Source organism: Streptomyces caelestis (assembly GCF_001279005.1).
Classification (GTDB): domain Bacteria; phylum Actinomycetota; class Actinomycetes; order Streptomycetales; family Streptomycetaceae; genus Streptomyces; species Streptomyces heliomycini.
This window is the reverse complement of sequence record NZ_LGCN01000251.1, coordinates 113,125-227,087: the sequence shown is the minus strand read 5'-3', so window position 1 is coordinate 227,087 and position 113,963 is coordinate 113,125. Positions and strand designations below refer to the sequence as shown.

Below are 113,963 nucleotides of genomic sequence, written 5' to 3'. Positions count from 1 at the left end.
GGCGGGCAGTTCGTCGGAGGTGACGCCGTAGGTGCCGGCCCCGTCCAGCGGGTTGCCGGGCGTGTCGCCGAGCGGGCCGGTGAAGCCGCCCAGGCTTCCGGAGCCGGTGAACGCCGTGGCCCCGGAGGTGGAGGTGCGGGAGTAGGCGCCCAGGTAGTACTGGCCGAAGTCGTCGGACAGGGCGCCGCCGCCGAGGTCGACGCTGCCGCCGGCCTGTTCGCCCGCCTCGACCAGCCGGCCGCCCTCGTTGAGGAAGGCCCGCAGCTGGAGCTGGGTGGCGATGCCCGGGGCGCCGGCGCCGGTGTGGTGGACGACCGTGTCGAAGTGGCTCAGCACGCCGAGCGCGTCCGGGGCCCCCCGCTCGGCGACGTCCCAGACCGCCGCGCGGCGGCCGTCGGCCTTCAGCGCGTCGACGTACTTCTGCGTCTGCGCGGCCTTCGCGCCCTCCTCGGAGACGACCAGGACGTCCGCGCGGGGGCGTTCGGCCACGGTGTAGGTGAAGTGCTCGCTGGAGACCCTCCCGCCGCGGCGGGCCTCGCCGGTGAACCAGACCTCGACCTTGTCGCCGGGCTCGCCGTGCCTCACCTTCGCCCGGTACTCGTCGAAGTGGAGGTTGTCCTCACCGCCGTAGCGCTCGCCGCCCTTCCAGGGCCTGAGGTCCACGTCGTGCGTACGGCCGCCGTTGACGCGGTACTTCAGCTCCTTGTCGCGCACGGCCTTGCGGACGACGACGGAGACCTCCTGGTCGGCGCCGCGCGCGTACGACGTGCCGAAGGCCGACGGGGTGAAGTCCGCGGCCTCCAGGCCGACGGACGAGGACGGCCGGTCGGGGTGGGAGGCGGTCTCGGCGACGGAGAGCGCGAACGGGACGTTCTTCGCGAACTCCTGCTGGATCAGCTTCTCGTCGTCGGGGAAGTTGAAGCCCGAGCGGCAGTCGCTCGCGTTCCACTCGTCGTCGGGGTCGGCCTCGGAGACGGTCTGGCAGGTCGACATCTCCGGGGTGAACATCGCCATGCCGTTGACGTTGGCCGCGTGGCCGTCGGCCTCGCCGTTGGTGGTGTACAGCTCGGAGGAGAGCTGCGGGTGGTAGCCGGGGATCGCCGAGTTGCCGGGCGTGCCGGCGAGGGCCTCGTAGAGGACGTCGTCGGGGGTCGGCGTGGCCACCTGCCAGCCGACTCCGTAGAGGAGGAGTTCGGCCGCGGAGTGGTAGTTGATGCCGTAGGTGAAGCCGATGCGCTTCTGGAAGGCGTCGATGGCCCTGGTCTCGGGCTCGGAGCCCGGGGCGGCGCCGCGGTAGGTCTGGCTGGTGGGGTTGGGCGACGAGCCCTCGTCGTCGTAGCCCCACTTGTAGGGGAAGTTGCGGTTGAGGTCGACGCCGTCGCCGGTGCCGATGGCGCCGTCGCCGTTGACGTCCCGCAGGTTCTTGCGCCAGAGGCGGTTGGCGTCGTCGGCGAAGGTGTGGTCGTAGCCGTCGGGGTTGGCGGAGAGGACGAACCACAGTTCCGTGGTGTCGACGATCTTCTTGATCCGCTTGTCCGTCCGGTACGCGTCCAGGTAGTGGTGCATCAGCCGCCGGGTCATCTCCGGCGTGATCCACTCGCGCGCGTGCTGGTTGGACATGTAGAGGACGGCCGGTTTGGCGCCGTCCTTCGTCTTCCCGGCCTTCTTGGTGAGCTTCAGGGCAAGGATGTCCTGGCCCCTGACCGTCCTGCCGATGGAGACGACCTTGGTGAGGTCGGGGTTCTCCCGCGCGGTGCGCAGGATCTCCTCCCGCAGACCGCCCGCTCCGCTGTACGGGCGGAACACGCCTTCGGCGGCGTCCTGGACGCGGGTCTCCGCCCGGGCGGAGAGCGCGTGCTCGGTGAGCTCGACGCCCTGTTCTTCCAGCTTCTCGGCCTGTCCGTCGGTGAGGTAGACCTCCACGGTGGCCGTGCCCCGGTCGGGCACCCGCTCACCGAGTTCGTGGCCGTCCTGCCCCGCCGCGAGGAGCAGGGACACCTGCGCCTTGGTGACGTCGGCGCGGAAGACCTTGACCTCGTCGGTGTCCGAGGCCGCGGGGCCCGCGGGTCGTGCCTGGGCGATGGGCGCGAAGCCCGCTCCGCCGAGCAGGAGCGTGCCGACAGCGAGGATCGATCTCGCTCTGTGTCTCATGTGCCCCCCTGGGAGTGGTCCGCCACGGCGGCGAACAGATGCCAGGCTCATGACACAACATGATCGAGTCAAGGGCGCCGTCGCGACACGGAAAACCGGCGCCGGTCACCCGAGTGGGCGTCGACGCCGGCTTCCTGACGGCCTGTCAGACCATCAGCTTGTCGTCCAGCTCCTCGCCGATGTTGGCCTCCGTGCCCGGGATGCCCAGGTCGGCGGCGCGCTTGTCGGCCATCGCCAGCAGCCGGCGGATCCGGCCGGCCACGGCGTCCTTGGTGAGCGGCGGGTCGGCGAGCGCCCCCAGCTCCTCCAGGGAGGCCTGCTTGTGCTCCATCCGCAGCCGGCCGGCCGCGGCGAGGTGCTCGGGGACGTCGTCGGCGAGGATCTCCAGGGCGCGCTGGACGCGGGCGCCGGCGGCGACGGCCGCGCGGGCGGAGCGGCGGAGGTTGGCGTCGTCGAAGTTGGCCAGCCGGTTCGCCGTGGCGCGCACCTCGCGGCGCATCCGGCGCTCCTCCCAGGCCAGCACCGACTCGTGCGCGCCGAGCCGGGTGAGCAGCGCGCCGATCGCGTCGCCGTCGCGGACCACGACCCGGTCCACGCCGCGCACCTCGCGCGCCTTGGCGGCGATCGACAGCCGACGGGCGGCGCCGACCAGGGCGAGCGCGGCCTCGGGGCCGGGGCAGGTCACCTCCAGGGAGGAGGAGCGGCCGGGCTCGGTGAGGGAGCCGTGGGCCAGGAAGGCGCCGCGCCAGGCCGCCTCGGCGTCACAGGTGGCCCCGGAGACCACCTGCGGCGGCAGGCCCCGGATCGGACGGCCGCGGCCGTCCACCAGACCCGTCTGGCGGGCCAGCTGGTCGCCGCCCGCGACCACCCGGACGACGTAGCGCGAGCCGCGCCGCAGCCCGCCCGGCGCCATCACGATCAGTTCGGAGCTGTGGCCGAAGATCTCCAGGATGTCCCGCTTGAGGCGGCGGGCCGCCATCGCGGTGTCCAGCTCCGCCTCGATCACGATGCGCCCGCTCACCAGGTGGAGGCCGCCGGCGAACCGCAGAATGGCGGAGACCTCCGCCTTCCTGCAGCAGGTCCGGGTGACGGGGAGCCGGGAGATCTCGTCCTTCACCGCTGCCGTCATCGCCATGGGCCGATCCTTCCATGCATCCGAAAAATACGGTCGTACGCGGCGGCCAACAGCTCCGGGTCGTGCCGGGGGCTTCCGTCGGGCCTGGCCACCGGGGCCAGCTCGACCGTGGCGCCGAACCGCTCGGCGGCGGCGGTCAGCGCATCACGGTCGGGCACGGCGGCCTCGTCGGCCAGCACCACGTCCAGGGCGAGTTTAGGGGCGTGTCGTCCCAAAACCTCCATATGACGCTGCGGGGAGAAGCCCTCGGTTTCTCCTGGCTGCGGGGCGAGGTTAAGGGAGAGTACCCGGCGCGCCTTGGTCTCGATGAGGGCGTCCAGCAGTTCCGGCACGAGCAGGTGCGGGATGACCGAGGAGAACCAGGAGCCGGGGCCGAGCACCACCCAGTCGGCGTCGAGGACCGCCGCGACCGCCTCGGGGACGGCGGGCGGGTCGTTCGGCACGAGGTGCACGGACTGCACCTCGCCCGGGGTGAGGGCGACGGTGGCCTGGCCGCGGACGGTGCCGGTCTCGCCGGGCCGCTCGGGGTCGTGCCCCTTGACCAGGGCCTGGAGCTCCAGCGGCACGGCGGACATGGGCAGCACGCGCCCGTGCGCGCCGAGCAGCCGGCCCACCAGGTCCAGCGCCTGGACGTGGTCGCCGAGCTGTTCCCACAGGGCGACGATCAGCAGATTGCCGACCGCGTGCTCGTGCAGATCGCCCTGGGACTGGAAGCGGTGCTGGATGACGCGGGCCCAGGTCTGGCCCCAGTCGTCGTCGCCGCACAGCGCGGCCAGGGCCTTGCGCAGGTCACCGGGCGGCAGCACGCCCAGCTCGTCGCGCAGGCGCCCGCTGGAGCCGCCGTCGTCCGCCACGGTGACGACGGCGGTGAGGTCGCCGGTGATCCGGCGCAGCGCGGCGAGCGAGGCGGACAGGCCCATGCCGCCGCCGAGGGCGACGACCTTGGGCTGGGCGCCCCGGCGGCGCGGCCTCGCGCCACGGGTCTCGGCCGGCCGGCTCACGCGCCCCTCGGGGACCGCTCTGCGCAGCCGGCTCAGCCGCGGAGTACGTGGTGTCATTCCCGTCCCATGTCCCGGTGGACCACCACCGTCTCCACACCCTCGGCGGCGAGCCGGGCGGCGAGCTTCTCCGACATGGCGACCGACCGGTGCTTGCCCCCGGTGCAGCCGACGGCGATGGTCACGTAACGCTTGCCCTCACGACGGTAGCCCGCGGCGACCAGCCGCAGCATCTCCGCGTACTGGTCGAGGAACTCCTTGGCGCCGGGCTGGCTGAGGACGTACGACGCCACCTCCTCGTTGAGGCCGGTGTACGGGCGCAGCTCGGGGACCCAGTGCGGGTTGGGCAGGAACCGCATGTCCACGACCAGGTCGGCGTCGACCGGGAGGCCGTACTTGAAGCCGAAGGACATGACGGTGGCCCGCAGCTCGGGCTCCTCCTCGCCGGCGAACTGGGCGTCCATCTTGGCGCGCAGCTCGTGCACGTTGAGGCTGGAGGTGTCGATCACCAGGTCGGCGTCGCCGCGCAGCTCGCGCAGCAGCTCCCGTTCGGCGGCGATGCCGTCGACGATCCGGCCGTCGCCCTGCAGGGGGTGCGGGCGGCGCACCGACTCGAAGCGGCGCACCAGGGCGTCGTCGGAGGACTCCAGGAAGACGGTCCGCCGGGTGACGCCCCGCGCGTCGAGGTCGGCGAGGGACTCGCGGAGGTTGTCGAAGAAGCGCCGGCCGCGGACGTCGACGACGACCGCGATCCGCGCCACGTTGCCCTGGGAACGCGCGCCGAGCTCCACCATGGTGGGGATCAGCGCGGGCGGCAGGTTGTCCACGACGAACCAGCCGAGGTCCTCCAGACACTTCGCGGCCGTCGAACGGCCGGCCCCGGACATGCCGGAGATGATCACCAGCTCGGGGATGGCCGCCTCCGGCACCCCGGCCTTTTCCTTGCCCGTACTCACCTGTGCTCCGTCGTCCTGGCGGGCGGCGGTCCGGCCGGCCCCGCTCCCGCCCGTCTCCTGCTGGGTCCGGTCCCGCTCCGGCGCGGGTCCCGTCTCGTGCTCGGTCATCGATCCTGCCCCCGTCGTTCGTCCGGGGCGCCCGTGGAGACGGGCTCCCCGGGAGAACCCGTCGTCTGCCCGGGTTCTTCCGTGTCATCCATGATCTCGCCCGTCGCCGTGTTGACGGCGGGGGCGGCGGGTGCCGCCCGGTCGAGGGCCGCGACGATCGTCTCGGCCGTCTTGCGGCCTATGCCCGGAACCTCGCAGATCTGGTCGATTGTCGCCGATCGCAGCCTCTTCACCGAACCGAAGTGCTTGATCAGCGCCTGCTTGCGGGTCTCGCCGAGGCCGGGCACCTCGTCCAGCGGGCCGGCCCGGAAGCGCTTGGCGCGCTTGGCGCGCTGGTAGGTGATCGCGAACCGGTGGGCCTCGTCGCGGACCCGCTGGAGCAGGTAGAGGCCCTCGCTGGTGCGCGGCAGCACCACCGGGTCGGTCTCGCCCGGCAGCCAGACCTCCTCTAGCCGCTTGGCGAGGCCGCACACCGCGATGTCGTCGATGCCCAGCTCGTCCAGCGCCCGCTGGGCCGCCGCGACCTGGGGCGCGCCGCCGTCGACGACGACCAGCTGCGGCGGGTAGGCGAAGCGCCTGGGGCGGCCCTCGTCCTCCGTGAGGGTGGTCACGGGCGGCTCGGCGAGGCCCGCGGAGGAGTCCTCCGCGCCGGGCTCCCCGCCGTCGGCCCACTCCCCCGTCCGCTCCTTCTCCGCGAGGTAGCGCCGGAAGCGGCGGGTGATCACCTCGTGCATGGAGCGGACGTCGTCCTGTCCCGCGAAGCCCTTGATCTGGAAGCGGCGGTACTCGCTCCTGCGGGCCAGACCGTCCTCGAAGACGACCATGGAGGCCACCACGTCGTCGCCCTGGAGGTGCGAGATGTCGTAGCACTCGATCCTCAGCGGGGCACTGTCCAGCTCCAGGGCGTCGGTGATCTCCTCCAGCGCGCGCGAGCGCGTGGTCAGGTCGGAGGCGCGCTTGGTCTTGTGCAGCACGAGCGCCTGCTGGGCGTTGCGCTCCACGGTCTCCATCAGGGCCCTCTTGTCCCCGCGCTGCGGGATCCGCAGGGAGACGCCGGAGCCGCGCCGCCCGGTCAGCCACTGCTGGACCGGCTCCACCGGGTCGGGCAGGGCGGGGACCAGGACCTCCCGGGGGACCGCGTCGCCGGTCTCCTCGCCGTAGAGCTGCTGCAGCGCGTGCTCGACGAGGGCGCCGGTGGTGATCTCCTCGACCTTGTCGGTGACCCAGCCGCGCTGGCCGCGCACGCGTCCGCCGCGCACGTGGAAGATCTGGACGGCCGCCTCCAGTTCGTCCTCGGCGACCGCGATCAGGTCGGCGTCGGTGGCGTCGGCGAGCACGACCGCGCTCTTCTCCATGGCCTTCTTCAGGGCCGCGATGTCGTCGCGCAGCCGGGCGGCCCGCTCGTACTCCATCTCCTCGGCCGCCTGTGCCATCCGCCGCTCCAGGCGACGCAGGTAGGCGCCCGTGCGGCCGGTCATGAAGTCGGAGAACTCCTCGGCCAGTCCGCGGTGGTCCTCGGCGGAGATGCGGTCCACGCACGGCGCCGAGCACTTGTCGATGTAGCCGAGCAGACAGGGGCGGCCGGTGCGGGCGGCGTTCTTGAAGACCCCGGCCGAGCAGGTGCGCACCGGGAAGACCCGCAGCAGCAGGTCCACGGTGTCCCGGATCGCCCACGCGTGCGTGTACGGGCCGAAGTACCGGACGCCCTTCTTCTTGTGACCGCGCATCACCTGCACGCGCGGGAACTCCTCGTTCATCGTCACCGCGAGGTACGGGTAGCTCTTGTCGTCGCGGTACTTGACGTTGAACCGGGGGTCGTACTCCTTGATCCAGGAGTACTCCAGCTGGAGCGCCTCGACCTCCGTGGACACCACCGTCCACTCCACGGACGCGGCCGTGGTGACCATGGAGCGGGTGCGCGGGTGCAGCCCGGCCAGGTCCTGGAAGTAGTTCGCCAGGCGCTGGCGCAGGCTCTTCGCCTTTCCGACGTAGATCACCCTGCGGTGTTCGTCGCGGAAACGGTAGACCCCCGGCGAGTCGGGGATCTCACCCGGTTTGGGGCGGTAGCTGGAGGGGTCGGCCATGTCTCACACCCTACTGGCGGGGACCGACACCGCGACGGGCCTGTGGACGCGGGGGCCGGGAGGGGCCCGGATGGGTTACGGGGTGCGGGAAACGGGAAGGTGGGGGGTCCGTCCCTCGGGTGATCGGCGGACGGTCACGAGTCGGAGGGCTGGTCGGATGCGACAGACGCGGATCGAGAAACCACGACGGCCGGCCCGGACCCGCCGGTACGCGGACGAGACGTCCGGTCCCGCCGGCTCCCTCGACCCGCGCGATCCCGACATCGTGCGCGCGAAGCGCCTGCGGTCGCGGTGGGAGGGCCGGGACGGGGGCGGCGCGTCGTAGGGCCGGCGCCCCTCTTTCGGCCCTCCCGGCCGGGCGGCGCCGGGCGGACCGTGCGGACGGTCACCGGGTCGTGGGCACGGACCACTGGACGGTGCCCGCGGACTCCGAGCGGGAGCAGTGGGGGTGCGCCCCCGGCGGACGGTCGGAGCACCGGCTTTCGGAACGGGCCGGGGCCGGGCCGTCACCGTCATGGCGGGACACGGCTTCACCGCGGAGCACCGCCCCCTGGGGGCTTGGCACTCGACCGGCCGCGCTCGGTGGCGGGTCGCGTTCCGCGGGCCGGCCCGCGGCGGAGCCGGCCGGCGGTGAAGCGCTCCTTCGCCGAAGGCGCCGGCCCGACCTGCGTGCTGGTCGACGGGCTGCTCGGGCCGCAGGTCACCCCTGGGGGAATCCGCCTGACCGGCCGCGTGCCCTCGGAGCTCGCCCGGGAGGTGGAGGCGTACGCGGTCGAGCACGACACGGGACTCCGGTACAGCCCGGGGGGCGACCTGTTCGTCGACGGCTTCGGGATCGAGCCGGGCGCGCGGCGCGCCGGCGACGCCGTGGTGACCCGGGCCCCGTCCTTCCGCACGGGAGACATCGCGGGCGCTTCCCGGGACCTCGTCCCCGCGGAGGTCCGACGCCACTGGCAGGGCGGCTTCACCACGAGCGGCGGCCCGGGCCGCTTCCGCGGGGCCCGCCGTGGGGCGTCAGGTGTTGTCGGGACTTGGTCAACACGCTTCAATGCGGGGGAACTCCGGGCCCTGGACGACGGCGTACGGATGTGAAGACTCCGCCGCGCCGGCGGGGGGCGGCTCCGGGGTGCCCGCGCGACGGCCCGACCAGCCGTCGCGGACTTCACAGAAAGGCCCCTGCATGCCGCACGCCACACCGCACGCGGACCTCGTCACCGCGGAACTGGACTCGGTCCTGCGCGGCGGCCCCTTCCACGTCGCCCTGCGGGCGGCGATCGCCGCGCGGGGACTGCCGTTGCAGCGGGTGCAGCACCATCTGTCGCGCCACGGCGTGAAGGTCGGCGTCACCAGTTTGAGTTACTGGCAGCAGGGGGCACGCCGCCCGCAGCGTCCGGAGTCGCTGCGCGCCGTGCGGGCGCTGGAGGAGATCCTGCGACTGCCGGAGGAGTCGCTGATCCGACTGCTCGCCGAGCCGGACGAGCACGCGCCGGCCCGGCACTCCGCCGGGCGGTCCCACCGCTCCCTCGTCGAGGCCTCGGGCGTACGGGAACGGCTGCTGGCCCAACTCGGCGTCCCGCGCGACGGCGGACTGCGCACCCTGGGGCACCACGAGCGGATACGGATCGGGGCGGGCCGCGAACTGGCGGAGCGCGAGTCGCACCACATCGTGCGCGCGTACCGGGACGGCGTCGACCGCTACGTGGCCGTCCACCACGGCGACCCCGGGGCCACGCCGGAACGGATGACCGTGCACGCCCTGGAGAACTGCCGTACCGGACGCGTCCGTTGGCACCACGACACCGGGGTGCTCGCGGCCGAGCTGCTCTTCGACACCCGGTTGCGGACCGGTGACACCTTCCTCTTCCGCTACGCCGTCGAGGACGGCACGGCGGGCGTCTCGCGCGAGTACGTGCGCGGGGCGGAGTCCCCCGGCGGCCAGTACGCGCTCCAGGTGTGCTTCGACTCCGGGGTGCTCCCGGTGCGCTGCCACCGGTTCACCCAGCATTCGGCGGCGGCGCCGCGCGGCGGCCACCAGGAGCTGGCGCTCAGCGAACGGCACCGCTCGGTGCACCTGGTGGAACCGCGCGTGCGGTCGGGTCATGTGGGGATCGCCTGGGACTGGGACTGACCGCGGTCCGGCCGGTCAGCCCGGTCAGGTCTGCGGCTTGGCGACCAGCGTGCCGTTCCTCACCTCGACGGCCATCGCCTTCAGGGGGGCCACCGCCGGCTCGCGCAGCACCTTTCCGGTGGTGGCGTCGAACTCGCTGCCGTGGCAGGGGCAGATCAGCCTGGTGCCCTCGAGCTTGTTGACGGGGCATCCCGCGTGGGTGCAGACGGTGTCGTACGCCTTGAGGGTGCCGTCCGCGCTCCGGCTGACCACGACGTTGTGGTCCCGGTACAGCTTCGCGCCGTTCTCGGCGACCTCGCTCTCGGGGCCCAGCTCGGTGGGGCCGGTAAGCCGCGCGGGGCCCTCCTCGGTCCTTCCGCACGCGGTGAGGCCCAGTGCGGCGACGGGGGTGAGGGCCGCGCCCCGCAGGACGGTACGGCGGCTCGCGGCGGGGCGGGCGGACATGCGGGCTCCACGGGTGGGACGGCGGTGCGGGTCTGGACACCGGGGACGATACCGGGGCTGACCACCCCGATCGCGGGCGGGTGGTGACCTCACAGCCGCCCCGCCCCCGCGGGCGGTCGTGCCTCCCCCAGCGCCCTGAGGGTCCGGGAGGTGCCCCCGGGGGCGACGGGGGTCCCCGCTCATGGGGGTCCCACCGCTCGAGCGAAGTCGGGAGGGCGGGCGCGCCGGCACCCCGTCGGCGCCGGGCTGCGCGACCTCCCCCGGCCCGCACCGACGCGCGGGCGCAAACGCTTGCGCAAACGATTGCGCAAGCGTTTACGCCCACCCCCCGCATGGGATACGGTCCCACCCCAGTACGTGATGCGCACCGGCGTCGAAGGAGACCCCCCATGGCGACCATGGCGGACGTGGCACGCAGCGCGGGCGTCTCCGTGGCGACCGTCTCCCACGTCCTGAACGACACCCGCCCGGTGCTCCCCCACACCCGCCGGGCCGTCCTCGACGCCGTCGAGGAACTCGGCTACACCCCCAACACCCTGGCCCGCTCCCTGGTGACGTCCCGCACCCGCTCGATCGGGCTGGCGGTGTCCGCGATCAGCAATCCGTACTTCACGGAGATCCTCCAGGGCGTCGAGGCCGCCGCCCTGGAGCACGGCTACAGCCTCCTCATCGCCGATCCGCACGACGACCCGGCGCACGAGCGCAAGGTCGTCCAACTGCTGCACGAGCGCCGTGTGGAGGGCATGATCGTCGCGCCCTCCGCGCAGCCGCGCGCGTTGCTCGCCTATCTCGGGCGTCACCGGGTGCCGGCCGTCTTCCTGGACCGGCTGGTCGACATGCCGGAGGACGACGCGGGGCCCCGCTTCGACCAGGTGTGCGCCGAGAGCACGGAACCGACGGCCCGGCTGGTCACGCACCTCTCCGGTCTGGGCCACCGCCGCATCGCCCTGGTCGCGGGGCGGCCGGGGCTCAGCACGACCGCCGAGCGGATCACCGGGTACCGGCACGGACTCGCCGCCTCCGGACTGCCGTACGACGAACGGCTGCTGGTGCACGGCCATTCGGAGTCGGCGGGCGCGGAGCGGGCCACCACCGCTCTGCTGTCCCTCGGTTCGCGTCCCACCGCGCTGGTCACCGCCAACAACGCCATGACGATCGGGGCGCTGCGTGCCCTGCGGGCGCACGGCCTGTCCGTGCCCGGGGACATCGCGCTGTGCTGTTTCGACGACTTCGCGTGGGCGGATCTGTTCACCCCCCGCCTCACGGCGATCGCGCAGCCCAGCAGGGACCTCGGCGCCCGGGCCGTGCGCGTCCTCCTGGACCGCCTCGCCGAGCCGGACCGTCCCGCGCGGACCGAACGGCTCCCGTGCGCCTTCGTGCACCGCGCCTCCTGCGGCTGCCCGGACGGACCGGAGCGGACCGAACAGCCCAAGAGTCCCGATCTCCCGACGGAAGGAACCCCCTCGTGATCGTCGTAGCCGGTGAGGCACTGATCGACCTGGTACCGCGCGGTGCGGGTGCGCTCGCGGCGCTGACGCCGGCGCTCGGCGGCGGACCGTTCAACACGGCGGTGGCGCTGGGCCGCCTCGGCTCCCCCGCCGCGTTCTGCTCGCGGGTGTCGCGGGACGCCTTCGGTGCGGCGCTGCTGGACCGGCTGCGGGAGACCGGTGTGGACGTGTCGTCGGTGCAGCGCGGCGACGAGCCGACGACGCTGGCCGTCGCCACGGTCGGCACGGACGGCTCGGCGGCGTACTCCTTCTACGTGGAGGGGACCGCGGACCGGCTGTTCACGGCCCCCGACGCGTTGCCGGCCGGGACCCGCGCGGTGTCCTTCGGGACCTGCTCGCTGGTGCTGGAGCCGGGCGCGAGCGCGTACGAGGAGCTGATGCGCGCCGCCTCCGCACGGGGCGTCTTCACCGCGCTGGACCCCAACATCCGTCCGGGTCTCATCCCCGACCCGGACGCCTACCGGGCCCGGTTCCGGAGCTGGCTGCCGTCGGTGTCGCTGCTGAAGCTGTCCGCGGAGGACGCCGAGTGGCTCGGCGGGTCCCCGAAGGAGTGGCTGGCGGCCGGCCCGGCGGCGGTCGTGGTCACCCGGGGCGGCGACGGACTGACCGTGTTCACCCGCGAGGGCGGCGAGTACGCCGTGCCGGGTGAGCGGGTCGAGGTGGTGGACACGATCGGTGCCGGTGACACGGTGAACGCGGCGCTGCTGCACGGCCTCGCCGTGCGGGACGCGCTCAGTGACGCGGGCGTGGCCGCGCTGGGCGGTGAGGGCTGGACGGACCTGCTCGGCTTCGCGGCGCGGGCTGCGGCGATCACCTGCTCACGCGCGGGCGCGGAGCCGCCGTACGCCCGTGAACTGGAGCCGGAGACCGCCTGACGCACGTACGCGCCGTGCCGCACGGGGTCTCCGTGCGGCACGGCGCGTGCCGGTGCGGGCCGGTCAGCCCTTGGCCGCCCGCGTCGTCTTCTTCGCGGCGGCCTTGGTGGCCGTCTTCTTGGCCGCCGTGCCGTCGACCGTCCTGGTGGCCGTCTTCCTGGTGGTGGCCCTGGCGGCGACCGTCTTCCTCGCCGCCGCCTTGCGCGGGGCCGGCGCGTGCGCGGCGTCGCTGATCCGCTCCGCTCCCAGGATGTCCCGCAGGAACTTGCCGGTGTGGCTGGCCGGAACGCCGGCGACCTGCTCCGGGGTGCCCTCCGCGACGACCAGGCCGCCGCCGGAACCGCCCTCGGGCCCCATGTCGACGACCCAGTCGGCGGTCTTGATCACATCGAGGTTGTGCTCGATGACGATGACCGTGTTGCCCTTGTCGACCAGGCCGGACAGGACCTTCAGCAGCTTGCTGATGTCCTCGAAGTGCAGACCGGTGGTCGGCTCGTCCAGCACGTAGACCGTGCGGCCGGTGGAGCGCTTCTGCAGCTCGCTGGCGAGCTTCACGCGCTGTGCCTCGCCGCCGGACAGGGTGGTCGCGGACTGGCCGAGCCGGACGTAGCCGAGACCGACGTCGTTGAGCGTCCTCAGGTGGCGGGCGATGGCCGGGACGGCCTCGAAGAAGTGCATGGCCTCTTCGATCGGCATGTTCAGGACGTCGGCGATGGACTTGCCCTTGTAGTGGACCTCCAGGGTCTCCCGGTTGTACCGGGCGCCGTGGCAGACCTCGCACGGGACGTACACGTCCGGGAGGAAGTTCATCTCGATCTTGATGGTGCCGTCGCCCGCGCAGTTCTCGCAGCGGCCGCCCTTGACGTTGAAGGAGAAGCGGCCGGGCAGGTAGCCGCGGACCTTCGCCTCGGTGGTCTCGGCGAACAGCTTGCGGACGTGGTCGAAGACACCCGTGTACGTCGCCGGGTTGGAGCGCGGGGTGCGGCCGATGGGCGACTGGTCGACGTGGACGACCTTGTCGACGAGGTCGTCGCCGTCCACGCGCGTGTGCCGGCCGGGGACGCTGCGGGCGCCGTTCAGCTCGCGGGCGAGGTGGGTGTACAGGATGTCGTTGACCAGCGTGGACTTGCCGGAGCCGGACACACCGGTGACCGCGGTGAAGACGCCCAGCGGGAAGGACACGTCGATGTCCTGGAGGTTGTTCTCGCGGGCGCCGTGCACCGTGAGCCGGCGCGACGGGTCGTGCGGGCGGCGGACGTCGGGCAGCGGGATGGCCTTCTTGCCGGACAGGTACTGGCCGGTCTGCGACTCGGCGTTGGCGAGCAGCTCCTTCAGGGAGCCGCTGTGCACGACCTTGCCGCCGTGCTCGCCGGCGCCGGGACCGATGTCGACGATCCAGTCGGCGACCTTGATGGTGTCCTCGTCGTGCTCCACCACGATGAGCGTGTTGCCCATGTCGCGCAGCCGGACCAGGGTCTCGATCAGCCGGTGGTTGTCGCGCTGGTGCAGGCCGATGGAGGGCTCGTCGAGGACGTAGAGCACGCCGACGAGTCCGGAGCCGATCTGGGTGGCCAGGCGGATGCGCTGGGCCTCGCCGCCGGAGAGCGTGCCCGCCGCGCGGTTGAGCGAGAGGTAGTCCAGGCCGACGTCGACCAGGAACCGCAGCCGCTCGTTGACCTCCTTGAGCACGCGCTCGGCGATCTTCTTGTCGCGGGCGGTGAGCTTGAGCTCGCCCAGGAAGTCCGCGCAGTCGCTGATGGACATCCCGGAGACCTCGGCGATGGACTTGCCCATGACCGTGACGGCGAGGACGACCGGCTTGAGCCGGGTGCCCTCACAGGTGGGGCAGGGCACCTCGCGCATGTAGCCCTCGAAGCGCTCGCGGCTGGCGTCGCTCTCGGCCTCGCTGTGCCGGCGCTTGACGAAGGGGACGGCGCCCTCGAAGGCCGTGGTGTACCGGCGCTCGCGACCGTAGCGGTTGCGGTAGCGGACCTCGACCTGGGTCTTGTGGCCGTGCAGCAGCGCCTTCCTGGCGCGCTGCGGCAGACCCGCGAACGGGATGTCGGTGCGGAAGCCCAGCGCGTCCGCGAGGGCGCCGATCAGACGGGCGAAGTAGTCCTTGGTCTGGCCGTGCGACCACGGGTGGATGGCGCCCTCGTCGAGGCTCTTGTCCGGGTCGGGGACGATCAGCTCGGGGTCGACCTCCATGCGCGTGCCGATGCCGGTGCACTCGGGGCAGGCGCCGAAGGGCGAGTTGAAGGAGAAGGAGCGCGGCTCGAGCTCCTCGAAGGACAGGTCGTCGTACGGGCAGTACAGGTGCTCGGAGTACATGCGCTCGCGCTCGGGGTCGTCCTCGGGGAGGTCGACGAAGTCGAGCACGACCATGCCGCCGGACAGGCCGAGGGCGGTCTCGACGGAGTCGGTGAGGCGGCGCTTGGCGCCGTCCTTGACCGTGAGGCGGTCGACGACCACCTCGACGGTGTGCTTCTCCTGCTTCTTCAGCGTGGGCGGGTTGGAGAGCTGGATCGTCTCGCCGTCCACCCGCGCGCGGGAGTAGCCCTTGGTCTGGAGGTCGGAGAAGAGGTCGACGAACTCGCCCTTGCGCTCGCGCACCAGCGGGGAGAGCACCTGGAAGCGGCTGCCCTCGGGCAGCTCCAGGACCTTGTCGACGATGGCCTGCGGCGACTGGCGCGAGATCGGCCGGGAGCACTCGGGGCAGTGCGGCTTGCCGATGCGCGCGAAGAGCAGGCGCAGGTAGTCGTAGACCTCGGTGATCGTGCCGACCGTGGAGCGCGGGTTGCGGGAGGTCGACTTCTGGTCGATGGAGACCGCCGGGGAGAGGCCCTCGATGAAGTCGACGTCCGGCTTGTCCATCTGGCCGAGGAACTGCCGGGCGTACGAGGAGAGCGACTCCACGTAGCGCCGCTGCCCCTCGGCGAAGATCGTGTCGAAGGCCAGCGAGGACTTGCCCGACCCCGACAGGCCCGTGAAGACGATGAGCGAGTCGCGCGGGAGATCGAGCGAGACGTTCTTGAGGTTGTGCTCGCGCGCTCCACGAACGATGAGACGGTCGGCCACGCCGGTCCGCACCTTTCTTGAGGGAAGTGACAGGGGCGAAGCCCCCGCCTTCCTCAGACTAGGGGGAGCCACTGACAACGCCGGTTCGGTTTCACGGGTTGTCAACAAACCCCGGCTCTCCAGCATGCCCGACGCCGAACACGACCATATAGCACGTACATTCGATTAAGGGTGCGGCTTCGCCACCTTCACCCGATGGTGTGACGGGACTAGGGTCAGCACCATGATTGATCACGCTGATGACCTGGCGTCTGTACAAGCGGCGACCGAGCGGCTGCTCACCGCGGTCGCCGCGCTGGACGACGCGGCTGTGACCCAGTCGTCACGGCTGCCCGGCTGGACCCGCGGCCACGTCCTGGCCCATCTGGCCCGCAACGCCGACGCCCTGGTGAACGTCCTCGAGGGCCGCCCCATGTACGTGTCCGGCGAGGCCCGGGACGCCGACATCGAGCGGGACGCGCCGCGCCCCCTCGACGCGCACCTCACCGACGTGCGCGAGAGCGCGGAGCGCTTCCGCGCGGCGGGCGCGGCACCGGCGGACTGGTCGCGCACGGTGGAGCTGCGCAACGGGGTCACGGACCGGGCGGAGCGGTTGCCGTTCCGCCGGTGGGTCGAGGTGGAGCTGCACCACGTGGACCTCGGGATCGGTTACGAGCTGGAGGACCTGCCGGCGGAGTTCACGGAGCGGGAGATCGACTTCCTCGCGGCGCGGTTCGCCGGTCACCGGGACGTGCCGTCGACCGCCCTGGCCACCGTGGACGGCGGGATCCGGACGACCGGCGGCGGGGCGGACGGCGGCCCGGTCGCGGTCGAGGGGACGGCCGCCGACCTGCTCGGCTGGCTGGCCGGCCGCCGGGACGGCGCCGCCCTGACGGTCAAGGGCGGTGACCTCCCGTCGCTGCCCCCGCTGTAGCGCCTGTCCCGCACGGGTTCCCGCTATAGGCTGACGGTCATGACGTACAGCGGTCGGGTGACGGTCGGCGGCCCAGCCGACGTGCACGAACTCAAGGACCTGATGATCACCAAGGTCGCGGTCGGCCCCATGGACAACAACGCCTACCTGCTGCGTTGCCGGGCCACCGACGAGCAGTTGCTGATCGACGCGGCCAACGACGCGAAGACCCTGCTGGGGACGATCGGTGACGACGGCATCGCGTCCGTCGTCACCACCCACCGGCACGGCGACCACTGGCAGGCGCTGGCCGAGGTCGTCGCGGCCACCGGCGCCCGCACCCACGCGGGCCGGGAGGACGCCGAGGGCATCCCCGTGCCGACGGACGTGCCGGTCGACGACGGCGACACCATCCGCGTGGGCCGGGTGGAGCTCACCGCCCGCCATCTGGTCGGGCACACGCCCGGCTCGATCGCCCTCGTCTACGACGACCCCCACGGGCATCCGCATGTGTTCACCGGGGACTGTCTGTTTCCGGGCGGTGTGGGCAACACCCACAAGGACCCGAAGGCGTTCGCCCGTCTGATCCACGACGTCGAGACCAAGATCTTCGATGTCCTCCCGGACGAGACCTGGGTCTACCCCGGCCACGGCGACGACACCACCCTGGGCGCGGAACGCCCGCATCTGCCGGAGTGGCACGCGCGGGGCTGGTGAGCGCGGCCCCTGTGAGCCCCGCCCTCCCTGCCCGGGTTCCGGCGAGCGGGGCTCACGCCTCGGCCGCTCCCGGGCCGGCCAGCGCCGCGATCCGTTCCACCGCGAACACGTACCCCTGCACCCCGCATCCCGCGATGACCCCGTCGGCGCGCAGGGAGACGTAGGAGTGGTGGCGGAAGGACTCGCGCCGGTGGATGTTGGAGATGTGCACCTCCAGCACGGGCAGGCCGTCGCAGGCGTTGAGGGCGTCCAGGATGGCGACGGAGGTGTGCGAGTAGGCGCCGGGGTTGATGACGATCCCGCAGTGGTTCAGCCGCGCCTCGTGGATCCAGTCCACCAGCCGGCCCTCGTGGTTGGACTGGCGCAGATCCACCGTGCCGCCCCGTGCCGCCGCCGCCTCGGCGCACATCGCCTCCACGTCGGCGAGCGTGTCGGAGCCGTAGATCTCAGGCTGGCGCTGTCCCAGCAGGTTCAGGTTGGGGCCGTTGAGGATCATGATGGGGGCGTTGGCCAGGTTGCGGGGCACGGTTCCTCCGGTCCGTCGGGGTGGGGCGGTCCTCGCCGGAACCGCTGCTCGGACCCGGTTTATCACGGTGCGGCGCACGGCCGTTGAGTCCTGACCGAGCCCGCGCCGGGTAACCGCGCGGCCGTGATCCGGCCGCTGCCCGGCACTGCTCGGGGGCCGCCCGAGGAGCTGGGTCCTCGGGCGGCCCCCGAACCACGGGAGGGTCGCGGCCCACGCCGCCGCGCAGCGTGCTGCCGTGTACCGCCGGCCCTTCCGCTAGGGGTTGAGCGCCAGCTCCAGATAGGCCGCGAGCAGCACCAGGTGCACGCCTCCCTGGAGCGGTGTGGCCCGCCCGGGGACCACGGTCAGCGCGCCCACCACCATGGTCAGGGCGAGCAGCACCATATGGGTGTTGCCGAGGCCGAGGACGAGCGGACCGGGGAGCCACAGGGAGGCCAGCGCGACGGCGGGGATGGTCAGACCGATACTGGCCATCGCCGAGCCGAGCGCGAGGTTCATGCTCGTCTGCACCTGGTTGCGGCGCGAGGCCCGCACCGCGGCGATGGTCTCCGGGAGCAGGACCAGCAGGGCGATGATCACGCCGACGACGGAGTGGGGCAGCCCGGCGGCGTCCACCCCGGACTCGATCGTGGGCGAGACCCCTTTGGCCAGCCCGACCACTCCGACCAGGGCCAGGCCCAGCAGCCCGAGACTGATCAGGGCGGTGCGCGTGGAGGGGGCCTCGGCGTGCTCCTGCTCGGGGGAGGCCGGCTCGTTCTGCTTGACTATCGGCAGGAAGTAGTCGCGATGTCTGATGGTCTGGGTCGCCACGAACAAGGCGTAGAGGATCAGCGAGGAGACCGCCGCGAACGTGAGCTGCACGGTGGAGAACTCCGGGCCGGGCTTGCTCGTGGTGAACGTCGGCAGCACGAGGCTGAGGGTCGCCAGCGTCGCGACCGTGGCGAGGGCCGCGCCGGTGCCTTCCGAATTGAACACCGCCGTGCCGTGGCGCAGTGAGCCCACCAGCAGACTCAGTCCGAGGATTCCATTGACGGTGATCATCACGGCCGCGAACACGGTGTCCCTGGCGAGCGTCGCGCTCTTGTCCCCGCCGTCGAGCATCAGCGTGACGATCAGTGCCACCTCGATGACGGTGACGGCGACCGCGAGGACCAGGGAGCCGAAGGGCTCACCGACCCGGTGCGCGACCACCTCGGCGTGGTGCACGGCCGCCAGCACGGACCCCGCGAGGATCGCGGTCACCAGTACGACGACCCAGCCGGGCAGTTCCCGTCCCCAGGTCAGGGCCAGCAGAACCACGGCGAGCACCGGCACGAGGGTCGTCCACTGTGCCGCGGGTGACCTGAGCCGAGCGGTCATGGGGCGATCGTCGCAGACGTGAACGGGCGGCGCACCTCACCGCGGCCCTCCGACCACCGGCCGACCGCAGGGGGCACGGGGGGCGCCACCGCCGCACGGCGTACCCCTCCGCTCCGCGATCCTGATCGTCTCGGGGTCATCATGGTCACGCATGGCCTCCTCGTACGAGTCGTGTTCGGTCGGCGCCTGCGGGCGGCGCGGGGTGGGAACAGACGGGACCGGGAGCGGTGGTCGGCGAGGTGCTGACCTCCGCTCCCGGTACCGGCGTTCCGGTGTCCGACAGGGTCAGACGTCGATGTCGTTCTTCACGGGGATCTCGCCCCGGTCCGCTGTCGCCTCGGCCTCCGCCTGCTTGCGGGAGGCCCGCAGGCTGGTGATCGTGGTGACGACCAGGACCGCGCAGATCACGCCCAGCGAGACCGGGATGCTGATCTCGGGTACATGTACCCCGGACTCGTGCAGTGCGTGCAGCACCAGCTTCACACCGATGAAGCCGAGGATGATCGACAGGCCGTAGGACAGGTGGACCAGCTTCCTCAGCAGGCCGCCGATCAGGAAGTACAGCTGCCTGAGGCCCATCAGCGCGAACGCGTTCGCCGTGAACACGATGTACGGGTCCTGCGTCAGGCCGAAGATCGCGGGGATCGAGTCGAGCGCGAACAGGATGTCCGTGGTGCCGATGGCGAGCATGACGACGAGCATCGGGGTCATGACCCGCTTGCCGTTCTGCTCGATCCACAGCTTGGTGCCGTGGTACCGGTCGGCCACGCCGAAGCGGCGCTCGGCCGCCTTGAGCAGCTTGTTCTCCTCGTACTCCTCGTCCTCCTCGTCGGCCCGGGCCTCCTGGATGAGCTTCCAGGCGGTCCAGATCAGGAAGGCGCCGAAGAGGTAGAACACCCAGGAGAAGCTGGCGAGGATCGCCGCGCCGGCGGCGATGAATATCGCGCGCAGCACCAGGGCGATGAGGACGCCGACGAGGAGCACCCGCTGCTGGTACTGCGTCGGCACCGCGAACTTCGCCATGATCAGGACGAAGACGAAGAGGTTGTCGACGCTCAGCGACTTCTCGGTGATGTAGCCGGCGAAGAACTCGCCTCCGGCCTGCCCTCCACCCCAGATCAGCAGGCCCAGCCCGAAGAGCGCGGCCAGGACGATCCAGACGACGGTCCAGATCCCGGCTTCCTTGATGGATACGTCATGCGGTTTGCGACCGATGAAGAAGTCGACGGCGATGAGGGCACACAGGCCCGCGATCGTCAGGACCCATAGGGTCGGGGAAACATCCACTGCGCCTCCGGCAGATACGTCACACGGCAAATGTCAGCGTCGTCGCTGCCGGAGGTCTCTTCCACCCGGGCCTCCGGCGCTCGGCTGCGTCCGGACGTTCCTTCGGGCCGACGCCCCGGGATCTGGCCTGATCCGTATTGACGGGGTCGCCGCACAGACAGGGAGTACTCCCCTCCGTGCGGTCAACAGTACCCAATCACCAAGAGTTGGTAAAGGGGGAAGTAAAGAAAGATACAAAGCCGCAGATGGCGGCGCTTTACTCGGCCTTGATCAAGGGGGTGGGGGGCGTCACCTGCTCCATGAGCGGCGGGCCGCCGCGACCTGGGTGAGCACCTGGTGGAGGATCTGACTGCCCGGCGGCACGAGCGGCGGCTCGTAGGTCCAGGCGTGTCCGACCCACGGGTCGGCCAGGTGGTCGTCGGGCACGGGGGTCAGTCGCAGCAGCGAACGCCACAGCGGGTCGAGGAGCGGGCCGTAGCCCGCGGACTCCTCGCGGTCGGCGACCATCATCAGATGGACCCCGACGGACGGGCCCTCGTCGGCGAGGTAGCGCAACTGGTTCACGGCCCGGTCGTCGAAGCCGTGCGGGAAGTCATTGACGATCAGCAGCTGCTGGGAGGTGTCGAAGCCGGGCGGCAGCGCGTCCGGGGCGCCTCCGCGCAGCGCCATCTGCACCAGGTCGACCCGCTGTGTGAGCCGGCCCAGCACCTCCGCCACGCCCGCGGCGCCCCGGGCGGGCGGAGCCGCCGGCACACCGGTCCGCGTCAGCGGTGCCAGCGGCTGCTCGCCCGATCCGGCCGGGTCGATGACGTGCACGGTGAACTCGCCCGCCGGGTACACGGCGAGCAGTCGCGCCGCGTGCGCCACCGCCGTCTCCATGGCGAGGCGCCGCATGTCGTGGGAGTCGGTGAACGACCCGTCGACCGGGTCGGCCCGTCCGCTGTCGATCCACAGGCCGCGCTCCAGCGGCAGCCGGAGCAGCATCGGGATGCGGATCCGGTCGGCCTCCGGCAGCCGCAGATCGCCCAGACGCAGCGCCATGGGTATCTCCATCGGCACCCGGTAGGCGTGCCAGGCGGGGTTGTCCCAGCGGGCGAAGGCCGGGGGCAGTGCGGGTTCGACGACGTCGGCCTCGGCGGCGAGCTGGGCGAGGTCCCGGTCGAGGACTTCTCGCGCCTGGCCGACGAGCTGTGCGTGCCGGGCCCGGGCGGCCTCGCGCACGGCGTCGCTCTGGCCGCCGATCCGGCTGCGCGGGTCGGACAGGGCCTGCTCCAGCTCCTTGTCCATGCGGGACTCGGCGAAGTCGACGGCGCTGCGGTAGGCGGCGGCGGTGCGGGCCAGGTCCTCGAACATGCCCCAGACCTGGTTGTAGAGCCGCTCCTCCATGGACCAGCCGGTCGCGTCCCCCGCGACGGGCCGCGCGGGCTGTCCGGGCGGCGCCGGCGGCGCGGTGGGCGGGGGCGGCGGTGCGGAGTTCCGCCGGCCGGGGTGGCTGTAGTCGATCGGGCCGCCGGCGGTCGCGGACGGGTCCGCGGCACCGGTTCCGCCGTACGCCGACTGCGGTCCGGCCTGCCCCGGCCCGCCGGCCGGCTGCCCGCCGTACGACGGCGGTACGGAGCCGGGGGCGCCCTGCGGTGCGGTGCCACCTTGCTCGGGGCCGACCGCGGGGGCGGCCGGCTGACGGGAGCGGTCGCCGTCGGCCGGGCGGGACGGGGGCGCCTGCACGGAGCGGGCGAGGCCCCGCGTGACCGCCTCGTCGACGGCGCCCGCGAGCTGTACGGCCTCGGGCAGGCCCTGGTCGGTGAGGAGGTCGGCCAGGCCGCCCGCGTAGCCCTGGCCGACGGCACGCACCTTCCAGGCGCCCTGCCGCCGGTAGAGCTCCAGCGCGACGACGGCCGACTCCGTCTCCAGGCCCGTGATGGTGTAGCCGGCGATCTCGCTGCCGTCCAGGCCGGTGACGGCGACGAAGGGGGCCGCCACGGCGCCGAACCGGGCGGGGCCCGGACCGCTGCCCGGGGCGGGCAGGGCGAGCAGCACACTGACGCGGTGAACCGCCTCCGTCATGGCGTCCAGGTCCACCGCGAGACGGTGGTCGGCGGCCGCCTGACGCGACACCTCCAGACCGGGCCGGGTGGGCGCGCCCGGGTGGGCCACCCACTCCACTCCGTGGATCCGGCCGTTCTCGTCGCCGAGCGCGGCCGCGGCCACGACCGGTGCGCCGGCCGAGACCCGGATCTCCAGACGGGACTGGGAGAGCGGGTGGTTCTGCCCCCGCACCAGCTCGGCAGTCATCGCCTTCGTCCCCCCGTGTCGCGTGTGATGTGTCGTCCGGCGTGCCCCGGCCCGGCTTCGGGCGCGGTGGCTAGAGGACCGGCAGGATCGCCGGCATCAGGTCCTGGAAGGTGCGGCCGTTGGCCGGGTTGCCCAGGGCCGTCATCGTCCAGCCGGTACCGGAGCGGTGCACCTTCGCCATGATCTGGGCCGTGTAGGCGCCGCCGCCGGCCAGCGTGTAGCGGGCGAGCTCCTGGCCGTTGGTCTCGTCGACGAGGCGGCAGAACGCGTTCTGCACCTCCTGGAAGGTCTGGCCCGTGAAGGAGTTCACGGTGAAGACGATCTGGTCGATGTGGACCGGGACGCGCGAGAGGTCGACGAGGATGGCCTCGTCGTCGCCGCCCTGGCCGACACCGCCGACGAGGTTGTCACCGGTGTGACGCACCGAGCCGTCGTCGCTCACCAGGTGGCGGAAGAAGACGACGTCGACCGGCTGCTTGTCCGCGAACAGGACGGCCGAGGCGTCCAGGTCGATCTCCCGGGTGCGCGAGCCGAACAGGCCGCGACGGGGAGCCGCCTGCCAGCCGAGACCCATGCGCACCGCGGTCAGGCTGCCGCCGTCGTTCTTCTGCAGACTGATGGCCTGACCCTTGGTCATGTTGACGGTCACGCGCTGATTCCCCTCTCGGACTTCCCCTGTTACCGCGCGATCGCGGTTGCTCAGAACCCTACGCAGGGGCACTGACGGCGACGTACCCCGGTCCGTGCTTTGTGTCGTTCTTGCAACACATCGCGTACCCGGCCGTCAGGACAGGCCGGCCTCCTGCATCTGCCGCAGCTCCTTCTTCATCTCGGACACCTCGTCGCGCAGCCGGGCCGCGATCTCGAACTGCAGGTCCGCCGCGGCGGCCCGCATCCGCGTGGTGAGTTCCTCGATCTGCTCGGCGAGCTCGGCGGCGGGACGGTCGGTCGGCACGGTCTCGGCGGCCTTGCCCCGGGCGCCCTTGGCGCTCTTCGCGCCCTTGGCCGCCTTGGCGCCCAGGGAGGGCACGGGCGCCTTGGCGCCGCCGTCCTTCTTGGCCTGGCGGTAGCCCGAGCCGAGCAGCTGCTCGGTGTCGATGTCCTCGCGGGCGATCTGGGCGACGATGTCGTTGATCTTCTTGCGCAGGGGCTGCGGGTCGATGCCGTGCGCCCGGTTGTACGCGATCTGCTTCTCCCGGCGGCGGTTGGTCTCGTCGATGGCCTTCTCCATCGCCGGGGTGATCTTGTCCGCGTACATGTGGACCTGACCGGAGACGTTGCGCGCCGCGCGGCCGATGGTCTGGATCAGGGAGGTGCCCGAGCGCAGGAAGCCCTCCTTGTCGGCGTCGAGGATGGCCACCAGGGACACCTCGGGCAGGTCGAGGCCCTCGCGCAGCAGGTTGATGCCGACGAGGACGTCGTACTCGCCGCTGCGCAGCTCCCGCAGCAGCTCGACCCGGCGCAGGGTGTCGACGTCGCTGTGCAGGTAGCGCACCTGGATGCCGAGTTCCAGGAAGTAGTCGGTGAGGTCCTCGGCCATCTTCTTGGTGAGCGTGGTGACCAGGACGCGTTCGTCCTTCTCCACACGGGTGCGGATCTCGTGCACCAGGTCGTCGATCTGGCCCTCGGTGGGCTTGACCACGACCTCGGGGTCGACGAGGCCGGTGGGACGGATGATCTGCTCGACGAAGCCGTCCGAGCGGGAGAGCTCGTACTGTCCGGGGGTGGCCGACAGGTAGACGGTCTGGCCGACGCGCCCCTGGAACTCCTCCCACTTCAGCGGCCGGTTGTCCAGGGCGGAGGGGAGCCGGAAACCGTGGTCGACGAGGGTGCGCTTACGGGAGGCGTCGCCCTCGTACATGGCGCCGATCTGCGGGACGGTGACGTGCGACTCGTCGATGACGAGGAGGAAGTCGTCCGGGAAGTAGTCCAGCAGGGTGTTCGGCGGGGAGCCGGGAGAGCGGCCGTCGAAGTGCATCGAGTAGTTCTCCACGCCGGAGCAGGAGCCGATCTGGCGGAGCATCTCGATGTCGTACGTGGTGCGCATACGCAGGCGCTGGGCCTCCAGGAGCCTGCCCTGCCTCTCCAGCTCGGTCAGGCGCTCGCCGAGCTCCTTCTCGATGTCGTTGACCGCGCGCTCCAGCCGCTCGGGGCCCGCGACGTAGTGGGAGGCCGGGAAGACGTACAGCTGCTGGTCGTCGCTGATGATCTCGCCGGTGAGCGGGTGGAGCGTGGACAGCGCCTCGATCTCGTCGCCGAACATCTCGATGCGGACGGCGAGCTCCTCGTAGACCGGGAAGATCTCGATGGTGTCGCCGCGGACGCGGAAGGTGCCGCGGGTGAAGGCCATGTCGTTGCGTGTGTACTGGATGTCGACGAAGCGGCGCAGCAGCTCGTCGCGGTCGTGCTCGTCGCCGACGCGCAGGGGGACCATGCGGTCCACGTACTCCTGCGGGGTGCCCAGGCCGTAGATGCAGGAGACGGAGGCGACCACGACGACGTCGCGGCGGGTGAGCAGCGAGTTGGTCGCGGAGTGGCGCAGCCGCTCGACCTCCTCGTTGATCGAGGAGTCCTTCTCGATGTAGGTGTCCGACTGCGGGACGTACGCCTCGGGCTGGTAGTAGTCGTAGTACGAGACGAAGTATTCGACCGCGTTGTTCGGCAGCAGCTCGCGGAACTCGTTGGCCAGCTGGGCCGCCAGGGTCTTGTTCGGCGCCATGACCAGGGTGGGGCGCTGGAGCTTCTCGATCATCCACGCGGTGGTGGCGGACTTGCCGGTGCCGGTCGCGCCGAGCAGGACGACATCCTTCTCACCTGCTTCGATGCGCCGGGCGAGGTCGGCGATGGCCGTCGGCTGGTCGCCGCTCGGCTGGTAGGGGCTGACGACCTCGAAGGGCGCCACCGTGCGTTCGATCTGGGAAACGGGCCGCATGTCATCCACCGTACGGCCACCCACTGACAATGGGTCCGGGATCAGCGGCGTTGCGGGGTCCGGGAGCGGTGTTCCACGGGGCCGCGGGCCCGCAGCCGCGAGCGTGCCGGGGTGTGGTGGGCCGGGGAGTGGGCGGGGACGCCGGGCTTTCGCTCGGCGGGGGGCGGGGCGGACCCGCCGGCGACCATCAGCGGATCGAAGAGCACCACGACGCCCGCCAGGACGAGGAAGGCGAGCGGTCCGACCATCATCGGCCCGAGCAGGGTGGCCGCCGGCTCCCCCGCGACGGGGTCGGCCGTTCCGTGGACGTGCACCTCGAGCGCGGCCATGCCCGTGTAGTGCATCCCGGTGACCGCGAGCCCCATGACGACGCTGGCGCCCAGGCCCCACAGGAAGCCCCGCACCTGCCCGGCCGCCCACAGGGCGGCGCTGGCGGCGGCCATGGCGATGGCGACGGACGCGGCGACCGTGGGGACGTCGTACTCCAGGTATCCGTCGAGGTTCATCCCCGCCATGCCGAGGTAGTGCATCGAGGCGATGCCGAGGCCGGTGATGGTGCCCCCGGTGAACAGGGCCGTTCCGGAGGCGCCCTTGTAACCGACGATGAAGATCCCGATGCCCACCATGACGACGGCGACGGCCAGACTGGCGAACGTGATCAGCCGGTCGTAGTGGATCGGCGTGCCCTCGACGGTGAAGCCCGTCATCGCGACGAAGTGCATCGTCCAGATGCCGGAGCCGATGGTCGCGGCCCCCAGGGCGAGCCAGCCGGGGCGCCAGGAGCGGGCCACCCTGATGGCCCTGGCGGTGCAGCGCAGGCCCAGGGCGCCGCCGAGACAGGCCATGAGGAAGGCCACCAGCGGTGTGACCAGGCCGTAGCTGAATCCGTCGACCGTGCTGTGCATGCGCGGTTGCCCTTTCCGACCCGTGTGTCCCGCAACGCCCTGACATCCCCCCTCCCGGCGCCGCGGAGGCGGCCAGGAACGACGCAGAGAGTATGACCCCCGCCGGAACGGACGAACGACTTTCCGGCAAAGAAACACGCCCTCGCCCCAGGTGTGTGGCACCAGTGTGCGGAGTCCGGCCGACACCGTTCAATCCACGGTCATCCCGCACTCGCCTCGTGTCGACCCTCCGCTGTCAGAGTTGAGCCGACCGTGATCGCTCGACGCGAGGGGTACGCATGTCCGCACGCTCTGTCACCGTCTCGGCCACCGCGCTCCTGGGCGCCGCCGCCCTCCTGCTCCCGCTCTCCCCCGCGCGGGCCGCGGAGGACTCCGCGCGGCCCCTGGTGATGGCCCACCGGGGCGCGTCCGCGTACGCGCCCGAGAACACCCTGGCGGCCGTCGACCGGGCCGCCGCGCTCGGCGTCGACTGGGTGGAGAACGACGTCCAGCGCACCAGGGACGGTGAACTCGTCGTCCTGCACGACGACAGCCTCCAGCGGACCACCGACGTCGAGGAGGTCTTCCCCGACCGGGCCCCGTGGAAGGTGAAGGACTTCACCGCCGCGGAGATCGCCCGGCTGGACGCGGGCAGCTGGTTCGGCCCCGCGTACGCGGGCGCGCGTGTGCCGACGCTGGAGCAGTTCGTGCACCGCGTCGAGCGGCACCGTCAGAAGCTGCTGCTGGAGATCAAGAACCCTCGGCTGTATCCCGGCATCGAGCGGCAGATCGTCAAGGTGCTGGGCGACGAGGGCTGGCTGGACCGCCGGCACGTGCGGGACCGGCTGATCGTGCAGAGCTTCAGCGCGGACAGCGTACGGACGGTCCACGATCTGCGGCCCGCGGTGAAGACGGGCTTCCTCGGGACGCCGCCCGTGGCGGACCTGCCCGCGTACGCGGCCTTCACCGACCAGATCAATCCCTCGTACGGTTCCCTCACCGCCGGTTACGTCGCCGCCGTGCACGCCTTCAAGGGGGTGCACGGCAAGCCGCTGGAGGTGTGCACCTGGACCGTGAACGACGCGGCCGCCGCCCGGCGGGTCGCCGGGTTCGGAGTCGACGGGATCATCACCAACGCTCCCGACGTGGTGCGGGACGCGGTGCGCGGCTGAGGCGTCCGCCCGCGCTTCGGGGCGTTGTCGGTGGCGGGCCGTACGGTGGTGCGCATGGACAGCCATGGGCGGTACGGGCAGCGGGTGGTGTGGGCCGTCGTCGGCACCGGCATCGGCCCACTGCTGCTGGCCGCGACCTGTGAGGGTCTGGTCAACGTCGTGTTCCACGCCACCGGCGAGGTGCGCGGCAGCGCGCTGGAGCGGCTGGCGTCGCGGCTCGGCGCCGAGCCCGTCGAGGAGCCCGGCTCCCCGTTGCTGGCCGAGGCGATACGCCAGGTCGAGGCGTACTTCGCGGGCGAGCGGCGGGACTTCGAGCTGCCGCTGGACTGGTCGCTGATCTCGGGCTTCCACCGCGAGGTGCTGCGGGAGCTGGCCACCGGGGTGCCGTTCGGCTCGGTCGTCGGGTACGGCGATCTGGCCCGGCGGGTCGGCCAGCCCGGCGCGGCCCAGGCCGTGGGCATGGCGATGGGCGCGAATCCGTTGCCGGTGGTCGTGCCGTGCCACCGGGTGGTGGAGAGCGACGGGGGCATCGGCGGCTTCGGCGGCGGCCTGGAAGCCAAACGCCGCCTCCTCGCCCTGGAGGGCGTCCTCCCCGAGCCGTTGTTCTGACCCTCCCGCCCACCGCGGGCAGTCGCCTGCCGGCGTACCCGCCGGCAGTCGTGCCTCCCCCAGCGCCTGAACGGCCTGGGAGGCGCCCCCGGGGCGATGGGGACACCTCCCGCCCATAGGGCCCCCGCTCATGGGGGTCCCCCCGCTCGAGCGAAGCCGAGAGTGGGGGGAGGAGCCGAGAGTGGGGGAGGCACCCTGCGAGCGCCGGGCCGCGCACACCCCCCGGCCCACCGACGCGGGGCGTCCCCGCGAGCACCGGGCTGTGAGGCGCCCCGGTCGGCACCGGCGCGGGAAGCGGAGAGCCTCCGGTCAGTCGTAGTGCCGCGCCTCGAACACGTTGCCGTCCGGATCCCGGAAGTAGAAGCTGCGCCGGGCCGACCCCCGCGCCCCGAAGGAATCACGCGAGACGTCCGACACCGGTACGGAGCCCTCCTCCAGCCGACTGCGCAGAGCGTCGAAGTCCGAGGCCGCCAGCGACAGACAGACATGGTTCACGGGATGCCCCGAGCTCTCCGCGGCGCCGGGAACCATGCCCATGCGTTCCGCCTTCGCCCGCGGCATGAGATCGAGGATCGTCTCCTCGTTCACCCGCACCGAGGGAAACGGCGCCTCACCGGCGGAGTATTCGGTGAGCCTGACGGGCTCCAGGCCCACGGTCTTCTCGTAGAAACCGGCGGCGGCGAGGGGATCGTCCACCCACAGGACGATGTGATCGAGGCGAGTCGTGTTGTCCGTCATGGCTTCCAGCCTCCGCGACGCCCGTGACGGCGCGCAAGAGGTTTGCCCCGGTGCCCGGTCCGCCAGAGATGAGGGAGAACCGGCAGACAGGAGGCAGACGCATGGTGCTCATGGTGTCCGAAGAGGTACGGGAGGCGATCGCCGAGGGCCGCCCGGTGGTGGCCCTGGAGTCCACGATCATCGCCCACGGTCTGCCCCGGCCGCGCAATCTCCGGGTGGCGCTGGAGCTGGAGGCGGCCGTACGGCAGGAGGGTGCGGTACCGGCGACGATCGCCGTGCTGGACGGGCGGCCCCGGGTCGGTCTGGACAAGGAGCAGGTGGAACGGGTCGCGGGCGAGGACGGCATCCGCAAGCTGGGCCATCGTGATCTGCCGCTCGCGGTGGCCGCCGGGACGAGCGGGGCGACCACGGTGTCGGCCACCGCCCGGCTGGCGGCGCTCGCGGGCATACGGGTGTTCGCCACCGGAGGGCTCGGCGGCGTGCACCGGGAGTGGACGGTGACCCAGGACGAGTCGGCCGATCTCGGCCTGCTGGCGCGGACGCGGATCACCGTGGTGTGCGCGGGCGTGAAGTCGATCCTGGACGTGCCCGCGACCCTGCAACGGCTGGAGACACTGGGGGTGGCGGTCGCCGGGTACGGCACGGACCGCTTCCCCGGCTTCTATCTCTCCGACTCCGGGCACCCCGTGGACTGGCGGCTGGACACTCCGGCGCAGGTAGCGGAGGTCATGCGGGCGCAGGACGCGCTGGGCGGGGACGAGTCGGCGCTGATCGTGGCCAACCCCGTTCCCGAGGCGGAGCAGTTGGACCCCGAACTGCACGCGCGCGTCCTCGACGAGGCACTGCGCGCGTGCGGGGCGGAGGGGGTCACCGGCCAGGCGGTCACGCCGTTCCTGCTCGACCATCTGGTCCGCCACACCGACGGCGCCTCCCTCGCCGCGAACCTGGCGGCGGTCCGGGGCAACGTCCGTCTGGCCGCGCGGGTCGCGGCGGCCTGGGCCGTCGGGGAGTGACGGACGCCGTGCGGGGCGGGGCGCTGCTGGTCGTCGGCGACGTGATCACGGATGTGGTCGCCCGGCACCGGGGGCCGCTCGCGCCGGGGACGGACACGGCGGCGGCGATCCGGACGGTGCCGGGCGGCGCGGGCGCCAATGTGGCCTGCTGGGCGGCGCGCCGGGATGGCACGGAGGTGCGGCTCCTCGGTCGGGTGGGCGAGGACGCGGCGGCCTGGCACGAGCGGGAGCTGGCCGCCTGCGGGGTCCGTCCGCTGCTGGTCGTGGACGGGCAGGCGCCGACGGGGACGGTGATCTGCCTGGTCGACGGGGGCGCGGCGGCCGAGCGGACGTTCCTCACCGACAGCGGCGCGTCGCTGCGGCTGGGACCCGGCGACTGGTCGGACGCGCTGCTGGACGGGGTGGCGCGGCTGCACCTGTCGGGCTATCTGCTGTTCACCGAGCCGAGCAGGGCCTTGGTCGCGGTGGCGTCGAGGGCGGCGCGGGCCCGTGGGGTGCCGGTGAGCCTGGATCCGGCGTCGAGGGGGTTCCTCGTGCGGCTGGGCGCCGACCGGTTCCTGTCGCTGGTCGAGGACGTGGACGTCCTGCTGCCCAGCCGTGACGAGGCGTGCCTGCTCACGGGGGCGTCCGATGCCGCGGACGCCGCGGCGCGGCTGAGCCTGCGCGTTCCGCTGGTGGTGGCCAAGCAGGGTGCCGAGGGCGCGTTGCTCGCCCGGTCCGGGGAGGTGTACGCCCGTGTCCCGGCCGTATCGGCGGCGCCCCGGGACACCACGGGTGCCGGTGACGCGTTCACGGGCGCGTTCCTCGCGGCCCTGCTCGCGGGCGCCGGCCCGGAGCAGGCGACGAGGGAGGGCTGCCGGGCGGGCGCGCAGGCGGTGGAACACATAGGGGGCCGCCCGCCGGCGCCCGCCTGACGAACGGGCCTCACGACGGGTCAACTCCCTTCGTCCACAGGCGGGAACAAAGCGGAATGCCCCCTGTCCACAGGCCCGCACACGACTCGTCCAGGACGGGCAGAATGCTGTACCGGGCGTTCCGGCGCAGCCGTCGGCTCCGGGATCGCCCCTTTGCGGAGAGGCCGCCCCGACACGGACGTTCCCGCTCCGGGGAACGAGGCGGGGTCAGCCGCTCCAGGCCGGATGACGGGGGTCGTCGGCCCGTACCAGTACGTCGGCCGTGCCGGCGGGGTCGGCCTCCCGCGCGTAGCGCTCGAAGGCGGGGAGGGTCCAGTGCTCGGCCTCGGCGGTACGACGGCGCAGGGCGCCCGGGGAGAGCAGGACGTGGACGCTCAGGTCGAAGGGGAACCAGTGGCGCAGGAGGAGGGGGCCGTGCAGCAACAGAACGCCGCTGGGAGGGAGTTGGACATAAGGGCTGCGGGTGGCGCGGTCGGTGACGGGGTCCCACAGGTCGGGCAGGACGCGTCCGCTCCCGCCGGGCTCGAGGGGGCCGAACACCTCGCGCCAGAGGGCGCCGGTGTCGTACCAGCCGCCGTAGTAGGACTCCAGGTCCTGGTGGCCGTACTCGAGCCGGACGGAGGCGGGTCGCAGGAAGCCCTCGGCGCCGACGGCCAGGGAGGGCCGGCCGCGTATCCGCAGCGCCTCGGCGACCCGCTCGGCGAGGTCTCCCGGACGCGCGGCGGGGGCTCCGTCGAGGGCGACCCGCGGCCAGGGGCCGCCGTCGGCCGTCTTCAGCTCCAGCAGGCGCTCGGCGAGGAGGTCGCCGAGCCGGTCCCAGGTGATCGCTTCGAGTCGCACACGGCCATGATGCGCCGACAGCGGGTCCGACCGCGCGGCTCCCCCGGCGGCACGGGTCCGGCGTCCGGCGGAACCGGGTGGCGTCCGGAGCGGTCGACGTCCCTGGACGTGCGCGCATGCGCCCGCGCTCCTGGGCCGTGGCCGGGGATGCCGAGAGGCGTGCGCACTGATGGTGAGGGGGACGGAGGCGGCAGGGGAGGCCCCGGCCGCGAACGAGGGGTGACGACATGATCGACGGACCGTACTTCGTGCTGACGGTGCTGGGGGTGCTCGGGACCGGGCTGACGGCCGGGGTCTTCTGCGCCTTCTCGACGTTCGTGATGAGAGGGCTCGCGGCACTGCCGCCGGCGCAGGGGGTGGCCGCGATGCAGGCGGTCAACGTGGCGGCGGTGCGTCCGGCCTTCATGCTGCTGTTCCTCGGTACGGCGATGCTGTGCGCGGTGGTCACGGTGGTGACGTTCGTGCTGTGGCCGGACGAGGGGACGGTCGAGCTGCTGGTGGGCGGTGCCTTGTACCTGGTCGGCTCGTTCGGGCTGACCGTGGTCGCGCACATACCGCGCAACGAGGCGCTGGCCCGGCTCGAACCGGGAGGCCCGGAGGCGGTCGCGTACTGGCCGGTCTACGTCCGCGAGTGGACGGTGTGGAACCACGTCCGCGCGCTCGCCTCGGCCGGGGCGGCGGTGGCGTACCTCCTGGCCCTCGTCTGAGGGGCCCGGCCGGCTCCCGGAAAGCGCTGTCCCGGCCCTCTGCGGGGGCGGGTGAGCGGACGTATCGTGGCCGGAGGAGTGCCGCCCGGCGAGGCACGGCCCGTCATCCGCGCACGCAAGGAACACGGCCATGGCCGATCCCAAGGGTTTCCTGACCACGCCCCGCGAGGAGTGGCCGCGCCGGCCCGTCGGGGAACGGGTCCGCGACTGGAACGAGGTGTACGTCCCGGGGGCGTTGCTGCCCATCGTCGGTCCGCAGGCGGATCGCTGCATGGACTGCGGTGTGCCGTTCTGCCACCAGGCCTGCCCGCTCGGCAATCTCATCCCCGAGTGGAACGACCTGGTCGCGCGGGAGGACTGGCGGGCCGCGGCGGAGCGGTTGCACGCCACCAACAACTTCCCCGAATTCACCGGCCGGTTGTGTCCGGCGCCCTGCGAGGCCGGCTGTGTGCTCGCCATCAACCAGCCGGCGGTCACCATCAAGAACGTCGAGTGCGCCATCGCCGACCGGGCCTGGGAGGAGGGTTTCGCCCCGCCGGCGCCGCCGGAGCGGCTCTCCGGGCGGACGGTCGCGGTCATCGGCTCGGGCCCGGCCGGGCTGGCCGCGGCCCAGCAGCTGACCCGTGCGGGGCACACGGTCGCCGTGTACGAGCGGGACGACCGGATCGGCGGGCTGATGCGGTACGGCATCCCCGAGTTCAAGATGGAGAAGCGGCATCTGGAACGGCGGGTGGAGCAGATGCGGGCCGAGGGGACGAAGTTCCGTACGTCCACGACGGTCGGGCGGGACGTGGACGCGGCGGAGCTGCGGACGCGGTATGACGCGGTGGTGCTCGCGACGGGGGCGACGGCGTGGCGGGAGCTTGCCGTTCCGGGGCGTGAACTGGCGGGAATCCACCAGGCGATGGAGTATCTGCCGCTCGCGAACCGGGTGTGCGAGGGGGATCTGGAGTCGTCGCCGCTGTCGGCCGCGGGCCGGCACGTCGTCATCGTCGGGGGCGGTGACACGGGGGCGGACTGTCTGGGGACGGCGGTGCGGGAGGGGGCCGCGTCGGTCACCCAGCTCGACATCTACGCCCGGCCGGGCCCCGAGCGCGACGAGGACGCCGAGCCGTGGCCGACGTACCCGAAGGTGTACCGGCTGTCCGCGGCGCACGAGGAGGCCGGCGCGTTGCGGACGGCGCCGGCGGCGGACGCGGACGCGCGGCTGTTCGCCGCGTCGACGCTGCGCTTCAGCGGTGACGGGGAGGGGCGGGTGGGTGCGCTGCACCTGGTCGAGGTGGACTCCGGGCGGCGGGCCGTGCCGGGCACCGAGCGGGTGCTGCCGGCGGATCTCGTTCTGCTGGCGCTCGGGTTCTCCGGGCCGGATCGGGAGGACGGGCTCGTCGCCCGGCTGGGGGTGGCGCTGTCGCCTCGTGGGACGCTCGCGCGGGATGCGGGCTTCGCGACGAACGTGCCGGGTGTGTTCGCCGCCGGGGACGCCGCTCGGGGCCAGTCGCTGATCGTGTGGGCCATCGCCGAGGGGCGGGCGGTGGCGGCGGCGGTCGACCGGTACCTGACCGGTGCGGCCGGTCGCCTGCCGGCGCCGATCACTCCGGACGACCGGCCGATGACGGTGTGAACCGGCGGTGTCGCGGGGCGTGTCCCGGCGCTTGCGGGAGGCCCCGCGTCGATGTGCGCCGGGTGGTGTTCGCGCGGCCCGGCGCTCACGGGGCGCCTCCCCCGGAAGGGCGCCCCCGGCGCCCGCCCTCCCCCGCTCCCGGCTCCTCCCCCGCTCCCGGCTTCGCTCGAGCGGGGGGACCCCCATGAGCGGGGAACACCCCCATGAGTGAGCGGGGAACACCCCCATGAGCGGGAGGCGCCCCCATCGCCCTGGGGACGTCTCCCAGGCCTTCGAGGCACTGGGGAAGGCACGACCGCCCGCGGGAGCGGAGGCACGCGGGCCGTGGGCGGCGCGTCCACGGGGGCGAAGGCACGTGGCGGTGAGCTGGTGCGGCCCCGACCCGCCACCGGCCGCAGGCGCTCCCATGGCGGCCTGCGGTGGGGGCGGGTCCCGCTCCGGACGGGTTACGGCTTGCGGGCCACCGCGCCGTAGCCCGGGATGACGTCGTCGTCCTGGCCCGGGACCGGGGCGCCCAGTTCCGGGCGCCAGTGGTGGGGGACCTGGACGCCCGGTTCGACGAGGTCCAGGCCGTCGAAGAAGCGGGTGAACTCCTCACGGGAGCGGAGCGCCAGGGTGACCCCCGCCGCCTTGAGCTTCTCCGTGGCCGCCTTCGACTCCTCCGGAGTGAAGTCGGAGGTCGCGTGGGTGACGACCAGGTGGCTGCCCGACGGCAGCGCGTCCAGCAGCCGTCCGACCAGTTCGTGCGCCCCGTCCCCGTCGGAGACGAAGTGCAGCAGCGCGATGAGCGACAGCGCGATCGGCTCGTCGAAGTCGAGGATCTTCCGCGCGCCCTCCAGGATGGCGTCCGGTTCCCGCACGTCGGCCTGGAGGTACTCGGTCACCCCTTCGTCCGTACCGCGCAGCAGGGCCGCCGCGTGGGCCAGCACGATGGGGTCGTTGTCGCAGTACACGACGCGGGCGTCGGGCGTGACCTCCTGTGCCACCTGGTGCAGGTTGGGCTCGGTCGGGATGCCGGTGCCGACGTCGAGGAACTGCCGTATGCCCTGTCCGGCCAGCCAGCGCGTGGCCCGCTGCATGAACGCGCGGTTCACCCGCGCCATCACCGGAACCCGGGGGTCGAGGGCCAGCATCTGCCGCCCCATGGCCTCGTCGACCGGGTAGTTGTCCTTGCCTCCGAGGTACCAGTCGTACATCCGCGCGGGATGCGGCCTGCTCGTGTCGATCTCCACGGGGTGCTGCCCGGTCATGACGGACTCCATAAGTCTCTGCAACTGTTAGTGATCAAGACGGTGCCAAGTTCAGAAGGAAAAACACAAAGGTAGAGCGGTCAACAGGGTTCAGGACAGCAGGAAATCCGCCTCTCCCGCCTTCGCTCCCTCGATGAAGGCCGTCATCTCGGCGGAGGTGTAGATGAGCGCCGGCCCGTCCGGGTCGGTGGACTGGCGCACGGCGATCCGGCCGTCCTCGAGCTTCATCGCCTCCAGGCAGTTCCCTCCGTTGCCGCCGCTCCACGGCTTGTGCCAGCCCTCGCTGCCCAGTTCCCGCGCGGGCATGCCGTTGTAGATCCTTCCGGTGCGCACCCGCGGGCGGGGCAGGGACTTCAGGGGCTTCATGAGTTCCATTTACAGCTCCTTGCGGAGATCCCGGAGGATCTCCTTCGTGCGATGTGCCGTAGCGGCCTGCGCCGCCATGCGGTCCATGACCTCGAGGTGGGTCGCCACCTCGGTGCGCGCGTCCAGGTAGACGGCGCCGGTCAGGTACTCGCTGTAGACCATGTCCGGCAGTTCGGGCATGGCGAATCGGAACAGCACGAACGGCCCGTACGTGCCGGGATGGGGCCCTCCGGCGAACGGCGCGATCTGCAGCGTCACATGGGGCAGCTTCGTGGCCTCGAGCAACTTGTCGATCTGCGCACGCATCACCTCCGGGCCGCCGACCGGGCGGCGGAGCACGGTCTCGTCCATCACGACCCACACCCGGGGCGCGTCCTCGCGGGTGAGCAGTTCCTGCCGTCGCATGCGCAGGTCGACGTGGCGCTCTATGTCCTCGGGCCGGGTCTGCCCGACGGCTCCGGAGCGCAGCACGCCGCGCGCGTAGTCCTCGGTCTGGAGCAGCCCGGGGACGAAGTGGGGTTCGTAGCTGCGGATGAGGGAGGCCGCGCCCTCCAGGCTGACGTACATCGAGAACCAGCCGGGCAGGATGTCGTGGAAGCGCTGCCACCAGCCGGGCCGGTTGGCGTCCTCCGCCAGCTGCACGAAGGCCTCGGCCTCCTCGTCGGAGACGCCGTACGCCTTCAGCAGGAGCTGGAGGTACGGGATCTTGAGCGCGACCTCGGCCATCTCCATGCGGCGGACGGTGGCGGGCGCGACACGGAGGATGCGGGCCGCTTCCTCACGCTTGAGTCCCGCGCCTTCCCGCAGGTCCAGCAGGCGCCGGCCGAGGACGACCTGTCCCACCGTCGGCGCGGACCGGGGTTCGCTCACACTCCACCTCCCTCGAACAAAAGCCGACAGCCCGGCGGCGCCACTCGATGACCCGTCCGAAGATCCGTCTCGCCCGAACTCGTATTCGAACAAATCTTCGGTGATCTCAACTGGCGCCGCGCGAGATGCTGTTGCGAGCAGTGTGCCACGCCCGTCCAGACCGTCACACCGCACTCTGCATTTTTCAGAGTGACACTTGCCAAGTGTTCACGGCGGGGCGATAGTGGCAAGCGTGATTCCGTCCGCGCCCTTAGGAACAGACGCCGCCGCAAGGTCCATCGGCCTCGGCGCCGCCTCGGAAGCCGCCCCCTCGGGGCCCGCTGCCGAGCGCCGGTTCCGCTTCGAACTGGCCGCTCATCCGGGTTCCCCGGCTCAGGCCAGACGCCTGACGAGGGCACGGCTGACCGGCTGGTCGGTGTGCGAGGACACCTGCGACACGGCGGCCCTGGTCGTCTCCGAACTGGTCACCAACGCCATCGTGCACACGGCGAGCAGCCATGTGGTCTGCGAGCTGCACGACGGCGGCGAGCTGGTGCGCATAGCCGTGCGCGACGAGGGGTGCGCGCCGGGCCGGCCGCGGGCGAACACCCGGCGGCAGCCGGACGACGAGCACGGGAGGGGACTGCTTCTCGTCGACGCCCTGTGTCACTCGTGGGGCGCGCACGAGAACGGCCCCGGACTGCTGGTCTGGGCCGACCTCCCCCGCACGGCGGGCACCGGACACGAGGGGCCCGCGGAGCCCACCGACGACCTGGGCTGGGGCGCCCGCCCGAAGCCGGGCCCGCCCGGCGCCCCGGACGACGACACCGGCGACGAGCCGGACCAGTCCCACGCCCCGACAAAGGAGTTGCCGCGCCCCCGGGCGGCCCGCCCGCCGCTCCCCCCGCACCAGCGCACCCCCCGCCCCCGGGGTCAGGCGTGACGGGCGCACCCGGCGCCCGCGTGCTGAGCCTGGACTCGCTGGTACGGGTCCAGCGCGGGCGGCACACCCCGGCCGCCCCCCGGCGGCTCCCCGTCCCCGACGGCATGACCGCGCCCATGGGCTGCGACGCCGTGGCGGTACCGGCGCGCTTCGGCCCGCTGGTACTGCCCCGGCTGCCCCGCGTGGGCTGCGTGTACGCCGATGGCGCGCACTGGTGGTGGCTGGTCCCGTCCGATTCCGATTACGCCCTGGAGTGGCCGGCCCCCGCCCACTACGTCACCGGCGCGGTCCTCCCCTGCCCTTCGGACGCCCCCGGCGCCCCGGACCTCCCCGGTCTGATCCACCGCCCCGACGGCACGCTCCCCTACACGCCGCCGATACCGCTCTACCTCGCCCTGTGCCGCCTGACGGACACGCCCCCCACCTGGTCCCGGCCGGTCACCGCATAGGACACACCGGTCCGCCCGGCCGCCCCGCGCCCCGCCCGGCCGGGCGCACGTCCTTCCCTCCGCGCTCCCGGCCCCGGCGCCCCGCCTCGGCCGACTCCCCAGGCCGTGCGCCCGCACGCACCCTCCGCCCCCGGCCGAAAAGATGCCTCCCCCGAAGGCGGGCCGAGCCGCCGGGGCGGCACCCGCTCACGCCGTGACGTCACCCCCGCCGCCGTCCCCCCGGACGATCACCAGGAACGTGTCGGTCGCGAGGTCCATGACGACCTCGGCGGGCAGGCCCTCCAGGCGGCGCGCGTGGGCGAACTCCTCCGCCGGCCAGGAACCACGCGGTCCACCTGCGGGAAAGCGTTCGAGCACCGTTCGCCCGTTCACCCTGCCACCTCCATGCTGCGTTGTACTCGTAAGAGTTAAACGCCAACCATGGGGCGGACACCTCGCTCGGTGACGGTACTGAGACGTAGTTGACACCCGTTCACCGCCAAGTGTGAGCGGACTCTCGGCCGATCACACCAATCGGCCACGCTCCGTGCCGAACTCCGCACCGTCCGTGTCGGGTGTCGTGCCACCGGCTCCGGCCGTGCGTCGGAATCCGGCCGTGAGCCGGACCGCGACGTCCCCTCGCGCCCGTACGCGGTCCGCGAGCTCGGCCAGCCGCCGGACGTGCCGGGGGTCGAGGCGGCCGGTGTCGTCGAGGTGGACGGCGCAGGCGGTGACGGTGTCGACCAGCAGTTCGAGAGTGGCGGCGGTTTCGTCGGCGCCGTCGGCGTGCCGGGCGAGCGGGGGAAGTTCGGCGGAGGCGAGGGCGAGGGCGGCGCGGGCCTCGGCGAGGGTGCGGTAGGCCTCGCGGCGCAGCGCCCAGCGGCCGGCACGGTCCTCGGACCCGCCGAGCACGTGGTCGAGGTACGCCTGGGCGGCGCCCGCCGCTTCGGCGAGCCGGGCGCGGATGGCGTCGCCGCCGCGCTGTCCCGGCATCGGGATGTGTCCCACGACGAGGACGACGGCGCAGGCCAGCAGGGTCTCGCCGATGCGGCCGAGGGAGGCCTGGGGTTCCCCGCCGGCCATCACCAGGGCGAGGACGAGCACGGTGACGACGGCGGTCTGCGCGGCGAAGTGCCGGGCTGCGACGGGGATCAGCGCGCCGCTGACCGCGACCAGCGCGACGAGCCCTTCCGGGCGGGGCAGCACGGCGGCGAACCCGGCGAACAGGAGCGCCCCGAGGACGGTCCCGGCGGCCCGGGACAGCACGCGGGAGGCGAGCGGTCCGAGGTCGGGTTTGACGAGGAAGACGGCGGTGGCGGGCAGCCAGTACCAGTGGTCGTGCTGCCCGTACCAGCGGGCGTGGTGCAGGGCCTGGGCGAGGGCGGCGCTCACCCCGAAGCAGAGGGCGACCCGCAGCCCGTACTCCCGCCCCCGGGCGCCGAGGACGGTCCGCACCCCCGCGGCCCGCGAGCGCCTGCGGCCGTGCAGGTCACCGCCGTCGCCCCGGTCGAAGGCCTCGGCGGCGCGCAGGAGGGCGTCGTCGAGGGCGCGCAGCGCGGGGACGGTCCGGGAGGGGGCGGGCAGCGGGCCGGTGGGGGTGCTGCCGCGCACGGCGGCGGCGAGGCGCCGGGGCCCTTCGGCGGTACGGGCCGGTACGGGCTCCCCGGCCCAGGCCAGCGCGGTGGCGGCCTCGGCGAGCGGGAGGGCGGCGGCGTACTGGGCGTGCAGCCGGCGTTCGGCGGCGGAGGAGGCGTACCGCCGCAGCCGGGGCCCGGCGAGGGCGTCCTGCGCGTGGTCGAGCGCGGCGGTGAGCGCGGCCCGCCGTGCGGTGGCGGTGTCCGACCCGGTGGCGTCGAGCAGGCCGGCGACGGCGTCGTACACCCCGGCCACGGCGTTCCGCTCCCCGTCGAACCGGAAGCCGCCGGCGAGCGCGCCGGGCGTGGGCAGCGCGAGCCGCAGCAGGAGCAGCCAGCCCGCGCCGGCGAGGAAGGCGAGCGCCCGCTGCCAGCCCGGTTCGGGCAGCGGCATCCCGGCGCCGACGGCGGCGCCGACCAGCAGTTGCGTCCCGACGGAGGACCCGACGGGCCCGAGCGCGCTGACCGCGCCGGCGGCCAGGCCGAGCCCGGTCAGCAGCAGGGTGAGCAGGACGGCGGAGACGTGGTCCCCGGCGTGGGTGCCGACGACCAGTCCGGCCGCCCCGGCGAGCGCGGGCCCGCCGACGCGCCCGACGGAGGCGCGACGGCTGCCCGGCCGGTCGTTGATCCCGGCGAACATCGCGCCGATGGCGGCGACGACCCCGAGCGTGGGCCGCCCGGCGAGGACGGCCGCGAGCAGCAGCGGCCCGCCGCCCAGCGCGCCGCGCGCGACGGCGCTCCACTGCACCGGTCCGCGCTGGGCGCGCAGGGCGTGGGCCAGCCACGGGGGTACGGCACGGGTCACGGGGCTCCCGTCGGTCGCATCGGAAACGGAACGGGCTCACGGGCGACGGTGACCGGGCAGGGGGAAACGTTCCCTCCACGGTAGTCGGCATGCTCGGAAGGAGGTGAACGACCGTGTTTCCGGGAGGTGACGATGCCGGTGGAAGACGCGTGCCGCGTGAACGGCGAGCGCGGCCGCCGGTTCGCCGGACCGCGCTCGGACGGTCACGCGGTCAGCGCCGCCGGTTCCGCGTCGGCGCGCTCGGTGACCAGGGCGAGGGCGCGGCCCGCGGCGGCCAGGTCCTCGGCGGGTGTCCCGCCCCGGACGCGGGCGGTGACGGGGGCGCTCTCCGCGCCGACGGCGGCGGTCGGCTCGCGCCCCGCCTCCGTGGGGCGCGGGTGCGTACCGTCCGCGACGCTCAGTCGCCGCTCCAGCAGTACACCGAGAGCGGCGCGGACGTCGGCCGGGTCGGCCCTCTGAGCACGCCAGTGCCTCGTGACCACGTCAGTGGTCACGAGGCACTGCGGTGTTTTTCGCTCTACGCGGCGTGCCCGGCGGCGAACCCGATGAACTCCGCCCACGCCCTCGGCGCAAGATCGACCACCGGTCCCGCCTTGTCCTTCGAGTCACGTACGTACACGCCACCATTCCCGGCGGCCACCTCGACACACTCGCCGCCGTCCCCGGCGCTGTAACTGCTCTTGGACCAAGCCAGGTCGTCGCTCATTCCTCTCCCAACAGCTTCTCGATCAACGAGAGCGTTTCAGCCGGTGTGAGTGCCTGCGCTCGGAGGCTCCCGTACACAGCCTCAAGCTCCCGGACCTTCCCGCGCTCGGTGTGGACGTGGCTATCGCCTTGCACCTCTGTGTAGGCGATCCTCCGCTCATCCTTCGTCTCCATCAAGGTGAACGGGCCGGCCAGTCCTGCGTGTTCCTTGCGGGAGAGGGGCATCACCTGGATCTCGACGTTCCGCTGCTCGCCCACCCGGACCCACCGCTGCTGTATCCGGACGCGCCTCCGAGCAGCCCCCGGCCCCTGGGCCGGCGGCTGGGCCGCCTGCTGCCCAGGACCGGACGGGCGCCGGGCAGCCCGTGACCGGTCGTGCCCGAAAGCCCGGCAACCTTTTGGGCGGCTGCGACGACCGATGGGTCGGAAGCGTGTGTTCTCTCGCACCATGTAAGGACTCATCCGTGGCATCCCCCTCCCATCGCCGTCCGCGCGGCAAGCGGCGCGGCCTCCTGGTCCCGGCCGTCGCCGTGGCCGCCGTCGGGCTCCTCATGTCGCTGGTCGTCGCCCTCACCCGCGACGGCGGATCCGACACCGTGCGGGCCACGGACACGGCCACGTCCGCCGTCGGTGCTGACGCCGCCGTCCGGCCGAGCGCCTCGCCCACGGCGACCGGGCGGACACCGGAGGCGACGCCGTCCACCGCGTCCCCCGCCGCCCCTAAACCCTCCGCGACGACCGCGTCGGCCCGGCCGTCGCGCGGCGGCGCCCCCACGAGCGCGGCCGCCCCGCGCCCGGCCTCCGGCGGGGCGCCCCTGGCGGGGCGGATCGCGCCCGGGATCACCTACCGCGGAGTCGCCACCCACTACGACGCCGGGGACGGCGACGGCGCCTGCCTGTACGGTCCGAGCGCCGACCGCATGACCGCGGCGATGAACACCGCCGACTACGAGACGTCCCGGGCGTGCGGGGCGTACGTCCTGGTCCGCGCGGCCGGCGGCGCCTCCGTGACGGTCCGGATCACCAACGAGTGCCCCGCGCCCTGCGCCCCCGGGCAGCTCGACCTGAGCAGGGAGGCCTTCGCCGAGCTCGCCGGCCTCTCCGCCGGGAGGATCCCGATCACCTGGAGCCTGCTCAGCCCCGGCACGTCCGACACCCTCTCGATCCGCTACAAGACCGGCTCCAGCAGCCACTGGTGCGGCATCCAGGCGATCGGTCACCGCAACCCGCTCGCCCGGCTCGAGGTCGCCACCGGCTCCGGGTGGCAGCGGCTGACCCGCACCGAGTACAACTACTTCCTCTCCCCCAACGGCACCGGCTGCGGCGGCGCGTTGCGGCTCACCGACATCTACGGTGAGCGACTGACCGTCGACGGCATCGCCGTACGCCCGGACGCCGTCCAGCCGACCCGCGTCCAGTTCGCCCGGCACTGACCCGGTCCCGAGGGCCGAGGAAGGCCCGGTCGAGGAGGGCCGCACGAAATACGGATGCGGTGACGTGCCGTCTCACGCAGGATCGGGGGTTGTCCACCTCTCAGATCGGAGTACGCGTGATCCGCCGCGTCACCGTCCCCACGCTCTTCCCGCCGCCCGCCTACGCGCACGCCTCCGTCGTCGAGGCGGGGACCCGGCTGGCCTTCCTCGCCGGGTCGGTCCCGCTGGACGCCGGCGGGAAGCTCGTGGGCGAGGGGGATCCGGTGCGTCAGGCCCGGCAGGTGATCGCCAACCTGGAGGAGCAGGTGCGGGCGGTGGGCTCCGACCTGGGCCACGTCGTCGCGACGGACGTGTACGTCGTGAGCGGTGAGCCCGCGGTGCTCTCCGCCGTGTGGGAGGTGGTCGAGGCGTCCGGGCTGAGCGCGGGCCCGCACGCGTCGACCCTGATCGGCGTGGCCTGCCTCGGGTACACCGGGCAGCTGGTGGAGATCACGGCGACGGCGGTCGTGCCGGATGCGGGGAACTCATGACGACCGGTGACCGGACGGTGCGCCTGCGCCGGGCGCTGCCCTCCGACGCCGAGGCCGCGGCCGGTGTCTGGCTGCGGTCCTTCGCCGCCGCGCTGCCCGGCGTGGTCCGGCCGCGGTCCGACGACGAGGTGCGGGACCACTTCCGTCGGGTGCTCGTACCGGCGCGGGAGACGTGGGTCGCCCAGGCGGCGGGCGGGGACGTGGTCGGTGTGATGGTGCTGGAGGGCGAGGAGCTGGACCAGCTGTACCTCGCCCCCGAGTGGCGCGGGCGCGGGATCGGCGACCAGTTCGTCGCCCTGGCCAAGGAGCGCCGCCCCGGAGGGCTCTCCCTGTGGACCTTCCAGGTCAACACGCCCGCGCACCGCTTCTACGAACGGCACGGCTTCACGGCCGTGGAGCGGACGGACGGCTCCCGCAACGAGGAGCGGGAGCCGGACGTCCGGTACGTGTGGCGGCCGTAGGCGGCCGGACTACGGGTGCAGGACGACCTTGGTGTAGCCCTCGATCCGCTTGTCGAACTTGTCGTAGGCCGACGCCGCCTCGCCCAGGGGCAGCTCGTGGGAGACCACGAAGCTGGGCTTCGCCCTGCCCTCGATGATCATGTCGCGCAGCTGCCGGTTGTAGCGCTTCACGTTGCACTGCCCCGTCCCCACCCGCAGGCCCTTCTCGAAGAGCTTGCCGATCGCGACGAGGAGCATGCCCTGCTTGGCCTGCTCGTCCGGGGCTCCGGGGTCGGAGGGGACGTAGAGGCCGGGCACGCCGAGCGCTCCGGTGGCGCGGACCGTGTTGACGAGGGAGTTCAGGACCGTCGCCGGCTCCTCGCGGTCCGTGCCGCCCTTCGTCGCCTGGTAGCCGACGGCGTCGACACCCTTGTCCGTGCCGATGCCCTCGGTCTGGTCCTTGATCTGCTCGGCCGGGTCGCCCTCGGCGAAGTTGACCGGGACCGCGCCGATCTCCTCGGCCTTCTGCAGCCGCTCGGCGACCCGGTCCACGACGAACACCTTCTTCGCGCCGCGCAGCAGGGCCGAGTAGGCGGCCATGAGCCCGACCGGTCCCGCGCCGTACACCGCGACGCTCTCGCCCGGGCGGACCTGGGCGAGTTCGCAGCCGTGGTAGCCGGTGGGGAAGATGTCGGCGAGCAGGACGAAGTCGGTCTCGTGCTCCTGTCCCGGCGGCAGCCTCAGGCAGTTGAAGTCGGCGTAGGGCACGCGCAGGTACTCGGCCTGGCCACCCTTCCAGGGGCCCATGGCGACGTAGCCGTAGGCGCCGCCCGGGAAACCTGGATTGACGGTCGTGCAGTACCCGGTGAACCCCTCGGCGCAGTTGCGGCAGAATCCGCAGGCGACGTTGAAGGGCATGACCACGCGGTCGCCCTCCTTCAGCGAGGTGACGCCCTGGCCGACCTCCTCGATGATCCCCATGTTCTCGTGGCCGAAGACGATGCCGGGCTCGGCCGCGGTGCGGCCCTCGTACATGTGCAGGTCGGACCCGCATATCGCGGTGGAGCTGACCTTCACGATCACATCGTTCGGATGCTGGATGCTCGGCTTGTCGACGTCCTCGACCGCGACACTGAACGGTCCCTTGTACACAACGGCCTTCATGACTGCGACCTCCGTTCCGCGCGTGACTCTTCTCTCATGGTTCCGCCGCCTGCACGGTCGGGCAAACCGGTAATGTCCGACGACAGGGGTCATACGTGTCCGATGCCGCGCCGAGAACGGAAAGAGGCGGGAAATGGCAGCACAGAGGCTGGGAACCCTGCTCGTCCCGGTGCCGGGGCTCTCCGGCACCGTGTACCCACCGGGAACGACCGTGACGGTGCGTGGCCGCGGTTCGTCCGTCGACGCCTTCGTCGACGGCGACTGGCTCGCGTTGTCGTGGTGGGAGTTCTCCGACGGCCTCCGCGAGGACCTCGCCGACCGCTGACGCACGGGTGCGGAGGGCGGGTCAGGTGACCTTGACCCAGTCCAGGGTGCGTTCCACGGCGCGCTTCCAGTCCTGGTAGCCGCCTTGGCGCCGCTCCTCGCTCCACTGCGGGTCCCAGCGTTTCGACTCCTGCCAGTGGGAGCGCAGCTCGTCGGTGTCGCGCCAGAAGCCGACGGCGAGCCCGGCGGCGTAGGCGGCGCCCAGCGCGGTGGTCTCGGCGACCACGGGACGGCTCACCGGGACGCCCAGGACGTCGGCCTGGATCTGCATGCACAGGTCGTTCGCGGTGACGCCGCCGTCGACCTTGAGCACGTCCAGGTGGACGCCCGAGTCCTGCTCCATGGCCTCGACCACGTCACGGCTCTGGTAGCAGATGGCCTCCAGCGTGGCCCGCGCGATGTGCGCGCCCGTGTTGTAGCGGGCCAGCCCGACCATGGCGCCCCGGGCGTCGGAGCGCCAGTACGGGGCGAACAGGCCGGAGAAGGCCGGGACGAAGAACATCCCGCCGTTGTCCTCCACCTGGCGGGCCAGCTGCTCGCTCTCCGGGGCGCTCCTGATGATCTTCAGCTGGTCGCGCAGCCACTGCACGGCGGCGCCGGTGACGGCGATGGAACCCTCCAGCGCGTACACCGCGGGGCTGCCCGCGAACTGGTACGCCACCGTCGTGAGCAGTCCGTGCTCCGAGCGCACGAGTTCGGTGCCGGTGTTGAGGACCAGGAAGTTTCCGGTGCCGTAGGTGTTCTTGGCCTCGCCGGGCGAGAAGCAGACCTGGCCGACGGTCGCCGCGTGCTGGTCGCCCAGTACGCCGGTGATCGGGACGGCGCCGCCCAGCGGCCGGGAGGTGCGGGCCGTGCCGTACGCCTCGCGGTCGGACGAGGGGTGGATCACCGGCAGCATCGCGCGGGGGACGCCGAAGACGTCCAGGAGCTCGTCGTCCCAGTCCAGGGTCTCCAGGTTCATCAGCATGGTGCGGCTGGCGTTGGTCACGTCGGTGGCGTGCACCCCGCCGTTCGGTCCGCCGGTGAGGTTCCACAGCACCCAGGCGTCGGTGTTGCCGAACAGGGCGTGGCCCGCCTCGGCGGCCTCGCGCAGTCCGTCCACGTTCTCCAGCAGCCACTTGATCTTGCCGCCGGAGAAGTAGGTGGCCGGCGGCAGACCGGCCTTGTGGCGGATGACGTCGCCGTGGCCGTCGCGTTCGAGGGCGGCGGCGATGCTGTCGGTGCGGGTGTCCTGCCAGACGATGGCGTTGTAGTAGGGGCGGCCGGTGCGCGGGTCCCAGACGACGGTCGTCTCGCGCTGGTTGGTGATGCCGATGGCCGCCAGGTCGTCGGCCGACAGCCCTCCGTCACGGAGGCCGTTCTGGATCACCGTGTTGGTGCGCTCCCAGATCTCGACCGGGTCGTGTTCGACCCATCCCGACCGCGGGAGGATCTGCTGGTGTTCGAGCTGGTGCTTGGCCACCTCGTTGCCGGAGTGGTCGAAGATCATGAAACGGGTGCTGGTGGTCCCCTGGTCCACGGCGCCGACGAATTCGGGCATCGCTGCCACCTCCTGGTGTGCCTAGGATTCTTCGGTGGCCGGGCCCTCTTCGGCCGCTCCCGCCCTCGCCTTGAGCACCGGGCCGATGAACAGGTCGTACACGAGCGCTCCGAGGACGCCGCCGATGAGCGGGCCGACGATGGGGATCCACCAGTAACCGCTGAACCATCCGAACGATCCGGGCAGGGCGATCGATCCCCAGCCCTCGAAGAACGTGAACAGCCGGGGGCCGAAATCGCGTGCGGGGTTGATCGCGTATCCGGCGTTGGTGCCGAACGTCAGGCCGATGGCGACGACCACCAGACCGATGAGGAACGGGTGGAGATTCGACATCGGAGCCGTGTTGCGGGTGTCGATGAGCGCGCAGATCAGCAGGAGGAGGATTCCGGTGCCGACGATCTGGTCGAGCAGGGGACCCCACCAGGAATTCCCGAAGTATTCGGCGGGGAACGTGGCGAAGATGGAATAGGTGCCCAGCGATTCCTCCCGGGTGATTCCCTCCTTGGCGTTGGCCGCGTCGATCGCCCACCGGTAGCAGGCGTAGACGAGCGCGGCGGCGACGAAGGCCCCCAGGACCTGCGCGAGCCAGTAGGGCAGCACCTTCCGCCAGGGGAAGTCCCGCCGGACGGCGAAGGCCAGGGTCACCGCGGGATTGAGGTGGGCGCCGCTGATGCCGCCGGCCACATAGACGCCGAACACGACGGCGAGGCCCCAGCCCCAGGAGATGATGAGCCAGTTGGCTGGCCCGAAATCCACCGTCTGCCGGCCCGAACCGGGCAGTCCGGCCACAGCCACGGCCACGGACCCGACACCCAGCAGAATCAGGACGAACGTGCCCAGGAATTCGGCGAGCATATCGCCGAGGACATCGTCTCGATAGCCTCGTCGTTTCGCGATGCGTTCGGCCACCGGCCCTCCTCGGCTGGAATTCCGTGTTTCCCTCCCCTCGTCGGAAGCGTATGCCGACCGCGCGGACCATGCCTGCGGAGAGCCGGATTTCCCTCTTCTGGAGCAAGGGCGGCGTTCATGCGCCGCGGCGCGCGTACCGGTCCGTCGCCGCCACCAGTGCGTCGTCACCCATGTCGCCCGCGTCGTGGCCTGCCTCGTCCACGATCGTCAACTCGCTGTCCGGCCAGGCGTGATGGAGGCGCCAGACGATGCCCAGGAGGTTGCCGAAGTCGAGGCTGCCCTGGACGAGGGTGCCGGGAACGCCCCTGAGGAGGTGGGCGTCGCGCAGGACGGCCCCCTCGCCTCCGTCCTCGCCGCCGAGGAAGTGGTCGTTGCCCCAGTAGTGGGTGACGGTACGGGCGAAGCCCATGCGGAACACCGGATCCTGGAAACGTGCGACCGAGCCCGGGGGCGCCGGGATGCTCGCCGTCTCCCAGTCGGTCCACGCCTTCGCGGCCCGTTCCCTGACCTGCGGGTCGGGTGACTCCAGCAGCCTGTTGCAGGCGGCGGCCAGGTTGCCGTCGCGCTCGCCGGCGGGCAGGGCGGCGAGGAAGCGTGCGTGGGCCTCGGGGAAGAACTGCCCCAGTCCGCGGGTCAGCAGGGCCACTTCGGCCCGGGAACCGGTGGCGACCGCGGTCAGCACGAGTTCGGACACGACCCCGGGATGGGTCTGCGCGTACCGCAGTCCGAGCACCGAGCCCCACGACGCGCCCCACACCAGCCACCGCTCGATGCCGAGGTGGGTGCGCAGCCGCTCCAGGTCCGCCATGAGGTGGGCGGTCGTGTTGACGCCCATGTCGGTGGCGGGGTCGCTCGCGGGCGGTGTCGAACGGCCGGCGCCGCGCTGGTCGAGCAGCACGATGCGGTAGGCGTCGGGGTCGAAGTAGCGCCGGAGGTTCGGGCCGGCGCCGGAGCCCGGTCCGCCGTGCAGCACCACCGCGGGCTTGCCCCGCGGATTGCCGCTGGTCTCCCAGTACACGCGGTTGCCGTCGCCGACGTCGAGCATGCCGTGGTCGTACGGTTCGATCTTCGGGTACCTGGCCATCGGGACACCGTAGTGCCGTCGGCGGGGCGGCTCATCTCATTTCCGCGCGGGCAGGCCCGCCGCCCCGGCGGCCGTGCGCAGCACCTCGCGGAGCATCTCGGGGGTGAGCCGGCCGGTGAAGGTGTTGCGCTGGCTGACGTGGAAGCAGCCGAGCAGGTGGAGGCCGGGCCCGTCGGGAGCGTCCAGGGTGACGTGGGCGCCGTGCGCGAAGGCGGGCCGGGGCCGGGGCACGGTCCAGCCGGCCTCGGCGAACGCGGGCAGCGCGGCCTGCCAGCCGAAGGCGCCGAGGACGAGCGCGGCCCGTACCGTCGGCCGCAGCAGGCGCAGTTCCCGCACCAGCCAGGGCCGGCAGGTGTCCCGCTCCTCGGGGGTGGGCTTGTTGGCGGGCGGGGCGCAGTGCACGGGCGAGGTGACGCGCACGCCGTACAGCTCCAGACCGTCCCCGGCGTGGGTGGAGCCCGGCTGCGAGGCGAGCCCCACGTCGTACAGCGCCTGGTACAGCACGTCCCCGGAACGGTCCCCGGTGAACATCCGGCCGGTGCGGTTGCCGCCGTGGGCCGCGGGCGCCAGGCCGACGATCAGCAGCCGGGCGTCCGCCGGCCCGAATCCGGGCACCGGCCTCCCCCAGTACGTCCAGTCCGCGAACGCGGCCCTTCTGGTGCGGGCGACCTCCTCGCGCCAGTCGACCAGCCGGGGACAGGCGCGGCAGCCGGCGATGCGCCGGTCGAGCCGGTCGAGGCCATGGGGGTCCATGGCTCCACGGTAGGTGCTCGGGGCGGGCGAAAACCCCCGCACCACCGGCCGGGTCCGGGCGTTAAGGTCGGGACCATGGCTTCTGAGAGTGCCGAGGACCCCAAGGTCGCCGCCGCCGTGGCCGCCGCCGAGGCGGCCGGTCCGGGCAGCGGTGAGTCCGTACGGATCGACAGCTGGATCTGGTCGGTGCGGCTGGTCAAGACGCGGTCGCTCGGCGCCGCCGCCTGCAAGGGCGGGCACGTCCGGGTGAACGGCGAGCGCGTGAAGCCCTCGCACTCCCTCCGCGTCGGTGACGAGGTGCGGCTGCGGGCCGAGACCCGGGAGCGGATCGTCGTCGTCAAGCGGCTGATCCGCAAGCGGGTCGGCGCCCCGGTGGCCGTCCAGTGCTACGTCGACAACTCCCCGCCGCCCCCGCCCCGCGAGGCCGTCGCCCCGGCCGGCGTCCGCGACCGCGGCACGGGCCGCCCGACCAAGCGTGACCGCCGGGAGCTGGAACGGCTGCGGGCGCTGGGCGGACCCGGCCCGTTCGGTGGGCACGCGGGACCGGGCGGACCGGGCGGCGGCGACCCGGGCGCCGCGTCCGGCGAAACCGGCAGGCGTGGCGGGTCCGCCGGACGCGGGACAGCCGGGGGCGGGCGCAGGACCCGGGACAAGGGGGCCGGTGGTGCGGCCCGGCCCTGAACGCGGGCCGCGCGCTCAGGTGGCGGACACCGGCACCGCCCTCACCCACGTCCGGTCCTCCGTCAGGTACCGCTCCACCGTCAGGCCCGCCTCCGCCAGCGCCTCCTCGAACTGCTCCCTCGTCAGCGGGCGGGCGCGGAACGTCTGGGTCCAGGTCGCGTCCGGGAACACGTACTCCGCGTGCACCGAGTCGACGCCGTCGCCGACCGGCTCCGCCGACACGATCCGCACGGTGAAGCCGGCCGGGTCCACCCGCTCGCGCGGCACATCGGTGTGGTAGTCCTCGCCCTCCCGCTGGATCAGCACGCACCCGCCCTTCGCCAGATGCCGCACGCAGGTGCGCAGCATGCCCCGCCGCACCTCGACGTCCCCCGCGTGCACCAGGAACGACGCGAGCAGCACCACGTCGAACGTCTCGCCGAGGTCGAGGCGCTCCACGGGGCCGCATATCGTCCGCGCCCCGCGCACCCGCTCCAGCATCCCGGCGGACTCGTCCACCGCCGTCACCTCGAAGCCGCGCTCCAGCAGCGCGTGGGTCATCCGCCCGACGCCGCTGCCCAGCTCCAGGATCCGCGCCCGCGCCGGCACCGCGGCGGCGATGACGTCCGGCTCGTCCCCGACGGGCAGCCGCGCGTACAGCTCCACCGCGCAGCCGTCCGGGGTGATCGCCCCCGGGCCCGTCCCCTCATGGCCCTCACGCATTCTCCGTTCCATGCCCGTCAAACGGTTCGTGTCCGCACGCCCGTTCCCCCTTCGCACCGGTTCACCCGACCGAGTGACACGTGGGTCTGGAGACGATTCCGGGCACCCGGTGCCGGGAGACCGGCGCGGACGGGGCGGTGATCGCGATGCGTACGGGCAGTGAGCCGACGACCGCGCGCAGTGCTCTGCGGATGCGGTTCTGGCTGAGCGTGTGGGGCGTGGTCTGGACAGTGTCCGGCACGGTGGCGTTCGCGCTCGCGGGGCACCCCGGCTGGGCCCTCGTCTGCGGGCTGCTGTGGCTGGTCGTCACGGTCGACCTGGTGGTCGTCCTGCGGCACATCCGCCAGGGCCCGCACTACCAGCCGGGACGCGACGTGCCTCCGTACCGGCCGCCGGGGAGCCGCCCGTAGCGCACCGTCACGTGTCGAAGCGGGCCGCCTTCAGGTACTCCGGGTTCGGGTCCAGCGCGGCCGCCAGCCGGAAGTGGCGCTTGGCCGGGTGCGGGCGGCCCTGCCGCTGGTAGGTGCGGGCGAGGGCGAAGTGGGCGAAGGCGTTGTCCGGCTCGCGCTCCAGGACGAGGGAGAACTCCAGCTCGGCGGGGCGCAGCTGGGCCGCCGCGAAGAAGGCGCGGGCGCGCAGCAGCCGCGCGGCGGTGTTCTCCGGGTGGACGTCTATGACGCCGTCGAGCAGCTTCACCGCGCCCCTCGGGTCCCGGGAGGCGAGCAGGTGCTCGGCGGCACGGAAGTCGATGACGTGCGTTTCCGGCGTACGTCCGGTCGAACCGCTGGTCTCGGGCACGGCGGAATCCTTCCCTCACTGGACGGGTTCAACGCCCCGTCCGGCACCCGCTATTCCACGCGGGTGGTCCGCGACCGGCGGACGAGCTCGGACCACACGTCCCGGACGCGCTGTTCCAGCTCGTCCAGGGGGACGTCGTTGTCGATGACGATGTCGGCGATCGCCCGGCGCTGCTCGCGGGTCGCCTGGGCGGCCATCCTCGCGCGTGCGTCCTCCGCCGTCATGCCGCGCCGGCCCACGAGCCGGTCGAGCTGGGTCCCGGGGCTCGCGTCGACGACGATCACGAGGTCGTAGAGGGGGGCCAGGCCGTTCTCCGTGAGGAGGGGGACGTCGTGGACCACGACGGCGTCCTCGGCGGCGGCCTCCTCCAGCTCGCGGGAGCGGGCGCCCACCAAGGGGTGGACGATCGCGTTGAGGACGGCCAGTCTCTCCGGGTCGGCGAAGACGACGGACCCCAGCTTGGGCCGGTCGAGCCTGCCGTCCGCGGTGAGGACCTCCGCGCCGAACGCGTCCACGACCGCCGCCAGACCGGGCGTCCCCGGTTCCACGACCTCGCGCGCGATGCGGTCCGCGTCGATCAGCACGGCCCCGTGCTCGACGAGCAGCCGCGACACCTCGCTCTTGCCGGCGCCGATCCCGCCGGTCAGGCCCACTTTCAGCATGAGAGGCAGCCTAGGGGGTGCCGGGAGGGCCTCAGTTGTCGCCCTCCCGCTCCGCCAGGAAGCGTTCGAACTCGCGGCCGATCTCGTCCGCAGACGGGATCTCCACCGGCTCGGCGAGCATGTTGCCCCGGGTCTCCGCGCCAGCGGCGGCGTCGTACTGGTGCTCCAGGCCCTGGACGAGGGCGGTCAGCTCCTCGTCGCCCTCCCGGATCTGGCGGTCGATCTCGGTCTGGGTGCGGTGGGCGTCGGTGCGCAGCGCGTGCGCGACGCCGGGCAGGACCAGTCCCGTCGCGGCCGTGATGGTCTCCAGGGCGGTCAGCGCCGCGTCCGGGTACGGGGAGCGGGCGATGTAGTGCGGCACGTGCGCGGCGACGCCCAGGACGTCGTGCCCGGCCTGCATGAGCCGGTACTCGACGAGCGCCTCGGCGCTGCCGGGCACCTGCGCCTCGTCGAAGGCGCTGCCGGCCACGGGGACGAGGTCGACGCGGTTGCCGTGCGGGGTGATGCCGACGGGCCGGGTGTGCGGGACGCCCATGGGGATGCCGTGGAAGTTCACCGACAGGCGTACGCCGAGCCGCTCCACGATCTGCTGGACGGCGGCGGCGAAGCGCTCCCACTCCACGTCCGGCTCGGGCCCGGAGAGCAGCAGGAAGGGCGCTCCCGTGGCGTCCTGGACGAGGCGCACCTCGAGCGTGGGCACCTCGTAGTCGCTCCACCGGTCGCGGGTGAAGGTCAGCAGCGGGCGCCGGGCGCGGTAGTCGACGAGCCGGTCGTGGTCGAACCGGGCGACGACCTGGTGGGGCAGCGAGTCGAGCAGCCGGTCGACGATCTGGTCCCCGGTCTCCCCCGCGTCGATGTATCCGTCGAAGTGGTAGAGCATGACAAGTCCGGCCGACTCCTGGGCCAGCGCCATGTCGACGACGCCGAGTCCCTTCGGCTCCCATGCGTACAAACCCTGCGGATCAAGCACAGTGACCGCTCCTCCTCGTGTTCGTACTGCACAACGTGGCACGCGCCACTGACATTCCCCGGTGAGGACGGATCCCGGGGGCGCGGGGCGGTGCCGGCGTGCGGCCGCGCCGCGTGGGCACGGGCCCCCCGGCCCGCGCCCCCGGAACGCAGCACTGAGGGGCCGTACCCCGGAAGGTACGGCCCCTCAGTCAACGGCTAGGCGTCAGCGGAGAGCGTTCAGCTCTGCCCGCCCGCCAGCTTCTCCCGCAGCGCGGCCAGCGCCTCGTCCGAAGCCAGCGCACCGGACTGGTCGCCGCCCTCGGAGGAGTACGAACCGCCGCCGGACGCGGCCGGGGCGACGTCCTCGCCACCCTCGGCAGCGGCCTTCTCGTCCGCCTCGCGGGACTTGATGACCTGCGCCTGGTGCTGCTCGAAGCGCTGCTGCGCCTCGGCGTACTGGGTCTCCCACGCCTCGCGCTGAGCCTCGTAGCCCTCGAGCCAGTCGTTGGTCTCGGGGTCGAAGCCCTCGGGGTAGATGTAGTTGCCCTGGTCGTCGTAGGACGCGGCCATGCCGTACAGGGTCGGGTCGAACTCGACCGCCGACGGGTCGGCGCCGAAGGCCTCGTTGGCCTGCTTCAGCGAGAGGCTGATGCGACGGCGCTCGAGGTCGATGTCGATGACCTTGACGAAGATCTCGTCGTTGACCTGGACGACCTGCTCCGGGATCTCCACGTGGCGCTCGGCCAGCTCGGAGATGTGGACCAGACCCTCGATGCCCTCGTCCACGCGGACGAACGCACCGAACGGAACCAGCTTCGTGACCTTGCCGGGCACGACCTGGCCGATCTGGTGGGTGCGGGCGAACTGCTGCCACGGGTCTTCCTGGGTCGCCTTCAGCGACAGGGAGACGCGCTCGCGGTCCATGTCGACGTCGAGGACCTCGACGGTGACCTCCTGGCCGACCTCGACGACCTCGGAGGGGTGGTCGATGTGCTTCCAGGACAGCTCGGAGACGTGGACCAGGCCGTCGACGCCACCCAGGTCCACGAAGGCGCCGAAGTTGACGATCGAGGAGACGACGCCGGAACGGACCTGACCCTTCTGGAGGGTGGTGAGGAACGTCTGGCGGACCTCGGACTGGGTCTGCTCCAGCCAGGCACGGCGGGACAGGACCACGTTGTTGCGGTTCTTGTCCAGCTCGATGATCTTGGCCTCGAGCTCCTTGCCCACGTAGGGCTGGAGGTCGCGGACGCGGCGCATCTCGACCAGGGAGGCCGGGAGGAAGCCACGGAGGCCGATGTCGAGGATGAGACCACCCTTGACGACCTCGATGACGGTACCGGTGACGATCCCGTCCTCTTCCTTGATCTTCTCGATGGTGCCCCAGGCACGCTCGTACTGGGCGCGCTTCTTCGAGAGGATCAGGCGGCCTTCCTTGTCCTCCTTCTGGAGAACAAGGGCTTCGATCTCGTCACCGACGGCGACGACCTCGTTGGGGTCGACGTCGTGCTTGATCGAGAGCTCGCGGCTCGGGATGACGCCTTCGGTCTTGTAACCGATGTCGAGCAGGACCTCGTCCCGGTCGACCTTCACGATGACGCCGTCGACGATGTCGCCGTCGTTGAAGTACTTGATCGTCTCGTCGATCGCGGCGAGGAAGGCTTCCTCGTTACCGATGTCGTTGACCGCTACCTGCGGGGTGGTGGCGGTGGTCTCGGTGCTGCTCGTCATGTGGGAAAGGGCTCCGGTACGGACATTGAAGTCGTAGGTACTGCTACGCCGGAGCCCGTTTCGCTCTGCAGAAGCCGGACAGCCAAGGAAGCGCTCACCAGGGAAAACGGTGATGACGCCTCGACAACCGAGGGGACATACAACAGATGCGAGCGCAGCCTGCTACGTCTGAGGTGCGCAGGCTCGCAGCGCAACTTGTAGCATACGGGGGCAGCCGGGCAGGGTCAATGCGCGAAGCCGCCCACCCGGGGCGGATCGCCGTATAACCGGCACAATTCCCGTCATCCGAGGCCGCGCAGGGGCCAGGAACACCCTTCGGCGACACGCCGGGGTCCGGCTGGACGGAAGAGTACGACGAGGGAGCCCATCATCCAAGAGCCCGAAGCGCCCGAACCGGAGGCGACCCGGCGGCAGGCCGGCGTCGCGGAGAGCTCCCGAGCCAACCGGGGCTGGTGGGACCGCAACGCGGACGAGTACCAGGTCGAGCACGGCACGTTCCTCGGCGACGACCGCTTCGTGTGGGGGCCCGAGGGCCTGGACGAGGTGGAGGCCGAGCTGCTCGGTCCGCCGGAGGAGCTGACGGGACGGGACGTCCTGGAGCTGGGCGCCGGCGCGGCGCAGTGCTCGCGCTGGCTGGCCGCGCAGGGGGCGCGGCCGGTGGCGCTGGACATCTCGCACCGGCAGTTGCAGCACGCGCTGCGGATCGGCGGGCCGTTCCCGCTGGTGTGCGCCGACGCGGGCGCGCTGCCGTTCGCGGACGGCTCCTTCGACCTGGCCTGCTCGGCTTACGGGGCGCTGCCCTTCGTCGCCGATCCGCGGCTGGTGCTGCGCGAGGTGCGGCGGGTGCTGCGGCCCGGCGGCCGGCTGGTCTTCTCGGTCACGCACCCGATCCGCTGGGCGTTCCCGGACGAGCCGGGCCCGGAGGGGCTGAGCGTGTCCGCGTCGTACTTCGACCGCACTCCCTACGTCGAGCAGGACGACGAGGGCCGCGCGGTGTACGTGGAGCACCACAGGACGCTCGGGGACCGCGTCCGTGACGTCGTCGCCTCGGGGTTCCGGCTGGTGGACCTGGTGGAGCCGGAGTGGCCGGCCTGGAACACCTCCGAGTGGGGCGGCTGGTCGCCGCTGCGCGGGAACCTGATCCCGGGGACGGCGGTCTTCGTGTGCGTACGGGACTGAGTACGTGATCCGTGACGACGCCCTGGACGCCCTTCCCGTACGCGAGGCCCTGCCGGGGCTGACCGGCGCGCTCGACCGGCACGGCACCGCCGTGCTGGTGGCGCCGCCCGGCACCGGCAAGACGACCCTGGTGCCCCTGGCGCTGGCGGGACTGCTCGAAGGCGGGCCCGCGCGGCGGGTGGTGGTCGCCGAGCCGCGGCGGATCGCGGCCCGCGCGGCGGCACGGCGGATGGCGTGGCTGCTGGGCGAGCGGGTCGGCGGGTCGGTCGGTTTCACCGTGCGCGGGGAGCGGGCGGTGGGGCGGCGCACGCGCGTGGAGGTCGTCACGACCGGTGTGCTCCTCCAGCGCCTCCAGCGCGACCAGGAGCTCTCCGGGGTGGACGTGGTGGTGCTCGACGAGTGCCACGAGCGGCATCTGGACGCGGACACGGCGGCGGCGTTCCTGTGGGACGTGCGCGAGGCGCTGCGCCCGGAGCTGCGGCTGGTGGCCGCGTCGGCGACGACGGACGCGGAGGGCTGGGCCCGGCTGCTGGGGGGCGCGCCGGTGGTTCAGGCGCGCGGCGCCGCGTTCCCGGTGGACGTGGTGTGGGCGCCTCCCCCGCGTGCGGTGCGGCCGCCGCACGGCACGCGGGTCGATCCGGCGCTGCTGACGCACGTGGCGTCGGTGGTGCGGCGGGCGCTGGCGGAGCGGGACGGGGACGTGCTGGCGTTCCTGCCGGGGGTCGGCGAGATCGCCCGCGTGGCCGGACGGCTCGGGGACCTCGGCGGTGTCGACGTGCTCCAGGTGCACGGGCGGGCGCCGGCCGCCGTGCAGGACGCGGTGCTGTCCGTCGGGGAGCGGCGCCGGGTGGTGCTGGCGACCTCGGTCGCGGAGTCGTCGTTGACGGTTCCGGGGGTGCGGGTGGTCGTGGACTGCGGGCTGGCGCGGGAGCCGCGCGTGGACCACGCCCGGGGGCTCAGCGCGCTGACGACCGTGCGGGCCTCCCGCGCGGCGGGGCGGCAGCGGGCGGGGCGGGCCGGGCGCGAGGCGCCGGGGACGGTGTACCGGTGCTGGACGGAGGCCGAGGACGCGCGGCTGCCGCGGTTCCCCTCCCCCGAGATCAAGGTGGCCGACCTGACGGCGTTCGCGCTCCAGGCGGCCTGCTGGGGCGATCCGGACGCCTCGGGGCTGGCGCTGCTGGACCCCCCGCCCACCGGGGCGATGGCGGCGGCCCGCTCCGTCCTGACGGCGATCGGGGCGGTGGGCCCCGACGGACGGGCCGGCGAGCGCGGGGCGCGGCTGGCCCGCCTGGGTCTGCACCCGCGGCTGGGCCGCGCCCTGCTGGACGCGGCGCCGGTGGTGGGCCCGGACCTCGCGGCCGAGGTGGTCGCCCTGATCTCCGAGGAGCCGCCGCGCGAGTACGGCGACGACCTCGCCGTCGCGCTGCGGGCCGCCCGGCACGGCGGCGACGCGTACGCCGCCCGCTGGCGCAAGGAGGCCGGCCGCCTCCGCGGGCTCGCGTCCGAGTCCGCGGGTGAGCCCTCGCGGACCTCCCCGCCGGTGCCGGACCGGTCCGGCGCCCGGGCCGTGCCCGCCCTGGACACGTCGTCCCGGGCGCCGGGCGCCCCGGACGGCGCCCCGGACGCACCCGCACCGGTCTCGCCCGGGGCGTCGGCCGACGGGGACGACGGGTCGGTGGCGTCGCGGACGTCCGGGGGTTCCCGGCTTCCGCGGGCAAAGGGAGCCGGGGCCCGTGCGCCCCTGCCGGACTCCCGGCCCGTGATCGAGGGCGGGGAGGAGCGGCGGGTCGGGTTCGTCGCCGCGCTGGCCTTTCCCGAGCGGGTGGCCCGCGCGGAGGGCGGTTCACACCTGATGGCGGGTGGGACGCGGGCCGAGGCGGAGGCGGCGTCCCCGTTGCGGGGGGCCGAGTGGATCGCCGTCGCCGTGGCCGACCGGCCCGTGGGGCGGGGGCACGCGCGCGTACGGCTCGGGGGCGTGGTCGACGAGGAGGTCGCGCGGATCGCGGCGGGGGCGTTGCTGGAGCACCGGGACGAAGTGGGCTGGAGCGACGGGGACGTCGTCGCGCGGCGGGTCGAACGGCTCGGGGCGGTGGAGGTGGCCGTACGGCCGTACCCCGGCGCCGCCCCCTCGCTCGTACGGGCCGCGCTGCTGGACGGGTTGCGGCGGGAGGGGTTCGGGCTGCTGCGGTGGCCGGCCGGGGCGGCCGCACTGCGGCAGCGGCTGGCCTTCCTGCGCGGCCGGCTCGGTGAGCCGTGGCCCGACGTCTCCGACGAGGCGCTGCACGCGCGCGTGGAGGAGTGGCTGGAGCCGGAGCTGAGCCGTGCCCGGCGGCGGGCCGATCTCGCGCGGATCGACGCCGGGCAGGCGCTCGCGCGGCTGCTGCCGTGGGCCTCCGGCGAGGCCCTGCGGCTCGACGAACTCGCCCCCGAGCGGATCACCGTACCCAGTGGGTCCGCGATCCGGATCGACTACTCCGACCCGGAGCGGCCGGTGCTCGCCGTGAAGCTGCAGGAGATGTTCGGGCTCCAGGAGTCGCCGCGGGTGGCCGGGGCGCCGCTGCTGGTGCACCTGCTGTCCCCGGCCGGACGCCCCGCCGCCGTGACCGCCGACCTCGCCTCGTTCTGGCGGGACGGCTACCGGGGCGTACGGGCCGAACTGCGCGGGCGCTACCCCAAGCACCCGTGGCCGGAGGATCCGGCCACCGCCGAGCCGACCCGGCACACCAACGCCCGGCTCCGGCGGTGACCGGTACCGCGTGCCGTCAGGCGGCGGGGCCCGCCGCCGGGTCGGCGGACGGGGCCGGGGACGCGGGCGTGGACGGGGCCGGGGCCGGGGACTCCGTCTCGGCCGCCGCCACGGTCAGTTCGACCGTGGCGGTCGCCCCGCCCGCGGTGGTGACGCGGAGCAGGAACGTGCCGGTGGTGTCGTCCGCGTACAGCTGAGGCAGTCTCAGCAGGCCGTCCGCGTCCGTCGTCAGGCCGCTCAGGGCGCGGACGGCCTTGCCGTCGGCGCCCTTGAAGTAGGGGCCCTTGTCGTTCGCGGCCGGGTCGTCGGCCGACGTGACCAGGGTGGCGGTGGCGGCCACCTTGTCGGCGGCGGCGCCCTCGTACGTGGCCCTCAGCTCGACCGCGTCCGCGAACTCGCCGCCCGGCGTGCAGGTGAGCGCCTTGCCGCCGGTGCGGACGAGGGTGTCGGCGACGCGCTCGGTGACCGTCGCCCTGTAGGCGACGCCCTTGACCGTACGGCCGACCACCGTGGCCTGGACGACGACGGGGCCGGTCTTCTCGCCCGCCCGGAGCGCGGGGGCCACGGCGACGCCCGAGCCGTTGGTGACCACGGTGGCCACGCGCTCGCCGCCGGTGAAGGTGGTGTCGGTGTCGCCGAGGACGGTGAACCGGATCCGCACCTTGGCCACGGCCTTGCCGGTCTCCGTCTCCGCGCGGGCGCTCATCCGCTCGGTGAACGTGTCGCCCGCCATCGCGGTGAGCGTCGCGGTGCCCGCGTCCTCCAGGTGGTCCACCGTGTCGGTGGGGGTGGGCGGCGGGGTGCCGGGCGGCGTGCTCGGGCTGCCGGAGTCGGCCGGCGGCTTGGGGCTCGGGGCGGAGCCGGACGGCTTGCCCGGCTTGGCCGGCTTGGCCGGTTTCGTGCTGGGCTTCGGCGAGGGCGACGTGCTCGGCGTCGCCGGGGAGGGCCACACCGTGCCGCTGCCGCTGCCGCTGTCGCTGCGGTCCGCGGGCAGCGTGCCGGTGCCGTCCGGGATCTCGTGGGTGCCCCTGCGGTAGTACTCCAGCCACGTCATGACGGTGTTCAGGTACTCCGTCGAGTTGTTGTAGCTGAGGATCGCCTTGTCGAGGTCGCGCTGGTCGGACAGGTCCCAGTCGAAGCGGCACAGGTAGTGGCCGGCGGCGAGGGCGGCGTCGTAGATGTTGTTGGGGTCCTCACGGCCGTCGCCGTTGCCGTCGCGGCCCGCCCACTCCCAGGTGGAGGGGATGAACTGCATGGGGCCGACGGCCTGGTCGTAGGAGCTGTTGCCGTCGTAGGCGCCGTTGTCGGTGTCCTTGATGAGGGCGAAGCCGTTGCCGTCGAGCTGGGGGCCCAGGATGGGCGAGAGGGTGGTGCCGTCGGCGTCGACGCGTCCGCCGCGGGCCTGGCCTGACTCCACCTTGCCGATGGCGGCGAGCAGTTGCCAGGGCAGGTTGCAGCCGGGCCTCTTCTCGCGCAGCGCGGCCTCGGCCTTCTTGTAGGCGTCGAGGACGGTCGCGGGTATGCCGGCCTCGGTCACGCCGGACACGTCCGTTCCGGTGCTCGCGGACGGGGCGGGGCGGGGGCTGTTGAGCGGCGGCAGGTCCGTGTAGTACGGCGAGTTGCCGGTCGCGCCGGCGGCGTCGGCGGTCTCCTCGGGCGAGGGCGTGGCGTCCGAGGTGGTCCGTCTGCCCTGGTCGTCGGTGGTCACGCCCGGAGCCTGGGAGGCGGCCAGGGCCGCGACCGCCGCCGCGGCGACGGCGGTGGTCGTCACTCCCTTGCACAGCCTCCTGCCGAATTGCGCCGCCATAGAGTGAACCCCTCCCGTGAACGCCGTGACGTCCGTCAGCCTGTGTCGTGTTCGCCCTGGTGTGACGATCCGCCCGCCCCACTGGTTGCCCTCCTGTGGGCATCCGGCACGACGGCCCTCGCGACCCTACGACAACTTCCTTTGCCCGGACACCCGTTCATGCCCGATATTCACCGCTTGGCCACGTTCCCGTGCGGCGGGAGGCCGGCACGGGGCGTCCCGCATACTTGGGGTCCGCCGGTCGGGTGGGCCCGCGGGCCGGTCAACCCCTGTCATGAGGAGCCGCGTTGCCGTTCACGCTGAGCCATGCGGCGGCGGTGCTGCCCGCCGTGCGCACGGACGGGAGCGGGCGGGGCCCTCTGGTTCCCGCCGTGCTGGTCGCGGGCAGCTTCGCTCCCGACATGACCTATTACGCGGCGAGTGTCCTGTCGGGGGCGATGGAGTTCGGCGACGTCACCCACGCGTTCCGGGGCGTGTTCACGGTCGACGTGCTCATCGCCTGGGCGCTGGTGGGACTGTGGCTGCTGGTGCGCGAACCGCTGGTGGCGCTGTTGCCGCGGGCCCGGCGGGGGCGGGCGGCGGCGCTGCTGCGCTGCGGGGCGCCGCGTGCGCGGCCGCGGCCGGCGCTGGTGGCGCGCTGGTACGTCTCCGCCGTGGTGGGGGCGTCGACGCATGTGGTCTGGGACGCGTTCACGCACCTCGACCGGTGGGGGACGCGGGTGTTTCCCGTGCTGGGCGAGGAGGTGGCGGGGTCGCCGCTGTACTGGTACCTGCAGTACGGCGGTTCGGCGGTGGCCGCGGTCGTCGTCGCGCTGTTCGTGCTGCGGGCGCTGCGGCGGGCGCCGGGCGACGCCGGGCCCTCGGGGGTTCCCCCGCTGTCCGTCGGGGACCGGTGGTGGGCCGTCGCGCTGCTCGGCGGGGGCGCGGTGGCGGGGGCGGTGCAGCGGGCCGCGCGGTGGTGGGCCCACGGGGACGTGACCGCGAGGCCCTGGGAACTGATTCCGACGGTGTGCTTCGGTGCGGGCGCGGGGCTGGTCCTCGCGCTGCCGCTGTACGCGGCGGCCGTCAGGGCGTGGCGTCCGGCCGCGGAGGTTCCGGCGGGCGGCGGTACGCGGCGGCCGAGCCGTACGGGCGCACGCTGAGGGGGTCGCTCGCCGCGACGAACACGGTGACGGTGCGGACCGGGCGGGTGCGGGGCCGCAGGGTGAGCGCGAGGGCGAGGCGGGCGCGGGCCAGCTCGGCCCACAGCCGCCACGGCGGCGGCCCGCCCGCGGGGCCTGCGGCGGTGGGGGTGCGGGTGGCTCTCCGGCGGCCGTCGGCGATACGGCGGCCGAGGTCCGCCATGGCGCCGCGCAGCGCGGTCGCGAGGGTGGCGGGGGCGCGGGCGGTACTTGCGGCGGCCGCGAAGACCGGAACCGGCGGGAACACCGTGTGTCCGCCGGGACGCGGGGGTGCCGCTCTGCGGTGAAGCACGCGTATGCCCATGCGTCGCATCCTGTCGGGCGAGCAGCACGGCGGCTTTCCCGCGGGGGCCACGCGAGTGAACGCTCCCTCCGGGGCCGCGGCGGGCGTGCGCGGCGCCCCGAGGGGGACGGGCACGCCCGGCGCCGCCGGACCGTGCCGTCGTGGTGCTCGCCGCCGCGGCGGGAGCAGGGGGCGGGGTCCCGTCGCGAGGTGGGCGGGGCCGGGCGTCCCGGCCCCGCTCCTCACCTCCGGCGGGTCAGTGCGCCGCCGACTCCCAGTCGGGGCCCGCGCCCACCGAGACGCCCAGGGGGACTCGGAGCCGGACCGCGGTGGACATCTCCCGGCGGACCAGTTCCTCCACCGCGGCGCGTTCGCCGGGGGCCAGCTCCAGGACGATTTCGTCGTGGACCTGGAGGAGCATGCGGGAGCGCAGGTCCGCCTCGCGCAGCGCCCGGTCCACGTTCAGCATGGCGATCTTGACGATGTCCGCCGCCGTGCCCTGGATCGGCGCGTTCAGCGCCATGCGCTCCGCCGCCTCGCGACGCTGGCGGTTGTCGCTGTTGAGGTCGGGCAGGTAACGGCGGCGGCCGAAGAGCGTCGCCGTGTAGCCGGTCGCCCGGGCCTCGTCGACGACCCGGCGCAGATAGTCCCGTACGCCTCCGAAGCGCTCGAAGTACGCGTCCATCAGGGCGCGTGCCTCCGCCGCCTCGATGTTCAGCTGCTGGGAGAGGCCGAAGGCCGACAGCCCGTACGCCAGCCCGTACGACATCGCCTTGATCTTGCGGCGCATCTCCGCGTCCACCGCGGACCGCTCGACCGAGAACACCTGTGCCGCCGCCGTGGTGTGCAGGTCCTCGCCCGAGGTGAACGCCTCGATCAGGCCGGCGTCCTCGGAGAGGTGGGCCATCACGCGCAGTTCGATCTGGCTGTAGTCGGCGGTGAGGAGCGACTCGAAGCCCTCGCCGACCACGAAGCCGCGGCGGATCGCGCGGCCCTCGTCCGTGCGGACCGGGATGTTCTGCAGGTTGGGGTCCGTCGAGGACAGCCGGCCCGTCGCGGCGACGGTCTGGTTGAACGTGGTGTGGATGCGGCCGTCCGCGGCGATGGTCTTGATCAGTCCCTCGACGGTCACGCGCAGCTTCGCCTGCTCACGGTGGCGGAGCATGATCACCGGCAGTTCGTTGTCGGTCTGCGTGGCGAGCCAGGCCAGGGCGTCGGCGTCCGTGGTGTAACCGGTCTTCGTCCGCTTCGTCTTCGGCAGGGCCAGCTCGCCGAAGAGGACCTCCTGGAGCTGCTTGGGCGAACCCAGGTTGAACTCGTGCCCCGCCGCCGCGTGCGCCTCCTTCACCGCCTGCTGCACGGCGCCCGCGAACATCCGCTCCATCTCCTGGAGGTGCTCCCGGTCGGCCGCGATGCCGTGCCGCTCCATGCGGGCGAGCAACGCGGACGTGGGCAGCTCCATGTCGCGGAGCAGGTCCGCCGCGCCCACCTCCGCCAGGCGGCCTTCGAAGGCCTCGCCCAGGTCGAGGACGGCGCGGGCCTGCATCATCAGCGCCTCGGCCTGGGCGCCCTCGTCCGCGCCGAAGGCCAGCTGGCCGTCGGGTGCGGCGGCGGGCGCCGGCTCGCGGTGCAGGTACTCCAGGGACAGCGCGTCCAGGTCGAAGGAGCGGCGGCCCGGCTTCACCAGGTACGCGGCGAGCGCGGTGTCCATGGTGACGCCCTCGATGGTCCAGCCGTGCTCGGCGAAGACCCGCATCGCGCCCTTGGCGTTGTGGAACACCTTGGGCCGGTCCGCGTCGGCGAGCCAGGCCGTGAGCGCCCGCTCGTCGGCCTCGTCCAGCTCGGACGGGTCGAACCAGGCGGCCGGCCCGGCGGACGTGGCCAGCGCGACCTCGGCGACCGAGCCGGCGCCCAGGGCCCAGGTGTCGACCGTGGCGACGCCGAGCGGGCCGGCGCCGTGCTCGGTGAGCCAGCCGGTCAGCTCGCCGGTGCCCAGCACCGTGCCGTCCAGCTCCACGCCGGCCGCGACGACCGGAGCGGCCTCGGCCTCCTCCGCGCCCGGGTCGACGGCGAACAGCCGTTCCCGCAGCGACGGGTTCCTGATCTCCAGGGTGTCCAGGATCATCGTCACGGCCTTGCGGTCGTAGGCGGTCCGCTCCAGGTCGAGGACGCCCTTGGGCAGCTCGACCGCACGCTCCAGCTCGGTGAGGCGGCGGTTGAGCTTGACCGCCTCCAGGTGGTCGCGCAGGTTCTGCCCGGCCTTGCCCTTGACCTCGTCGACGCGCTCGACCAGCTCGGCGAAGGAACCGAACTGGTTGATCCACTTCGCGGCCGTCTTCTCGCCGACGCCGGGGATGCCGGGCAGGTTGTCCGACGGGTCGCCGCGCAGCGCCGCGAAGTCGGGGTACTGCGCGGGGGTGAGACCGTACTTCTCGACGACCTTCTCCGGGGTGAACCGGGTCAGCTCGGAGACGCCCTTCGTCGGGTACAGCACCGTGGTGTGTTCGGAGACCAGCTGGAAGGAGTCCCGGTCGCCGGTGACGATCAGCACCTCGAAGCCCTCGGCCTCGGCCCGGGTGGCGAGGGTGGCGATGACGTCGTCCGCCTCGAACCCCTCGACGGCGAAGCGGTCGGCGTGCATCGCGTCGAGCAACTCGCCGATCAGCTCCACCTGCCCCTTGAACTCGTCCGGGGTCTTGGAGCGGTTCGCCTTGTACTCGGTGAACTCCTCCGAGCGCCACGTCTTGCGGGAGACGTCGAAGGCGACGGCGAAGTGGGTGGGCGCCTCGTCACGGAGGGTGTTGGCCAGCATCGACGCGAAGCCGTAGATCGCGTTCGTCGGCTGGCCCGTCGCGGTGGTGAAGTTCTCCGCGGGCAGCGCGAAGAACGCGCGGTACGCCAGGGAGTGCCCGTCCATGAGCATCAGGCGGGGGCGGGGGCCGGCGGGGGACTGGTCGGTCTTCTTCGATGCTGTGTCTGCCACGTGTCCGATCCTGCCACGTGGCACCGACAGTGGAGGGCGGGCGCGGGTCGCGGGGTCGATTCGCCCCCTCCGCCCCGTCCCTTCCCGTTCCTGGGGGCTGCGCCCCCGGACCCCCCTTTCGGCCCTGAACGGGCCTCGTCCTCGAACGCCGGACGGGCTGTGAGGGCGTGGCAGGATCGGGGGCCCACCTCATACGTGTATGTGGAACAGGAGTGCGCGATGGCAGCGAAACCGCCCAAGGGGGATCCGGTTCAGGACGCGCCGCAGGTCGGCGGGGTGCAGCACGCGGCCGCGGGGCTGCCGGCGGTCGGGCACACCCTGCGCATGGCCCAGCGGCAGATGGGCGTGAAGCGGACGGCGCTGACGCTGCTCGGCGTGAACCAGAAGAACGGCTTCGACTGCCCGGGGTGCGCCTGGCCGGAGCCGGAGCACCCGCACCGCGCGGAGTTCTGCGAGAACGGGGCGAAGGCCGTGGCCGAGGAGGCCACCCTGCGCCGGGTCACCCCGGAGTTCTTCGCCGCGCACTCCGTCGCCGACCTGTCCGACCGCAGCGGTTACTGGCTGGGGCAGCAGGGCCGGCTGACGCACCCCATGTACCTGCCCGAGGGCGGCGAGCACTACGAGCCGGTCACCTGGGAGCGGGCCTTCGGCATCGTCGCCGAGGAGATCGCCGCCCTCTCCTCCCCGGACGAGGCCGTCTTCTACACCTCCGGGCGCACCAGCAACGAGGCCGCCTTCCTCTACCAGCTGTTCGCCCGCCGGCTGGGCACCAACAACCTGCCCGACTGCTCCAACATGTGCCACGAGTCGTCCGGCTCGGCCCTGTCGGAGACGATCGGCGTCGGCAAGGGCAGCGTCCTGCTGGAGGACCTGTACCAGGCCGACCTGATCATCGTCGCCGGCCAGAACCCCGGCACCAACCATCCGCGCATGCTGTCCGCCCTGGAGAAGGCCAAGGCGAACGGTGCGCGGATCATCAGCGTCAACCCGCTGCCGGAGGCGGGCCTGGAGCGCTTCAAGAACCCGCAGACCGCCAAGGGACTCACCACCGGCACCGCCCTGACCGATCTGTTCCTGCAGATCCGCCTCGGCGGCGACCAGGCCCTTTTCCGCCTCCTCAACAAGCTGATCCTCGACACCCCCGGCGCGGTCGACGAGGAGTTCGTACGCGACCACACGCACGGCTACGAGGAGTTCGCCGAGGCCGCGCGCGCCGCCGACTGGGACGAGACGCTCACCGCGACCGGCCTCACGCGCGGGGACATCGAGCGGTGTCTGCGGATGGTCCTCGCGTCGAAGCGCACCATCGTGTGCTGGGCGATGGGGCTCACCCAGCACAAGCACTCCGTGCCCATGATCCGCGAGATCGTCAACTTCCTCCTGCTGCGCGGCGACATCGGCCGTCCCGGTGCGGGCGTGTGCCCGGTGCGCGGTCACTCCAACGTGCAGGGCGACCGCACCATGGGCATCTTCGAGCGGCCCGCGCCCGCGTTCCTGGACGCCCTGGGGAAGGAGTTCGGCTTCGCGCCCCCGCGCGAGCACGGCTTCGACGTCGTACGGGCCATCCGCGCCCTGCGCGACGGGAAGGCGAAGGTCTTCTTCGCCATGGGCGGCAACTTCGTCTCCGCCTCCCCCGACACGGAGGTCACCGAGGCCGCGATGCGCCGGGCCCGGCTGACGGTGCACGTGTCGACCAAGCTGAACCGCTCGCACACCGTCACGGGCGCACGCGCCCTGATCCTGCCGACGCTCGGCCGCACGGAGCGCGATCTGCAGGACGGCGGCGAGCAGTTCGTGACGGTCGAGGACTCCATGGGCATGGTGCACGCCTCGCGCGGGCGCCTGGAACCGGCGAGCGGGCAGCTGCTGTCGGAGCCGGCCATCGTGTGCCGGCTGGCCCGCCGCGTCCTCGGCGAGGACGACACGGTGCCGTGGGAGGAGTTCGAGAAGGACTACGCGACGATCCGCGACCGCATCGCGCGGGTGGTCCCCGGCTTCGAGGACTTCAACGCGCGCGTGGCCCGCCCCGGGGGCTTCGCCCTCCCCCACGCCCCGCGCGACGAGCGTCGCTTCCCCACCGCCACCGGCAAGGCCAACTTCACCGCCGCGCCGGTGGAGTACCCCGAGCTGCCGAAGGGGCGGCTGCTGCTGCAGACGCTGCGCTCGCACGACCAGTACAACACCACGATCTACGGTCTCGACGACCGTTACCGGGGCATCAGGAACGGCCGCCGCGTGGTGCTGGTCAACCCCGAGGACGCACGGGAGCTGCGGCTCGCGGACGGCGATTACGTCGATCTGGTCGGCGAGTGGAAGGACGGTGTGGAGCGCAGGGCGCCCGGGTTCCGCGTCGTGCGCTATCCGACGGCGCGGGGCTGTGCGGCGGCGTACTACCCGGAGACGAACGTCCTGGTGCCGCTGGACGCCACCGCGGACACCAGCAACACCCCGGCCGGCAAGTCCGTCGTGGTGCGTCTGGAACAATCGGCGACCGACTGAGCGTTCGCTCAGCAGACAGCCGTACCGACGCACGACGAAGGAGCCGGGCCCATGGGAGAGCAGCAGCAGGTGACGTTCCCGCAGGAGGTCGTCGACGAGTACGCCGCGCTCGGTGTGGACCTGCCGGCGCTGTTCTCGGCGGGTCACCTGGGCACGCGGATGGGCGTGCAGATCCTGGAGGCGTCGGCGGAGCGGGTCGTCGGGACGATGCCGGTGGAGGGCAACACCCAGCCGTACGGGCTGCTGCACGGCGGCGCCTCCGCCGTGCTGGCCGAGACGCTGGGGTCGGTGGGGTCGATGCTGCACGGCGGCAGCTCCAGGATCGCCGTCGGCGTCGACCTCAACTGCACGCATCACCGCGGCGTCCGCTCCGGCCTGGTCACCGGGGTCGCCACCCCGGTGCACCGGGGGCGGTCCACGGCGACGTACGAGATCGTCATCACCGACGAGGCGGACAAGCGGGTGTGCACCGCGCGGCTGACCTGCCTGCTGCGGGACGTCCGGCCCGGCGACGGGGAACGGGCGGCGGGCTGACGGCCGTCGGGGGTGCCAGGAGCGTCCGCCCCGCACCCCCGTCGCCGTAGGGGCGCGGGCCGCCCTGCCGTGCGGGCGCGGAACGGCAGGGGCCCCTCCGACGCGCCTCCTGGCGGCGCTCGTGACGTGCCTCGCGACGGCCGACCGACGGTACGACGTTCCGTGCACCGCCACGAACGTCGCACGTCCCGTCAAGAAGCGTCAGGGCGCCCGAGAAGCACGGAAGCCGACTGACCGTTGGACACCCTGGGGACTCATCGGCCGACGCTACGGCGACGGGCCGACCGACGGACAGGCCGACGGGTCGTCACAGTAACCGTGATTCCACCCGGCGGTTGATGAAAACGCGCAGGCCAGCGCCCATGAACGGAAAATGCGGAACTTCAGATTCACCATCCGGGCCGGCATGGAATCCCCTCTCTAGGTGGCCATTGCACGGAATTCATCCTCCGCCCCCCATACCTCACGCGCCCCCTCCCGTCACCCCATCCGCGGCGAAATGAGAGAAAGCACCGAAACGCCGGAACTCCTTTCCTCGGCGTAACTCTGTGTAATACGCGCGCAATACGGCCCCCGCCCCGCCCCTGTGGACCACAGGGGCGGGACCCCTCCCCACGGGCCCCGCAAGCCGCCTCCAGCGACGAGTTCGAGTCATTACCAAAACCCTCGATACACCTGAACACACCGCGCCAGGTCCTGCGGTTTCTCACCATCCGGACAGGGCAAAACGGCGAGAATTCCGCCGTTCCCCCCAGGAAGTACCGCTCTGCAATACGTCGTGTCATAACAAGAGAGTCACAGCCTTGGCCAGACCCTCCTCCACATTCCCCCCACGCGCTTAGAGTCACCGCCAGTCACCGCGCCAGCCCGATTGTCACGTCGGCCCAGCGCTCGACTCGGCCATTTCCATCAGGGAGCGGCCGTCAGGGGAAAGGACTGGATCGTGCGTCAACGTTCGCTCATCGCCCTCACCGCCGCACTCGCGGCGGGATCGCTCACCCTCACCGCATGTGGGTCGCGCGACGACGACAGCAGCAACGGCAGTGGCGGCGGCGACAAGACCACTGTCGTGATCGGCATCGACGCCCCGCTGACCGGCGACCTGTCGGCCCTCGGACTCGGCATGCGCAACTCCGCCGAGCTCGCCGTGAAGACGGCCAACAAGGAGGGGTACGTCAAGGGAGTCGAGTTCGAGCTCGAGCCCCTCGACGACCAGGCGCAGCCCTCCGTCGGCCAGCAGAACGCCCAGAAGTTCATCAGCAACAAGGACGTCCTCGGCGTCGTGGGCCCGCTGAACTCCAGCGTCTCCCAGCAGATGCAGAAGCCGTTCAACGACGCCGGCCTGGTCCAGGTCTCCCCGGCCAACACCGGCACCGAGCTGACCCAGGGCGACGGCTGGAAGACCGGCGACTCGGTCCGCCAGTTCAAGACCTTCTTCCGCACCGCCACCACGGACGAGATCCAGGGTGCCTTCGCCGCCGAGTACCTCTACACCAAGGCCGGCAAGAAGAAGGTCTACCTGATCGACGACCAGAAGACCTACGGGGCGGGCCTGGCCGCCTCCTTCAGGACGAACTTCACCAAGCTCGGTGGCAAGATCGTCGGCGCCGACCACATCAACCCCGAGGACCGCGACTTCAACGCCGTCGTCGCCAAGATCAAGAGGACCGGTGCCGAGGCCCTCTACTACGGCGGCGAGTACCCGGCCGCCGCCCCGCTGAGCCAGCAGCTCAAGGACAGCGGCCAGAACATCCCGCTGATGGGCGGCGACGGCATCTACTCCGGCGAGTTCCCGAAGCTCAACAAGAAGGCCGAGGGCGACCTCGCCACCTCCGTGGGCAAGCCGGTCGAAAAGCTCCCCTCCGCCAAGGAGTTCATCGCGAACTACGAGGCCGAGAACTTCGAGGACACGTACGAGGCCTACGGCGGCCTCACCTACGACGCCACCTGGTCGATCATCGAGGCCATCAAGCTGGCCGTCGACGGCAACGACGGCAAGGTCCCGACCGACGCCCGCAAGGTCGTCCTGGACTCCATGAGCAAGGTCAAGTTCGACGGCGTCACCGGCACCATCTCCTTCGACGAGTTCGGTGACACCACCAACACCCTGATGACCGCCTACAAGGTCAAGGGCAACGCGTGGGCGCCCGAGTACAGCGCCTCGCCCAAGGTGGACTGAGCGAGGGGACCCACACCGGAGGACATTCCCCTCACACATTGACCCCAGGCCGCGCGGGAGCGCCCACCAGCGCTCCCGCGCGGCGCCATATCCGAACCACTCCACGGAGGCCCTGCGGTGAACGAACTGCCGCAACAGCTGGCCAATGGACTCATCCTCGGCGCGATGTACGGACTCATCGCGATCGGCTACACGATGGTCTACGGCATCGTCCAGCTCATCAACTTCGCCCACGGCGAGATCTTCATGGTCGGGGGCTTCGGGGCCCTCACCGTGTTCCTCATACTCCCCGACGGCTTCGCCCTCGGCGCAGCCATCCCGCTCATGATCCTCGGCGGCGTCATCGTCTCGGTCGCCTTCGCCACCGCAGCGGAACGCTTCGCCTACCGGCCCCTGCGCGGCGCACCACGACTGGCCCCACTGATCACCGCCATCGGCCTGTCCATCGTCCTCCAGCAGATCGTGTGGATGTGGTACCCGGAGGCGAAGAAGGACCGGTCCTTCCCGCAGTTCGACGGCGCCCCCTTCGACGTCTTCGGCGCCACGATCCAGCGCGGTGACCTCTTCGTCATCATCGCCGCCCCACTGTGCATGATCGCCCTCGGCCTCTTCGTGTCGAAGACCCGCTCCGGGCGCGGCATGCAGGCCACCGCCCAGGACCCCGACACCGCCAAGCTGATGGGCGTCAACACCGACCGCATCATCGTGATGGCGTTCGCCATCGGCGCCGCGTTCGCCGCGATCGCCGCCGTCGCCTACGGCCTCAAGAACGGCCAGGTCGGCTTCCGGATGGGCTTCCTGATGGGCCTCAAGGCCTTCACCGCCGCCGTCCTCGGCGGCATCGGCAACATCTACGGCGCCATGCTCGGCGGCATCGTCCTCGGCGTCGCCGAGGCCCTCGCCACCGGCTACATCGCCAACGTCCCCGGCATGGACCTCTTCGGCGGCGGCGCCTGGAAGGACGTCTGGGCCTTCGCCCTGCTCATCCTCGTCCTGCTCTTCCGGCCACAAGGCCTGCTCGGCGAACGCGTCGCGGATCGGGCGTGATACCCATGACCACGAAGACTCCCACCACCGCCACCACCACGGCGGCCACGGCACCGGCCGCCCCGGTCGTCCCGCTGCCGCCCACCGCGGCGCGCGCGATCACCGTCGCCGGCTCCGCCGTCGCCTTCGTCGGCACCTTCCTCGCCTGGACCTGGACCGACGAGTTCCCCGGCGACCTCACCGTCACCGGCTACCCCGGCGGCCTGCAGGTCCTCACCCTCGTCGGCTCTCTCCTCACCCTGCTGTTCGCCCTGTCCGGCTACGGCATCCGCGGACTGGGCTGGCTCACCCCCGGCGGCACCAACAGCCCCGTCCTGCTGAGCGCCCTCGGCGTCCTCGGCACCACCGGCTACGCCATGGGCGCCATCAGCCAGGAGCTCGGCGGCCTCGTCAACCTCGAACCCGGCGCCTGGGTCTCCGGCATCGGCGCCCTCGTCGTCGTCATCGGCGCCCTCGGCCTCCCCGCCGACCAGCCGTACGACGCCGATGAACCGCACCCGGGCCTGTGGGGCCGGATCCGCCACTCCCTCACCGCCCCCGAGCCCGGCCGCGCCAAGGACCTGCCCTCCTGGGCCGAGATCCTCGTCATCGCCGCCGGCTTCGGCGCCGGTCTGTACGTCTTCGCGTACGGCATCGGCACCGAGTACTCCGAACTGTTCATCGGCTTCCTGATCATCGCCGCGTTCGGCTTCACGGCCGTCATCCGCGCGGGGCTCCTCAAGCGGCTCTCGGCGCTCACCGCCAAGCACCGCAACGTCACCCTCGCGGCCGCTTTCGCCGCCGCGATCTGCTTCCCCTTCACCCAGAGCAACGACCAATTCGCCCTCATCGGCGCGAACATCCTGATCTTCGCCACGGTCGCCCTGGGCCTCAACGTCGTCGTCGGCCTCGCCGGCCTCCTCGACCTCGGATACGTCGCCTTCCTCGGCGTCGGCGCCTACGCCGCCGCCCTGGTCTCCGGCTCCCCCCAGTCGAGCATCGGCGTGCACTTCCCGTTCTGGGCGGCCGTCCTCACCGGCGCCATCGCCTCGCTGATCTTCGGCGTGGTGATCGGCGCACCGACCCTGCGACTGCGCGGCGACTACCTCGCCATCGTGACGCTCGGCTTCGGCGAGATCTTCCGCATCACCATGAACAACCTCAACGGCAACAGCGGACCCGACGTCACCAACGGCTCCAACGGCATCCCGAACATCCCCGACCTGGAGATCTTCGGATTCAACCTGGGATTGCCGCACGACGTCCTCGGCCACGAGCTCACCCGCTCCGGCAACTACTACCTGCTGATGCTGCTGTTCACGGCCGTCGTCGTCATGGTCTTCCGCCGCTCCGCGGAATCCCGCATCGGCCGCGCCTGGGTCGCCATCCGCGAGGACGAGACCGCCGCCACCGCCATGGGCATCAACGGCTTCCGCCTCAAGCTCCTCGCCTTCGCCCTCGGCGCCTGCCTGGCCGGCCTCGCCGGCACCGTCCAGGCCCACGTGTCCTACAGCGTCACCCCCGAGCAGTACCAGTTCGCTGGCTCCGTGCCGCCGAACTCGGCCTTCCTCCTCGCCGCCGTGATCCTCGGCGGCATGGGCACCATCAGCGGTCCCCTCATCGGCGCCGCACTGCTCTACCTGATCCCGGCCAAGCTCCAGTTCATGGCGGAGTACCAGCTGCTCCTCTTCGGCATCGCGCTCATGCTCCTCATGCGCTTCCGCCCCGAAGGGCTGGTCGCCGACCGCAGGAAGCAGCTCGAGTTCCACGACACCGGACAGCTCGACGTACCGGACGACAAGCCGCTCCCCGACGGCGCGACCGGCGTCGCGAAGGCAGGGGCGTGACCACCATGACCACCACCGCACCCACCACCACGACCGTCCTCGACGCCACCGACGTCACCATGCGCTTCGGCGGCCTCACCGCGGTGCGCTCCGTCGACCTCACCGTCAACAGCGGCGAGATCGTCGGCCTCATCGGACCCAACGGCGCCGGCAAGACCACCTTCTTCAACTGCCTCACCGGCCTGTACGTCCCCACCGAGGGCAAGGTCTCCTACAAGGGCACCGTCCTGCCGCCCAAGCCGCACCTGGTCACCCAGGCCGGCATCGCGCGCACCTTCCAGAACATCCGGCTCTTCGCCAACATGACCGTCCTGGAGAACGTGCTCGTCGGCCGGCACACCCGCACCAAGGAGGGCCTCTGGTCCGCCCTGCTGCGCCTGCCCGGCTTCAAGAAGGCCGAAGAAGCCTCCCGCGAACGGGCCATGGAACTCCTGGAGTTCACCGGCCTCGCCGCCAAGGCCGACCACCTCGCCCGCAACCTGCCCTACGGCGAACAGCGCAAGCTCGAAATCGCCCGCGCCCTCGCCAGCGAACCGGGCCTGCTCCTCCTGGACGAGCCCACCGCGGGCATGAACCCGCAGGAGACCCGCGCGGCCGAAGAGCTCATCTTCGCCATCCGCGACCAGGGCATCGCCGTACTCGTCATCGAGCACGACATCCGGTTCATCATGAACCTCTGCGACCGGGTGGCCGTCCTCGTCCAGGGCGAGAAGATCGTCGAAGGACCCGCCGAAGTGGTCCAGGCCGACGAACGCGTCATCGCCGCCTACCTCGGCACCCCCTTCGAAGGCGCCCCCGGCCAGGAGGAAGCCGCCGAGGTCGAAGCCGCCGAGGCGCACAGCACCACAGAAGGGGACGACAAGTGACCGCACTGCTGGAGGTCGAGGACCTCAGGGTCGCCTACGGCAAGATCGAGGCCGTCAAGGGCATCTCGTTCAAGGTCGACGCGGGCGAGGTCGTCACCCTCATCGGCACCAACGGCGCCGGCAAGACCACCACGCTCCGGACCCTGTCCGGGCTGCTCCAGCCGCTCTCCGGCCGGATCACCTTCGACGGCCAGTCGCTGAAGAAGATCCCGGCGCACAAGATCGTGTCCCTGGGACTCGCCCACTCCCCCGAGGGGCGGCACATCTTCCCCCGCATGACCATCGAGGACAACCTCCGCCTCGGCGCCTACCTCCGCAGCGACAAGGAAGGCATCGAGAAGGACATCAAACGCGCCTACGACCTCTTCCCCATCCTCGGGGAACGCAGCAAGCAGGCCGCGGGCACCCTCTCCGGCGGCGAGCAGCAGATGCTCGCCATGGGAAGGGCCCTGATGTCCCGGCCCAAACTGCTCATGCTCGACGAACCCTCCATGGGCCTCTCACCGATCATGATGCAGAAGATCATGGCGACCATCGCCGAACTGAAGTCCCAGGGCACCACCATCCTGCTCATCGAGCAGAACGCCCAGGCCGCCCTCTCCCTGGCCGACCACGGTCACGTCATGGAGGTCGGCAAGATCGTCCTCTCCGGCACCGGACGGGACCTCCTCCACGACGAGTCCGTCCGCAAGGCCTACCTCGGCGAGGACTGAGCCGCATGACGAGGCCCGCGCCCCCTGCCGTGCAGGGGGCGCGGGCCTCTCGCCGTCCGCCGGGCGGGAACTAGCCCTTCGACGCCTTCTTCTCCTCGGCGTCGTCGATGACCGCCTGCGCCACCTGCTGCATCGACATCCGCCGGTCCATCGACGTCTTCTGGATCCACCGGAACGCCGCCGGCTCCGTCAGCCCGTACTGCGTCTGCAGCACCGACTTCGCCCGGTCCACCAGCTTCCGCGTCTCCAGCCGCAGGCTCAGGTCCGCGACCTCGCGCTCCAGCTCCTTCAGCTCCGTGAACCGCGACACCGCCATCTCGATCGCGGGCACCACGTCGCTCTTGCTGAACGGCTTCACCAGGTACGCCATCGCACCCGCGTCCCGCGCCCGCTCCACCAGGTCGCGCTGCGAGAACGCGGTCAGCATCAGCACCGGGGCGATGCTCTCCTCCGCGATCTTCTCCGCCGCGGAGATACCGTCCAGCTTCGGCATCTTCACATCGAGGATCACCAGGTCGGGCCGGTGCTCGCGCGCCAGCTCCACGGCCTGCTCACCGTCACCGGCCTCACCGACGACGGAGTACCCCTCCTCCTCCAGCATCTCTTTGAGATCGAGCCGGATCAGCGCCTCGTCCTCGGCGATCACGACACGGGTCGTCATCGGAGGCACGTGCGACTTGTCGTCGTCGGGCACGTCTGCGGGCTGGGGCGACTCGGGGGCGGTCACGTGGGCTCCTCGTTCGGGGCAGGCCGGTACTGCTGACAAGAGCGTACCCAGCTGCGATAAGGTGGGGGCACGGCGGGTGACCGTCGACCTTTGTTTTACAGGGCGCCCCGGTAGCCCAGCGGTAGAGGCAATGGTCTCAAACACCATCCAGCGTCGGTTCGAATCCGACCCGGGGTACTTTTCCTTGATATCCAAGGTCGCCATTTGAGGGCGGATGTCCGCCTTTCCGGTGAACATCCGCCTTTTCCGCCCGTCCCGCTTGCGCGCCCCGGCCGCCCGGCTACCTGGGGCTGTCGTCCTCGCCGATGTGGTGGACGCGGACCATGTTCGTCGAGCCGGAGACCCCCGGCGGGGAGCCCGCCGTGATCACCACCGTGTCGCCCTTCTCGCAGCGGGCGTACTTCAGGAGCAGCTCGTCGACCTGGGCGACCATCGCGTCCGTCGTGTCCACGTGGGGGCCGAGGAAGGTCTCGACGCCCCAGGTGAGGCTGAGCAGGGAGCGGGTGGCCGGGTCGGGGGTGAAGGCGAGGAGGGGGATGGGGCTGCGGTAGCGGGAGAGGCGGCGGGCGGTGTCGCCGGACTGGGTGAAGGCGACCAGGAAGCGGGCGCCGAGGAAGTCGCCCATCTCCGCCGCGGCACGGGCGACCGCGCCGCCCTGGGTGCGGGGCTTGTTGCGTTCGGTGAGGGGCGGGAGGCCCTTGGCGAGGATGTCCTCCTCGGCGGCCTCCACGATGCGGGCCATGGTGCGCACCGTCTCGACGGCGTGCTTGCCGACGCTGGTCTCGCCGGAGAGCATGACGGCGTCGGTGCCGTCGATGACGGCGTTGGCGACGTCGGAGGCCTCCGCGCGGGTGGGGCGGGCGTTGTCGATCATCGAGTCGAGCATCTGGGTGGCGACGATGACCGGTTTGGCGTTGCGCTTGGCGAGGGTGATCGCGCGTTTCTGGACGATGGGCACCTGTTCGAGGGGCATTTCGACGCCGAGGTCGCCGCGGGCGACCATGATGCCGTCGAAGGCGGCGACGATGTCGTCGATGTTCTCGACGGCCTGGGGCTTTTCGATCTTGGCGATGACGGGGAGGCGGCGGCCCTCCTCGTCCATGATGCGGTGGACGTCCTTGATGTCGCGTCCGCTGCGGACGAAGGAGAGGGCGACGACGTCGAAGCCGGTGCGCAGCGCCCAGCGCAGGTCGTCCTCGTCCTTCTTGGAGAGGGCGGGGACGGAGACGGCGACGCCGGGGAGGTTGAGGCCCTTGTGGTCGGAGACCATGCCGCCTTCGAGGACGGTGGTGCGGACGTGGGGGCCGTCGACGGCGGTGACTTCGAGGGTGACCCTGCCGTCGTCGACGAGGATGCGTTCGCCGGGGGTGACGTCGTCGGTGAGGCCGGCGTGGGTGGTGCCGCAGAGGTCGCGGTCGCCCTCGGCGCCCTCTTCGACGGTGATGGTGAAGGTGTCCCCGCGTTCGAGGAGGACGGGGCCTTCGGTGAAGCGGCCGAGGCGGATCTTCGGGCCTTGGAGGTCGGCGAGGAGGCCGACGCTGCGGCCTGTTTCGTCGGCGGCCTTGCGCACCCGTCGGTAGCGCTCCTCGTGCTCGGCGTGTTCGCCGTGACTGAGGTTGAGTCGGGCGACGTCCATTCCGGCGTCGACCAGGGCTTTGATCCGGTCGTACGAGTCGGTGGCGGGGCCCAGTGTGCAGACGATTTTCGCTCGGCGCATGGATCGAGCCTAGGGCTTACCCGCCGGTAGTGATCCGGTGGCACATGACGGCTCAACGGCTTGCGGGTGAAGGGTTGTTGGCAAGTGCCGAAGGGTGGACCAGGCCACTCCGGCGAGCGTTCGAACGTCGGTTCTACAGACGGGGCGGCTGGAGGGTGAAGCGGGCGTCGACCTCGGCGTGGACGTGCTGCCGCCGGGGTTCGAGGTCGAGGGGCGGGGGCGGGGCGTCCTCGGTGGCCACGGCGAACGCCGTGGAGCGGGTGCGGGCGAAGGGGTCGGGGTGCCCGGTTCCCGTTCCGGTGTCGGTGAGTTCGATGAGGGCGGTGAGGGTGGTGCCGAGCGCCTCGGCGTATTCGCGGGCGCGCCGGAGGGCGTCGTGGACCGCCTGCCGTCGCGCCTCACGGTGGGCGGGGGAATCCGGGCGGAGGATCCACAGGGGGCCGTCGACACGGGTGAGGTCGAGATCGGCCAGGCGGGTGACGAGTGCGCCGAGGGCGGTGAAGTCGCCCAGGTCGGCGGTGAGGTGGGCGGTGCCGTGGTGGGCGCGGATCCGCTCGCCGCGGCCGTGGGGGCTGAGTTCCGGGGTGACGGTGAGGGCGCCGGTTTCGAGGTGCTCGACGGCGTCGCCGTAGGACTTGAGCAGGTCGAGGGCGTGCGCGTTGCGGCGGGTGAGGTCGTCGAGGGTGGTGCGCCGGTCGCGGCCGCGGGCGGTGAGGGTGACGGCGATGCGGGCGAGGTCGGGGGCGGTTTCGAGGTGGGCCTCGCCGCGGACGGCGAGGTGGGGTGCGCCGGGGGTGCCGTACGGGTGAGGGGTGGTCATACGTCCCACTGTGTCACCGGTCGTGCGGGCGCGGGGCGTCTCCCGGACATCGGATCGCAACCTGTGGGGGCTGTTCCGGATGGGCGTGTTCAGGTCAGAATCATCGGGCGAATCTACGCGCGTTGTTCCGTTGTTGTCCGAGGAGAGCCTGACATGCCGTTGAACCGCCGGAAGTTTCTGAAGAGGTCCGCCGTGACGGGGGCGGGGGTGGCGCTGACGGGCACGGCGGCGGTCCCCGCGGCCGAGGCGGCCGGGGCGGGGCGGGGGAGGAAGCCGGTGAAGCGGTACGCGCTGACGGTGATGGGCACGACCGACCTGCACGGTCACGTCTTCAACTGGGACTACTTCAAGGACGCGGAGTACGCGGACGCGGCCGGCAACGCGCAGGGTCTGGCGCGGGTGTCGACGCTGGTGGACCAGGTGCGCGAGGAGAAGGGCCGGGGCAACACACTGCTGCTGGACGCGGGCGACACCATCCAGGGCACCCCGCTGACGTACTACTTCGCGAAGGTGGACCCGATCACCGCCGCGGGCGGTCCGGTGCACCCGATGGCGCAGGCGATGAACGCCATCGGGTACGACGCGGTGGCGCTCGGCAACCACGAGTTCAACTACGGCATCGAGACGCTGCGGAAGTTCGAGGAGCAGTGCGACTTCCCGCTGCTGGGCGCGAACGCGCTGGACGCGAGGACGCTGAAGCCGGCCTTCCCGCCGTATTTCGTCAAGACGTTCCGGGTCAAGGGCGCTCCCCCGGTGAAGGTGGCGGTGCTGGGGCTGACCAACCCCGGTATCGCGATCTGGGACAAGGCGTACGTACAGGGGAAGCTGACGTTCCCGGGTCTGGAGGAGCAGGCGGCGAAGTGGGTGCCGAAGCTGCGGTCGATGGGCGCGGACGTGGTGGTGGTGTCGGCGCACTCGGGGTCGTCGGGCACGTCCTCGTACGGTGACCAGCTGCCGTACGTGGAGAACGCGGCGGCGAACGTGGCGCGGCAGGTGCCGGGGATCGATGCGATCCTGGTCGGGCACGCGCACCAGGAGATCGCGGAGCTGCGGGTCGTCAACGAGGAGACCGGCAGGGAGGTCGTGCTGTCGGAGCCGCTGTGCTACGCGGAGCGGCTGACCCTGTTCGACTTCGAGCTGGCCTTCGAGCGGGGCCGGTGGCGGGTGGAGTCGGTGAGGGCGTCGCTGCGGGACGCGGCGACGGTGGAGGACGACCCGGCGATCACCGAGCTGCTGTCGGACGAGCACGCGGTGGTCGTGGCGTACGTCAATCAGGTGGTCGGCACGGCGACGGAGACCCTGACCACGGTGGAGGCGCGCTACAAGGACGCGCCGATCATCGACCTCATCGCCAAGGTGCAGGAGGACGTGGTCAGGGCGGCCCTCGCGGGCACCGAGTACGCGTCGCTGCCGGTGCTGTCGCAGGCGTCGCCGTTCTCGAGGACCTCCCAGATCCCGGCGGGCGAGGTGACGATCCGGGACCTGTCGAGCCTGTACGTGTACGACAACACGCTGGTGGCGAAGCTGATGACGGGCGCGCAGGTCCGGGCGTACCTGGAGTACTCGGCGGAGTACTTCGTGCAGACGGCGGCGGGTGCGCCGGTGGACGTGGCGAAGCTGACGAACGCGGGCGGCCGTCCGGACTACAACTACGACTACGTGTCGGGGCTCGCCTACGACATCGACATCGCGCGGCCGGCGGGTTCGCGCATCGGGAACGTCACGTTCGACGGCGCCCCGCTGGACGACGCGGCGCGGTTCGTGTTCGCGGTGAACAACTACCGGGCGAACGGCGGCGGCGCGTTCCCGCACGTGGCGTCGGCGAAGGAGCTGTGGGCGGAGTCGACGGAGATCCGGACCCGGATCGCCGAATGGGTGACCGCGAAGGGCGTGCTGAACCCGAAGGACTTCGCGTCCGCCGGCTGGAGGCTGACCCGGAACGGCACGCCGGTGTTCTGATCGGCGTTCCTCCGTACGGGTGATCCTCAGGTTCCGTCCGCCGGTGGGGTGAGTCGTGCGGCTCGCCGGGCGGGCGGGACCTGTGGCGTGCGGGGGTGGAGGCCGAAGGTGGTGAAGGCGGTGCGGGTGGGCTGGGGGTAGGCCCGGCGGCCGGTGAGGTGGTTGAGGATCGTGGCGCTGCGCCAGGCGGCGAGACCGAGGTCGGGGGCGCCGACTCCGTGGGTGTGGAGTTCGGCGTTCTGGACGTAGACGCTGCCGGTGATCGAGGGGTCCAGGTCGAGGCGGAAGTGCGCGTCGACGCGGGGCCGGCCGGCGTGGTCGCGGCGCAGCCGGGGGGCGAGGGGCGCGAGGAGGTCGTCGAGGGGGCGCCCGCGGTGGCCGGTGGCGAGGACGACGGCGTCGGTGGTGAGGCGGGTGCGGGTGTGCTGCGCGGTGTGTTCGAGGTGGAGTTCGATGCGGGCGGGGCCGAAGCGGCCGGCGGCGTGGACGTGGACGGCGGGGGTGAGGACGGTGTCGGGCCAGCCGCCGTGCAGGGTGCGCCGGTAGAGCTCGTCGTGGACGGCGGCGAGGGTGCCGGCGTCGATGGCCTTGTGGAGCTGCCACTGGGCCGGGACGAGCCGGTCGCGGACGGGCCCGGGCAGGGCGTGGAAGTAGCGGGTGTGGTCGGGGGTGAAGTGCTCCAGGCCGAGTCTGGAGTACTCCATGGGGGCGAAGGCCTCGGTGCGGCCGATCCAGTGGAGGCGTTCTCGGCCCACGGGCCGGTGGCGCAGCAGGTCGAGGAAGACCTCCGCGCCGGACTGTCCGGTGCCGACGACGGTGACGTGGCCCGCGGCGAGGAGGGTGTCGCGGTGGGCGAGGTAGTCGTCGGAGTGGACGACGGGGACGTCGGGGGCGTCGGCGAGGGGTCGCAGCGGCTCGGGCACCCAGGGTTCGGTGCCGACGCCGAGGACGAGGTGGCGTGCGTGGACGCGGCCCGCGGGGGCGGTCCGCCCGTCCGGGTCGAGCCGGGTGAGGTCGGCCTCGAACAGGGCGCGTTCGGGGTTCCAGCGGACGGTGTCGACGTGGTGGCCGAAGTGGAGTGCGGGGAGGTGCTCGGCGACCCAGCGGCAGTAGGCGTCGTACTCGGTGCGGCGGATGTGGAAGTGCTCGGCGAAGTAGAACGGGTAGAGGCGTTCGCGGGCTCTGAGGTGGTTGAGGAAGGTCCAGGGGCTGGTGGGGTCGGCGAGGGTGACGAGGTCGGCGAGGAAGGGCACCTGAACGGTGGCGTCGTCGAGGAGCAGGCCGGGGTGCCAGGTGAAGTGGGGGTTTTGGTCGTAGAAGGCGGTGCGGAGTCCGGGGAGGGGGTGGGCGAGGGCGGCGAGGGAGAGGTTGAAGGGGCCGATGCCGACGCCGACGAGGTCGTGGGGCGGGGTGCTCATGGACTGTCCTCCGGGGCGCGGTGCGCGGGAGGGTCCAGCTTGGACGGGAGTGTGCGGCTACGTCCGAAAAGCCCGGCGAACACCCCTCGAAGGGGGTAAGTCCTCCTCGGAGGGGTGTGCGCCGGGTGTCGGGTCACGCCTGCTGGACGCGCAGGGCTCGGGCCAGGTCGTCGAGCTGGTCGACGAGCTTGCGGCGCAGGGCGGGGATCGGGTCGGCCTTGCGCAGGCACTTCTGGCCGAGCTTCAGGGTCTCGGCGTCGACGGCGTGGGCGGGGAAGGCCCAGCGTCCGGCGGCCTCGGCGATGGCGGGGCCGCGGCGGGCGGCGACGGCGACGGCGTCCTTGAAGTAGCGGGACACGTAGGGCCGTACGAGGTCGGCCTGTTCGGGCTGCCAGAAGCCCTGGGCGGTGGCGGTGAACAGGTAGTTGGACAGGTCGGTCCGGTCGTCGGAGCCGAACATGGCGTCCCAGGCGCGGGCCTTGGCCTCCTCGTCGGGCAGGGCGGCGCGGCAGCGGGCGGCGCCCTCCTGGCCGGTGGCGCTGGGGTCGCGCCGCGACTCCTCGGCGATGGCGGCCTCGTCGGTGGCGCCGAGCACGGCGAGGCGGGCGAGGACGCGCCAGCGCAGTTCGGGGTCGAGTTCGGGGCCGCCGGGGACGGTGCCGTCGGCGAGCCAGGCGGCGATGGTGTCGGGGTGGGCGGCGACGTCGATGAACTGGCGTACGGCGATGAGGCGCAGGCCGGGGTTGTCGCCGTCCTCGGTGCGGCGGATGAAGTCGCGGCACAGGTGGGTGAGGGTGGTGAGCGCGGCCGGCCGCCGGTCGGGGGCGAGGTAGCGGTCTGCGATGTGGCCGGAGGCGAAGGCGAGGACGCCCTGGACGAGGGCGAGGTCCGTCTCGTGCGGGAGGTGGGCGCGGGCGACGTCCAGGTAGTCGGTGGCGGGCAGGTCGCCGTCGCGGACGGCGTCCCTGAGCGCGTTCCACACCACCGCGCGGGTGAGGGGTTCGGGCAGGCCGGACAGGTGGGCGCGCAGGGTCTCCAGGGACTCGGCGTCGAAGCGGATCTTGGCGTAGGTGAGGTCGCCGTCGTTGAGGACGACGAGGGCGGGGCGGGTGCCGCCGGTGGCGAGGGCGATGTCCTCGTGGGCGGGGACGTCCGCCTCGAAGCGGTCGCGCAGGGTGAGCCGGCCGGCTTCGTGCAGGTCGTGGTCGTAGACGCCGATGGTGATGCGGTGCGGGCGCGTGCCGCCGGCGCCGGCCGGGCCGGGGACGTTCTCGTCGGGGTCGGGCCCGGGCCGGGCCCCGGGGCTGCCGTCGTGCCCGATGCCGAGGTGCCAGTGGCCGTTGTCGCCGCTCCTCGGTTCGGGGGTGAGGGTGTCGACGCCGGTGGTGCGCAGCCAGGCGTCGGCCCAGGCGTGGACGTCGCGTTCGGTGGCGGTGGCGAGGGAGTCGATGAAGTCGGCGAGGCCGGCGTTGCCGAACCGGTGCCGGGCGAAGTGGGTGTTGATGCCGGCGAGGAAGTCCTTCTCGCCGAGCCAGGCGACGAGCTGGCGCAGCGCGGAGGCGCCCTTGGCATAGGAGATGCCGTCGAAGTTGAGGAGGGCGGAGGCGGTGTCCTCGACGTTCTCGGGGGCCACGGGGTGGGTGGAGGGCCGCTGGTCGGCGTCGTAGCCCCAGGGCTTGCGGGTGACGCCGAAGTCGGTCCAGGTGTCGCTGAAGCGGGTCGCCTCGGTGAGGGTCTGGTAGCCCATGTACTCGGCGAAGGACTCGTTCAGCCAGATGTCGTCCCACCACGTCAGGGTGACGAGGTCGCCGAACCACATGTGGGCCATCTCGTGGGCGACGACCATGGCGCGGGTCTGGCGCTCGGTGTCGGTGACGGCGGAGCGGTAGACGAACTCGTCGCGGAAGGTGACAAGGCCGGGGTTCTCCATGGCGCCCGCGTTGAACTCGGGGACGAAGGCCTGGTCGTAGGAGTCGAAGGGGTAGGGCTCCTCGAACTTCTCGTGGTAGCGGTCGAAGCAGGCCCGGGTGATGTCGAGGAGCTCGTCGGCGTCCGCGTCCAGGTGGGGGGCGAGCGAGCGGCGGCAGTGGATGCCGAAGGGCAGGCCGCGGTGCTCGGTGCGCACGGAGTGCCAGGGTCCGGCGGCGACGGCGACGAGGTAGGTGGAGATCGGCGGGGTGGGCGCGGCCCGCCACACGCCTTCGCCGGTGTGCTCGGTGACGCCGTTGGCGAGGACGGTCCAGTGCCGCGGGGCGGTGACGGTCAGCTCGAAGACGGCCTTGAGGTCGGGCTGGTCGAAGGCGGCGAAGACGCGCTGCACGTCGTCGAGGAAGAGCTGGGTGTAGACGTAGGTCTCGCCGTCGGTGGGGTCGGTGAAGCGGTGCATGCCCTCGCCGGTGCGGGAGTAGCGCATGCTCGCGTCGACGCGCAGCTCGTGCTCGCCGGCGGTGAGGTTCCTCAGCGGCAGCCGGCCGCCGTCGAGGGCGCCGGTGTCCAGGGGCTGCCCGTCGAGGGTGGCGGAGCGCAGCTCGGCGGGCTTGAGCTCGACGAAGGTGTCCGCGTCCGTGCGGGCGCTGAACCTGATCAGGGTGTGGGAGTCGAACGTCTCGTCGCCACCGGTCAGGTCGAGTTCGATCGTGTAGCGGTGGACGTCGAGGAGCTGTGCTCGGTTCTGCGCTTCGTCGCGCGTCAGTACGGACATGCGGGCCATGCTGCCTGATGCGGTCGCCGAACCACAGGGGCGGATCGGGTACGCGCCCTATGTCCGGTCTCGTTCGAGCTCCCCGGTGTGCGCCCCGGCGGGCTGTGCGGGCGGCGTGTGCGCGTGCGGGTGGGGCAGGGCGGGATGTCCGGGGGCGGGGTTGCGTTCCTCGAGCCGGGCGCGCAGGGCGCGGAGCTCGCGTTGCAGGGCGAGGTGGCGCTGGTGCGCGTCGTAGAGGTGACGGACCTTGGTGCGCAGCGCCCACGGGTCGACCGGTTCGGTGACGAGGTCGGCTACGCCGAGGGCGTACGCGGCGGCGCCGAGCTGCGGGTCGCGGGCGAAGCCGGTGAGCAGGACGACGGGGATGAGCTGGGTCTGCTCCAGGCGCCGCATGTAGCGGACGACGTCGAGTCCGCCGGCGCCGGGCTGCCGGACGTCGAGGAGCAGCAGGCCGACGTTTCCGCGCAGCAGTTGTTTGAGGGCCTCGTCGCCGCTGGTGGCCCGGCCCAGCAGGTGGCCCAGCGGGGCCAGGGCGCTCTCCAGGGCGTACAGGGTGTCCTCGTGGTCGTCGACGATGAGGATCCGGGCGTTCGGCGGCATGCGCGCGTCCCTCCTCGCAAGGGACCGGATGGCTGTCCGGGGGCCGACGGGCGGTGCCCGCAGGCCGACAAGGAGTGCACAGCGCAGCATGCTCCGCGCGGGCGGCTCTGTCACTCCCCGGGGGAGGACCTCGTGGCGGGGTTCGCCGAGGGCGTGGCGCCGCCCAGGGTGTCCTCGGCGATGCGCTCGTGGTGGCGGATCACCTCCGCGATGATGAAGTTCAGGAACTTCTCCGCGAAGGCCGGGTCGAGCTTGGCGTTCTCGGCGAGGGCGCGCAGCCGGGCGATCTGGCGGGCCTCCCGGCCCGGGTCGGCGGGCGGCAGCTGGTGGGCGGCCTTGAGCCGGCCGACCTGCTGGGTGCACTTGAAGCGTTCGGCGAGCATGTGGACGACGGCCGCGTCGATGTTGTCGATGCTGTCGCGCAGCCGGGCGAGCTCCTCGCGGACGGCGGGGCCGGCCTCATCGGTGGTGGTGTCGCTGGTGGTCATGGTGGGTCACCTTACGGGGCGGGCGTGGGCCGGGGCGGGCCCGTACAGTGGAACCGGGTTCAGGGCGTCCGGGGGTGAGGCGTGGCGAACGGCGGACCGGTCGAGCACGGTTATCCGCATCTGGAGACGGTGCGGGCGGCCGTCACCGCGCTGTACCGGCGTCTGTCGTACGACACGGTCCGCACGTTCTCGGTGAGCGTGGCGCCCGCCGACGTGGCGTTCTGCGACACGGACGACCTCCATCTGGGGGCGCAGCGGGTGGCCCGCGAGCTGGTGCGGCACTACCGGCTGCCGGACGCGCGGCTGATCGTCGGGTTCCGGGAGATGACGCACGCGGCGAACGTGGAGCTGGCGGCCGGTCCGGAGTACTTCGTCGAGCTGAACGACCGGTTCCGGACGCATCGGCGGGACATCGGGGCGGCCCTGGCGCACGAGGTGGCGCACGTGTACCTGCACCGGCTGGACCTGTCGTTCCCGGGGACGCGGGAGAACGAGATCCTGACGGACACGACGGCGACGTACCTGGGCGCGGGGTGGCTGCTGCTGGACGCGTTCCGGGAGGACGGGGTGTCGTCGCAGAAGCTGGGGTACCTCACGCCGGAGGAGTTCGGGTACGTGCTGGCGAAGCGGTCGCTGGTGTTCGGGGAGGATCCGTCGGTGTGGTTCACCAGCGCGCAGGCGTACACGGCGTACACGAAGGGGGTGGCGTTGGCACGCCGGGACGAGCAGCAGCCGCCGCTCACCGCCGCCGGGTGGGCCGGCCGGCGGCGGTACGCGCGGGAACGGCGCCAGGCGCGGGAGCACACGGCCGCGGCCGGGGCGGGGCAGGGGGCGCCGTACGGCTTCACCGCGGGCGATCGGGGGGCCTTGTGGGTGTCGTTCCCCTGTCCCACCTGTCACCAGCGGATCCGCGTGCCGGTGCGGGGGCGCGTGCGCGCGCGGTGCGGGCTGTGCCGGACGGTGCTGGAATGCGACACCTAGCGGTGCCGGGTGCGGGTGCGTCGTGGTTGACCGCGCCCGCGCGGCAAAGCCGCACACCGGTGCGGCCCCGCGCCGCTGTGGGGCGCTACTCCTCCCCCACGATCCCCTGTGCCCGTGCTGCCGCCAGCCACTTCGGGAACTCGCCCACCAGGCGGTCGTACAGGTCGGCGTCCGGGACCTCGCGCGGGTCCTCGCCCGCGTGGAAGAAGCCCGCGTTGTCCACCGCGCGCTTCGTCGGGACCGCCAGGTCGTCCAGTTTGCGCAGGTAGTCGAACTGTTTGCTGTTCGGGTCGCCGAAGCCGACGAACTGCCAGAACATCGGGAGGCGGGCGGCCTTGCAGAGGTACTTCTCGGCGGCGAGTTTGTTGACGGGGCCGCCGTCGGTCTGGAAGACCACCAGGGCGGGGGCCGTGGAGCCGCTGTCCAGGTAGTGGTCGATGACCGCGTCCATCGCCAGGTGGTAGCTGGTCCTGCCCATGTGGCCGAGGCCCGACACGATCCGTTCGACGCGGCCCCGGTGATCGGCGAGGGCGATGTCGGTGACGGCGTCGACGTCGGTGGAGAAGAAGACGACCGGCACGGTGCCGTCGTCGTCGAGGTGCGCCGACAGGCCCAGTACCCGGTCGGCGAGCGCCTGCACGCTGCCGTCCTTGTAGTACGGCTTCATCGAGCCGGAGTAGTCGACCACCAGGTAGACCGCGGCGCGCAGCCCGTCCAGACCGTGCTTGGCGAGGGACACCCCGGCGGTCTTGTAGAGGCTGACCAGCGCGGGCGCCGTCTCCTCGATCGTGCCGAGACCGATCGCGGCCATACGACTCCCCCTCGGTTGTGGAACTGGCCCCGAGGGTACGGCACACGTCACCCACCATTCGCTCATTCCACAGGCGTTCGATATTTTGTTCGCCGCCGTCCCCACCGGCTCATTTCCGTCCCGTCCCTCCCGAGGAGCCGGCCCGTGGATTCCGAGTCCACCGTCACCACCTGCTACCGCCACCCGAAGGTGGAGTGCCACGTCCGCTGCACCCGCTGCGAGCGGTACATCTGCCCGGACTGCATGCGCGAGGCGGCCGTGGGCCACCAGTGCCCCGAGTGCGTCAAGGAGGGCGCGCGGTCGGTACGGCAGGCCCGCACCCTGGTGGGCGGCCGGGTCTCGGCGGTGCCCGTCGTGACGTACGCGCTGATCGTCCTCAACGTGCTGGTGTACCTGGCGGAGCTGGCGCGGCCGGAGGTCGTGGACCGGTTCTCGATGGTGGGCGCGGGGCTGGTCGGGCCGGACGGCGGGCACTTCCTGTGGACCGACCCGTACCCCGAGGGCTTCAGCCCGGAGGGTCTGGTGGGCGGGGAGTGGTACCGGCTGCTGACCGGCGCGTTCCTGCACCTGCCGCCCACCGAGGGCACGTTCGGGATCGCCCACATCGTGATGAACATGCTGGCGCTGTGGAATCTGGGCCGGCTCGTCGAGCCGATGCTGGGCCGGGTGCACTACCTCGCCCTGTACCTGCTGTCGGCGCTGGGCGGTTCGGTGCTGGTGCTGCTGATCGCGCCCGGGGACTCCGTGGTCGGCGCGTCCGGCGCGATCTTCGGGGTGGGGGCCGCGTACTACGTGCTGGCCCGGCGCGTCGGGGCCGACATGGGCCAGGTCAACCGGTTCATGGGAGGGCTGCTGCTGTGGCTGGTGGTCTCCGCGCTCGTCACGTCCTGGGAGGGGCACCTCGGCGGGCTGCTGGCGGGCGGCACGGTGGCGCTGGCGTTCGCGTACGCCCCCAGGAACGGGCGGCGGACGGTGGTGCAGGTGGGTGCGTGCGTGGCGCTGGTGGTGGTGCTGGGGGCGGCGGCGGCGGTCAAGGTGTCCGAACTGACAGGCGGAGGTATCCCCCAGTGAAACGTGCCGGTGTGCTGCTCCTCGCGGCCGTCCCCGTGATCGCCACGGGGGTGTACTTCGTGATGCCGACGGACTCGGCGGACGCCCCGCCGGCCGCACCTCCCTCGGTCACCGCCCAGTCGGCCCGTGAGGACGCCAAGGACCGGGCCGAGCAGGAGCACGAGCGGGAGCGGGAGAAGGACGACTCGGTCGTCGCCGACATGCCGCCGGGACTGGCCGCCCCCGCGAAGAAGGAGCTGGCCCAGCGGCTGGTGGCGAGCGCCGAGCACTCGACCACCGACTGGCGCGCCACCTACGGGGCCGTCGAGGACGAGGGCGACGGCTGCGGGTACACGGCGGGCATCATCGGCTTCTGCACCGGCACCCACGACCTGCTCGTGCTGGTCGAGCGCTACACCGAGGAGCACCCGGACAACGGTCTGGCGTCCTATCTGCCCGCCCTGCGGAAGGTCGACGGCTCGGACTCCCACGAGGGCCTGGACCCCGGCTTCCCGGCCGCCTGGGAGGCGGAGGCGCAGGTGCCCGCCTTCCGCGAGGCGCAGGAGGCGGAGCGCGACCGCGTCTACTTCGAGCCGGCCGTCCGGCTCGCCAAGCTGGACGGCCTCGGCACGCTGGGCCAGTTCGTCTACTTCGACGCGATGGTCTTCCACGGCCCCGACACCGACGCGGACGGCTTCTACGCCCTGCGCGAGCGCGCGCTGAAGCAGGCGAAGACGCCCGCCGCCGGGGGGCCCGAGGAGACGTACCTGAACACCTTCCTCGACGTCCGCCGCGAAGCCATGCTGACCCGGTACCCGGAGCACGACGCCTCCCGCGTCGACACGGCCCAGCGCCGGTTCCTGAAGGCCGGGAACCTGGACCTGGACACCCCGCTGGCGTGGGAGATGTACGGGGACCACTACAGGCTTCCCTGAGCATGCGGAGGCGCCTGCCCAGTCGTCCGGTCGGGGACTGGCGGGCAGGCGCCGCCTGTGTTCCGTACGCCGTTGTACGGGACGTGTGAGGGACCGTCAGGTCACCTGGTGAGCCGCTCCGTCAGACCGTCAGCGCGCGGTCCGTCGGGCGGATCGGGGCCGGCAGCTCGCTCGCCCCGGTGAGGAGGCGGTCGCAGCCGCGGGCGGCCGAGCGGCCCTCCGCGATCGCCCACACGATGAGCGACTGGCCGCGGCCGGCGTCGCCGGCGACGAACACGCCCGGCACGTTGGTCTGGAAGTCGGCGTCGCGGGCTATGTTACCGCGCTCGTCGAGCTCCAGGCCGAACTGCTCGACCAGGCCGTTGTCCCGGTCGGTGCCGGTGAAGCCCATGGCGAGGGTGACCAGCTGGGCCGGGATCTTGCGCTCGGTGCCCGGCTTCGAGGTCAGCTTGCCGTCGACGAACTCGACCTCGCTCAGGTGCAGCCACTGGACGTTGCCGTCCTCGTCGCCCTCGAAGTGGGTGGTGGAGACGGAGTAGACCCGCTCACCGCCCTCCTCGTGGGCGGACGTGACCTTGTAGAGCATCGGGAACGTCGGCCACGGCTGGGAGACCGGGTTCCGCTCCTCGCCCGGGCGGGGCATGATCTCCAGCTGGGTGACGGAGGCCGCGCCCTGGCGGTGGGCGGTGCCCACGCAGTCGGCGCCGGTGTCACCGCCGCCGATCACCACGACGTGCTTGCCCTCGGCCGAGACGGGCGGGGAGACGTAGTCGCCCTCCTGCACCTTGTTGGCCAGCGGCAGGTACTCCATGGCCTGGTAGACGCCCTTGAGGTCGCGGCCGGGCACCGGCAGGTCGCGCGCGGTCGTGGCGCCGACGGCGAGGACCACGGCGTCGTACCGCTTGCGCAGCGCGGTGGCCGGCATGTCGCGGCCGATCTCGATGCCGGTGCGGAACTTGGTGCCCTCCGCGCGCATCTGCTCGATGCGGCGGTTGATGTGCCGCTTCTCCATCTTGAACTCGGGGATGCCGTAGCGCAGCAGGCCGCCGATGCGGTCCGCGCGCTCGTACACCGCGACCGTGTGGCCGGCCCGGGTCAGCTGCTGGGCGGCGGCCAGGCCCGCGGGGCCCGAGCCGACGACCGCGACGGTCTTGCCGGACAGGCGCTCGGGGATCTGCGGGGCGACGTCGCCGGCCTCCCACGCCTTGTCGATGATCGAGACCTCGACGTTCTTGATGGTGACCGGCGGCTGGTTGATGCCGAGCACGCACGCCGACTCGCACGGAGCGGGGCACAGGCGGCCGGTGAACTCCGGGAAGTTGTTGGTGGCGTGCAGCCGCTCGGAGGCGGCGCCCCAGTCCTCGCGGTAGGCGTAGTCGTTCCACTCGGGGATGAGGTTCCCCAGCGGACAGCCGTTGTGGCAGAACGGGATGCCGCAGTCCATGCAGCGGCTGGCCTGCTTGCTGATGATCGGCAGCAGGGAGCCGGGGACGTAGACCTCGTTCCAGTCCTTCGTGCGCTCCTCGACCGGACGGGACCTGGCGACCTCGCGGCCGTGGTTCAGAAAGCCCTTCGGATCAGCCATTGATCGCCGCCTCCATCATCTTCTCGGTGATCTCGGTCTCGGACAGACCGGCTCGCTCGGCGGCGTCCTTGGCGGCGAGCACTGCCTTGTACGTACTGGGGATGATCTTGCTGAAGCGCCGCACGGCGGTGTCCCACTCGGCGAGCAGCTTCCCGGCGACGGTGGAGCCCGTCTCCTCCTGGTGGCGGCGGACCACGTCGTGCAGCCACTGCCGGTCGGCGTCGTCCAGCTCCTGGACGGCGTCCAGGTTGCCGGCGTTGACGTCGTCCCGGTTCAGGTCGATGACGTAGGCGATGCCGCCGGACATGCCGGCCGCGAAGTTGCGCCCGGTCTCGCCGAGGACGACCGCGTGACCGCCGGTCATGTACTCGCAGCCGTGGTCGCCCACGCCCTCGGAGACGACCAGCGCGCCGGAGTTGCGGACGCAGAACCGCTCGCCCGTACGACCGCGCAGGAACAGCTCGCCGCCGGTCGCACCGTACGCGATCGTGTTGCCCGCGATGGTCGAGTACTCGGCGAGGTGGTCGGCCGCGCGGTCCGGGCGGACGACGATCCGGCCGCCGGACAGGCCCTTGCCGACGTAGTCGTTGGCGTCGCCCTCCAGGCGCAGCGTGACACCGCGCGGGACGAAGGCGCCGAAGGACTGGCCGGCGGATCCGGTGAAGGTGATGTCGATGGTGTCGTCGGGCAGGCCCGCACCGCCGAACTTCTTCGTCACCTCGTGGCCGAGCATGGTGCCGACCGTGCGGTTGATGTTGCGGATGGCGACCTGGGCGCGCACCGGCTGGGCGTCCTCGGGGCCGGACGCGGCGAGCGCGTCGGCGGCGAGCTTGATCAGCTCGTTGTCGAGCGCCTTCTCCAGGCCGTGGTCCTGGGCGACGGCCTGGTGGCGGACGGCGCCCTCGGGCAGCTCGGGGACGTGGAACAGCGGGGCCAGCTCCAGGCCCTGCGCCTTCCAGTGGTCCACCGCGCGGGTCACGTCGAGGACCTCGGCGTGGCCGACGGCCTCCTCGATGGAGCGGAAGCCCAGCTCGGCGAGGAGCTCGCGGACCTCCTCGGCGATGAACCGGAAGAAGTTCACGATGTACTCGGCCTTGCCGGAGAACCGGTCCCGCAGAACCGGGTTCTGGGTGGCGATGCCGACCGGGCAGGTGTCCAGGTGGCAGACGCGCATCATGACGCAGCCGGAGACGACCAGCGGCGCGGTGGCGAAGCCGAACTCCTCGGCGCCCAGCAGCGCGGCGATGACCACGTCACGGCCGGTCTTGAGCTGGCCGTCGGTCTGCACGACGATCCGGTCGCGCAGGCCGTTGAGCAGCAGGGTCTGCTGGGTCTCGGCGAGGCCGAGCTCCCAGGGGCCGCCGGCGTGCTTGAGCGACGTCAGCGGGGAGGCGCCGGTGCCGCCGTCGTGACCGGAGATCAGCACGACGTCCGCGTGGGCCTTGGAGACGCCCGCGGCGACGGTGCCGACGCCGACCTCGGAGACCAGCTTGACGTGAATGCGCGCCTGGGGGTTGGCGTTCTTCAGGTCGTGGATCAGCTGGGCGAGGTCCTCGATGGAGTAGATGTCGTGGTGTGGCGGCGGGGAGATGAGGCCCACGCCCGGCGTCGAGTGACGGGTCTTCGCCACCCACGGGTAGACCTTGTGGCCGGGCAGCTGGCCGCCCTCGCCGGGCTTGGCGCCCTGGGCCATCTTGATCTGGATGTCGTCGGAGTTGACCAGGTACTCGGAGGTCACGCCGAAGCGGCCGGAGGCGACCTGCTTGATGGAGGAGCGGCGGGCCGGGTCGTACAGGCGCTCCGGGTCCTCGCCGCCCTCACCGGTGTTGGACTTGCCGCCCAGCTGGTTCATGGCGATGGCGAGCGTCTCGTGCGCCTCGCGGGAGATGGAGCCGTACGACATGGCGCCGGTGGAGAACCGCTTGACGATCTCGGAGACCGGCTCGACCTCGTCGAGGGGGATCGGCTGCCGGTCGGACGTGAAGCCGAAGAGCCCGCGGAGCGTCATGAGCCGCTCGGACTGCTCGTTCACCCGCTCGGTGTACTTCTTGAAGATGTCGTAGCGGCCGGAGCGCGTGGAGTGCTGGAGGCGGAAGACCGTCTCCGGGTCGAACAGGTGCGGCTCGCCCTCGCGGCGCCACTGGTACTCGCCGCCGATCTCCAGCGCGCGGTGCGCGGGAGCGATGCCCGAGACGGGGTACGCCTTGGCGTGGCGGGCGGCGACCTCCTTGGCGACGACGTCGATGCCGACGCCGCCGATCTTGGTGGCGGTGCCGTTGAAGTACTTCTCCACGAAGGCGTCCTCGAGGCCGACGGCCTCGAAGACCTGGGCGCCGCGGTAGGAGGCGACCGTGGAGATGCCCATCTTGGACATGACCTTCAGGACGCCCTTGCCGAGGGCGTGGATCAGGTTGCGGATCGCCTGCTCGGCCCCGCCGTCGACGGCCTGCAGGAAGGTGCCCGCGCGGACCAGGTCCTCGACGGACTCCATCGCCAGGTACGGGTTGACGGCGGCGGCGCCGTAGCCGATGAGCAGGGCGACGTGGTGGACCTCGCGGACGTCACCGGCCTCGACCAGCAGGCCCACCTGGGTGCGCTGCTTGGTGCGGATGAGGTGGTGGTGGACGGCCGCGGTGAGCAGCAGCGACGGGATCGGCGCGTGCTCGGCGTCGGAGTGCCGGTCCGACAGGACGATCAGACGGGCGCCGTTCTCGATGGCGGCGTCGGCCTCGGCGCAGATGTCCTCGATGCGGGCGGCGAGCGCGTCGCCGCCGCCGGACACCCGGTACAGGCCGGACAGGGTCGCGGCCTTGAAGCCGGGCATGTCGCCGTCGGCGTTGACGTGGATGAGCTTGGCCAGCTCGTCGTTGTCGATCACCGGGAAGGGCAGGGTGACGCTGCGGCACGTCGCGGCGGTCGGCTCCAGCAGGTTGCCCTGCGGGCCGAGCGAGGAGCGCAGGGAGGTGACCAGTTCCTCGCGGATCGCGTCCAGCGGCGGGTTGGTGACCTGTGCGAACAGCTGGGTGAAGTAGTCGAAGAGCAGGCGCGGGCGCTCGCTCAGCGCGGCGATCGGCGAGTCGGTGCCCATCGAGCCGATCGGCTCGGCGCCGGCCTTGGCCATCGGCGCGATCAGGACCCGCAGCTCCTCCTCGGTGTAGCCGAAGGTCTGCTGGCGGCGGGTGACCGAGGCGTGGGTGTGCACGATGTGCTCGCGCTCGGGCAGGTCGGACAGCTCGATCTCGCCGGCCTCGAGCCACTCCGCGTAGGGGTGCTCTGCGGCGAGCCGGTCCTTGATCTCGTCGTCCTCGATGATGCGGTGCTCGGCGGTGTCCACGAGGAACATGCGGCCGGGCTGGAGGCGGCCCTTGCGGACGACCTTCGCCGGGTCGATGTCGAGGACGCCGACCTCGGAGCCGAGGACGACCAGACCGTCGTCGGTGACCCAGTAGCGGCCGGGGCGCAGGCCGTTGCGGTCGAGCACGGCGCCGACCTGGGTGCCGTCGGTGAAGGTGACGCAGGCGGGGCCGTCCCAGGGCTCCATCATCGTGGAGTGGTACTGGTAGAAGGCGCGCCGGGCCGGGTCCATGGAGTCGTGGTTCTCCCACGCCTCCGGGATCATCATCAGCACGGAGTGCGGCAGCGAACGCCCGCCCAGGTGCAGCAGTTCGAGGACCTCGTCGAAGGAGGCGGAGTCCGAGGCGTCGGGCGTGCAGACCGGGAAGATCCGCTCGAGGTTCCTGTCCTCGCTCCCGAACAGGTCCGAGACCAGCTGGGACTCGCGGGCGCGCATCCAGTTGCGGTTGCCCTTGACGGTGTTGATCTCACCGTTGTGCGCGACGAAGCGGTACGGGTGCGCGAGCGGCCACGACGGGAAGGTGTTCGTGGAGAACCGGGAGTGCACCAGCGCGATCGCGGAGCCGAAGCGGCGGTCGGACAGGTCCGGGAAGAAGGGCTCGAGCTGACCGGTGGTCAGCATGCCCTTGTAGACGATGGTCCGCGCGGACAGCGACGGGAAGTAGACGCCCACCTCGCGCTCGGCGCGCTTGCGCAGCACGAACGCCTTGCGGTCGAGGTCGATGCCCCGGCTCTCACCGGCGGCGACGAAAATCTGCCGGAAGACCGGCATCGTCGAGCGGGCGGTGGCGCCGAGCAGGTCGGGCGCGACCGGCACCTCGCGCCAGCCGAGGACGGTCAGGTCCTCGGCGGCGGCGATCTCCTCGATGCGGGCGACGGCGGCGTCGGCGCCGTCCTCCGGCAGGAAGGCGATACCGACGGCGTACCCGCCGGCCTCGGGCAGTTCGAATCCGGCCACCTCGCGGAAGAAGGTGTCGGGGACCTGGGAGAGGATTCCGGCACCGTCGCCGGAGTCCGGCTCGGAGCCGGTGGCACCGCGGTGTTCGAGGTTGCGCAGGACCGTGAGGGCCTGCTCGACCAGGGTGTGGGAGGCCTCGCCGGTGAGGGTGGCGACGAAACCGACGCCGCAGGCGTCGTGCTCGTCGCGGGGGTCGTACATACCCTGCGCAGCAGGGCGAGCATCCATGAACGACCAGTTCAGGCGGTCGTTCGTGGAGTGCTGGGACGGCTGGCGCGGCGTACGCATCGGCTCTCCCGTCGTCGTCATGTGGCATGTGGCAAGTGCCGAGGGACGACGTTGGCCCTCTGCGTGGTGCGAAATTTCGTGCAGGTTACATGATGGAGCGGTTCTCGTGAACCGGGACACTCCGTTCCAGCATGCGGACACCACATGGATCGCGGCGGGGTTCCGCGCCTGGCGGCGGAAGCCATGGGAACCGGGGAGAACAGATCGATGTCCGTCGGTCCGATGGCGGGAAAGGGCTTCTTCGCCCGCCCCGCGGGGCACGCCACCGGCCTCTTCGCCCACAGCGCTTACGGCTCATGCCCAGTGGTCATGCGGTCGAAACCAGCTGGTAACGGCTCCTTGTGCGGCCCCACGCATACGTGGGAGCCGCATCATCCTACGGCCGTTCCGAACAGTGCGCCCAGGGCGTACGTCACACCGGCCGCGGCGCCACCGAGGAGGAGCTGCCGCAGACCGCTGTACCACCAGCTCCGCGCCGTCACCTTGGCGACCACCGCGCCGCACAGGAAGAGGCCGAGCAGCGCCAGCAGCACGGCGGGCCACAGGCTGCTCGCACCGAGCAGGTACGGCAGCACGGGCAGCAGGGCGCCCAGCGCGAAGGAGCCGAAGCTGGACACGGCGGCGACGGTGGGCGAGGGGAGGTCGGAGGGGTCGACGCCGAGTTCCTCGCGGGCGTGGATCTCCAGCGCCTGCTCGGGGTCCCTGGACAGCTGCCGGGCGACCTCGCGGGCCAGTCCGGACTCGACGCCGCGGGCCTCGTAGAGCGCGGCCAGCTCGGCCTCCTCGTCCTTGGGGTGCTTGCGCAGCTCACGCCGCTCGACCTCGAGCTCGGCCTCGACCAGCTCACGCTGGGAGGCGACGGAGGTGTACTCGCCGGCCGCCATGGAGAAGGCGCCGGCGGCCAGGCCGGCGAGGCCGGTGAGCACGATGGTCCGCTGACCGACCGCTCCGCCCGCGACACCGGTCATCAGGGCGAGGTTGGAGACCAGTCCGTCCATCGCGCCGAACACGGCGGGGCGCAGCCAGCCGCCGTTCACGTCCCGGTGCGTGTGGTTGTCGCGGTGCGCCTCGTGCAGCGTCGCCTCGGTCTCGATGATGGCCATACCTGTGTCCCCCACAGTCTTCTTTGGACAAGTTCTACTCTTCGACAACACTCAATGTATGTCTCCGCATTCCTTCCCGCCAGCAAGGAAAGGCTGGGCTAACCTGCGGTTTTGCGGATTTCGCTCGTTCGTGTGGAGGGACGCGCAGATGTCGACCGGGTGACGCTGAGAGCGGTAAGGCTGCGCCGGACCCCGCACCGGGGACAGATCCGCAAAGGGCTCCGCGCCTCTCGGGGGCGTCCCTGAGAGGAGAGCCGCGTATGGCACCGACCGCCCGCATCCCCTCCGTCCCCGCGCCCGGGGACGCCCTCGGGCGCCGGGAGCGGGCGCGCGGCGCACTGCTCGGCCTGGCCGTCGGCGACGCGCTGGGCGCCCCGGCCGAGAACATGAAGCCCTCCGAGATCCGCGCGCGGTGGGGCCGCATCACGGGATACGTGGCGGAGCGTCCGGCGGGCACGGACGACACCGAGTACGCGATCTTCTCGGGCCTGCTGCTGGCCCGGCACGGCTCCGCGCTCACCCCGGCGCACGTCGAGGCGGCCTGGCACGAGTGGATCGCGGACCGTGCGGAGGGGCCCTTCCGGGGCGCCGGCTTCAGCGAGCGCGGCACGCTGGAGAACCTGCGCCGGGGACTGGCGGCGCCGGTCTCCGCCCAGCACCGGCACGCCTGGAGCGACGGGCTGGCGATGCGGGCGGCGCCCTACGGGGTGTTCGCGGCCGGCCGTCCCGACGAGGCGGCCCGGCTGGCGGCGGTCGACGGCTCGGTCAGCCACGACGGCGAGGGCATCTACGGCGGCCAGGCGGTCGCGGCGGGCGTGGCGGCGGCGATGGCCGGGGCGCCGGTGGTCGCGGTGGTGGCCTCGGCCCTGGCGGTGGTGCCGGACGACTCCTGGACCGCCCGCTCACTGCGCCGCGCCGTCACCGCGGCCCATCTGGGCGAACGCGCGGTCCGCGCGGCGGTGGTGATCGGCGGCTACCCGTGGACCGACCTGGCCCCCGAGGCGGTCGCCCTCGCCTTCGGCGCGTACGCGGCGGCCGACGGCGACTTCGAGCAGGCGGTCCTGACCGCCGTCAACATGGGCCGCGACGCCGACACCACGGCGGCGGTGGCCGGCGCCCTCGCGGGCGCGACCCGGGGCGCCGCGGCGATCCCGCCGGCCTGGTCGTCCGCCATCACCCCGGCCCGCGGCACCTGCCTGCCGGCCATGGCGGGCCACCACGTCCTGGACATCGCGGACCTGCTGACGCCGGAGACCCCCGCATGACCACCACGACACCCCCCGCGGAGAACCCCGCCCCGCCCGCGGCCGCCGACGGCGGGTCCGCTCCCCGGGGGCCGTCCGCACCCGACCGCGAAGGCCGCACGGACGGTGCGGGTGGGACCGTCCGGACCGGAGGCGAGGCCGGGGCCGAACGTCCCGCCCCGCCGCGGGCGGGAATCGAGGGCCTCCTCCTCGGCCTCGCCGCGGGCGACGCCGCCGGCTGGCCGGCCGCCCGCCACAGAGCCGCCCGCATGCCCGAGTGGACACGACGCCTCACCCGGGAACTCGACACCTTCGCGGAACAGAACGCCACCACCACCCTCCCCGTCCCGATCGCCCTCAACCAGCCCTCCGAGCCCCTCCGCCTCGGCCCCTCCGACGACGCCGAGTGGGCCGCGTTCGCCGCCGAAGCGGTCCTGCGCGCCGGCGACGACACCACCCTCGGCGACCTGAGCCGGGAGCGCCGCACCCGCGCCGCCATCGATCTGACCTGGAACTCCGTCGCCGCCGAGATCGCCGCCGCCACCGAACGGGCCCCCGAGACCGAGTCCGCCGTCCTCCCCCTGCGCGCCCGCATCTCCGTCCGGGCCGGCCTGGGCAACCTCGCCACCGGTCTGCGTCCGCCCGCCACCGGCCACGACAACCCGCACTACTTCGACGACGCCGCCTGCGTACGCGCCTGCGTCCTGGCCGTGGCCCACCCCGGCGACCCACGGGCCGCCGCCGACCTCGCCGAGTTCGACGCCCGCTACACCCAGGACGGCGACGGCGTGCACGGCGCCCGTGCCATGGCCGCCGCCGTCTCCCTCGCGCTGACCGGTGCGGACCCGCACACCTGCGTGGCGGCGGCCTGCGCCGAGCTGCCCGAGGACACGGAGATCGGCCGCAACGCCCGGCACGCCCTGAAGCTCGCGGCGGACGCCGACAGCGCCTTCGCCCTGGTACCGCCGCTGGAGCACCAGATCGTCGACCACGTCTACAGCTACGGCGTCGCCGCCGCCGAGACCGTCCCCGTCGCCCTCGCCCTCACCACCGCCGCCCGCGGCCGGATCGCGGAGGCGGTCCCCGCGGCGGCCTGTCTGTCCCGGGTCGCGGACTCCGCCCCGGCACTCGCCGGCGCGCTCACCGGCGCGCTGGGCGGCGGGGCCGCGATCCCGGCGACGTGGCGGGAGAGCTGCCGCACCCTCTCCGGCTGCGTACTCCCCCGGCTCACCGGCACGGACCTGGTGGAACTCGCCGGGCTCCTGGAAGCCGCACAACCGGCCCCGACGGAGGGATGATTCGGGCATGACGCGCGAAGAGGAAGAAAACAGCGGCCGGGGCCTGCCCCTGGACGAGCGGATCACCGGCGCCCTCGTCGGAGCGGCCGTCGGCGACGCCCTCGGCGGGCCGGTCGAGGGCTACTCCCCCGAGCAGATCGCCGAGCGCCACGGCGGACGCGTACACGGTGTCGTCGGCCCGTGGAACGGCGCCGCGTGGCGCACCGCCCGTCCCGTCGCGCCATACCACAAGGGCGACGGCCACGTCACCGACGACACCCTGATGACCCACGCGCTGATCCGGGTGTACGCGACGGTCCGCGACCACCTGGACGCCTACGCCGTCGCCGACCACCTGGTCCCGGACCTGATGACGAACCCGCGCTGGATCCCGGAACTGGAGGCGGAGGCGCTCCCGCTGCACCGGATCTTCCTCGCCGAGAAATGGCTCGTGGCCCGCCTGCACCACGGCCACGTCGACCCGCGCGAGGCCGGCGCCGGCAACATCGTCAACTGCGGCGCCGCGATGTACATGGCCCCGGTCGGCCTGGTCAACGCCGCCCACCCGGCCGCCGCGTACGCCGAGGCACTGGACGTCGCGGGCGCGCACCAGTCGTCGTACGGCAGGGAGGCGGCCGGCGTCCTCGCGGCGGCCGTGGCGGCGGCGTGCGCGCCGGGTGCGACGGCGGACTCGGTCGTCGCCGCGTGCCTGTCCTCGGCGAAGGACGGCACGCGGGAGGCGATCGAGAAGGTCTGCGAAGCGGCGTCGCGGCACACGGACTTCGAGTCGGCGCTGGGTCCGCTGCGGAAGGCGGTGACGCCGTACGACACCGTGGGCCCCGACTACCGCTCCCCGTCGCTGGGCGCCCGCCGCCCCTCCCGGCTGCACGCCGTCGAGGAACTCCCGGTCGCGCTGGGCATGCTGGTGGTGGCGGGAGGCGACTTCCGGCACGCGGTCCTCGGCGCGGTGAACTACGGCCGCGACTGCGACTCCATCGCCACGATGGCCGGCGCGGTGGCCGGCGCGCTCGGCTCGCCGGTCCCCGAGGACTGGGCCAAGACGGTGGCGGAGGCCAGCCGTCTCGACCTGTGGGAACCGGCGGCCGTCCTCACCGCCGTGACCCGCGAGGTCTTCGCGCGTGACGTGGAGCGCCGCCGCGCCCACGAGCGGGCCTTCGCGGAGCTGGGAGGCCCCGGATGCTCCGACTGACCTGGGTCCAGCCGGAGGACCTGATCGGCCACGAACTGCGCCAGGCGGCCCAGGACGGCCGCGAGCCCTCGGCCGTCGCCGCCCGATGGCGCGCGGCGGGCGGCCCCGAGGCGCCCCTCACCGCGGGCGCCTCCCCCCACCCCGCCTCCCCCTACCTCCGCCTCCTGGCCACCGACCTCCTCGACGAACTGGCCGACCTCCCCAGCACCCTGTCGGACGACGAACCGACCGACCTGCCCCGGATCAAGTCCCTGTGCCCCCACTGGCCCGCCACCGCGGACGGCAACGCACCGCCGACGGAGCCGGGAGCGGGGGAGGGCGGGCGCGGCGGCACCCCGCGAGCGCCGGGCCGCGCGCCTTCCCCCCGAGCCGCACACCCCACCGCCCTGGAAGCCGCCTGGCTCGGCAGAGCGGTCGGCTGCCTCCTGGGCAAACCGGTGGAGAAGCTCCCCCTGACCGGCATCCGCCACCTCGCCCAGGCCACCGGCAACTGGCCCCTGACCACGTACTTCACCGCCCGCGGCGTCCCCGGGGACCTCTTGGCCAGGTACCCCTGGAACCGCCGCTCCGCGGCGACCTCCCTCGCCGAGAACATCGACGGCATGCCCGAGGACGACGACCTCGACCACCCCCTCCTCGCCCTCCTCGTCCTCCAGCGCCACGGCCGCGCCTTCACCTCCACCGACGTGGCCCGCGTCTGGCTCGACGAACTCCCCGCCGGCCGCGCCTTCACCGCCGAACGCGTCGCCTACCGCAACCTCCTCAGCGGCCTCGAACCCCCACTGACCGCCCGCCACCACAACCCCTTCCGCGAGTGGATCGGCGCCCTGATCCGCGCGGACGTGCACGGCTGGACCAACCCCGGCGACCCGGCCGCCGCCGCCGAGCAGGCCCACCGCGACGCCACCCTCACCCATACCGCCAACGGCGTCTACGCGGCGATGTTCACGGCGGCCGTCATCGCCACCGCCGCCACCGGCGACCACGACGTCCACACCTGTCTGCGCACCGGCCTCACCGTCGTGCCGCCCCGCTCCCGGCTGGCCCTGGCCGTCCGCCGGGCCGTTCGGCTGGCCCACGAGCACACCGACTTCGACACCGTCGTCGACGTCCTGCACGACACCTACGCCGCCACCCACCACTGGGTGCACGCCGTCCCCAACACCGCCCTGATCGCCGCCGCCCTCACCCACGCCGACGGCGACTTCACCGGCTCCATCTGCCGTGCGGTGTCCGGCGGCTGGGACACCGACTCCAACGGCGCGACGGCCGGCAGCGTCGCCGCCCTGCTCGCCGGTTCGCCCCGCGCGCTCCCCGAACGCTGGACGGCCCCGCTGAAGAACCGCCTGGCCACCTCCGTCGGCGGTTTCCACGGCACCGGCTTCGACACCCTGGCCCGGCTGACCCACCTGGAGGCCACCCGCCCATGACCAGGCCCACCCCCTCCGGTCCCCCGCTGACCGGCCTGCGCGTCCTGGACCTCGCCACCCTCTTCGCCGGCCCCCTCGCCGCGACCCTGCTCGGCGACTTCGGCGCGGAGGTCGTCAAGGTCGAGCATCCGGGGAAACCGGACCCCTGCCGCGGCCACGGCCCGTCGAAGGACGGCGTCGGCCTGTGGTGGAAGGTGCTCGGCCGCAACAAGCGCACCATCACCCTCGACCTGTCCAAGCCCGGCGGCCGGGCCACCCTCCTGCGCCTGGCCGGGACCGCCGACGTCGTCATCGAGAACTTCCGCCCCGGCACCCTGGAGAAGTGGGACCTGGGCTGGCCCGAACTGTCCGCCGTCAACCCCCGGCTGGTCCTGGCCCGGGTCACCGGCTTCGGCCAGTTCGGCCCGTACGCGCACCGCCCGGGCTTCGGCACCCTCGCCGAGGCGATGAGCGGCTTCGCCGCGATCACCGGGGAGCCGGACGCCCCGCCGACCCTGCCGCCGTTCGGCCTGGCGGACTCCATCGCGGGCCTGACCACGGCGTACGCCGTCATGACCGCGCTGGCCGGACGGGACCGCACGGGAGAGGGCCAGGTCGTCGACATGGCGCTGATCGAGCCGATCCTCACCGCGCTCGGACCCCAGCCGACCTGGTACGACCAGCTGGGCCACGTCCAGCCCCGCACCGGCAACCGCTCCCAGAACAACGCGCCGCGCGGCACCTACCTCACCGCCGACGGCACCTGGGTCGCCGTCTCCACCTCGGCCCAGTCCGTCGCCGAGCGCGTGATGGTGCTGGTGGGCCGGCCGGACCTGATCGACGAGCCCTGGTTCGCCACCGGCGAGGACCGGGCCCGGCACGCGGACGTCCTGGACGAGGCGGTCGGCGGCTGGATCGCCCGGCACACCCGCACCGACGTCCTGGCGGCCTTCGAGAAGGCGGAGGCGGCCGTCGCCCCCGTCCAGGACGTACGGGACGTCATGGCGGACCCGCAGTACCAGGCGCTGGACACGATCACCACGGTCGACGATCCGGAGCTGGGCCCGCTGCGCATGCAGAACGTGCTCTTCCGGCTCTCCGCCACCCCGGGCGCGATCCGCTGGGCGGGCCGCCCGCACGGCGCGGACACCGAGGAGGTCCTCACCGAACTGGGCCTCACACCCGACGACCTCGCGGAGCTCCGCGCGGAGGGAGCCCTGTGACGGGCTTCCCGCTGACCTGGCTGTACGCCCCCGGCCACCGTCCTCCCGTGGTGGCGAAGGCGCTCGCCTCCGGCGCCGACGTGGTGGTGATCGACCTGGAGGACGCGGTCGCCCCCGACCGCAAGGCCTACGCCCGCTCCGCCACCGCCGAGCTGCTGCGCGACCCGCAGCCGGTTCCGGTCCACGTCCGCGTCAACGCCCTGTCCGGCCCCTGGGCCCGCGCCGACCTCGCGGCCGTCGCGCCCGCCCCCGGTCTGTCCGGCCTGCGCCTGCCCAAGGTGTCGTCCCCGTCCGACGTCGTACGCGTCGCCCGACGCGCCGTGTCCGCCCGCGGCGGCCCGCTGCCCCTGTACGCCCTCCTGGAGACGGCCCTCGGCATCGAACGCGCCCATGCCGTGGCCGCCGCCCACCCGTCCCTGCGCGGTATCGCCATCGGGGAGGAGGACCTACGGGCCGACCTGGGCGTGCGCGACGACGCGGGACTCGACTGGTCCCGCTCCCGGGTGGTCGTCGCCGCGCGGGCGGCGGGCCTCGCCCCGCCCACCCAGTCCGTCCACCCTGACATCCGCGACCTGGACGGCCTGCGCGCCTCCTGCGCGCGCGGCCGCGCCCTGGGCTTCCTGGGCCGCGCCGCGATCCACCCCCGCCAGCTGCCGGTCATCGAGCGCGCCTACCTCCCCACGGAGGAGGAGATCGAACAGGCGGAGACCATCGTCAAGGCGGCGGCCACGACCCAGGGCGCCCAGGCCCTCCCCGACGGCACCTTCATCGACACGGCAGCGGTACTGGCAGCTCGAAGAACCCTCTCCCTGACCACCAGACCCTGACCCCGCCCCACACGGACCGAGGGCGCCCGGAGAACCCCGGACGCCCTCGGCGCAGTACGACAGGCGGTGGTCAGCCCTTCTTCGCCGACCCGGCCCCGTCCTTGTCCTCGTCCTTGTCCTTGGACTCGGAACCCTCGGAACCCCCGGAGTCCGAGGAGTCCTTCTTCAGGGAGGGAGCGCTCTCCTCGTCCTTCTCCGCGGCCTCGGCCCCGTCGGAACCGGCCTCGGCCTCGGCCTCGGACCCGTCCTCACCGCCGGAGGCCCCCGGCTCCACCACGTCCTCCCGCCCCGGCCGCTTCCGCGCCGACAGCACCATGTACAGCACCGCGAGCAGGAACACCAGGACGGCCGTCCAGTTGTTCAGCCGCAGCCCGAGGATGTGGTGCGCCTCGTCGACACGCATGTACTCGATCCAGAACCGCCCCGCGCAGTACCCGGCGACGTACAGCGCGAACGCCCGCCCGTGCCCGAGCTCGAACCGCCGGTCCGCCCAGATCACCAGCAGCGCCACACCGACGCACCACAGCGACTCGTACAGGAACGTCGGGTGGTACGTCCCCGGCTCCCGCCCGTCGGCGGAGGACGTGATCTCCAGCGCCCACGGCAGATCGGTGGGCCGCCCGTACAGCTCCTGGTTGAACCAGTTGCCCCAGCGGCCGATCGCCTGGGCGAGCGCGATGCCCGGCGCGATGGCGTCGGCGTAGGCGGGCAGCGGGATGCCCCGGCGACGGCAGCCGATCCAGGCGCCCAGCGCGCCGAGCGCGATCGCGCCCCAGATGCCGAGACCACCCTCCCAGATCTTGAAGGAGTCCACCCAGTCACGGCCCTCGCTGAAGTACAGCTGGTAGTCCGTGATCACGTGGTAGAGCCGGCCGCCGATCAGACCGAAGGGCACGGCCCAGACAGCGATGTCGGCCACCGTGCCGGCCCGCCCGCCCCGGGCGACCCAGCGCTTGTTGCCGAGCCAGACGGCAACGAAGACGCCGATGATGATGCAGAACGCGTAGCCGCGCAGCGGAACGGGGCCGAGGTACAGCACCCCGCTCGACGGGCTGGGAATGTAGGCAAGTTCCATGGCAGGGTCGACGCTACCGTGCCGGACCGGCCGCACGGCGGGCAGCCCGGCTACGGCTCCATAACAGGACCCCCGGACGGTCGGTGCGGAGCGTCACTGTCCCTTGTCGGCCTCCTCGACCATCCGCTTGAACTTCTCCGGGGTCATCGAGCGGTCCTGGATGATGTTCTTGCCGTCGAACATCACCGTCGGCGTGCCGCTGAAGCCGCTCTTCTGGAACGCCTCGTGGGACTTGGCGACCCAGCCGTTGTGCGTGCCGCCCTCGACGCAGGTGCGGAAGGCGGGGGTGTCGAGTCCGTCGACCTTGCCGGCCAGCTCGATCAGTCTGCCGTCGCCGGCGAAGGCGTCGTCGCTCTCCATCGGCTGGTTCTCGAACAGCACGTCGTGGTACGCGGCGAACTTCCCGACGTCCTGGGCGCAGGCGGCGGCGTTGGCCGCGTTGCGGGAGCCGGTGCCGCCCATGCCGTTGTCGATCAGCGTGACCAGGTGGTATTCCACCTTCAGTTGGCCGGAGTCGGTCAGCTGGTGGAGGGTGGGGCTGTAGTTCTGCTCGAAGACCTTGCAGGCCGGGCAGCGGAAGTCCTCCCACACGACGAGGGTGGCCTTGGCGCTCTCCTTGCCGACCGGGATGGCGAGGCCGTCCTTGCCCTGGGCCCCGGAAGGCGCCACCACGGGACCGGCCGCCTCGCTCTCCTCGTCCCCGCCGGAGTTGGCGGCGATGACACCGGCCACCGCCGCGAGCCCCAGGACACAGAGCACGCTCGCGCCCACGATCAGGGCACGGCGTCGCTTCTCCGCCGACTTCTGCTTCTCACGCTCGACCGCCAGCCGCTCCCGGGCGGTGCGCTTTCCCTCAGGGTTCTTCTCGCTCACACCCCGCAGAACGAACCGGGGAGGCGCACAGCGCCTCCCCGGTCCCAGGACCACCCTTACGAGGGATCCGTATGACTGCCCGTGGACACCCCGGCCGGTCACACCTGCCGGCGCACGCCCTTGGCCAGGTCGCCGGCGAGCGCGCGGACGGCCTCGACGCCGGCCGCGTCGTCGGGGGCGTCCAGCATCCGCTTGACGAAGGCGGAACCGACGATCACGCCGTCGGCGAAGCCGGCGACCTCGGCGGCCTGGGCGGCGTTGGAGACGCCGAGGCCGACGCAGACCGGGACGTCGGTGGTGGCGCGGGTGCGCCGCACCAGGTCCTCGGCCTGGGCGCCGACCGACTCACGGGTGCCGGTGACGCCCATCAGGGAGGCGGCGTAGACGAAGCCGCTGCCCGCCGCGGTGATCTCGGCGAGCCGCTCGTCCTTGCTGCTGGGCGCGACCACGAAGACCGTGGCGAGCCCGTGCTTCTGCGCGTGCTCCCGCCAGAGCGCCGACTCCTGGACCGGCAGGTCGGGCAGGATGCACCCGGCGCCGCCCGCCTCGGCCAGCTCGGCGGTGAACCGCTCGACGCCGTAGCGGTCGATGGGGTTCCAGTAGGTCATGACGAGGATCGGCTTGCCGGTGGCCGCGTGGGCCTCGCGGACCGTGCGCATCACGTCGGCGATCTTCACGCCGCCGCGCAGGGCGATGTCGTCGGCGGTCTGGATGACCGGGCCGTCGAGGACGGGGTCGCTGTGCGGCAGCCCCACCTCCACGACGTCGGCGCCGCCGTCCAGGGCGGCCTTGACCGCCTCGATGCCGCCGTCCACGGTCGGGAACCCGGCCGGGAGGTAGGCGATGAGGGCGGAGCGGCCCTCGGCCTTCGCCGCGGCGAGGGTGTCGTCCAGCAGCCGCACGTTCCCGCTCACTTGGCGTCCCCCTCGATCTCGGCGGTGCCGGCCTCGTCGGCGGCGACCTCGGCGTCGGTGTCGTACAGCCCGAAGTAACGGGCGGCGGTGTTCATGTCCTTGTCGCCGCGCCCGGACAGGTTGACCACGATCAGCCCGTCCCCGCCCAGCTCCCTGCCGACCTCCAGGGCGCCGGCGAGGGCGTGGGCGCTCTCGATGGCCGGGATGATGCCCTCGGTGCGCGACAGCAGGCGCAGGGCCTGCATGGCGGCGTCGTCGGTCACCGCGCGGTACTCGCCGCGGCCGCTGTCCTTGAGGTAGGAGTGCTCGGGTCCGATGCCCGGGTAGTCCAGACCGGCCGAGATCGAGTACGGCTCGGTGATCTGGCCCTCGTCGTCCTGGAGGACGTACGACCGGGAGCCGTGCAGGATGCCGGGCTCGCCCGCGGTGAGGGTGGCCGCGTGCTCGCCGCTCTCGATGCCGTGGCCGGCGGGCTCGCAGCCGATGAGGCGCACGCCGGCGTCCGGGATGAAGGCGTGGAAGAGGCCGATGGCGTTGGAGCCGCCGCCGACGCAGGCGATCGCGGCGTCGGGCAGGCGCCCGGCGCGCTCCAGGAGCTGGCGGCGGGCCTCGACGCCGATGACGCGGTGGAAGTCGCGGACCATGGCCGGGAAGGGGTGCGGTCCCGCGACGGTGCCGAAGAGGTAGTGGGTGCGGTCGACGTTGGCGACCCAGTCGCGGAACGCCTCGTTGATGGCGTCCTTCAGGGTGCGGCTGCCGGACTTCACCGCGATGACCTCGGCGCCGAGCATCCGCATCCGGGCCACGTTGAGGGCCTGGCGCCGCGTGTCGATCTCGCCCATGTAGATCGTGCAGTCGAGGCCGAAGAGGGCGCAGGCGGTGGCGGTGGCCACGCCGTGCTGGCCGGCGCCGGTCTCGGCGATGACGCGGGTCTTGCCCATCCGCTTGGTGAGCAGGGCCTGGCCGAGCACGTTGTTGATCTTGTGCGAGCCGGTGTGGTTCAGGTCCTCGCGCTTGAGGAAGACCCGGGCCCCGCCGGCGTGTTCGGCGAACCGGGGGACCTCGGTGAGGGCGCTCGGGCGGCCGGTGTAGTGGACCAGGAGGTCGTCGAGTTCCCGGGCGAACTCGGGGTCGTGCTTGGCCTTGTCGTACTCGACGGCCACCTCGTCGACCGCGGCGACGAGGGCCTCGGGGATGAACTTGCCGCCGAAGGCGCCGAAGTAGCCCTCGGGACCGGGGACCTGACCCTCCGGGTCGGGGATGAAGAAGTTGCTGGGCATGCGTATACCTCACGGTGAGTGTGTGTCGGGCACGTGTCGCCGTGGGGCGGGGGTCGTCAGCCGGCTTCAGGCCGTGTGCGGCCGGTCGCGCACGCGCGACGGAGTCGGATGTCCGCGTCAGCCCCGCGCCCCTGTGGGGCGCGCTGCCATCGCCTGCCGTTCACCTGCCCGGGTTCGTCGCCGATCACGTAGCGGACCCTGCGGCCGTGCACCCTGCGGGCGGGGGCACGGCAGCCTCGGGGCCGACAGCCACGTGCGAGGCGGGAGAGGGTCATGGGGGCAGCCTACCGGTGGGTCAGCCGCGGCCGTGGCGCAGTGCCGGGTGTTCGCCCGCCGCCACCAGGTCGGAGACGGCCGTCCTGGGGTCCTTGCCGGTGACCAGGGACTCGCCCACCAGGACCGCGTCGGCGCCGGCGTTGGCGTAGGCGATGAGGTCGTGCGGGCCGCGGACGCCGGACTCGGCGACCTTGACCAGGGTGTCGGGGATCTCGGGGGCGACCCGCTCGAAGGTGCCCCGGTCGACCTCGAGGGTCTTGAGGTTGCGGGCGTTGACGCCGATGACCTTGGCGCCCGCGTCGACCGCGCGCTCGACCTCGTCCTCGTCGTGCACCTCGACGAGCGGGGTGAGGCCGATGGACACCGCACGCTCGATCAGCGACTCCAGGGCCGGCTGGTCGAGGGCCGCGACGATCAGCAGGGCGAGGTCGGCGCCGTACGCGCGGGCCTCCCAGAGCTGGTACGACGTGACGATGAAGTCCTTGCGCAGCACGGGGATGTCCACGCGCGCGCGGACGGCCTCCAGGTCCGCCAGCGAGCCGCCGAAGCGGCGCTGTTCGGTGAGGACGGAGATGACGGCGGCGCCGCCCGCCTCGTAGTCGGCGGCGAGCCCCGCCGGGTCGGCGATCGCGGCGAGCGCGCCCTTGGACGGGCTGGAGCGCTTGACCTCGCAGATCACCTTGACGCCGTCGCCGCGCAGGGCGGCCACGCCGTCCTTGGCCGCGGGAGCCTTCGCCGCGCGCTCCTTGAGCTCGTCGAGGCTGACGCGCGCCTGCCGCTCCGCGAGGTCGGCACGGACTCCGTCGATGATCTCGTCGAGCACACTCACGCGAGCGGCCCCCTTCCTGACGGGCGGTCTTCACTGGTCACTGCGATGGTATCCGCAGCGGGGCGTATGCCCCGCATCCAGGTTGACGCCACTCCCCCTACCTGGACTTTCGTCTGTCGATCAAGGATGCAGCCAGCCACCGAACGGCAGGTTCCGGACAACCGTGAAGGCCAGCAGCAGCACTCCGAGGGACCACAGGAGCACCGGCGGCGGATCGATCCGCGGCGGCGGCCCGCCGCGCGTCGCGCGGACCACCCAGACGGTCCACAGCACGGCGCAGACGGCGTAGCCGAGGACGGCGGGCGCGTTGGCCTGGAGGGCGGCCGGGAGGTCGCCGTGGGCGACGGCGTGCGCGCTGCGCAGTCCGCCGCAGCCGGGGCAGTACAGGCCGGTGAGGCGCAGCAGCGGGCAGGCGGGGTAGTGGCCGGGCTCGTTGGGGTCCACGACCCCGACATAGGCGAAGGCCCCGGCGACGGCGGCGAGCAGCCCCGCGGGGACGGCCAGTCGGGCCGCCCTGCCGGGAGGCGTGCCGGGGGGCGTGCCGGGGGGCGTGCCGGGGGGCGTGCCGGGGGTGGGAGCGTTCACGCCGTGCATTGTGCCCCGGACATGGCGCGGGGGCGGTTCCGGCGCCGTGCCGGGCCCGCCCCCGTGCGGGGTGCTCCGCCGTGCTCAGCCCTGGGCGCCGGCCGGCGCGCGGTCGCCGGTGACCTGGTGCACGGGGTGGTTGCTCTTCGGCTGGCCCATGCCCATCGAGCGCATGACGGCGCCGACGACACCGCCGAGGAGTACGACGCCCATGCTCGCCCAGAAGCCCACGGGCTGGTCCATCACCATGAACGCGCCACCGGCGCAGAAGCCGATGAAGGCGATGATGACACCGGTCCAGGCGGCCGGGGTGTGACCGTGGCTGCTGCCCGCCATTGCTTGCTCCTCGTTGCTGTGTACGTGTCTGAGCGGACGCTCGATCCCATTGTCCCGCACGCGCCCGCCGGGGGTGAGCGGGGGTACGCGCGGGGCCGCGATCGCCGGCGGCCGTGCCTCCTCGCTCACCGCGGGCAGTCGTGCCTCCCCAGTGCCTCAAGGGCCTGGGAGGTACCCCCGGGGCGAAGAGGGCCCCTCGCTCGAGCGAGGCCGGGAACGGGGGAGGGCGGGCGCTGAGGGTGCCGGAGGCGCCCCGTCGGCGCCGGGCCGCGCGCCCACCACCCGGTCCGGCTGCCCCGGGGAGTGCCGAATGGGTGAACGCCCGCGTGAGTGGGGCGGGGGCGGGTGCGCAGCCCGGCGCCGACGAGGTGCCGCTGCGCCCACCCGTGCCGCCCCAGCGGCACGACTGCCCGCAGCCGGGGACGGGCGGGCGGGCGGGCGTCGCCCCAGCGGTGCGGCTGCCCGCAGCGGGGGCGTCGGCCCCGTGGGGCGGTTACGCGCCCGTCGGGTCCTCGCCTCGGTCCAGGGCCTTCCAGAGGTCCTCGGGGCGGTCGGGGTCGACGGACGCGGGCCTGCGGCGTGCACGCGGGGCGCCGTCGCGTTCGTAGCGGCCGGACATGGCCGGCCAGAGACGGCCGTAGCGCAGGGCGAGCAGGCCGGCCAGCAGCAGCAGGACGCCGCCCGCGGCGGCCACGTACGGCCACGCGGTGTGGCTGAGGGCGTCCACGGTCGCGGACGTGTCCCCCGACGCCTGGGCCGCCTTCTCGTCGAGCGCCCCGCTGTCCGACGCCCCGAGCAGCGCCGCCAGCACCGTGCCCGCCCCCGACAGCGCCAGCAGCGCCGCGACGGCCAGGCGACCGGCCCGGCGCACGGCGAACACCGCGACCAGCGCCGCGAGCCCCACGACGGCCAGGGCGGCGGGCACGCCCGTGACGTCGCTGCCCTTCGCGGTCAGGGGGAACGCGCCGCCGGCCACCGTGGCGGTGCCCTCCGACCACTGCTGCCGGGTGGCGAGCAGGGCCACGGCCGCGCCCAGGGCGCCGCACAGCAGGGCGACGACGAGGCTGAGGCGGCCGCCGCGGGTGGAGCCGGCGGCCTCGGAACGAGGGGTGGGTACAGCAGTCACGGCATCCACTATCGCCTGAACCCCGGGCGAACCGACACCCGGGGTTCGTCTCAGGCCGTTCCCAGCCGGTTCGCGCTGTGCACCGCGCGCAGCACCGCCGCCGCCTTGTTACGGCACTCGGTGTCCTCCGCGACCGGGTCGGAGTCGGCCACGATCCCCGCTCCGGCCTGCACGTACGCGGTGCCGTCCCGCAGCAGCGCGGTACGGATCGCGATCGCGGTGTCGGAGTCGCCCGCGAAGTCGAGGTAGCCGACGCAGCCGCCGTACAGCCCGCGCCGGGACGGTTCGAGTTCGTCGATGATCCGCAGCGCGCGGGGCTTGGGCGCGCCGGAGAGCGTGCCGGCCGGGAAGCAGGCGGTGAGCACGTCGAACGCGGTGCGGCCGGCGCTGACCCGCCCGGTGACCGTCGAGACGATGTGCATGACGTGCGAGTACCGCTCGACGGACATGAAGTCGACGACCTCGACGGAGCCGGGTTCGCAGACCCGCCCGAGGTCGTTGCGCCCCAGGTCGACGAGCATCAGGTGCTCCGCGCGCTCCTTGGGGTCGGCGAGCAGTTCGTCGCCGAGGGCCTGGTCCTCCTGCGGGGTGGCGCCGCGGTGCCGGGTGCCGGCGATGGGGTGGACCATGGCCCGCCCGTCCTCGACCTTCACCAGCGCCTCGGGGGACGAGCCGACGACGTCGAAGCCGTCGAAGCGGAACAGGTACATGTACGGGGACGGATTGGTGGTCCGCAGCACCCGGTAGACGTCGAGGGCGCTCGCCGTGCACGGCGTCTCGAACCGCTGGGAGGGGACGACCTGGAAGGCCTCCCCCGCGCGGATGCGTTCCTTGACGTCCTCCACGGCCCGCTGGAAGTCGGGGCCGCCCCACAGCGCGGTGTACTCGGGCAGCTCGGAGGGCGGCAGCACGGCGGGCGGCTGGGCCACCGCGCGGGCGAGGTCGGCCTCCATGGCGTCGAGCCGGGCCACGGCGTCGGCGTACGCCTCGTCGACGCCGGTCTCCAGGTCGTTGTGGTTGATCGCGTTGGCGATCAGCCGGACCGAGCCCTCCCAGTGGTCCATGACGGCGAGGTCGCTGGTGAGCAGCATGGTCAGCTCGGGCAGCCTCAGATCGTCCCGCTCGCCGGGGCCGACCTTCTCCAGGCGGCGCACGATGTCGTAGCCGAGGTAGCCGACCATGCCGCCGGTGAAGGGCGGCAGGCCCAGGTCGTGGGCGAGGTCGCGCGGGGTGTGCAGGGCCTGCAGGGTCGCGCGCAGCGCGGCGAGCGGGTCGCCGTCCACGGGCACGCCGACGGGCGGGGTCCCCTCCCAGTGCGCCCGTCCGGCGCGCTCGGTGAGCGTGGCGGCGCTGCGGACGCCGACGAAGGAGTAGCGGGACCAGGAGCGGCCGTTCTCGGCGGACTCCAGCAGGAAGGTGCCGGGGCGCTCGGCGGCGAGCTTGCGGTAGAGCGCGACCGGGGTGTCGCCGTCGGCGAGGAGCTTGCGGGTGACCGGGATGACCCTGCGGTCGGTGGCGAGCTTGCGGAACGTCTCGAGGTCCATGGCGGCAGACCCTACTGATCCGCGGCGGAGGCGTCCGCCACCAGGACGTCGGCGTCGAAGCAGGTGCGGGCGCCGGTGTGGCAGGCGGCGCCCACCTGGTCGACCTTGACCAGCACGGTGTCGGCGTCGCAGTCGAGGGCGACCGACCTGACCCACTGGACGTGGCCGGAGGTGTCGCCCTTGACCCAGTACTCCCGGCGGCTGCGCGACCAGTAGGTGCAGCGGCCGGTGGTCAGCGTGCGATGCAGCGCCTCGTCGTCCATCCAGCCCAGCATCAGCACCTCTCCGGTGTCGTACTGCTGGGCGATGGCGGGCAGGAGGCCGTCGGGGCTGCGCTTGAGCCGCGCGGCGATCTCCGGGTCGAGGCGGCTGATCGGAGCGCTGTGGCGCGAAGCGCCTCCCTGAGGGGCGGTGGCCGGGCGGCGGGCGGGCGTGCTGGTCATGCCGACCATTGTGCCGCGCCCCGGCCACCGGATCCGGACGGTGTCCACTGGGCGGACTTCGCGTCCGGCCGTAGGCTGGCTCGCATGTCGACCCATGCCAAGCGTGAACGACTTCTCCTGGCCGATCTGCTGGAGACCGCCGGCCCCCAGGCCCCCACCCTGTGCGAGGGCTGGACGACCCGGGACCTCGCCGCCCACGTGGTGGTGCGCGAGCGCCGTCCCGACGCGGCCGGCGGCATGCTGGTCAAGCAGCTCGCGGGGCGTCTGGAGCGGGTGATGGCGGAGTTCGCCGCCAAGCCGTACGAGGAGCTGATCCAGCTCATCCGGAGCGGCCCGCCGCGCTTCTCGCCCTTCTCGCTCAAGCAGGTCGACGAGCTGTCGAACATCGTCGAGTTCTACGTCCACGCGGAGGACGTGCGCCGTGCCCAGCCCGACTGGACGCCGCGTGAGCTCGATCCGGTGTTCCAGGACGTCCTGTGGTCGCGGCTGGAGCGCTCGGCGCGGCTGATGGGCCGCGGGGTGCCGACGGGTCTGGTGCTGCGCCGTCCGGACGGCCAGACGGTGGTGGCGCACCGCGGCGCCCCGGTGGTCACGGTGACCGGGGAACCGTCCGAGCTGGTGCTGTTCGCCTACGGCCGGCAGAGCGCCGCCACGGTCGGGCTGGACGGCGACGAGAACGCGATCGCGAAGCTGCGCGAGACCGGACAGCTCGGCATCTGATCCGCACCCGAAAGGCGCAGTTCGTGATCAAAGTGGCCATGACCAGTGTGTACGTCGACGACGTGGCGAAGGCGCACGCCTTCTACACCGACGTCCTCGGCTTCGAGACCCGTACCCACGTGGATCCGGGCGGGGGCGCCCCGTTCGTCACCGTGGGCGCGAAGGAGGGCGCCCAGCGGGACCTGGAGCTGCTGCTGGAGCCGGGGCGGGGCCCCCTCGCCGAGCCGTACCGCAGGGCGGTGCGCGAGGCGGGTCTGCCCGCCATCGTGTTCTCCGTGGACGACCTCCGCGCGGAGTTCGAACGGCTCCGCGGTGAGGGCGTCCACTTCGTCCAGGACCCGCGGGAACAGGGCCCGGTGCTCACCGCCCTGCTGGACGACACGGTCGGCAATCTGATCCAGCTGGTCCAGCCCACCGGCTGAACCTCACCGCACCGGGTGGCCGGCTTCCCGCAGCGTCTCCTTGACCTGGCCGATGCGCAGGTCGCCGAAGTGGAAGACGGAGGCGGCCAGGACGGCGTCCGCGCCGGCGGCGACGGCGGGCGGGAAGTCGGCCGGCTTCCCGGCGCCGCCGGAGGCGATCACCGGGACGGTGACGTGCCCCCGGACGGCGGCGATCATCTCCAGGTCGTAGCCGTCCTTGGTGCCGTCGGCGTCCATGGAGTTGAGCAGGATCTCGCCCGCGCCCAGCTCGGCGGCGCGGTGCGCCCACTCCACGGCGTCGATGCCGGTGCCGCGCCGGCCGCCGTGCGTGGTGACCTCGAAGGATCCGGACGCGGTACGGC

Annotated in this window: 102 protein-coding genes, 1 tRNA gene and 1 pseudogene (2 of these 104 only partly in view); 44 read left to right on the top strand and 60 right to left on the bottom strand. The window is 72.6% G+C overall.

Annotation, left to right across the window (positions count from 1 at the left end; all coding sequences use genetic code 11):
- The 5 genes from ADK41_RS35050 to uvrC all read right to left on the bottom strand — a co-directional run.
- On the bottom strand, positions 1-2,151 hold the 5' portion of the coding sequence (locus ADK41_RS35050) for a M14 family metallopeptidase (protein WP_030820895.1). The gene continues 804 nt to the left of window position 1, outside the view; the window shows 2,151 of its 2,955 coding nt (coding positions 1-2,151); it begins with the start codon at positions 2,149-2,151; its stop codon lies off the left edge, out of view.
- Positions 2,152-2,296: 145 nt separating this feature from the next.
- Complete coding sequence (whiA, locus tag ADK41_RS35045; protein ID WP_030820893.1) at positions 2,297-3,286, bottom strand: DNA-binding protein WhiA; 990 nt, start codon at positions 3,284-3,286, stop codon at positions 2,297-2,299.
- Complete coding sequence (locus ADK41_RS35040) at positions 3,277-4,344, bottom strand: gluconeogenesis factor YvcK family protein (protein WP_030820891.1); 1,068 nt, start codon at positions 4,342-4,344, stop codon at positions 3,277-3,279. The genes whiA and ADK41_RS35040 overlap by 10 nt, the downstream gene beginning before the upstream one ends.
- Complete coding sequence (gene rapZ / locus ADK41_RS35035) at positions 4,341-5,348, bottom strand: RNase adapter RapZ (RefSeq protein WP_030820889.1); 1,008 nt, start codon at positions 5,346-5,348, stop codon at positions 4,341-4,343. The genes ADK41_RS35040 and rapZ overlap by 4 nt, the downstream gene beginning before the upstream one ends.
- Positions 5,345-7,432 carry an excinuclease ABC subunit UvrC gene (uvrC, locus tag ADK41_RS35030; protein ID WP_030820884.1) on the bottom strand — a complete coding sequence of 696 codons (2,088 nt, stop codon included), beginning with the start codon at positions 7,430-7,432 and terminating at the stop codon, positions 5,345-5,347. The genes rapZ and uvrC overlap by 4 nt, the downstream gene beginning before the upstream one ends.
- 157 nt (positions 7,433-7,589) lie before the next feature.
- Between uvrC and ADK41_RS42345 the strand changes: the two genes are divergently transcribed.
- The 3 genes from ADK41_RS42345 (at position 7,590) to ADK41_RS35020 (ending at position 9,560) form a co-directional block, all read left to right on the top strand.
- The gene (locus ADK41_RS42345; RefSeq protein WP_167353505.1) at positions 7,590-7,757 is read left to right on the top strand and encodes a hypothetical protein; all 168 of its coding nucleotides are present in this window, start codon (positions 7,590-7,592) and stop codon (positions 7,755-7,757) included.
- A 305-nt stretch (positions 7,758-8,062) separates the two neighbouring features.
- A complete protein-coding gene (locus ADK41_RS35025; RefSeq protein WP_063756477.1) occupies positions 8,063-8,524 on the top strand; it encodes a hypothetical protein in 462 nt (153 codons plus the stop codon).
- An 88-nt stretch (positions 8,525-8,612) separates the two neighbouring features.
- On the top strand, positions 8,613-9,560 hold the full coding sequence (locus tag ADK41_RS35020; protein ID WP_030820881.1) for a hypothetical protein: 948 nt from the start codon (positions 8,613-8,615) through the stop codon (positions 9,558-9,560).
- A 24-nt stretch (positions 9,561-9,584) separates the two neighbouring features.
- Here ADK41_RS35020 and ADK41_RS35015 read toward each other — a convergent pair whose 3' ends face one another.
- Positions 9,585-10,004 carry a Rieske (2Fe-2S) protein gene (locus ADK41_RS35015; RefSeq protein WP_030820878.1) on the bottom strand — a complete coding sequence of 140 codons (420 nt, stop codon included), beginning with the start codon at positions 10,002-10,004 and terminating at the stop codon, positions 9,585-9,587.
- A 389-nt stretch (positions 10,005-10,393) separates the two neighbouring features.
- Here ADK41_RS35015 and ADK41_RS35010 point away from each other — a divergent pair, with 389 nt between their 5' ends.
- Together ADK41_RS35010 and ADK41_RS35005 are read left to right on the top strand one after the other, a co-directional pair.
- Positions 10,394-11,473, top strand: a complete 1,080-nt coding sequence (locus ADK41_RS35010; RefSeq protein WP_051842990.1) for a LacI family DNA-binding transcriptional regulator — start codon at positions 10,394-10,396, stop codon at positions 11,471-11,473.
- Positions 11,470-12,387 (top strand): carbohydrate kinase family protein, encoded by a 918-nt coding sequence (locus ADK41_RS35005; protein ID WP_030820872.1) that lies wholly within the window; start codon positions 11,470-11,472, stop codon positions 12,385-12,387. The genes ADK41_RS35010 and ADK41_RS35005 overlap by 4 nt, the downstream gene beginning before the upstream one ends.
- 63 nt (positions 12,388-12,450) lie before the next feature.
- Here ADK41_RS35005 and uvrA read toward each other — a convergent pair whose 3' ends face one another.
- The gene (gene uvrA / locus ADK41_RS35000; protein ID WP_030820869.1) at positions 12,451-15,465 is read right to left on the bottom strand and encodes an excinuclease ABC subunit UvrA; all 3,015 of its coding nucleotides are present in this window, start codon (positions 15,463-15,465) and stop codon (positions 12,451-12,453) included.
- 223 nt (positions 15,466-15,688) lie between these two features.
- On the opposite strand from uvrA, the gene ADK41_RS34995 reads away from it, so the two are divergent.
- Positions 15,689-16,378 carry a maleylpyruvate isomerase family mycothiol-dependent enzyme gene (locus ADK41_RS34995; RefSeq protein WP_030820866.1) on the top strand — a complete coding sequence of 230 codons (690 nt, stop codon included), beginning with the start codon at positions 15,689-15,691 and terminating at the stop codon, positions 16,376-16,378.
- A 39-nt stretch (positions 16,379-16,417) separates the two neighbouring features.
- The gene (locus ADK41_RS34990; protein ID WP_030820863.1) at positions 16,418-17,074 is read left to right on the top strand and encodes an MBL fold metallo-hydrolase; all 657 of its coding nucleotides are present in this window, start codon (positions 16,418-16,420) and stop codon (positions 17,072-17,074) included.
- Positions 17,075-17,126: 52 nt separating this feature from the next.
- Here ADK41_RS34990 and aroQ read toward each other — a convergent pair whose 3' ends face one another.
- The 7 genes from aroQ to ADK41_RS34955 all read right to left on the bottom strand — a co-directional run bounded on the left by aroQ (position 17,127) and on the right by ADK41_RS34955 (position 26,375).
- On the bottom strand, positions 17,127-17,600 hold the full coding sequence (gene aroQ, locus ADK41_RS34985; RefSeq protein WP_030820860.1) for a type II 3-dehydroquinate dehydratase: 474 nt from the start codon (positions 17,598-17,600) through the stop codon (positions 17,127-17,129).
- Positions 17,601-17,855: 255 nt separating this feature from the next.
- Positions 17,856-18,959: a calcium:proton antiporter gene (locus tag ADK41_RS34980; RefSeq protein ID WP_030820856.1), complete on the bottom strand. Its 1,104-nt coding sequence runs from the start codon at positions 18,957-18,959 to the stop codon at positions 17,856-17,858.
- 285 nt (positions 18,960-19,244) lie between these two features.
- A complete protein-coding gene (locus ADK41_RS34975) occupies positions 19,245-20,246 on the bottom strand; it encodes a TerC/Alx family metal homeostasis membrane protein (RefSeq protein ID WP_030820854.1) in 1,002 nt (333 codons plus the stop codon).
- A 288-nt stretch (positions 20,247-20,534) separates the two neighbouring features.
- Entirely contained in the window at positions 20,535-22,538 is a 2,004-nt protein-coding gene (locus tag ADK41_RS34970; RefSeq protein ID WP_030820851.1) for a TerD family protein, read from the bottom strand.
- Between the two features lie 70 nt (positions 22,539-22,608).
- Entirely contained in the window at positions 22,609-23,187 is a 579-nt protein-coding gene (locus ADK41_RS34965) for a TerD family protein (RefSeq protein WP_030820849.1), read from the bottom strand.
- A gap of 135 nt (positions 23,188-23,322) precedes the next feature.
- A complete protein-coding gene (gene uvrB, locus ADK41_RS34960) occupies positions 23,323-25,470 on the bottom strand; it encodes an excinuclease ABC subunit UvrB (RefSeq protein WP_030820847.1) in 2,148 nt (715 codons plus the stop codon).
- Positions 25,471-25,511: 41 nt separating this feature from the next.
- On the bottom strand, positions 25,512-26,375 hold the full coding sequence (locus tag ADK41_RS34955; RefSeq protein ID WP_030820845.1) for an MHYT domain-containing protein: 864 nt from the start codon (positions 26,373-26,375) through the stop codon (positions 25,512-25,514).
- 278 nt (positions 26,376-26,653) lie between these two features.
- On the opposite strand from ADK41_RS34955, the gene ADK41_RS34950 reads away from it, so the two are divergent.
- On the top strand, positions 26,654-27,526 hold the full coding sequence (locus ADK41_RS34950; protein WP_030820843.1) for a glycerophosphodiester phosphodiesterase: 873 nt from the start codon (positions 26,654-26,656) through the stop codon (positions 27,524-27,526).
- Positions 27,527-27,580: 54 nt separating this feature from the next.
- Positions 27,581-28,135: a methylated-DNA--[protein]-cysteine S-methyltransferase gene (locus ADK41_RS34945; RefSeq protein WP_030820842.1), complete on the top strand. Its 555-nt coding sequence runs from the start codon at positions 27,581-27,583 to the stop codon at positions 28,133-28,135.
- 309 nt (positions 28,136-28,444) lie between these two features.
- Here the strand turns inward: ADK41_RS34945 and ADK41_RS34940 are convergent, their stop codons facing one another.
- Positions 28,445-28,873: a VOC family protein gene (locus tag ADK41_RS34940; RefSeq protein WP_030820839.1), complete on the bottom strand. Its 429-nt coding sequence runs from the start codon at positions 28,871-28,873 to the stop codon at positions 28,445-28,447.
- Positions 28,874-28,974: 101 nt separating this feature from the next.
- Between ADK41_RS34940 and ADK41_RS34935 the strand changes: the two genes are divergently transcribed.
- Together ADK41_RS34935 and ADK41_RS34930 are read left to right on the top strand one after the other, a co-directional pair.
- Positions 28,975-29,886 carry a pseudouridine-5'-phosphate glycosidase gene (locus ADK41_RS34935; protein ID WP_030820837.1) on the top strand — a complete coding sequence of 304 codons (912 nt, stop codon included), beginning with the start codon at positions 28,975-28,977 and terminating at the stop codon, positions 29,884-29,886.
- Entirely contained in the window at positions 29,868-30,800 is a 933-nt protein-coding gene (locus tag ADK41_RS34930) for a carbohydrate kinase family protein (RefSeq protein WP_030820835.1), read from the top strand. Before ADK41_RS34935 ends, ADK41_RS34930 begins: the two co-directional genes overlap by 19 nt.
- 207 nt (positions 30,801-31,007) lie before the next feature.
- Here the strand turns inward: ADK41_RS34930 and ADK41_RS34925 are convergent, their stop codons facing one another.
- On the bottom strand, positions 31,008-31,640 hold the full coding sequence (locus tag ADK41_RS34925; protein WP_030820833.1) for a uridine kinase: 633 nt from the start codon (positions 31,638-31,640) through the stop codon (positions 31,008-31,010).
- Positions 31,641-31,867: 227 nt separating this feature from the next.
- Between ADK41_RS34925 and ADK41_RS34920 the strand changes: the two genes are divergently transcribed.
- On the top strand, positions 31,868-32,347 hold the full coding sequence (locus ADK41_RS34920; RefSeq protein ID WP_030820831.1) for a DUF1772 domain-containing protein: 480 nt from the start codon (positions 31,868-31,870) through the stop codon (positions 32,345-32,347).
- A 130-nt stretch (positions 32,348-32,477) separates the two neighbouring features.
- Positions 32,478-33,968, top strand: a complete 1,491-nt coding sequence (locus ADK41_RS34915; RefSeq protein WP_030820829.1) for a glutamate synthase subunit beta — start codon at positions 32,478-32,480, stop codon at positions 33,966-33,968.
- Positions 33,969-34,414: 446 nt separating this feature from the next.
- Here the strand turns inward: ADK41_RS34915 and ADK41_RS34910 are convergent, their stop codons facing one another.
- The 3 genes from ADK41_RS34910 to ADK41_RS34900 form a co-directional block, all read right to left on the bottom strand.
- Positions 34,415-35,218 (bottom strand): SAM-dependent methyltransferase, encoded by an 804-nt coding sequence (locus ADK41_RS34910; RefSeq protein WP_234318606.1) that lies wholly within the window; start codon positions 35,216-35,218, stop codon positions 34,415-34,417.
- A gap of 90 nt (positions 35,219-35,308) precedes the next feature.
- Positions 35,309-35,593, bottom strand: a complete 285-nt coding sequence (locus tag ADK41_RS34905) for a DUF397 domain-containing protein (protein WP_037803555.1) — start codon at positions 35,591-35,593, stop codon at positions 35,309-35,311.
- Positions 35,594-36,454, bottom strand: coding sequence for a helix-turn-helix domain-containing protein (locus ADK41_RS34900; protein WP_030820822.1), 861 nt, complete (start codon positions 36,452-36,454; stop codon positions 35,594-35,596).
- 232 nt (positions 36,455-36,686) lie between these two features.
- On the opposite strand from ADK41_RS34900, the gene ADK41_RS34895 reads away from it, so the two are divergent.
- Entirely contained in the window at positions 36,687-37,376 is a 690-nt protein-coding gene (locus ADK41_RS34895) for an ATP-binding protein (RefSeq protein ID WP_030820820.1), read from the top strand.
- On the top strand, positions 37,373-37,825 hold the full coding sequence (locus ADK41_RS34890) for a hypothetical protein (RefSeq protein ID WP_030820817.1): 453 nt from the start codon (positions 37,373-37,375) through the stop codon (positions 37,823-37,825). Before ADK41_RS34895 ends, ADK41_RS34890 begins: the two co-directional genes overlap by 4 nt.
- Positions 37,826-38,011: 186 nt before the next feature.
- Here ADK41_RS34890 and ADK41_RS34885 read toward each other — a convergent pair whose 3' ends face one another.
- From ADK41_RS34885 to ADK41_RS34865, 5 genes and pseudogenes are all read right to left on the bottom strand, one after another.
- Positions 38,012-38,197 carry a hypothetical protein gene (locus ADK41_RS34885; protein ID WP_030820815.1) on the bottom strand — a complete coding sequence of 62 codons (186 nt, stop codon included), beginning with the start codon at positions 38,195-38,197 and terminating at the stop codon, positions 38,012-38,014.
- A gap of 132 nt (positions 38,198-38,329) precedes the next feature.
- A complete protein-coding gene (locus tag ADK41_RS34880; RefSeq protein WP_078661821.1) occupies positions 38,330-40,243 on the bottom strand; it encodes an FUSC family protein in 1,914 nt (637 codons plus the stop codon).
- Positions 40,244-40,446: 203 nt separating this feature from the next.
- A complete protein-coding gene (locus ADK41_RS34875) occupies positions 40,447-40,737 on the bottom strand; it encodes a hypothetical protein (protein ID WP_158717638.1) in 291 nt (96 codons plus the stop codon).
- 23 nt (positions 40,738-40,760) lie between these two features.
- On the bottom strand, positions 40,761-40,949 hold the full coding sequence (locus ADK41_RS34870; RefSeq protein WP_030820810.1) for a DUF397 domain-containing protein: 189 nt from the start codon (positions 40,947-40,949) through the stop codon (positions 40,761-40,763).
- Positions 40,946-41,206: pseudogene (locus tag ADK41_RS34865) on the bottom strand (Scr1 family TA system antitoxin-like transcriptional regulator); the annotation flags it as partial. The pseudogene ADK41_RS34865 and the gene ADK41_RS34870, both read right to left, overlap by 4 nt.
- 206 nt (positions 41,207-41,412) lie before the next feature.
- On the opposite strand from ADK41_RS34865, the gene ADK41_RS34860 reads away from it, so the two are divergent.
- From ADK41_RS34860 to ADK41_RS34850, 3 genes are all read left to right on the top strand, one after another.
- Positions 41,413-42,381 (top strand): expansin EXLX1 family cellulose-binding protein, encoded by a 969-nt coding sequence (locus ADK41_RS34860; RefSeq protein WP_030820807.1) that lies wholly within the window; start codon positions 41,413-41,415, stop codon positions 42,379-42,381.
- Between the two features lie 89 nt (positions 42,382-42,470).
- Positions 42,471-42,911 carry a RidA family protein gene (locus ADK41_RS34855; protein WP_234318603.1) on the top strand — a complete coding sequence of 147 codons (441 nt, stop codon included), beginning with the start codon at positions 42,471-42,473 and terminating at the stop codon, positions 42,909-42,911.
- Positions 42,908-43,372 carry a GNAT family N-acetyltransferase gene (locus tag ADK41_RS34850; RefSeq protein ID WP_030820803.1) on the top strand — a complete coding sequence of 155 codons (465 nt, stop codon included), beginning with the start codon at positions 42,908-42,910 and terminating at the stop codon, positions 43,370-43,372. Before ADK41_RS34855 ends, ADK41_RS34850 begins: the two co-directional genes overlap by 4 nt.
- Positions 43,373-43,381: 9 nt before the next feature.
- On the opposite strand, the gene ADK41_RS34845 is transcribed toward ADK41_RS34850, so the two are convergent.
- Positions 43,382-44,515 carry a glutathione-independent formaldehyde dehydrogenase gene (locus ADK41_RS34845; RefSeq protein ID WP_030820801.1) on the bottom strand — a complete coding sequence of 378 codons (1,134 nt, stop codon included), beginning with the start codon at positions 44,513-44,515 and terminating at the stop codon, positions 43,382-43,384.
- 133 nt (positions 44,516-44,648) lie between these two features.
- Between ADK41_RS34845 and ADK41_RS34840 the strand changes: the two genes are divergently transcribed.
- Positions 44,649-44,840, top strand: coding sequence for a hypothetical protein (locus ADK41_RS34840; RefSeq protein ID WP_030820799.1), 192 nt, complete (start codon positions 44,649-44,651; stop codon positions 44,838-44,840).
- 21 nt (positions 44,841-44,861) lie between these two features.
- Here the strand turns inward: ADK41_RS34840 and glpK are convergent, their stop codons facing one another.
- From glpK to ADK41_RS34820, 4 genes are all read right to left on the bottom strand, one after another.
- Positions 44,862-46,379, bottom strand: coding sequence for a glycerol kinase GlpK (gene glpK, locus ADK41_RS34835; RefSeq protein WP_030820797.1), 1,518 nt, complete (start codon positions 46,377-46,379; stop codon positions 44,862-44,864).
- A 21-nt stretch (positions 46,380-46,400) separates the two neighbouring features.
- Positions 46,401-47,234 carry an MIP/aquaporin family protein gene (locus ADK41_RS34830; protein WP_199821922.1) on the bottom strand — a complete coding sequence of 278 codons (834 nt, stop codon included), beginning with the start codon at positions 47,232-47,234 and terminating at the stop codon, positions 46,401-46,403.
- A gap of 169 nt (positions 47,235-47,403) precedes the next feature.
- Positions 47,404-48,372, bottom strand: a complete 969-nt coding sequence (gene pip, locus ADK41_RS34825; RefSeq protein WP_030820793.1) for a prolyl aminopeptidase — start codon at positions 48,370-48,372, stop codon at positions 47,404-47,406.
- A gap of 36 nt (positions 48,373-48,408) precedes the next feature.
- On the bottom strand, positions 48,409-49,125 hold the full coding sequence (locus ADK41_RS34820) for a uracil-DNA glycosylase (RefSeq protein ID WP_030820792.1): 717 nt from the start codon (positions 49,123-49,125) through the stop codon (positions 48,409-48,411).
- Between the two features lie 75 nt (positions 49,126-49,200).
- On the opposite strand from ADK41_RS34820, the gene ADK41_RS34815 reads away from it, so the two are divergent.
- Entirely contained in the window at positions 49,201-49,806 is a 606-nt protein-coding gene (locus tag ADK41_RS34815) for an RNA-binding S4 domain-containing protein (protein ID WP_030820790.1), read from the top strand.
- A 15-nt stretch (positions 49,807-49,821) separates the two neighbouring features.
- Here ADK41_RS34815 and ADK41_RS34810 read toward each other — a convergent pair whose 3' ends face one another.
- Positions 49,822-50,520 (bottom strand): class I SAM-dependent methyltransferase, encoded by a 699-nt coding sequence (locus tag ADK41_RS34810; RefSeq protein ID WP_030820788.1) that lies wholly within the window; start codon positions 50,518-50,520, stop codon positions 49,822-49,824.
- A 134-nt stretch (positions 50,521-50,654) separates the two neighbouring features.
- Here ADK41_RS34810 and ADK41_RS34805 point away from each other — a divergent pair, with 134 nt between their 5' ends.
- Entirely contained in the window at positions 50,655-50,918 is a 264-nt protein-coding gene (locus tag ADK41_RS34805) for a DUF6343 family protein (RefSeq protein ID WP_030820786.1), read from the top strand.
- Between the two features lie 7 nt (positions 50,919-50,925).
- Here the strand turns inward: ADK41_RS34805 and ADK41_RS34800 are convergent, their stop codons facing one another.
- From ADK41_RS34800 to rpsA, 4 genes are all read right to left on the bottom strand, one after another.
- Positions 50,926-51,306 carry a tetratricopeptide repeat protein gene (locus tag ADK41_RS34800; RefSeq protein ID WP_030820784.1) on the bottom strand — a complete coding sequence of 127 codons (381 nt, stop codon included), beginning with the start codon at positions 51,304-51,306 and terminating at the stop codon, positions 50,926-50,928.
- 50 nt (positions 51,307-51,356) lie between these two features.
- Positions 51,357-51,968, bottom strand: a complete 612-nt coding sequence (gene coaE / locus ADK41_RS34795; protein ID WP_030820782.1) for a dephospho-CoA kinase — start codon at positions 51,966-51,968, stop codon at positions 51,357-51,359.
- A 31-nt stretch (positions 51,969-51,999) separates the two neighbouring features.
- Positions 52,000-52,938: a PAC2 family protein gene (locus ADK41_RS34790; RefSeq protein ID WP_030820780.1), complete on the bottom strand. Its 939-nt coding sequence runs from the start codon at positions 52,936-52,938 to the stop codon at positions 52,000-52,002.
- A 218-nt stretch (positions 52,939-53,156) separates the two neighbouring features.
- The gene (gene rpsA, locus ADK41_RS34785; RefSeq protein WP_030820778.1) at positions 53,157-54,650 is read right to left on the bottom strand and encodes a 30S ribosomal protein S1; all 1,494 of its coding nucleotides are present in this window, start codon (positions 54,648-54,650) and stop codon (positions 53,157-53,159) included.
- Positions 54,651-55,016: 366 nt separating this feature from the next.
- On the opposite strand from rpsA, the gene ADK41_RS34780 reads away from it, so the two are divergent.
- A complete protein-coding gene (locus ADK41_RS34780; protein ID WP_078661820.1) occupies positions 55,017-55,829 on the top strand; it encodes a class I SAM-dependent methyltransferase in 813 nt (270 codons plus the stop codon).
- Positions 55,830-55,833: 4 nt separating this feature from the next.
- A complete protein-coding gene (locus ADK41_RS34775; RefSeq protein WP_030820774.1) occupies positions 55,834-58,575 on the top strand; it encodes an ATP-dependent RNA helicase in 2,742 nt (913 codons plus the stop codon).
- Between the two features lie 16 nt (positions 58,576-58,591).
- Here the strand turns inward: ADK41_RS34775 and ADK41_RS34770 are convergent, their stop codons facing one another.
- Entirely contained in the window at positions 58,592-60,382 is a 1,791-nt protein-coding gene (locus tag ADK41_RS34770; protein WP_030820772.1) for a lytic transglycosylase domain-containing protein, read from the bottom strand.
- 287 nt (positions 60,383-60,669) lie between these two features.
- On the opposite strand from ADK41_RS34770, the gene ADK41_RS34765 reads away from it, so the two are divergent.
- On the top strand, positions 60,670-61,524 hold the full coding sequence (locus tag ADK41_RS34765) for a DUF4184 family protein (protein WP_030820770.1): 855 nt from the start codon (positions 60,670-60,672) through the stop codon (positions 61,522-61,524).
- Here the strand turns inward: ADK41_RS34765 and ADK41_RS34760 are convergent.
- Positions 61,448-61,867, bottom strand: a complete 420-nt coding sequence (locus ADK41_RS34760; RefSeq protein WP_037803554.1) for a hypothetical protein — start codon at positions 61,865-61,867, stop codon at positions 61,448-61,450. The two genes, ADK41_RS34765 and ADK41_RS34760, sit on opposite strands and share 77 nt — an antisense overlap.
- Positions 61,868-62,102: 235 nt before the next feature.
- Positions 62,103-64,829: a DNA polymerase I gene (gene polA, locus ADK41_RS34755; protein ID WP_030820766.1), complete on the bottom strand. Its 2,727-nt coding sequence runs from the start codon at positions 64,827-64,829 to the stop codon at positions 62,103-62,105.
- Positions 64,830-65,048: 219 nt separating this feature from the next.
- Between polA and ADK41_RS34750 the strand changes: the two genes are divergently transcribed.
- From ADK41_RS34750 to ADK41_RS34720, 7 genes are all read left to right on the top strand, one after another.
- Positions 65,049-67,328, top strand: coding sequence for an FdhF/YdeP family oxidoreductase (locus ADK41_RS34750; RefSeq protein WP_030820764.1), 2,280 nt, complete (start codon positions 65,049-65,051; stop codon positions 67,326-67,328).
- Positions 67,329-67,379: 51 nt separating this feature from the next.
- Positions 67,380-67,862: a PaaI family thioesterase gene (locus tag ADK41_RS34745; RefSeq protein ID WP_030820762.1), complete on the top strand. Its 483-nt coding sequence runs from the start codon at positions 67,380-67,382 to the stop codon at positions 67,860-67,862.
- A gap of 943 nt (positions 67,863-68,805) precedes the next feature.
- The gene (locus ADK41_RS34740) at positions 68,806-70,041 is read left to right on the top strand and encodes a branched-chain amino acid ABC transporter substrate-binding protein (RefSeq protein ID WP_030820760.1); all 1,236 of its coding nucleotides are present in this window, start codon (positions 68,806-68,808) and stop codon (positions 70,039-70,041) included.
- A gap of 117 nt (positions 70,042-70,158) precedes the next feature.
- On the top strand, positions 70,159-71,088 hold the full coding sequence (locus tag ADK41_RS34735) for a branched-chain amino acid ABC transporter permease (protein WP_030820758.1): 930 nt from the start codon (positions 70,159-70,161) through the stop codon (positions 71,086-71,088).
- A 5-nt stretch (positions 71,089-71,093) separates the two neighbouring features.
- Complete coding sequence (locus ADK41_RS34730; protein ID WP_030820756.1) at positions 71,094-72,914, top strand: branched-chain amino acid ABC transporter permease; 1,821 nt, start codon at positions 71,094-71,096, stop codon at positions 72,912-72,914.
- Positions 72,915-72,919: 5 nt separating this feature from the next.
- Positions 72,920-73,780 (top strand): ABC transporter ATP-binding protein, encoded by an 861-nt coding sequence (locus ADK41_RS34725; protein ID WP_398790226.1) that lies wholly within the window; start codon positions 72,920-72,922, stop codon positions 73,778-73,780.
- On the top strand, positions 73,777-74,493 hold the full coding sequence (locus ADK41_RS34720) for an ABC transporter ATP-binding protein (RefSeq protein WP_030820753.1): 717 nt from the start codon (positions 73,777-73,779) through the stop codon (positions 74,491-74,493). The genes ADK41_RS34725 and ADK41_RS34720 overlap by 4 nt, the downstream gene beginning before the upstream one ends.
- Before the next feature lie 70 nt (positions 74,494-74,563).
- Here the strand turns inward: ADK41_RS34720 and ADK41_RS34715 are convergent, their stop codons facing one another.
- Positions 74,564-75,220 (bottom strand): ANTAR domain-containing response regulator, encoded by a 657-nt coding sequence (locus ADK41_RS34715; protein WP_030820751.1) that lies wholly within the window; start codon positions 75,218-75,220, stop codon positions 74,564-74,566.
- A gap of 104 nt (positions 75,221-75,324) precedes the next feature.
- Between ADK41_RS34715 and ADK41_RS34710 the strand changes: the two genes are divergently transcribed.
- Positions 75,325-75,397 (top strand) — tRNA-Leu (locus tag ADK41_RS34710).
- A gap of 103 nt (positions 75,398-75,500) precedes the next feature.
- Here the strand turns inward: ADK41_RS34710 and pyk are convergent.
- Positions 75,501-76,937, bottom strand: a complete 1,437-nt coding sequence (gene pyk / locus ADK41_RS34705; protein ID WP_030820749.1) for a pyruvate kinase — start codon at positions 76,935-76,937, stop codon at positions 75,501-75,503.
- Positions 76,938-77,070: 133 nt separating this feature from the next.
- Positions 77,071-77,757, bottom strand: a complete 687-nt coding sequence (locus tag ADK41_RS34700; protein ID WP_030820747.1) for an SIMPL domain-containing protein — start codon at positions 77,755-77,757, stop codon at positions 77,071-77,073.
- Positions 77,758-77,910: 153 nt separating this feature from the next.
- Here ADK41_RS34700 and ADK41_RS34695 point away from each other — a divergent pair, with 153 nt between their 5' ends.
- Positions 77,911-79,716, top strand: a complete 1,806-nt coding sequence (locus tag ADK41_RS34695; protein ID WP_030820744.1) for a bifunctional metallophosphatase/5'-nucleotidase — start codon at positions 77,911-77,913, stop codon at positions 79,714-79,716.
- 26 nt (positions 79,717-79,742) lie between these two features.
- On the opposite strand, the gene ADK41_RS34690 is transcribed toward ADK41_RS34695, so the two are convergent.
- The 4 genes from ADK41_RS34690 to ADK41_RS34675 all read right to left on the bottom strand — a co-directional run bounded on the left by ADK41_RS34690 (position 79,743) and on the right by ADK41_RS34675 (position 84,923).
- A complete protein-coding gene (locus ADK41_RS34690) occupies positions 79,743-81,134 on the bottom strand; it encodes a lysine N(6)-hydroxylase/L-ornithine N(5)-oxygenase family protein (protein WP_030820742.1) in 1,392 nt (463 codons plus the stop codon).
- Positions 81,135-81,267: 133 nt separating this feature from the next.
- A complete protein-coding gene (gene pepN, locus ADK41_RS34685) occupies positions 81,268-83,844 on the bottom strand; it encodes an aminopeptidase N (protein WP_030820741.1) in 2,577 nt (858 codons plus the stop codon).
- A 48-nt stretch (positions 83,845-83,892) separates the two neighbouring features.
- On the bottom strand, positions 83,893-84,435 hold the full coding sequence (locus ADK41_RS34680) for a response regulator (RefSeq protein ID WP_030820740.1): 543 nt from the start codon (positions 84,433-84,435) through the stop codon (positions 83,893-83,895).
- A 110-nt stretch (positions 84,436-84,545) separates the two neighbouring features.
- The gene (locus ADK41_RS34675) at positions 84,546-84,923 is read right to left on the bottom strand and encodes a chorismate mutase (protein ID WP_030820739.1); all 378 of its coding nucleotides are present in this window, start codon (positions 84,921-84,923) and stop codon (positions 84,546-84,548) included.
- A gap of 81 nt (positions 84,924-85,004) precedes the next feature.
- On the opposite strand from ADK41_RS34675, the gene ADK41_RS34670 reads away from it, so the two are divergent.
- The gene (locus tag ADK41_RS34670; RefSeq protein WP_030820738.1) at positions 85,005-85,904 is read left to right on the top strand and encodes a hypothetical protein; all 900 of its coding nucleotides are present in this window, start codon (positions 85,005-85,007) and stop codon (positions 85,902-85,904) included.
- Between the two features lie 85 nt (positions 85,905-85,989).
- Here the strand turns inward: ADK41_RS34670 and ADK41_RS34665 are convergent, their stop codons facing one another.
- Positions 85,990-86,715 carry a vWA domain-containing protein gene (locus tag ADK41_RS34665; protein ID WP_030820737.1) on the bottom strand — a complete coding sequence of 242 codons (726 nt, stop codon included), beginning with the start codon at positions 86,713-86,715 and terminating at the stop codon, positions 85,990-85,992.
- Positions 86,716-86,859: 144 nt separating this feature from the next.
- Between ADK41_RS34665 and ADK41_RS34660 the strand changes: the two genes are divergently transcribed.
- Both ADK41_RS34660 and ADK41_RS34655 read left to right on the top strand, forming a co-directional pair.
- Positions 86,860-87,786, top strand: a complete 927-nt coding sequence (locus ADK41_RS34660) for a rhomboid family intramembrane serine protease (RefSeq protein WP_030820736.1) — start codon at positions 86,860-86,862, stop codon at positions 87,784-87,786.
- Positions 87,783-88,700, top strand: coding sequence for a chitosanase (locus ADK41_RS34655; protein WP_030820735.1), 918 nt, complete (start codon positions 87,783-87,785; stop codon positions 88,698-88,700). The genes ADK41_RS34660 and ADK41_RS34655 overlap by 4 nt, the downstream gene beginning before the upstream one ends.
- A 121-nt stretch (positions 88,701-88,821) precedes the next feature.
- Here the strand turns inward: ADK41_RS34655 and ADK41_RS34650 are convergent, their stop codons facing one another.
- The 3 genes from ADK41_RS34650 to ADK41_RS34640 form a co-directional block, all read right to left on the bottom strand.
- On the bottom strand, positions 88,822-90,285 hold the full coding sequence (locus ADK41_RS34650) for a glutamate synthase subunit beta (protein WP_030820734.1): 1,464 nt from the start codon (positions 90,283-90,285) through the stop codon (positions 88,822-88,824).
- Positions 90,278-94,885: a glutamate synthase large subunit gene (gene gltB, locus ADK41_RS34645; RefSeq protein ID WP_078661819.1), complete on the bottom strand. Its 4,608-nt coding sequence runs from the start codon at positions 94,883-94,885 to the stop codon at positions 90,278-90,280. The genes ADK41_RS34650 and gltB overlap by 8 nt, the downstream gene beginning before the upstream one ends.
- Positions 94,886-95,256: 371 nt before the next feature.
- Positions 95,257-95,988 carry a VIT1/CCC1 transporter family protein gene (locus tag ADK41_RS34640; protein WP_030820730.1) on the bottom strand — a complete coding sequence of 244 codons (732 nt, stop codon included), beginning with the start codon at positions 95,986-95,988 and terminating at the stop codon, positions 95,257-95,259.
- A 260-nt stretch (positions 95,989-96,248) separates the two neighbouring features.
- Here ADK41_RS34640 and ADK41_RS34635 point away from each other — a divergent pair, with 260 nt between their 5' ends.
- The 6 genes from ADK41_RS34635 to ADK41_RS34610 are packed head-to-tail and all read left to right on the top strand — an operon-like array spanning position 96,249 to position 103,178.
- Positions 96,249-97,253 (top strand): ADP-ribosylglycohydrolase family protein, encoded by a 1,005-nt coding sequence (locus ADK41_RS34635; RefSeq protein WP_030820728.1) that lies wholly within the window; start codon positions 96,249-96,251, stop codon positions 97,251-97,253.
- On the top strand, positions 97,250-98,530 hold the full coding sequence (locus ADK41_RS34630) for an ADP-ribosylglycohydrolase family protein (RefSeq protein ID WP_051842983.1): 1,281 nt from the start codon (positions 97,250-97,252) through the stop codon (positions 98,528-98,530). The genes ADK41_RS34635 and ADK41_RS34630 overlap by 4 nt, the downstream gene beginning before the upstream one ends.
- A 7-nt stretch (positions 98,531-98,537) precedes the next feature.
- Complete coding sequence (locus ADK41_RS34625; RefSeq protein WP_030820724.1) at positions 98,538-99,719, top strand: ADP-ribosylglycohydrolase family protein; 1,182 nt, start codon at positions 98,538-98,540, stop codon at positions 99,717-99,719.
- Entirely contained in the window at positions 99,707-101,149 is a 1,443-nt protein-coding gene (locus ADK41_RS34620; RefSeq protein ID WP_030820722.1) for an ADP-ribosylglycohydrolase family protein, read from the top strand. Before ADK41_RS34625 ends, ADK41_RS34620 begins: the two co-directional genes overlap by 13 nt.
- The gene (locus tag ADK41_RS34615) at positions 101,146-102,351 is read left to right on the top strand and encodes a CaiB/BaiF CoA transferase family protein (RefSeq protein ID WP_030820719.1); all 1,206 of its coding nucleotides are present in this window, start codon (positions 101,146-101,148) and stop codon (positions 102,349-102,351) included. The genes ADK41_RS34620 and ADK41_RS34615 overlap by 4 nt, the downstream gene beginning before the upstream one ends.
- Positions 102,348-103,178: an HpcH/HpaI aldolase/citrate lyase family protein gene (locus tag ADK41_RS34610; RefSeq protein ID WP_030820717.1), complete on the top strand. Its 831-nt coding sequence runs from the start codon at positions 102,348-102,350 to the stop codon at positions 103,176-103,178. Before ADK41_RS34615 ends, ADK41_RS34610 begins: the two co-directional genes overlap by 4 nt.
- A 70-nt stretch (positions 103,179-103,248) precedes the next feature.
- Here ADK41_RS34610 and lgt read toward each other — a convergent pair whose 3' ends face one another.
- From lgt to hisI, 11 genes are all read right to left on the bottom strand, one after another.
- Positions 103,249-104,253, bottom strand: coding sequence for a prolipoprotein diacylglyceryl transferase (gene lgt, locus ADK41_RS34605; RefSeq protein ID WP_030820714.1), 1,005 nt, complete (start codon positions 104,251-104,253; stop codon positions 103,249-103,251).
- A gap of 93 nt (positions 104,254-104,346) precedes the next feature.
- Complete coding sequence (locus ADK41_RS34600; RefSeq protein WP_030820712.1) at positions 104,347-105,126, bottom strand: DsbA family protein; 780 nt, start codon at positions 105,124-105,126, stop codon at positions 104,347-104,349.
- Positions 105,127-105,224: 98 nt separating this feature from the next.
- A complete protein-coding gene (gene trpA / locus ADK41_RS34595) occupies positions 105,225-106,040 on the bottom strand; it encodes a tryptophan synthase subunit alpha (protein ID WP_030820710.1) in 816 nt (271 codons plus the stop codon).
- On the bottom strand, positions 106,037-107,320 hold the full coding sequence (gene trpB, locus ADK41_RS34590) for a tryptophan synthase subunit beta (RefSeq protein ID WP_030820707.1): 1,284 nt from the start codon (positions 107,318-107,320) through the stop codon (positions 106,037-106,039). Before trpB ends, trpA begins: the two co-directional genes overlap by 4 nt.
- Before the next feature lie 56 nt (positions 107,321-107,376).
- Positions 107,377-107,595: a tryptophan biosynthesis modulator TrpM gene (gene trpM / locus ADK41_RS44430; RefSeq protein WP_078661818.1), complete on the bottom strand. Its 219-nt coding sequence runs from the start codon at positions 107,593-107,595 to the stop codon at positions 107,377-107,379.
- Between the two features lie 20 nt (positions 107,596-107,615).
- Complete coding sequence (trpC, locus tag ADK41_RS34585) at positions 107,616-108,425, bottom strand: indole-3-glycerol phosphate synthase TrpC (protein WP_030820704.1); 810 nt, start codon at positions 108,423-108,425, stop codon at positions 107,616-107,618.
- Positions 108,426-108,545: 120 nt separating this feature from the next.
- Complete coding sequence (locus ADK41_RS34580) at positions 108,546-109,019, bottom strand: DUF2752 domain-containing protein (RefSeq protein ID WP_030820701.1); 474 nt, start codon at positions 109,017-109,019, stop codon at positions 108,546-108,548.
- A gap of 75 nt (positions 109,020-109,094) precedes the next feature.
- Positions 109,095-109,346, bottom strand: a complete 252-nt coding sequence (locus ADK41_RS34575) for an HGxxPAAW family protein (protein ID WP_030820698.1) — start codon at positions 109,344-109,346, stop codon at positions 109,095-109,097.
- Positions 109,347-109,839: 493 nt separating this feature from the next.
- Positions 109,840-110,481 (bottom strand): TIGR02234 family membrane protein, encoded by a 642-nt coding sequence (locus ADK41_RS34570; protein ID WP_030820695.1) that lies wholly within the window; start codon positions 110,479-110,481, stop codon positions 109,840-109,842.
- Positions 110,482-110,522: 41 nt separating this feature from the next.
- Positions 110,523-112,016, bottom strand: coding sequence for an anthranilate synthase component I (locus ADK41_RS34565; protein WP_030820693.1), 1,494 nt, complete (start codon positions 112,014-112,016; stop codon positions 110,523-110,525).
- Between the two features lie 11 nt (positions 112,017-112,027).
- A complete protein-coding gene (gene hisI, locus ADK41_RS34560; protein ID WP_078661825.1) occupies positions 112,028-112,459 on the bottom strand; it encodes a phosphoribosyl-AMP cyclohydrolase in 432 nt (143 codons plus the stop codon).
- 84 nt (positions 112,460-112,543) lie between these two features.
- Here hisI and ADK41_RS34555 point away from each other — a divergent pair, with 84 nt between their 5' ends.
- Together ADK41_RS34555 and ADK41_RS34550 are read left to right on the top strand one after the other, a co-directional pair.
- Positions 112,544-113,179: a TIGR03085 family metal-binding protein gene (locus tag ADK41_RS34555; RefSeq protein ID WP_030820688.1), complete on the top strand. Its 636-nt coding sequence runs from the start codon at positions 112,544-112,546 to the stop codon at positions 113,177-113,179.
- A 23-nt stretch (positions 113,180-113,202) separates the two neighbouring features.
- Complete coding sequence (locus ADK41_RS34550) at positions 113,203-113,601, top strand: VOC family protein (RefSeq protein WP_030820686.1); 399 nt, start codon at positions 113,203-113,205, stop codon at positions 113,599-113,601.
- A 3-nt stretch (positions 113,602-113,604) separates the two neighbouring features.
- Here the strand turns inward: ADK41_RS34550 and hisF are convergent, their stop codons facing one another.
- Positions 113,605-113,963 carry the final stretch of an imidazole glycerol phosphate synthase subunit HisF gene (hisF, locus tag ADK41_RS34545; RefSeq protein ID WP_030820684.1) on the bottom strand. Its footprint extends 397 nt past the window's final position, so 359 of the gene's 756 nt are visible here — the last part of the coding sequence; its start codon lies off the right edge, out of view; it ends in the stop codon at positions 113,605-113,607.

Bases quoted from the DNA above. Each gene is read 5' to 3' on its own strand.
- ADK41_RS35020 (WP_030820881.1), top strand. From the start codon at position 8,613: ATGCCGCACGCCACACCGCACGCGGACCTCGTCACCGCGGAACTGGAC.
- glpK (WP_030820797.1), bottom strand. From the start codon at position 46,379: ATGCCCGAATTCGTCGGCGCCGTGGACCAGGGGACCACCAGCACCCGT.
- ADK41_RS34850 (WP_030820803.1), top strand. From the start codon at position 42,908: ATGACGACCGGTGACCGGACGGTGCGCCTGCGCCGGGCGCTGCCCTCC.
- coaE (WP_030820782.1), bottom strand. From the start codon at position 51,968: ATGCTGAAAGTGGGCCTGACCGGCGGGATCGGCGCCGGCAAGAGCGAG.
- pyk (WP_030820749.1), bottom strand. From the start codon at position 76,937: ATGCGCCGAGCGAAAATCGTCTGCACACTGGGCCCCGCCACCGACTCG.
- ADK41_RS34905 (WP_037803555.1), bottom strand. From the start codon at position 35,593: ATGGAACTCATGAAGCCCCTGAAGTCCCTGCCCCGCCCGCGGGTGCGC.
- ADK41_RS34945 (WP_030820842.1), top strand. From the start codon at position 27,581: ATGGACAGCCATGGGCGGTACGGGCAGCGGGTGGTGTGGGCCGTCGTC.
- ADK41_RS34635 (WP_030820728.1), top strand. From the start codon at position 96,249: ATGGCACCGACCGCCCGCATCCCCTCCGTCCCCGCGCCCGGGGACGCC.
- pepN (WP_030820741.1), bottom strand. From the start codon at position 83,844: ATGGCCCGCATGTCCGTACTGACGCGCGACGAAGCGCAGAACCGAGCA.
- ADK41_RS34695 (WP_030820744.1), top strand. From the start codon at position 77,911: ATGCCGTTGAACCGCCGGAAGTTTCTGAAGAGGTCCGCCGTGACGGGG.
- ADK41_RS34725 (WP_398790226.1), top strand. From the start codon at position 72,920: ATGACCACCACCGCACCCACCACCACGACCGTCCTCGACGCCACCGAC.
- ADK41_RS34770 (WP_030820772.1), bottom strand. From the start codon at position 60,382: ATGGCGGCGCAATTCGGCAGGAGGCTGTGCAAGGGAGTGACGACCACC.
- trpB (WP_030820707.1), bottom strand. From the start codon at position 107,320: ATGCCCAGCAACTTCTTCATCCCCGACCCGGAGGGTCAGGTCCCCGGT.
- uvrB (WP_030820847.1), bottom strand. From the start codon at position 25,470: ATGCGGCCCGTTTCCCAGATCGAACGCACGGTGGCGCCCTTCGAGGTC.
- ADK41_RS34830 (WP_199821922.1), bottom strand. From the start codon at position 47,234: ATGCTCGCCGAATTCCTGGGCACGTTCGTCCTGATTCTGCTGGGTGTC.
- ADK41_RS35010 (WP_051842990.1), top strand. From the start codon at position 10,394: ATGGCGACCATGGCGGACGTGGCACGCAGCGCGGGCGTCTCCGTGGCG.
- ADK41_RS34615 (WP_030820719.1), top strand. From the start codon at position 101,146: ATGACCAGGCCCACCCCCTCCGGTCCCCCGCTGACCGGCCTGCGCGTC.
- ADK41_RS34845 (WP_030820801.1), bottom strand. From the start codon at position 44,515: ATGAAGGCCGTTGTGTACAAGGGACCGTTCAGTGTCGCGGTCGAGGAC.
- ADK41_RS34745 (WP_030820762.1), top strand. From the start codon at position 67,380: ATGGGAGAGCAGCAGCAGGTGACGTTCCCGCAGGAGGTCGTCGACGAG.
- ADK41_RS34665 (WP_030820737.1), bottom strand. From the start codon at position 86,715: ATGGCCGCGATCGGTCTCGGCACGATCGAGGAGACGGCGCCCGCGCTG.
- ADK41_RS34995 (WP_030820866.1), top strand. From the start codon at position 15,689: ATGATTGATCACGCTGATGACCTGGCGTCTGTACAAGCGGCGACCGAG.
- rapZ (WP_030820889.1), bottom strand. From the start codon at position 5,348: ATGACCGAGCACGAGACGGGACCCGCGCCGGAGCGGGACCGGACCCAG.
- ADK41_RS34955 (WP_030820845.1), bottom strand. From the start codon at position 26,375: ATGCACAGCACGGTCGACGGATTCAGCTACGGCCTGGTCACACCGCTG.
- ADK41_RS34810 (WP_030820788.1), bottom strand. From the start codon at position 50,520: ATGGAACGGAGAATGCGTGAGGGCCATGAGGGGACGGGCCCGGGGGCG.
- ADK41_RS34690 (WP_030820742.1), bottom strand. From the start codon at position 81,134: ATGAGCACCCCGCCCCACGACCTCGTCGGCGTCGGCATCGGCCCCTTC.
- ADK41_RS34760 (WP_037803554.1), bottom strand. From the start codon at position 61,867: ATGGGCATACGCGTGCTTCACCGCAGAGCGGCACCCCCGCGTCCCGGC.
- ADK41_RS34820 (WP_030820792.1), bottom strand. From the start codon at position 49,125: ATGGACCCCCATGGCCTCGACCGGCTCGACCGGCGCATCGCCGGCTGC.
- ADK41_RS34805 (WP_030820786.1), top strand. From the start codon at position 50,655: ATGCGTACGGGCAGTGAGCCGACGACCGCGCGCAGTGCTCTGCGGATG.
- gltB (WP_078661819.1), bottom strand. From the start codon at position 94,885: ATGCGTACGCCGCGCCAGCCGTCCCAGCACTCCACGAACGACCGCCTG.
- ADK41_RS34575 (WP_030820698.1), bottom strand. From the start codon at position 109,346: ATGGCGGGCAGCAGCCACGGTCACACCCCGGCCGCCTGGACCGGTGTC.
- ADK41_RS34580 (WP_030820701.1), bottom strand. From the start codon at position 109,019: ATGCACGGCGTGAACGCTCCCACCCCCGGCACGCCCCCCGGCACGCCC.
- uvrC (WP_030820884.1), bottom strand. From the start codon at position 7,432: ATGGCCGACCCCTCCAGCTACCGCCCCAAACCGGGTGAGATCCCCGAC.
- lgt (WP_030820714.1), bottom strand. From the start codon at position 104,253: ATGGAACTTGCCTACATTCCCAGCCCGTCGAGCGGGGTGCTGTACCTC.
- ADK41_RS34565 (WP_030820693.1), bottom strand. From the start codon at position 112,016: ATGGACCTCGAGACGTTCCGCAAGCTCGCCACCGACCGCAGGGTCATC.
- ADK41_RS34625 (WP_030820724.1), top strand. From the start codon at position 98,538: ATGACGCGCGAAGAGGAAGAAAACAGCGGCCGGGGCCTGCCCCTGGAC.
- ADK41_RS35040 (WP_030820891.1), bottom strand. From the start codon at position 4,344: ATGACACCACGTACTCCGCGGCTGAGCCGGCTGCGCAGAGCGGTCCCC.
- ADK41_RS42345 (WP_167353505.1), top strand. From the start codon at position 7,590: ATGCGACAGACGCGGATCGAGAAACCACGACGGCCGGCCCGGACCCGC.
- ADK41_RS34915 (WP_030820829.1), top strand. From the start codon at position 32,478: ATGGCCGATCCCAAGGGTTTCCTGACCACGCCCCGCGAGGAGTGGCCG.
- ADK41_RS34940 (WP_030820839.1), bottom strand. From the start codon at position 28,873: ATGACGGACAACACGACTCGCCTCGATCACATCGTCCTGTGGGTGGAC.
- ADK41_RS34935 (WP_030820837.1), top strand. From the start codon at position 28,975: ATGGTGCTCATGGTGTCCGAAGAGGTACGGGAGGCGATCGCCGAGGGC.
- ADK41_RS34630 (WP_051842983.1), top strand. From the start codon at position 97,250: ATGACCACCACGACACCCCCCGCGGAGAACCCCGCCCCGCCCGCGGCC.
- ADK41_RS34870 (WP_030820810.1), bottom strand. From the start codon at position 40,949: ATGAGCGACGACCTGGCTTGGTCCAAGAGCAGTTACAGCGCCGGGGAC.
- ADK41_RS34680 (WP_030820740.1), bottom strand. From the start codon at position 84,435: ATGCCGCCGAACGCCCGGATCCTCATCGTCGACGACCACGAGGACACC.
- ADK41_RS34640 (WP_030820730.1), bottom strand. From the start codon at position 95,988: ATGGCCATCATCGAGACCGAGGCGACGCTGCACGAGGCGCACCGCGAC.
- ADK41_RS34840 (WP_030820799.1), top strand. From the start codon at position 44,649: ATGGCAGCACAGAGGCTGGGAACCCTGCTCGTCCCGGTGCCGGGGCTC.
- ADK41_RS34650 (WP_030820734.1), bottom strand. From the start codon at position 90,285: ATGGCTGATCCGAAGGGCTTTCTGAACCACGGCCGCGAGGTCGCCAGG.
- ADK41_RS34750 (WP_030820764.1), top strand. From the start codon at position 65,049: ATGGCAGCGAAACCGCCCAAGGGGGATCCGGTTCAGGACGCGCCGCAG.
- ADK41_RS34700 (WP_030820747.1), bottom strand. From the start codon at position 77,757: ATGACCACCCCTCACCCGTACGGCACCCCCGGCGCACCCCACCTCGCC.
- whiA (WP_030820893.1), bottom strand. From the start codon at position 3,286: ATGGCGATGACGGCAGCGGTGAAGGACGAGATCTCCCGGCTCCCCGTC.
- ADK41_RS34990 (WP_030820863.1), top strand. From the start codon at position 16,418: ATGACGTACAGCGGTCGGGTGACGGTCGGCGGCCCAGCCGACGTGCAC.
- ADK41_RS34555 (WP_030820688.1), top strand. From the start codon at position 112,544: ATGTCGACCCATGCCAAGCGTGAACGACTTCTCCTGGCCGATCTGCTG.
- trpM (WP_078661818.1), bottom strand. From the start codon at position 107,595: ATGACCCTCTCCCGCCTCGCACGTGGCTGTCGGCCCCGAGGCTGCCGT.
- ADK41_RS34980 (WP_030820856.1), bottom strand. From the start codon at position 18,959: ATGACCGCTCGGCTCAGGTCACCCGCGGCACAGTGGACGACCCTCGTG.
- ADK41_RS34970 (WP_030820851.1), bottom strand. From the start codon at position 22,538: ATGACTGCCGAGCTGGTGCGGGGGCAGAACCACCCGCTCTCCCAGTCC.
- ADK41_RS34815 (WP_030820790.1), top strand. From the start codon at position 49,201: ATGGCTTCTGAGAGTGCCGAGGACCCCAAGGTCGCCGCCGCCGTGGCC.
- pip (WP_030820793.1), bottom strand. From the start codon at position 48,372: ATGGCCAGGTACCCGAAGATCGAACCGTACGACCACGGCATGCTCGAC.
- ADK41_RS34620 (WP_030820722.1), top strand. From the start codon at position 99,707: ATGCTCCGACTGACCTGGGTCCAGCCGGAGGACCTGATCGGCCACGAA.
- rpsA (WP_030820778.1), bottom strand. From the start codon at position 54,650: ATGACGAGCAGCACCGAGACCACCGCCACCACCCCGCAGGTAGCGGTC.
- ADK41_RS34910 (WP_234318606.1), bottom strand. From the start codon at position 35,218: ATGACCGGGCAGCACCCCGTGGAGATCGACACGAGCAGGCCGCATCCC.
- ADK41_RS34950 (WP_030820843.1), top strand. From the start codon at position 26,654: ATGTCCGCACGCTCTGTCACCGTCTCGGCCACCGCGCTCCTGGGCGCC.
- hisI (WP_078661825.1), bottom strand. From the start codon at position 112,459: ATGACCAGCACGCCCGCCCGCCGCCCGGCCACCGCCCCTCAGGGAGGC.
- ADK41_RS34730 (WP_030820756.1), top strand. From the start codon at position 71,094: ATGACCACGAAGACTCCCACCACCGCCACCACCACGGCGGCCACGGCA.
- ADK41_RS34920 (WP_030820831.1), top strand. From the start codon at position 31,868: ATGATCGACGGACCGTACTTCGTGCTGACGGTGCTGGGGGTGCTCGGG.
- ADK41_RS34675 (WP_030820739.1), bottom strand. From the start codon at position 84,923: ATGACCACCAGCGACACCACCACCGATGAGGCCGGCCCCGCCGTCCGC.
- ADK41_RS35015 (WP_030820878.1), bottom strand. From the start codon at position 10,004: ATGTCCGCCCGCCCCGCCGCGAGCCGCCGTACCGTCCTGCGGGGCGCG.